The sequence below is a fragment of the Maribacter sp. Asnod1-A12 genome, from assembly GCF_045063735.1.
Lineage (GTDB): Bacteria > Bacteroidota > Bacteroidia > Flavobacteriales > Flavobacteriaceae > Maribacter.
In genome coordinates this window covers 1,093,358-1,208,700 of sequence record NZ_JBEFNZ010000006.1, presented here as the reverse complement: position 1 = coordinate 1,208,700, position 115,343 = coordinate 1,093,358, and the positions used below count along the sequence as shown (strand labels likewise).

The window sequence follows — 115,343 nt, the reverse complement described above, 5'->3', positions numbered from 1 at the left end:
TCCAATTTATATAATGAACTGGGAATAAAAGATTCAACCTTGTTTTATAGAGAGCTATATGAAAACAATATTGATGAATCTACAGCGGATGGGCGAGAACATTTTTTATTATTAAAAAACAAGGCTAATATTGATTTTAAAGATGGCAAGTTTAGAGAGGCTATTGATAATTATAGAATTTATAGTCATTGGGTTGTTGAAAGGTTTAATGAATATGATTCTCCTTTGCTTATCAATAAAAGTAAAGCCCACTTAGCCTTGGGCGAAGTGGATAGCGCATTGAATAACTTAAATCTGATTAAAAGCGGACCAATGTTTTTAAAGGAGCAAAAATATATTTCTCCAGATTTCTATAAATTGTACATAGATATTTACCAAGAAAGAGGTGAGGAAGATTTAAGAAAAGAATATGAACAAAAATATTATAAAACACTAGAAACTTATAATTCGTTTAAATTTAATACGCTAGATAATCTCTATGACATAGACAAGCAGCGTATTCAAATAGAGAACGCCAATGCAGCCAATGATTATAGGAGTACATTAAATTATTTATGGATTGCCTTGGGGTCAATAGTTATGTGCTTCATAGGTTTTGTTCTATGGAAACAAAAAAGAGAAAAGAAAAAGTTTGATGCATTAATGCAAAGAACGGAGAACAAAACACCACTAAGTGCACCACTTGAACCTAGCACCAATACTACTGAAATAAAAGACGAGAAGGTTGAAGCACTAATCAATCAAATAAGAGAATTACAAGTACAAGGCTTTTTTCTAAAACAAAAGACAACCTTATATAACACAGCAAAGAAATTAAAAACAAATACGTCTTACCTGTCTACCATTATTAATACCCATTTAGGTACTACATTTTCTGCTTTTGTGAATGATATTAGAATCGATTATATCATAAACGAACTAAAAACAAATAAGCAATTGCGTTCGTATTCGGTAAAAGCCATTGCAGAAGAAATTGGGTATAAAAGTGCCGATTCATTTTCCAAATACTTTAAGCAAAGCACCGGTTTGTCACCTTCTACTTTTATAAGAAATATCAATAAAGAGGGGTAAATGCCATTTTTCATGCAGCGTAGATAGTAATTCATGTTTTATCACTTCGTTTAAAACAAATATCTGATAATCAGATAATTAAAATTAGTTCGAGCACCCTATTTTTATAAATTTAGGGTGGTATGACTTGTTTTAAAGAGATAAACAGCCCTTTCTTTACGAAAAGATTATCGCTCATCTTTAAAAATTAAACGATCGTTATTAGCTAACATTTTTAATTGAAGTTCGATGTCATTTTTTAAATCAAAAAAATTAATAATTCATCCTTAAAAATTTAAATCATGAAAAAATCAATTATCGCATTCGGTATTTTAGTTAGTACAGTATTTAGCACCGTAAGTGCCAATACGAACTCAGGAAATAGAATCTCTAAAATCAACGAAACAAAAATTTCGCATATATCGCCAATGGTATTAGCGATTGTTAAAGATGATGTAGCGGTTGTGAAAAGTTTTATCGCTTATGGAGCCGATATAGAGCAAGTATCTAATACCGGAGCTGAAATGACAGCTTTAATGTACGCTGCTCGCTACAACCAATTAGATATTGTAAAAATACTAGTTGCAGAGGGTGCAAGTACCTCAAAAGAATCTAAGATTGGAGCAACGGCCTTAGACTATGCCAAAGTCTCTGGAGCAACAGAAGTAGTTGGGTATTTAAACAGCTTGTAAACTCCTAAACAAGTCATCAAATAAAGCTATTCAGATGTATAAATTATCTGAATAGCTTTAACTAATAAGAAGAAATTATTATTAAACCTCACTTTTTAAGCTAGCTCTATGTTTATATTTTTTAATTATCTAATAGCTAAGTTGTTGTATGTATTTTGGCTTCCTGGTTTTTATAATTATGGAATACTTTTACTTACTTGTAAGGTGTTAATTACACTTTCTCTACGGAAGAAACTACAAAAATTGTAACATTTCTAAAATTTTGAATACTTATAAATAAACTAAATGCTAACCATCAAACTCTAAAGAATATGCTTTCGATTACAAATTTGAATAAAACGTACCCAAACGGTACAAAAGCCTTAAACAATGTTAATCTAGAAATTGGTACCGGTATGTTCGGCTTACTTGGTCCTAATGGTGCAGGCAAGTCCTCTTTAATGAGAACTATTGCCACATTACAACAGGCAGATAGTGGTCATATTGAATTTAATGATATTGACGTTTTCGGTGAACCAGATGAACTTAGAAAAGTTTTGGGGTATTTACCTCAAGATTTTGGAGTCTATCCAAAGGTATCTGCAGAAATGATGCTAAATCATATTGCAAAAATAAAAGGTATTCAAAGTAAAACGGATCGTAAAGCATACGTTGCCGATTTATTGAACAAGGTAAATCTCTATAAATTCCGTAAGCGTAATCTAGGCGATTACTCCGGTGGTATGAGACAGCGTTTTGGTATAGCACAAGCATTAATCGGTAATCCTAAATTGATTATTGTAGATGAGCCAACAGCTGGTCTTGATCCTTTAGAACGCAACCGTTTTCATAATTTATTGAGCGAGCTTGGGGAAGATGCCGTGGTTATCTTATCTACCCATATTGTAGATGATGTTATCAATCTTTGTGAAAACATGGCAGTGTTTAATGAGGGTAGAGTAATGGTGCAAGGGCACCCCATGGAGCTTACAAATACCTTGAACGGTAAAGTATATAGAAAAAACATATCTAAAGAGGAAATTGAACTATACCAATCAGAATATAATGTACTGTCCAACTATTTGCGCGGGGGGAATTTATATGTAAATGTCTATGCAGAAGGTATGCCTGGTGAAGGATTTGAGAAAGTTGCCAATAACTTAGAAGACTTTTATTTCTATAGTATTAACCAACCACAAACCGTATAGTCATGAAAGAAATATTCTTATTTGAGCTAAAGTATAGGCTTAGAAGACCGGTCACTTATATATACATATTTATCATGTTTTTAATACCCTTGCTTCTTGCGGTATTTGATAAATCTAACACGGCACAGTTTACCAATAGTCCTAATAACATTGTAGGTGTATTAGGAGTGCTAAGTATATTGGCATTGTTTTTTTATGCTGCTATAATGGGAGTACCTGTATATAGAGATGAAGAGCACAAAACCGCGCAGACCTATTTTTCTTTTCCAATATCAGAAAAAAATTATATTCTAGGTCGTTTTTTTGGCAGTTTTGCTATCGTGACAATTATGAATTTGGCTGCCATGTTCGGCACTATGTTTGGGTATGTTCTTGGAGCACTTTTAGATCGGCCTGATTATGGTACGTATACCGATTTTAATTTTTGGTCTTACTTTTTTCCTTTTGTATATTTTTTAATGTTTAATGCTTTTTTAGTAGGAAGTATCTTCTTTTGCTTGATGACCTTTTTTAAACGCATGTCTATTTTGTATTTAGGGGGTATCATACTTATGATTATTACTACGGTAGCAAGTCAATTAATGGTATCATTAGATACGCAATGGCTAAGTGTCTACGTAGATCCGTTTGGTGAATCTGCTTATGGATATTTAACTAAATACTGGTCGGTATCAGAGTTAAATACAACCCAGTTGGCGCTAACAGGTAAATTTATGCTTAATAGGCTTTTATGGTTGAGTGTCGGTATTATTATCTTCATATTTACCCTATTAAAATTTTCTTACAAAGGCTTTTTAACTTCTAGTAAAAAGAAAAGTAATAAAGAAAACGATGATGTTTATGAAGTCTCTGAAACAGTAAACGTAAAGCAGAGTTTTAGTAAAAAAGCACAAAGAGAGAACTTGTGGTCATTAAGTAAGATAGAATTTTTATCCGTTATCAAAGAGACTGTATTTCTTGTTTTAATTGTAATTGCCGTAATAACTGCTATTTTTTCAACTTATCAAGTTAATCAGATTGAAGGTACACCTTCATTACCGCTAACAAGATTTATGGTTGAAAATATTGGTAGCATTTTATTAATGTTTTCTATAGTTATTCTAATTATTTATGCTGGTGAAGCCGTGCATAGAACACGTAAAAATAAAACATTTGAGTTTTATGATGCCTTACCTGTAACCAACTCAACACTTTATTTGTCAAAAATAGTTTCTCTTATAGGGGTTGCTTTATTACTAGCATTGCTAAATATAGTTGTAGGTATTTTATACCAAATAGGTAACGGTTATTTTAATTTTGAGTTGGGTATGTATTTGACTTATAGTCTTACAGATACATTTCCTTTCTATGTAGCTATCGTTTTATTGGCATTCTTTATTCACGTTTTGGTGAACAATAAATTTTTAGGTCATTTTTTAGTTGTTATTATATACTTTGGTTTGCCAATAATCTTAGGGCTTGCGTTTAGAAGTAATAATCCTTTATTGATATTTGGACGAACAACATCTAGCTTTTTAAGTGATTTAAACGGATTTGGACATTATCTAACAGGGCAATTTTGGTTGAGTTTTTATTGGATACTTTTTACTGCAATTTTAGCAAGCATTGGAGTTGTTTTATGGAATAGAGGTTTCTATTCTTCTATGAAAGAAAGATTTAAAATTGCCAAAGAAAGGTTCAGGGGAAAGACACTGACTTATACATTATTATTTGTTTTTGCATTCTTTACAGTAGGGGCTTATAGTTATTATAACCTTAAAGTTTTGAATAATTTACAAAATGGAGATTATTGGGAAGAGCTTAATGCAGAAGCGGAAAAAAAGTATACTAGGTTTATAGATAAGCCGCATATTGAGATAATAGATTTAAAAGCTAATGTGGATATTTTTCCAGAGACCCGTGGGGTAGATGCAAAGGGAGATTTTACCGTAATTAATCCTTCTATAGTACCTATTGATACTGTAATGATGGAGGTTAGATTTCCTATTTCAGATACAAAGATTACGAATGTTATTTATAATGGAAACGAAATTAAACCTGTAGTAAGCGACAGTGTTAATCGTTTATTTCTGTATAAACTACCAGAACCCTTGCAACCAAAAGATACAGCTAACTTAATTATAGAAACAAAAGCACGTACTCATGGCTTTGCAATGGGCAGAGAAACTGATATTTTAGGAAATGGAACTTTTTTTAATGACGGCATATTTCCTTCATTTCATTATGAAAGAAAACTGATAGAAAACGGAGTGCGAACAAAATATGGTTTAAAAGAACTGGATTTTATCTTACCTCCAAGAACGGATAGTGTGGCAGTAAGGAAAAACGGATTTAATGAGGATAGTCACTTTATGAATTTTGAAGCTACCGTTAGTACTGTAAAAGGGCAAATAGCAGTTGCGCCAGGTATTCTTACCGAAAAATGGGATCATGACGACAGAAGCTATTATAATTATAAGATGGAAGAGAAATCTGATTATTTTTTCAGTTTTGTCTCAGCTGATTATGAGATCGAAAAAGATACTTGGATAGCGCCTAGCGGTAAAAAAGTGAATATAGAGATTTATCATTCTCCAAAACATAAAAATAACTTAGAGCACTTTATCAAAGGGGTAAAGGTGTCTTTAGATTATAATTCCAATAACTTTTATGAATATCCTTATTCGGTAGTAAGAATTATTGAGTTTCCGGCACATACCATTTTTGCTCAGTCATTTGCGACTACCATACCTTTTTCTGAAGATTTTGGGTTCGTGGCAGATTATTCCAATTTAGAAAGTTTAAATCATGCTTTCAGTACAACGTCTCACGAAATTGCCCATCAGTGGTGGGGTCATATTGTAACGCCTAGTAATACTTCTGGTTCAAACATTATTTCAGAAACCTTGGCAGAGTACGTTTCGTTAATGACCATGAAACAAGAATATGGCGAAAATGGAATCAAAGCATTCTTAAAACCCTCCTTGGATATATATCTAACTAGAAGGTCGTTCAGCTTTAAACCTGAACGCCCATTAATAGATGTAGAGACCGCTCAGCATATTTGGTATCAAAAAGGTTCTATGATCATGTATGATTTACAAGATGTTATTGGCGAGGATGTCATAAATGCCGGACTCAAGAAGTTTTTAAATGAGTACAAGTATTTTGAGAAAGGGGTATACCCCACTTCTGAAGATTTTTATAAAGCGATTTATAATGTTACTCCAGATTCCTTAAAATACAAGGTTGATGACGGTTTCAAAGAGATAGTTCTTTATGAAAATCGTGTGATGGATGCTAAAACCAAAAAGTTAGATAATGGGAAATGGGAAACTACATTCACAGTCAATTCTAAGAAAATTTATTATGATGATACAGGTAAAGAGAAATTGATTGATGATAAGAAGAACTTGGTAGATGTTGGGCTTTTTGGCGAAGATATTACCGGTGACGATGGTGTAACTATCAAGAACCCATTTTACTTTGAATTAAAGTGGCTTTCAGCAGGTGATAATACATTTACTATTGTTACTGATGAAAAGCCATTAAAAGCGGGTATTGATCCGTATAACAAGTTGATCGATCGTAACTCTGATGACAATCTAGAAACGGTAGAAGAGTAATTAGGTCTATGTAAATCTTATACAAGCTTATTCAAAAGTTGTCGGCAAGTTAACTATAGACAACCATTTCACTAATATTAACATTTATGTTTTTAGTAGGGGGTAAACCAATGTTTACTCCTTGCTAAAGATTATTATGCAAAATTTTAATTATGAGAGCAAAAAAAATATTCTATCTGCTTATTACATTAATAATATTACTATCTAGCTGTGCAGGTGCTAACATTGACAAAATTTTAAAGCAAGGCACTGTACTTCAAGAAGATTATAAAACTACCATTCCTTTTACTTACGATAGTATTAATGATTGGATTGTACTAGAAGTAGAAATAAGGGGTAAGACTTATAATTTTATTTTAGATACAGGTTCTTCAAATATCATAACAAAAGAACTGGCAGCTGAGCTGGATGTTAAAGTACTTGGCGCTGAAGAAATTAAGGACACCAATGCTACCTCAAACACAACTGAGTTTACACGGGTGAATTCTATTAAAATAGGAGGGATTAATTTTCAAAATACAATTGCTGGTATAGTTGATTTAAATAAAACTACGGCTTTGAGCTGTGCCAAAATCGATGGACTAATTGGATCTAATTTAATGAGAAAAGCTATTTGGGATTTTGATTTTCAAAATCAATTAATAACTATTACTAGTGGAGAGGATAAATTAGACATTCCAACACAAACCATAGATACTAGATTATATATTGGTGCTGCAGGGGTACCAGCTGTTACTTTAGAGATTAATGGAGAGAAAGTACTAAACAATACGGTAGATTTTGGAAATGGTGGTAATAATATTTTGAGAATAGACCGTTTTCAAGAACAATTAGATGCCAATCTAATAAGTAAATATGTAAAGGGAAGTAAAAAATCTTTTGGTGCATTTGGTCATACAGAAAACCAACCATATTACTATACCATCATTGATGAATTTAAAATAGGTAACCATACTGTTAATAATCTAATTACAGTGGTAGATGACGGTTATAGTAATAAGTTAGGTTTAGCATTCTTTAAAAATTATAGGATAATCTTAAACTGGAAAAAGAAAAGAATGAGAATGATAGAAGTTACCAAAGCAGGTAACAATTCTTATGAAACTTATGGTTTTTCTATACTTTATGAAGGCGAAGAGACCTATGTAAATGGAATTGTAGAAGGCTCTAGTGCATCTCAATATTTAATACAAGGAGACAAAATCTTACATATTAATGACACAAGTTATGTGAACAATACAAAAGAGCAGCGTTGTGCTAACTTGGCTAATGATTTTGGTAAAGAGACAGGTTCATTATCCATTACAATTTTGAGAGAGGGAAAAGAGCTTACGTTTGAAATATTGAAAACTAAATTACTTTAAGAATAACTGTTGAATAGTTTAAACTCCATATAACATATTTGAGAAATAGTTAAATCTGTTCGTATTATCATATTACGGACAGATTTTTTTAGAAGTCTCCATTAAGTCATTAATTGGGTAGTGATACAGAACCTAAATTTCTATCTCTCCAATCAAGTAACAAACTCCATTACCCGATATTTTTACGCGGTCTCCAAGATATTCGCATTGTATATCGCCACCACGTTCAGATAGTTGTTTTGCAGATAGTGTTTTCTTATTCAGTTTCTCTGACCAATAGGGTGTAAGTGTTGTATGCGCAGAACCCGTAACAGGATCTTCAGGAATCCCGCATTGCGGTGCAAAAAAACGAGATACAAAATCTACTTCGTTACCTTTTGCCGTAATAATGACTCCTCTACAATCTAATTCATTTAATAAATGAAAATTAGGAACAATAGCTTCTATTTCAGCCTGAGATTCATAAATAAGCATGTAGTCGGTTTTGCCTTTAAAGGTTTCTACAGGTTGCTTGCCAATTGCTTTTGATATGTTAGTTTGTTCTGAAACAGCAGTTAAATCATCCGTAGGGAAATTCATAGTTAATAGTCCCGATTCACTTTTTTGAACTAATAACTCTCCACTTCTTGGAGAAATAAACCGCAGCGTATTTTCTTTGTAACCGTAGTAATTAAAGATGACGAAGGCAGTGGCAAGGGTAGCGTGCCCACATAAGTCCACTTCTATTTCTGGGGTAAACCAGCGTAGCTCATAATGATTAGTATTCTTAACAGCGAATGCGGTTTCTGCTAAGTTATTCTCAGCGGCTATTTGTTGCATTAAATCGGTTTCTAACCAACTTTCAAGAATACAAACCGCTGCCGGATTTCCGCCAAATAGTTTGGATGTAAACGCATCTATTTGATAAATTTTTTGCTTCATGTAACTAAGGTTTATTCAATCCCTAATTTACGACTTATCTCGTCTGCTTTTGCAATCCATTTTTTAGGTGCATCAAATCGATAGCCTACATAAAACTCAAGAAAACTTATAGAATCATCTAAAATGAAATTTTCATCTGAAGTATGACTCAATAGTTGCGTATTGATATTTACACCACTAAAGAAATTTTCGGAATTATAGCCGCCTGTCATTCTAAAAATCAGTTGTGCCAAACCATTAAAAGATTTCTTTCCGTCGGTATTTGAATAATTGAAACCTAAACCGCCGGTTGCACCTGCAGAAACTAGGTAATTTTCTTCAAATACCCAATTGTAATAATAACCCGGACCAATAGCAACTTTTAAAGATTTCTCCAATTGATTATCGATAATAGGATCTTCTAACTTAAACTTTGTGTAGTAGTACGATATGCTAGGAATAAAACTACCGATACTTTGTTTTTGCCATTCATTCTGAAACCCAATAGCGCGAAACGAGAAATCAGGATTAAATATATAACTAGATGTTCCACCAATTTTAAAGGTCCTTAAATCATCGATAGGTAAGGTTAAATCTGCAGTTCTAACAAAGAATCCCTTTTGCTTATAAATATCTAAGGTCTGCATGTACTGCCCAAAGAAAGTGCGGATATTGAAAGTAATCAACTTTGAATCTCCATTATCCTTATTTTCCGATAAAAAATTGGGTGCGTAACCAAAATCGACCTCTAGAAAACGAAAAAGTACTGACAAACCTAAATAGCTTTTGTCGTTGGGTATAAATTCTGTTTTATTGCCTGTTAGCTTATCTCTGACCGTAAAATTATTAGAAGTGCTCAGTAAAGATAAACGTAGGGTTACCTTATCAGGAAAGTCTTCTTTGTATAAAGAGTTTTGAGCAGAACTTAATAATGTTATGCTAAGGAAAATAATTAAAAGAAAGGTTTTTAAACCCATTCTTTAGGTGATTTTAAAATATTCAATAAACGCTCTTCTTCACTACCCGTTTTAGGCTGATGATTATAGCGCCATTGTACATGTGGGGGAAGACTCATTAATATACTTTCTATTCGACCGTTTGTCTTTAAACCGAACAAAGTTCCCTTGTCATGAACTAGATTGAACTCTACGTATCTACCTCTTCTAATCTCTTGCCAGTCCCTTTGTTCCTTGGTGTATTCTAAATCTTTTCTTTTTATAACAATCGGTACATAACAATCTAAAAAGCTATTGCCTACTTCGGTTACGAAGTTGTACCAAGCTTGCATATCCATCTCCGGAGTTGCTTTACAGTAGTCAAAAAATAGACCGCCTAGTCCGCGAGCTTCATCTCTATGGGCGTTCCAAAAATACTCATCGCAGCGTTTTTTATAGGTGTCGTAAAATGTAGGATTATGTTTGTCGCAAGCAGTTTTACAAACTTCATGAAAATGAACGGCATCTTCGTCAAATAGGTAATAGGGAGTCAAGTCTTGACCGCCACCGAACCACTGATCTACGATTTCACCATCCTTACCATACATTTCAAAATAACGCCAGTTGGCATGAACGGTCGGTACCATCGGATTCTTTGGATGTAAAACCAAACTTAATCCGCAGGCAAAAAAATTAGCATCTTCTACTCCAAAATATGCCTTCATACTATCCGGAAGCTCGCCATGTACTCCGGATATGTTTACGCCACCTTTTTCAAAAACTGCTCCGTTTTCAATAACTCTTGTACGGCCACCACCACCTTCTGGGCGTACCCAAATGTCTTCTTTAAAAGTGGCTGTACCGTCTACTTCCTCTAATTTAGAAGTAATGGTATCTTGAAGTTGTTCTATGTAAGCGTAAAATTTATCTTTCATTCTGTAAAACATAAAGTTCCATATCTAACGGGTCTTCGTTAGGCGGAGTGTGTTCTTTTAATAGTGTCTCTTTCCAAAGATAACCACAATTTTCTGCTACCTTAATACTGCCAAGATTCGTTTTATGAGCAATGATTCTGAGTCGCTGTAAATGTTGCTCACTGAAGCCCCATTCTGAAATGGTTTTAACAGCGGTAGAAGTAATACCTCTTTTTTGGTGTGTGTAGTCAATACAATAAGCAATTTCTGCTTCTTTTTCGGCTCGTTTTAGTTCTTTAAGATAAACTAAACCAATAATTTTTCTATGCTTTGGTTCTTTTAGGGTAAACAGATACTCTTTACCCGAAAGAAATTCGGCAACTTTCTCAAGAACAAAAATACTGGATAATGTTGGATTAAGATTTGCAGCTACCGTTTTAGGGAAGTATCGTTTTATATGGTCTGCATTGGCAGATATAAAATCGCACAAACGCCATCCATCTCTTTCTGTTATAGGGTTTATTTCAAAGTGTAATAGTTGAAATGAGCTCATATGTAGAATTTAAAGCGCTAAGTCCTCTTCATTAATAATCTTTACATTCTTTTTAGATTTATACCAAATGGCCAAACCAAAAGTAAGAGCGCCCAATCTTCCTATAAACATAAGAAGTGAAAGAATGATTTTACCGAAACTATCTAAATCTGCGGTAATACCAGTGCTTAGACCAACAGTGCCCAAGGCAGAAGCAACTTCAAATAGAATATCTTCAAATTTAAAATCATTAGTGTAACTAACTAATAATGTACCTAAAATTAATAGTAAAGTATAAAAAATAAAGGTGGATGTGGCTATTTGTAGCCTGTCTTTTGGAATTCTTTTTCTAAGAAATGTAACTGTTTTATTTCCTTGTAAGCCACTTTTCATAATAGCCAAAATCGCAGTTAAAGTTGTTATTTTTATACCACCAGCAGTACCAGAAGGTGAGGCGCCCACATACATTAAAAATATTGTTATTAATAATACTGCTTGAGAAAATAAGCCAAAATCGATGGTGTTAAAACCAACCGTGGTCATGGCACTCATAGATTGAAAAAAGGAAACCATAAATCTTTCTTTACTTTCTAAAGTAGACAATGTAGGTTCGGTAAAATATAATAACAAGGTGCCTAAAGTAAGTAAGCATATAAAACCGTAAATGATAATTTTGGTGGTAAAACTTAAGCTATGGTCTTTGTTTCTGAGGTATAAATATAAATCGGTCACAACAATAAAGCCTAATGATCCAGAGATTGCAAGTATGCTGGTTGTGGCGTTTATGAGTCCGTTATCTAAGTATGCGGTAAAGCCGTTAGGGTCTAAACTAAAACCTGCTGTGCAAAATGCACTTACACTGTGAAAAATAGCCGACCATATAGCATTCCAAAAAGTAAATCCAACTTCTTTAAAAGCAAAAAAATACATGATTATGCCTATGGTTTCCATAATCAAGGTGAAAAGAACAACAGACTTTAAAAAATCTTTGATTTTTAATGTATTCGGAAGTGTGAATTCGGTTTGTAAAATTTTCTGATGCCAATGTGTCATTTTTCTCGTGGTAGATAAAATAACAAAGGTGGTAAAGGTTAGGTAACCAATGCCACCCAGTTGAATCAGTATCAAAATCACTAATTGACCGAAAAAATTATATGAATCAGTTAGTGGTACAGTTAATAAACCAGTAGTGGAAACTGCCGATGCTGCCGTAAATAAGTTATCTATCCAAGCTACAGGTTTGTGTTGTAAAAATGGAATGGATAGTACTAAAAAACCTACCGTGATATATGTTAAGAATCCATAAAATAGGGTTTGTTGTGGTGATAGACCTAACTTAAATTTGATATAGGTATTTCTACTATTTTTAATAAACCCCATGACTAAAATTTTAGTCCAATTTATATTCTTTTACAGCATCAATAAATGCTTTAGCATTTTCAACAGGAACATTTGGTAGAATACCATGGCCTAAATTTACCACGTAACTGTCTTTACCAAATTCATTGATCATTTGGTGTACCATCTTCTTTATATCGGAAGGTGGAGATAATAATCGTGCAGGGTCAAAGTTACCTTGTAGCGTAATTTTTCCACCACTTAAATAGCGGGCATTTCTAGCGGAACAAGTCCAATCAACTCCTAATGCAGAAGCACCTGATTTTGCCATATCGCCTAGTGCGAACCAACATCCTTTTCCGAAAACAATTACCGGAGCTTCATCTTTTAAAGCATCAATAATTTGCTGAATGTATTTCCAAGAGAACTCTTGATAATCGGTTGGTGATAACATACCGCCCCAAGAATCAAATACTTGTACCGCATTTACACCTGCAGCAACTTTTGCTTTTAAGTATGCAATGGTTGTATCTGTAATTTTCTGAAGTAATTCGTGTGCAACAACCGGTTGTGTAAAGCATAACTCTTTAGCCTTATCAAACGTTTTGCTTCCTTGACCTTGTACACAGTAGCATAAAATCGTCCAAGGCGAACCAGCAAAACCTATTAACGGAACTTCATCGTTCAGTTTCTCTTTTGTCGCTTTAATGGCTTCCATTACATAACCTAATGTTTCATGAACATCTGGTACAATAACGCTATCTAAATCTTTTTGATTGCGAATAGGGTTTGGTAAATACGGACCAAAATTCGGCTTCATCTCCACATGAATGTTCATTGCCTGTGGGATTACCAAAATATCACTGAATAATATAGCGGCATCCATACCGTATCTACGAATAGGTTGAACCGTAATTTCTGATGCTAATTCTGGAGTCTGACATCTTGTAAAGAAATCATATTTTTCTTTGATGGCCATGAATTCAGGTAAATATCTACCTGCCTGACGCATCATCCACACTGGTGGTCTTTCTACTGTTTCACCTTTTAAGGCTTTTAGAAATAAGTCGTTTTTTAAGCTCATATTCTTGTAATAGCTTTTAGCTGCTAGCCCTTGGCTTTTAGCTATTTTTTATTTTACTAATTAGACTATTGGTCATTTTAGATTCTATTGAAATCAATTCAAAAATTGACTTCAAGTCTCCACTATCTAAAAATTTCAATTCTTCTGATATTATTAATTGAGTTTCTACTTCAAAAAGAGAACCTAGTGCAATCTCTAAAAATCGTTTAAATTCAACTTCACTATTTCTACTGCATCCTTCTGCAATATTTGAAGGAACTGATACTGCGGCTCTAGAAAGTTGACTTTTAAGTCCGAATTTTTCTTCGCTTGGTAACTTTTGAACTAAACTATAAACATGCTTAACTATGGTGATTCCATTTTTCCATATTTCAAGCTTTTTAAAGTCCCTCATAATTTATTGTACAGCCAAAGGCTAGCAGCCAATAGCCAACAGCCATTAGCTAATCTTCATAATCCGCATTCACCAATTCAATAACACTTTCTACAGTAGGTATTTTGGCAACTTTAACTTCTTTAAAATGCTCCCTAGCTGCTTTTGCAGTAGTTTCACCAATACAGTAGGCAACCCTGTCAGTAGAATTCTCTTTTAAATAGCTTTCTACGTTAGACGGACTAAAGAACATGATGCCTTTTGCGCTTTCTGGTATGGCTTTTCCAGATAGTTTAGTTCGGTAGGCTTCTATGGCGTTTACTTCAATATTGTTTTCTTCTAAGATGCTTGGCAACTCTTCTAAACTTAGATTACCATGAAAATAGGTGACCTCTGTGCCATCAATAAACTCCACTAAGTGGTTGGCTAAATCTTTTGCATTATTTTCATAATGCGTGATCTTACCAAAGGCATTTTTTAATAACCTTCGCGTTTTTCTGCCTACACAGTAAATATTTTCAAATTCTAATTCTGCGGCACTTCTACTGGCTAAAACAGCTTCAACTGCATTTCTACTGGTAAAGACAACATTTTTATGGGTCTTTTTCAATATGATGGGTGAAATACGATTCGGATTAATTTTTATAAAATCGTCTGAATCTGCATTCACGGATATATTCAATAACAACTGTTGTTGCGGAGTTAGTTTCTTAGTAGAGAAAACATTAATTTCTAAACCGGCATTTGCCAGTTCGGTCATCAATCTTTTGCCTCCTCTAGCTAAAATGCTCTTCGCACAGTCAATACCTAAATTTTGGTGTTTACCTAGTGGTGCGGTTAATTCAGCTTCTAGCTTCTTGCTTCCATCAACATTTAGTAAAACCCCTTTTAGGGTAACAATGTTTTCTTTGTTGATATATGATAATGCTCCGATCGGTGCGCTACAACCACCTTCCAACTCTCTAAGAAACTCTCTTTCCAAGCTTACGCAAGTGTCGGTTTCTTCATGATTTAGTTGGGCGCAAGCTTCACGAATTTCTTCATCATCTTCCATGGCAACTACCATGATGGCACCTTGCGCAGGGGCTGGTAACATCCAGGTTAGTCCAATTGTATTTTCTGGTTCCAAACCAATACGTTCTAAACCTGCAGCTGCGAAAATAGCACCGTTCCATTCGTTGTTGTACAACTTTTCTAAACGGCTATTTACATTTCCTCTTAAATCTACAACCGTATGTGTTGGGTATCTATTTAGCCATTGCGCTTGTCTACGCAAACTACCTGTAGCAATTACACCATCACGAGAACCTAAGAATTCTTCATTGTCTTTAAACGCCAAGATGTCCATGTAATTACCACGCTTTAAAACTGCAGCTTTTACAATACCTTCTGGCAAGGCGGTAGGTACATCTTTCATAGAATGTACGGCAATATCAATATCGCCATTGATCATGGCAACGTCTAGTGTTTTGGTAAACACTCCCGTAATTCCTAATTCATATAAAGGCTTATCTAGTATAAGGTCTCCCGTAGATTTTACAGGGACTAATTTTACTTTATGACCTAATGCTTGAAGTTGATCTTTTACGGTATTTGCTTGCCATAGCGCTAATTCGCTATCGCGTGTGCCTAATCGTATTACTTTACTCATTTTTCGTCCAATTCTAATTGAAATACTTTTTGGATAAATTCTAAACTTGAATTGGAATCTACCGTGTCATCCTTAAGATGATTTGCAAATTGTTTGGTTATTTTTTGAATGATGCGATTGGTTACTACATCTGCCTGATGCGAATTAAAATCGACCGTTTTTTTAGATTGGTAGTCTAGCTCTTCATCCTTAATTGTTTTTAGTTTCATTTTTAAAGCTTTGATGACAGGTGCAAATTTTCTGGTTTCTAGCCATTGGCTAAAATCATGCTTGACCTCTTCATTAATTGCTTCTGCTTCAGGTATGAATTGCTTTCTGCGCTCTAAAGTTTCATCTGTCATTTGCGATAAATGATCTAAATGAATAACCGTAACATTTTCTAAATCTGATATAGAATCATCCACGTTTTTAGGAACGGATAAATCTAATATTAATAATGGTTTGTTCGTATAAATCAGTTCTTTAGTAATCGTAGGCTTTTGTGCACCTGTTGCTACTACCAAAATATCTGATGTTCTTATTTCTGACTGTAAATCACCATAATCTTTTACTTTGAGGTTAAATTTACCGGCAATTTGCTCAGCTTTACCTTTTGTTCTATTGATTAGGGTAATATGTGGATTCTTAGTATGTTTAATTAAATTCTCACAGGTATTACGACCAATTTTTCCAGTCCCGAATAAAAGAATATTCTTTTCGGTAACATTTTCAACATTACGCATAATGTATTGTACAGATGCGAAAGCTACGGATGTTGCGCCAGATGAAATTTCGGTTTCATTCTTAATACGCTTGCTTGCCTGTATAATGCTATTACAAAGTCTTTCTAAGAAAGGATTGGCAATACCTAATTCTTTTGAACGCTTAAAACTTTGCTTTAATTGACTGATAATTTCAAAATCTCCTAAAATCTGACTATCCAAACCTGTACCAACTCTAAAAAGATGGTTGATAGCTTCTTTGTTTTTGTAGACATATGCAACTTGTTGAAATGCTTCAACTGTTCCGTTAGAATGGTCACATAATAATTTAATTAATTGAAAAGGATGTTGGGCGAAACCATGTAACTCAGTTCGGTTGCATGTAGATGTTACTAATAAACCATCTATGCCTTGATTTTTAGCTTCTATTAAAAGGGAGTTTACGGCTACTTCGTCCAAACTAAATTTTCCACGTGCCTCAGCATCAGCCTTTTTGTAGTTAAGACCAATGGTATAAAAAGAATTATGTTTAGAAATATTATAGTCCTTCATAAAGCGGATACAAAAGTATGGGCATACATTCTATAAAAACAACGCTAGCGGTACAATTAATGTCGTCTGCCGAATTTTTAGACAAAAAATGACATTTATCAGTTAATTAACTATAATTTTATAGTGCTGTAACAGTAATAACACTTATCTATTTAGATGCTTTCTAAATAGATAAAAACCTATTGTAAGATTATGAGTGATAAAAGTAACGCTAAAGGAACATTTGATGAGGTCTTGATTGAAGATGGATTTTATGTATTAAAATTTCAAAATGAAGAAGATTCTGTAATGAATTATACGCGTGAAATTAACAAACGTTTTATTCAAATTCATTTCTGTTTAAAGGGTAGTGGTTCGTATACTTTCAATCAAGGAAATTATAGTTTAGATGTAAAGGAAGAAAATTCTTTGTTATTGTATAACACACAGTTAGATCTTCCTTTAAACTTAAATTTAAATCCGAAATCTGCTTTGGTATCTGTGGTAATGACTTTACGAAAGTTTCATTCTTTATTTACTGCAGAAGCAGATTACATTCCGTTTTTAAGTTCGGATAATAAGGAGAAAAAGTATTATGCTCAAGACCCATTTTCCCCATCTATTGCTGTAATTTTAAGCCAGATCGTAAATTATAATTTGCATCCTTCTGTAAAGTCTTTATATGTAAAAGGTAAGATTTACGAATTGATTGCCTTATATTTTAATAGAAGTTCTAATGCCGATATTGAACAGTGTCCTTATTTAGCGGATGAAGAAAATGTAAAAAAAATAAAAAAAGCTAAAGAAATTATTTTGGCGAATATGGCAGAACCACCGACTTTGTCTGAATTATCTAGTGAAGTTGGTCTTAGTTTAAAGCGCTTAAAGGAAGGTTTCAAGCAAATTTATGGCGATTCTGTTTACAGTTTTTTATTTGATCATAAGATGGATTATGCGAAGCGACTTTTAGAAACCGGTCAGTATAATGTCAATGAAATAGGGCTTAAAGTGGGATATAGCACCTCTAGTCATTTCATAGCAGCGTTCAAGAAAAAATACAATACAACACCGAAAAAATACTTATTGGCCTTAGCGGGTAGTTAGAAAATTAAAGAGGTCTGGCAACCATAATACCTGTGTTGCTTTTTATACCTTTTAAATATTCTGCGAGCGGTTTTTTAGAAACTTCCACTTGCATTGAACCTGTAGATGCATGTAGTAAATGAATTCTACCATCTTTTTCGCGTGTAGCGATACCAGTATGGGTAACATCTAATCCGTTTATGGAAGTAGTAAGTGCAATAATATCTCCTGATTGTATTAAATGTTCGTTTTCGGCAATCTTATCTTGTGCCAGTACACAAATAGCTTGATTGTTTAGATAGCTCTCAGATGCTTTAATTTTTGAGAAATTGGTATCATCTTCTAAGAACGGGTATAAATCTCGGTGCGTGCTCATAAAATTGATGTCCTTTGTGATTTCAGCGCCACCAATTTCACCGGTGATATCTTTTAGAAGTCCTTTCTCGGCATTATTTGCAATCCATTCAGAAAAGTAATGTAAACGAGAAGCGTAGCCATCTAGTGCGCCATCTTTGTATCTAATAACTTCTAAGTTTTTAACAAATACATCAAAAGAAAGGTCTTCTTCTCTTAAAAGTTTTGAAAGATCTAGCACATTTTCAACAAAGGTGGTACAATCTAATTCATGAAGATTTACGACCAATGTTTCCGTATCGCCAATTTCAAGTGTCTTTGCTACATAAGGAATCTTCATAAACGTTTTACCAACGCTCACCATAGTTTCACCGAAATTGCCATCATACATTCCGTTGATTTCTTCAAGCTTGTTTTCAACTGCAGCTTTGTCTTTTGGAGAGCAGGTGATTTGTTGGGCTGAGATATTAATACACCAAAAAATTAACGAACTTAAGCTTATCCAGTATTTACTTTTATTCATCAAAAAAAGATAAATAAACTTCAGGTATAGGTAATTCACTATATGTTGTGTTTTCATAATAATTCAAATAGTCTTCATGTGAATAACTGAAATCTAAGTACAGATTTGTGTAAGAATATTCCAAATTATCAAGGTCAATTTCTGGATATAAATCTAATAATTCTTGAGGTACTGTACCTATCTTAGGATATTGGTCTTCTCCAGAATAGACTCTCCAATAGGTAATAGGATCAACACCATTAAAATTAGTAGTAAACAAACTTTCATTTCTTACATATGATATATTAGTGGAGAAAGTTAGATTGGAAAGTGATCTATTGGTAACATTAAAATCACTTTCAGGAATACTGATTTCAGGTTTATCACTATAGTTTAAATAATGAAAAGATGGTTGGTCAATACCCCTATACATATGAATTTCTGTTCTGTACCATTTAAATATATCTAAGTATCCTGGGTTTACGGGTCCAGATTGACTATATGTATTACTATCTATATCCAATAAAATATAGCCTGTATAATTAGGATATTTTTGTTTAAGAACGTCATCATTTTCGAAAGCAAGAATGTTAAGGGAGAAATATTGATTTTCTACAAATGGTAAGTCTAAGTAACTGTCATAATCACTAAAATCACTATGTTTTACATTAAATTTATCGTTAGGTTGTACATTTTCAAACCAATAATATTTTAGATTTAAATCGTAATCTAATTTTGAATATAAATAATTGTTCTCATTTTCTTTGATTGAAATTGGATTGTAATTATAAGTTGATAGCCCGTTCTCGTCATGGAAAATGGTATATCCAGTATTATTAGCTCCATATCCCTTAATATTTGTTAAAAGATTTTGTTTATAATAATCGGGTCCTTTTGCTTCAGAAACTTCAAGCTCAAATTCCCCTATTACTGGAGATATTTCTGGATCAGTAATTTCAGTATTAACTTCTGATACAATAATATTCCATTTAGTGCCAATTTCTACTTGAGAAATAGAACTAAACGCATATTGGGATGGTGAAGATTGTGTGGTACTAAATAAAGTTACAGTAATTGATTTTGGAATACTATCACTTCTTTTCTTGAACTCTAAAAAATCTTTAGCGTTATATGATTTATAATCTAGTAAATTTCCTGTTTCATCATAAAGAATAATCCAACTTTCACTATCTAAATTTTTATTGTCAATATTAAAAGTAAAATAAACTTCATTTAATAGTTCTTGATTTACTGAATCTTCAATAAGCCCATTATTTTCCGGTACTTCCTGTTGAATATCAGGCTCATTACTACAGCCCGTGATAAAAAACAAAAAAATACTGAATAGGTAAAGTGATGTTCTCAATGTAATTTGATTTTATTCGCTTGTAATTTATGGTAAAATGAATAGTTTTGGGATATATTTTAGAAATATCTATTGATTTAAAGTGAATTAAGACTATCGGATTTTTCTAATAAAACTCTATTTCTTGCAATACTTTCAGGGTAGTTTTGTTGTAAAAAAGTAATTAATTTTTCACGAACAAGTACACGTAAGTCCCATGCAGTAGGGGAGTCCTTGGCACTCATTAAAGCTCTTATTTCTACTGAGTTTTGCTTGCTTTCTGTTACCTGAAGTACGTTGACCTCTTTGTCCCAAAGATCCGTACTATTAAGAATTTTGGTCAATTCATCACGAAGTGCATCAAAAGACACGTTGTAATCCGTATAAAGAAAAACAGTGCCTAAAATATCAGATGAAGTCTTGGTCCAGTTTTGAAATGGTTTTTCAATAAAATAAGGTGTTGGAACAATGAGTCTTCTTTTATCCCAGATTTTTACAACAACATAGGTCAAAGTTATTTCTTCAATACGACCCCATTCTCCTTCAACAATAACGACGTCATCAATTTTTATAGGTTGCGCAATAGCAATTTGAATACCGGCTAAAACAGTACCGATCATCTTTTGTGCAGAAAAACCAATGATAATACCCGCAACACCAGCAGATGCAAAAATACTGACGCCTAATTCGCGAATGCTTTCAAAACTCATTAATACGGCACCAACTGCCAATATAACAATCGTAAAAATGAAGATACGCTCAAGAATATTGAACTGGGTATATATTTTGCGTGCCTTAAGGTTGTTCTCTACATGTACATCATAATTACCTACTATAACAGTTTTTATAATTTTAAGTAAATTGAGTAGAAGCCATGTAATCGCAAAAATAAAAAGGATTGTACTTGCCTTTTTAAACCAATATTCATGATGCTCTACTTGTAGTAATGTGCGTAATGATTGTGATCGAACCCAAATAGCAAGAAATATAAAAAGAATTGGACGGCTTAATTTTTTAAGGGCTCCGTTCGGTAGTAAATACTTAGGGTCTTTGCCATATTTTTTGATGAAAAAGGAAATTATCCAGTACGCAATCAAAATACCTAAGGTTGAGGCTAAAAAAAAGTATAGTGCACTTTTGGGTACGGTATCGAAAAGAGTATTCATTAAACAGGTATTTTAGATTTGACTAATTACAACTTACTAAAATTAAATAGCACTAAAAATTTATTAGCTAGTTATTAGATTGCTTTATATAAGTATAGAAAAACTATTGCCAAAAATTAAAATATCATCGATTTGCATGTGTTATTTTTGCATTTGAATAACAAAGAAATTGCTATGAAAGGAGTATTATTAGTCAATTTGGGTTCACCAGATAGCCCTACACCAAAAGATGTTAAGCCATATTTAGATGAATTTTTAATGGATGAGCGTGTAATTGACGCCCCTAAATGGTTAAGAACAATTTTAGTACGTGGTATTATTTTACAGACTAGACCAAAAAAATCTGCAGAAGCTTACGCTAAGATTTGGTGGGAAGAAGGTTCACCTTTAATCGTAATCTCTGATCGTTTCTCGAATAAATTGAAGCAACAAACAGATATGCCTGTAGCTCTTGGTATGCGTTATGGTACGATGACCATTAAAAATGCAATGCAAGAGTTAAAGGATAAAGGAGTTGATGATGTGCTTTTGGTTCCATTATACCCGCACTATGCTATGTCTAGTTTTGAAACTGTAGTTGTTAAAGTTCTTGAAGAACAAGAGGCTGGTTTTCCAGAAATGAAAATTACTACGCTACCTGCCTTTTATAAGCACCCTGAGTTTATTAAAGCGCTTTCAGAGAGTATAAAAGACGGCTTGGAAGGCTTTGATTATGATCACATTCTGTTTTCATATCACGGTATACCAGAGCGTCATATTCGTAAAAGTGACCCAACCCGTTTTCATTGTAAAATAGATGGCACTTGCTGCAATGTAAATTCAGTTGCTCATAACACATGTTATAGGCACCAAGTCTATGACACTACAAAGATGGTTAAGGAGTATTTAGGTCTGCAAGAAGAGCAAGTTAGCAGTTCTTTTCAATCGCGTTTAGCTGGTGATCCATGGTTAAAACCTTATACTGATTTTGAATTTGAACGCTTGGCGAAAGAAGGCAAGAAAAAATTGGCAGTTATTACCCCTGCATTCGTTAGTGATTGTCTTGAGACTTTAGAAGAAATTGCAATGGAAGGTAAAGAGCAATTTATGGAAGCCGGTGGTGAAGATTATAAACATATTGCCTGTATGAATGATAATGATGCATGGGTAAAAGTAATGGCAAAATGGCTAAATGACTGGCAAGCTACAAGTAAGTTAGATGTAGCTCCTAGCACTTAAATATTTAATAATTCTTAGAAAATCTCTGCTATGAAAATCGAAGAAATAGAATCTATATTACAACCGTTAAGAGAGGAATTAAGAAATCATGCACTTTATAAGGAGCTGAAATCGGTATCTGATATACAGATATTCATGGAAAACCATGTGTATGCAGTATGGGATTTTATGTCCCTTTTGAAGTCATTGCAAATAAACCTTACGTGTACCACCTTACCGTGGAAACCGGTAAAGAATACAAATACCGCTCGGTTTATTAATGAAATCGTTTTGGAAGAAGAAACTGATGTCAATGAACTAGGCGTTTTAAAAAGTCATTACGAAATGTATTTGGATGCTATGGTTGAAGTAGGTGCGGATACTAGTAAAATAACGGAGTTCTTGAACAGAATTGATGATTTAGATAGTTTGTTACAAACTATTGAGAATTCTGATTTGAATGAAGCTATAAAGTCCTTTCTTACTTTCACTTTTGAAACGATACAAACTCAAGAGCCACATAAAATTGCCGCCGCATTTACTTTTGGTAGAGAAGACTTAATTCCAGATATGTTCTTGAAAATTGTGGATAGCGCTGGTAAAGATGCATATCCTAAATTGGAATATTACTTAAGAAGGCATATCGAATTGGATGGTGATGAGCACGGTCCGCTTTCATTGAAAATGATTCAAGAATTATGTGGTGATAGCGATGCAAAATGGCATGAAGTTCTAGAGTGTTCAGAAAAGGCTTTGAAAGAACGTATTAATTTGTGGAGCCATATAGAAGCGTCCATAAAGGAAACTGCGAATGTTTCCGGTTAACAAACACATTTAAATGAATATCACTTTCAACAAATAAACAACGCGCATGGCAAACGTTTCCGCAGAACAACTAGGAACGGAATCAATATCAAGTTTGCTTATTAAACAGGCATTACCTGCTAGTATAGGAATTCTAGTAATGTCGCTAAACGTACTGGTCGATTCCATTTTTGTGGGTAATTGGATTGGTTCTATTGCCATTGCTGCAATTAATGTAGTGTTGCCTATTTCCTTTTTTATAGGAGCATTGGGTATGGCTATCGGTATTGGTGGCGCCAGTATTATTTCGCGCGCGTTAGGTGCCAATAATAAAGATAAAGCACTTCAAACTTTTGGTAATCAAATCTCATTTACCATTTTAATTACCACTTTTATGGTTGCCGTAGGGCTCACGTTTGTTGATACGCTTATTCCTGCATTCGGTGGCAAAGGCTCTATTTTTGAGTTGGCTAAAATTTATTATGTTATTGTTTTATATGGTGTGCCGTTTCTAGGTCTTAATATGATGGGCAATAACGTCATACGATCGGAAGGCAAGCCGAAATTTGCTATGATCGCTATGATTATTCCTTCCATTGGAAATCTAGTTTTAGATTATTTGCTTATAAATGTGATGGATTATGGCATGGAGGGTGCCGCATGGGCTACGACTATTAGTTATTTTCTGTGCTTTCTATACATCGTTTATTTTTTCCTGTCAGATAATTCGGAATTAAAACTGAATCCAAGGTATTTACGTATCAAATTTTCCATAATCAAAGAAATTAGCTCACTTGGCGTGGTGACACTCTCTCGACAGGCTGTTGTGAGTGTCATTTATTTATTGATGAATAATATTCTTTTTGATTTAGGTGGCGAGGCTATGGTAGCGGTGTATGCCATAATCGGTAGAATGTTGATGTTCGCCCTTTTTCCTGTATTTGGCGTTACGCAAGGCTTTTTGCCTATTGCCGGTTTTAATTATGGTGCTGAAAAATATGATAGGGTGAAGGAATCCATTTATACGGCAATAAAATATGCAGCACTATTAGCGACTTTAGTTTTTGCGGGACTCATGATTTTCCCCGCAGAAATAGCAGGACTATTTTTAAGTCATAAACCAGATATGAGTGCATTGGAGCTTGAAACAAACGCCTTTGTACTAGAAAACACACCGTCTGCCATGCGTTGGGTGTTTGCAGCAACTCCCATTATAGCACTTCAACTTATTGGTGCCGCTTATTTTCAGGCGATTGGCAAGGCTGTACCAGCTTTGCTATTGACGTTATGTAGACAAGGCTTTTTCTTTATCCCTTTAATTCTAATATTACCCGATTACCTTGGGGAATTGGGCGTTTGGATTTCTTTTCCCATAGCAGATGTGCTTGCAACTATTGTTACAGGGTATTACTTGCGAAAAGAAATCAATAAAAATTTGATTTAATTTACACAAAAACCAAACCCAGACAAACATTTTTCGTAGGTAGCTTTAGAAACACTAAAAGATACTATTATGAATTTTATTTTATCACAATTAATTGCTGGTGCTTTATTTGTTTTGGCATGGAAACTTAAAGAATTGATTAATAATCAAAATACTTATGTAAAACTGCTTCAAGAAAATGACTCTAAGTATGTGAAATATGACCGATCAGCTTGAATCTGATTGGGTTTGTCGTATTCTATTATACCTGATTAAGTATCTATAGAAAGTAGTTTTTTGTTTTTGCTTTTGATAATTAATGATTGAAAAGATAGTTAGATCGATAATTTGATAAATGTACTTCCTAAGTACTCCCAATAAAATCTTAAAATCAACATTTTTATAACTATTTGTTTAATTTTAGGAAAGACTAATATCAAACTATCAAAATGAAAAAGCACCTTACCAATGCTGGCATTATTATGCTGGCATGTTTTCTATTACCATTATCCTTACTATCTCAAAGAAGGAGTAAATCTCAAAACAACGCACCAACGTATCCAGAAGAATTATACTCTAGTTTAGAGTATCGTTCCATAGGGCCGTTTCGTGGTGGGCGTTCTGCTGCAGTAACAGGTGTACCTGGTGAGCCTAATTTATTTTACTTCGGCGCTACAGGTGGCGGAGTATGGAAAACCTTAGATGGTGGGCGTACTTGGGACAATATTTCTGATGGATATTTCGGAGGTAGTATTGGTGCTGTTGAGGTTGCTAAAAGCGATCCAAACGTTATATACGTTGGTGGCGGAGAAAAAACATTAAGAGGTAATGTATCTTCTGGTTACGGAGTTTGGAAAACGGAAGATGGTGGTAAAACATGGGCTTCTGCAGGTTTAGAGAAAAGTAGACATGTGCCAAGACTTCGTGTACATCCTACAGATTATAATACCGTTTATGCAGCGGTACTTGGTGATATTTATAAACCAACAAAAGATCGTGGAATTTATAAGAGTACCGATGGTGGCAAGAATTGGAAACAAGTACTTTTTGTAAATGAACAAGCGGGTGCAGTTGATTTAACTTTTGACCCAAATAATCCTCGAATTTTATATGCTTCTACTTGGCATGCGCAACGTACGCCTTATAGCTTAGTTAGTGGTGGTGACGGTTCTGCACTTTGGAAGAGCATGGATAGTGGTGAAACATGGACAGAGATTTCTAAAAACAAAGGTTTTCCAAAAGATACCTTGGGTATTATCGGCGTAGCTGTTTCGCCTAAAAATTCTGAAAAGGTTTGGGCTATAGTCGAGAATAAAGAAAAAGGCGGTCTGTACCGTTCAGAAGATGGTGGTAAAACATGGTCTGTTGTAAACGAAGAACGTAAAATTCGCCAACGTGCTTGGTATTATACAAGAGTGTATGCCGATACGCAAGATGAAGATGTAGTGTATGTGCTGAATGTGAATTATCATAAATCTACAGACGGAGGTAAATCTTTTAATACATTCAATGCACCTCATGGCGATCATCATGATTTGTGGATATCTCCAGAAGATTCTCAGCGTATGATTATTGGTGATGATGGTGGTGCCCAAATTTCTTATGATGGTGGCGAAACATGGAGTACGTATTACAACCAGCCTACAGCTCAGTTTTACCGTGTGACGACCGATAACGCATTTCCTTATAGAATATACGTTGCTCAACAAGACAATTCAACCTTACGTATAGATCATAGAAGTGATGGTCGTACCATTGATGAAAGTAATTGGGAACCAACTGCTGGTGGTGAATCTGCGTGGATAGCCGTTGACCCTAAAAATGATGATATCGTTTATGGAGGTAGTTATGGAGGATTCTTAACCCGTGTTAATCATGATAAGAAAACAGTAAGAGGAATAAATGTATGGCCAGATAACCCAATGGGTGCTGGTGCAGAGGCTATGAAGTATCGTTTTCAATGGAATTTCCCTATCCTGTTCAGTAGACATAACCCTAAGAAGTTGTACACTTTCTCTAATTATGTTCATGTTAGTGAAAATGAAGGTCAAAGTTGGGAAGTATTGAGTGGAGATCTTACCCGTAACGACCCTACTAAACTAGGTACAAGTGGCGGTCCAATTACTCAAGATAATACTAGTGTTGAATATTACTGTACTATTTTCACGGCTAATGAGAGCCCGTTAAAAGAAGGTCTGTTATGGGTTGGTAGTGATGACGGTTTAATTCATGTATCTAAAGATGCCGGTGCTACTTGGGACAATGTTACCCCTTCAAACATGCCAGAGTGGAATATGATAAATAGTATTGAGCCTTCAAATTTTGATGAAGGTACTTGTTACGTGGCAGCTACCAAATATAAGTTGGGCGATTTTCAACCATACCTTTATAAAACAACTGATTATGGTAAAACTTGGATAAAAATAACGAACGGTATCCCATCAGAACATTTTACAAGGGTAGTTCGTGAAGACCCTAAGAAGAAAGGTTTGTTATATGCAGGTACTGAAACAGGTATGTATATTTCATTTAATGACGGTGCCAATTGGTCTCCTTTTCAGATGAATTTACCCATTGTACCAATTACCGATTTAACCATTAAAGACCATAATTTAATTGTGGCTACACAAGGGCGTAGTCTTTATATCATTGATGATTTGACTGTATTACATCAATTAGATGATAGTAAGAAAAATGCTGAATCTATTCTTTTTAAACCTAAAGATTCATACCGCACAAAAGGGAGGTCTGTTAAAACACTATCTAAAACCAGTGGTCAAAATTTAGCAAATGGTGTAATCACTCATTTTATGCTTAAAAACTATACAGAGAAAGATACTATTCAAATTACGTATACAAGCGTAGCAGGAGACACTTTGGCAAAGTATAGTACTTCAACAAAGAAAAAAGAAGAGAAGTTAGAAGTCAAAAAAGGTGGTAACACTTTTGTTTGGGACACTCGCGGTAAAGGTGCAGAGAAGTTAAAAGGGATGATTTTTTGGGGTGCCAACTTAGATGGTGCTAAGGCAGTGCCGGGTGATTATAAAGTACATTTGAATGTTAATGGAGATAATAGCAGCGAAACATTTACCATTTTGCCAGATCCAAGAGCAGAAAGTTCAGTAGCTCAAATGCAAGAGCAGTTCAATTTTATTACAGATGTAAATACAACAATTGACAATGCACATCAATCTATAAAAAAGATAAGGAATGTTACCGAGCAATTGAATGCTTTTATGGAACAGTATAAGGATGATGAGCGTACTAAAGATTTGCGCGATAAAGCAAAAGCTATGAAAAAGAAATTGGGCGAAGTCGAAAAAGCTTTATACCAAACTAAAAATAGAAGTAGCCAAGATCCATTGAACTTCCCTATTAAATTGACAAACAAATTGGGGCACTTGAATAGATTGGTTTCTATGGATAACTTTCAGCCAACAGATCAAGATGTTGCTGTTAAAAATGAGTTGACAACGGCAATCAATAAAGAGCTGGAGATTTTTAACAATGTAATATCATCAGAGCTTCAAGAATTTAATAAAGGTTTTAACGAGCTTAAATTGAATTACTTGTTTATTGATGAAAGTTAGTAGAGTACGAAATTGTCATTTTGAGTGAATTTTGGAAGTATGAAAAAATTAGTATCGAGAAACCATTTGTGTTATAAATAGTTCTCGATACAATTTTTCTTTACGTTTTACTCCAAGAAAAACCACTCGAACTAACATTGTAAAAACCAAAACAACATCCAAACAAACTATCATGAAAAAACAACTAGTCTTGTTTATGGCGGTACTTGCAACCACCATAACTTTTGCGCAGACAGCCAATGATTATTTTAAACCTTTAAAATTTAGAAATATTGGTCCGTTTAGAGGTGGACGTTCGGTAACTGCTACGGGAGTGATTGGTGATCCCATGACGTATTATATGGGTACAACCGGTGGCGGAGTTTGGAAAACAGAATCTGCTGGCCAACGTTGGGAGAATATTTCTGATGGATTTTTTGAATTAGGGTCGGTTGGCGCAGTTTCTGTATCGGCATCCAATCCGAATATCGTTTATGTAGGTATGGGAGAACATGCACCACGTGGTGTAATGACATCCTACGGAGACGGAGTATATAAGTCTACCGATGCCGGTAAAACTTGGAAGAAAATGGGACTTGAAAAAACCCAGCATATTTCACGAATTATCATCCATCCTACAAATCCTGATATCGTTTATGTTGCTGCGCAAGGGGCTCTTTTTGAAGGCAATGCCGAGCGTGGTATTTATAAATCAATTGATGGCGGTAAATCATGGAAAAACACGCTTTTCGTTAATAATTTAACTGGTGCTTCTGAACTTTCTATGGATGCCAACTATCCTGAAATTATGTATGCCGCCATGTGGGAGCATCAACGTAAACCGAATATGGTGGTTAGTGGTGGTGTCGGTAGCGGATTATATAAGTCTACTGATGCAGGTGCGACTTGGAAAAAAATTCACAAAGGTTTACCTGAAGAAAAAGGAAAAATGGCGATAGCTGTGAGTCCGTCAAATTCTGATAAAGTATATGCGCTCATTGAAAGTGATTCAGATGCCGATAAAGGTGGCTTATTTGTTTCTAACGATGCAGGAGAATCTTGGACAATGGTTAGTGGTGATAATAGATTAGTACAACGTGCTTGGTATTATATTGAGGTTTTTGTGGATCCTAATGATGAAGACACAGTATATGTTTTAAGTGCACCAGCGCTACGTTCAGAAGATGGAGGTAAAACATGGGAAAATGTTGAGGTTGCCCATGGTGATACGCACGATTTATGGATAAACCCAAACAATTCTAAAAATATGGTTTTAGCAGATGATGGTGGTGCTTCTGTATCATTTGATTATGCTAAAACATGGTCTACACAAAGCAATATGCCTACTGCACAGTTTTATAGAATTAGTGTAGATAATTTGTTTCCGTATAACATTTATGGCGGTCAGCAAGATAACAGGTCAGTTAAAATTGCTAGCTTATCTGCAGGTAGCCGTAGTATTACAACTAGAGATTGGACAGATTCTGCGGGTGGTGAAAGTGCCTTTTTAGCATTTGATCCTGATAATCCACGTTATGTAATGGGAGGTCAGTATTTGGGTACGGTTGAGGTGATGGATATGGAGTCTAAAGCGGCAACTCAAATCATGCAAGCGCCTATTCAATATTTAGGTCGCGAAGCTAGAGATATGAGGTACTTGTTTAATTGGAACGCACCGATTATAGCTTCTACACATGAACAGGGCACCTTTTATCATGGAGCGCAATATGTATTTAGAACCCGAGATATGGGTCTAACTTGGGATAAAATTTCTGATGACCTTACTCGAGATATCGATGCAAAACAAGGCAATGGTGGTGGACCATATACGAACGAAGCAGTAGGGGCCGAGAATTATGGTACGCTGGCTTACATATTAGAATCTCCGCATGAAAAAGGATACATTTGGACGGGTAGTGATGACGGATTGGTGCACTTGACTAAAAATGGTGGCGAAACATGGGAAAATGTAACCCCTAAAGGATTAAAAGAATGTTTGATCAATGCAATTGAGGTTTCTCCGCATGATCCAGCAACTGCTTACATTGCTACAACAAGATATAAGTTTAATGATTACACACCTGGTTTCTACAAAACAACCGATTATGGTAAAACTTGGACGGCTATAAATTCAGGAATTCCTTATGGTGCTTTTACACGCGTAGTTCGTGAAGATGAGTTTAAGAAAGACTTGCTATATGCGGGTACAGAAAAGGGAATCTATGCATCTTGGAATGGTGGTAAATCTTGGGAACCTTTTCAATTGAATTTACCGAAAACTCCAATTACTGATTTGAAAATGCACAAAGGCGATATGGTAGTTGCTACGTCTGGTCGTTCGTTTTGGATTCTTGATGATGTTGTTGCTCTTGGGCAGTATCAGCCTTCTAAAACGGGACTTCAAATTTTGAAACCAAAAGATGCTTATAATGGTTCTTGGGGGAGTCCGTTGAGTGGTAATTCTGATAAATTTACCGGTAGTGATACGTTTGAAGGTATTAACCCTGCTAACGGAGTAGTGCTATATTATGAGCTACCTAAATTGAAAGACAGTACTGCCATTACTTTAGAAATTTCAGATGCTAAAGGGAAGGTGATTAGAACAATTAGTTCAGAAAAAGATCCAACCTACAAGCCACATAATGGCGGTAGTGCACCACCAGCACCAGTGCTGAGTAAGAAGACAGGATTGAACCGCTTTGTGTGGGATATGAAAAATGCAATAATGCCGGGTATACCAGGCGTATATATTGAAGCTGGTTTTAGCGGACATAAAGTATCTTCTGGTACATATACTTTTAAATTAAAGGTTGATGGACAAACAGTTTCTACTACAGGTACAATTAATGAAGTGCCTACCTATGAAACAAAGCCAGGACAATACGAAGAATATGATGCTTTTATGACCATTGCAGAAGCAGAATTAACCGAAATGCACAATATGATCAATGAGTTATATACAGCTCAAAACGATTTAGCTGAAGTCTTGAAAAAGGTAACCAATCCTACGGCGAAAGCTGCTGGTGAAAAGCTATTGGCAGAAATGAAAGCATGGGATGGTGATATGGTACAGCGTAAATCACAAGCGTATGATGATGTAGAGAATTTTCCTAACAAATTTTCTGCAGAATATATATTTATGATCAACCAGACGAATAGTGGTATTCCAAGATTGAACAAGGCTAGTAAAGACCGTAAGACTGAATTAGACGCACAATGGGTAGGTTTAAAAGCAAAAGGAAAGCAATTCATCAACACGGCTATACCTGCTTACAATAAAACGTTATGGGATGCAGGAGTGGGTGCTATAAGATTATAAGATAAGTTCTATTCGCTTTTACTAACTTTGAACTTGTTTTTATAAGCCTTATGACAGAATATTACAACTATATAAAATCCCTGCATCTCATTTTCGTAATAACGTGGTTTGCAGGGCTTTTTTATATTCCAAGGTTGTTCATTTATCATATAGAAGCCAACCAAAAGTCATCACCTGAAAAAGAAATTCTTTCTAAACAATTGAAGTTGATGACCAAAAGGTTGTGGTATATCATAACCTGGCCTTCATCAATATTGGCAATATTTTTTGCAATTTGGTTACTGATTATTTACCCAGGTTGGTTGTCGCAACCTTGGATGCACATAAAACTTGGTTTTGTATTGTTACTGATTATATATCACCTAAAAAATCATCAAATTTTTAAGAAATTTCAACGTGATGATATTCAGTATACTTCTAAATTCATGCGTATATGGAATGAAGGTGCCACGTTAATTTTATTCGCAGTTGTCTTTTTGGTAATCTTAAAAAGTTCTTTTAATTGGATTTTTGGAGTAGTGGGTATTATAGTTTTAGGAATACTTTTAATGTTGGGAATAAGACTATACAAAAGGATTAGAAATAAGAACCCCGAGGCATAAAAGTGATTAAACTTTTTAAGTTTGCTTAGGCTACATTTTTAAACCTTAAGGAGTTAAGGACTTTTGAGCTTTCTTTGCCGCTATTTTAGCTTTAGGTAGAATTAGCTTAAATGTTGTTCCTTTCCCTAGACCTTCTGATTCAGCGGTTATTGTGCCGCCATGAGAAGCTGCTATTTGTTTTACCATATAGAGCCCTAGTCCGGTACCTTTTACATTTTTATGAAAACGCTCAAAAGGTGTAAATAACTTTTTTAAAGATTGTTTATCCATACCCAAACCATTATCACAAACTAAAAAGCTGTTAGTGTCACCATTATCTTCAAAATCAACGGTAATTTTTGGTTTTGATTGGTCTCCCATATACTTAATCGCATTATCTAAGAAATTTCCAAACACTTGGATAATTCTATTGCGATCGCCAAAAATATCGGGTAAATTTTCAGATATAATAAGCTTAATATTTTCCTTTTCAATTTTACCCTTGATAAGATTTCTTGAAAGGCTTAATATCTCATTGGTATTCAACAATTCATTTCTATTTTCAATTTTACCCAGTCTTGCTATTTCGGTAATATCATATATCAATTCATTCATGCTATTGCATGAAAGATCTATTAATCCTAAATAGTCTTTTATATCTGGATAATCTTCAATCGGCATTTCTAGTGGTATTAGACTAGCTAGACCTTTTATATTGTTTAACGGACTTTTTAGATCATGCGAAACTGCATAGGTAAATCGCTGAATTTCCTCATTTTTTGATTCTAAATCATTTGCCGCTTCAATAAGTTTGTTTTTTTGTAATTGTAGCTCCTTAGTTCGTTCGACAACATTTCGCTCTAAGCTACGCTGATTTTTTTTAATTGTTCTCAATTTAATATGATGGGCAATATAGAACAGAAGTAAAATAAGAGCGATAATTAACGTCTTAAACCACCAGGTCTGCCAGTATGGAGGCGTTATGGTTATATGAAGGTCTATTTCATTATCAATCCAAACACCGTCGGAATTAGTAGATTTCATCTTTAAAGTATACTCCCCTGGGTTCAGGTTGGTATATGTTGCACTTGGATTGTTGCCTACATAGTTCCAATCCTTTTCAAAACCTTCAAGGTAAAATGCATAGTTTACACTTTCTGGATGTCGAAATGTGAGGGCTTTAAAGTCAATATTAATTACAGACTGATTATGGTCAAATGTTAGAGAATCCACTTGACTTATGTCTTTTTTTAATACACCAAAAGCATCGTTAGGTAATACTGGTTGGTTGAAAATCTTTAAATCTGAAATAAACAGCGTTAGTTTATCTTTTTGTTTTTCAACTTCGCGAGAGGTAAATATGTTAAAACCATTTATACCACCAAATATATACTCCCCTTTACTGGTGGTAAGCGATGAACTTGCTATAAATTCTTTAGACTGTAGACCGTCGCCTACATCATAATCAATAGTATTTCCGGTTTCGGTATCATATCTAATAATGCCATTTTCTGTGCTTAGCCATAAATGTTTGTTCTTATCATCTATGATACCTTTAATTGCATCGTTTTTAAGACCATCCGTTTTGGTAATCGCTAAAAAAGAATCGGTTTTAGGTAGATATTTGTGAAGTCCGCTTTGGGTGCCTACCCAAATAGTATTTTCACTATCCTGAATAATGCAATTAACGAATCTATTGCTTAAGGTGTTTTTAGTATGATAATGTACACTAGCCCAAATACCATTGGTTTGTGTTAATTTAAACAAACCTGAGTTTAATGTTCCGACCCATATATTACCTTGGTTATCTTCAAATACCTGATATAGAGAGTTAATGATGCTACCATCTAAATCTGATTTTAGCGGTATGTTTTCGTGTGTATCGGTTTTAGGATCATACATTTGAACTCCTGCGAAGTAGTTTATAATCCAAATTCTTCCTTTTTTATCCTTTAAAAGGTCGATTATTATATTTGATTTTAAAAATGAGTTTTCGGTAGTTAATACTTCGAATTTTTTATTGTTGGTGTTAAGTACGGCAATACCATGAGTCCATGTTCCTGCCCAAATTTCGTGCTCTTTAGTTTGTACAATGGAAAGTACCACATTACTGTTAAATGTATTATTTTTTAATGCATAGTGGTCAAAAGTATCTAAAGTTCGATTCCAATAATCAATACCACCACCATCTGTTCCGATCCATATATTACCTTTTTGATCTTCAGAAAAACAATTAACCAATTTATTACTTAAAGATTTAGGATCGAATGGGTCTGAATTTATATGTTTGAATTTAAAAAAATCTTTATCATAGAAGTTAAGTCCACTTTTGTAAGGAGCTACCCACATGGTACCGCTTCTTGTACATAATAATGACCAAATAGAGTCGCCCGAAAGTGAATTTGGTTTAGTAACACTGTATTGAATATGTTTTATGAATTCTAAATTTTCATCATAAATATGTAAACCGTTATTTTCGGTGCCGATCCATAGTTCATCATCTAAATTTTTTTCTAATGAGCGTATACCAAAACCGGGGCTAATTTCTTTTTCATTATTTATATATACTGAAGTACCATTAACTCTTAATCTAAATAAAGAACCTTGACCAGAACCAAGCAAGAAAGTATTTTTTGTTGATGCTATACCGGTAATTATTTCTTCTGTCTCTTGAATTTCGCTAATAATTCTCAATTCAGAATCGATTAGCAATGTATTATAGGTGAAAACTACTAGTATTCTATCGGTATCTAATATTTCTATTCTTACAACTTTGTTTAATCTAGGGTTGTCAAGTTTTACATGTTCGTTTGGAGGTGGAAAATGTTTTAGTTTACCGGTCGCTAATTCGTATTTGTATAAACCCATTGACTCTGCACCCAACCAAAGTATACCATCTTTTTTAACTATAGTTTCAAAAGCGATGTGGGTTATCGTTTTACCTTCATTTTCGAAAGGATAAGGAGTTATAATGTTTAGGTTTCGATTATAAAGACTTAGTCCTTCGTTAGTGCCTATGATTATATTTTGATCATCTTCATATAACGATACAATGTATTCATGATTTAGACCCGTTTTACCATCTAATGATTTGCTATATATTTCAAAATCTTTGCCGTCGTAACGATTAAGCCCATTTCTTGTTCCTATCCAAATAAAACCAAATTTATCTTCTAAAAGTTCGGTGGCAGTACTTTGAGACATACCTTCTTGAATATGCTGAAAAGTAATATTTTCTGCATATTGAGAATGTATTAAAATCGGAATGCTAACCGAGATTAAGAAAAAAATTAAATTAAAATATTTTTTAAAAAACATGCATAAATTTTGATTATGACATATTAATAACGAAAATAAATGTAAGAAATTACTTTCAATATTGTATTTAAGATATTAACTAATTAATTCAATAGTTAATTCATACATAATACGACAACCTTAAGTATAGTATAGAACAAAATAGATGTTAAGAACCTAGCTTAAATATAAAGGATAAATATGAAAAATTAACTTGGTTTACTGTAGGATTAAATTTTATCGATTTTAGTATAAAGTAGTTTATATAAAACAAAGGAGCTTTTTGTCTGAAATTATAAAGTTAGTATAATAACAGATATTTCATATTTGATTTATTTTGGTGCGATATTTGCTAACTTTGAAGAAACGCATAACTTTTGTTAACAAGGTTTTCTCTTAGGACACGCATATTTGTATCAATGATTTTATTGGTCTTAATTGCATCTGTTTTAATATTTGGAATAACTGTTTATCAGTTTAGAGAAATAAATATAGATTACCATGAAAATAGAATGGAGCGTAAAGAGGAGCAGATACGTCAAAGTATTGATCTTGCCATTCAAAAAACAACTTACCCTGTTACTACAGAGAACCTTGATTTAATATTCAAAAATGAGATTTATGAGATTGCCGTAGTGCAAAACATGAATTTTAATATTTATAGCTTAGAAGGTGAATTAATAAAGAGTTCTCGTCCAAAATTTGCTAACGACTCTATTTCCATGTGTTTAGATGCTGAGGTGCTGAATAAATTAGAGGTGAGTCCTATTAAACGCTATGTGCGGGAGAATGCTTTGGCGGGCGATAAATATCAAGCATCTTTCACATATATCGCTGATCAAAAGTTTAAACCAATAGGTATATTAAACCTACCTTATTTTGAAGATAATTCATTCAACGACCATGAATTAAAAGAATTTTTATGGCGATTACTAGGTGTATACTTGTTGATGTTACTTATGGCGATATCATTCGCATTTTTCATATCTAAATACATTACCCGTTCTTTAGAGACCATATCTACTATGATGGGTAGAACGAACTTAAGCAAGCAAAATAAAAAGATTTACATTGATAACCCTGGTGAGGAGATAGAGAAGTTGATTGCCGCTTATAACGGTATGATAGATGAATTGGGGCAAAGTGCCGTAAAATTGGCGCGTAGTGAGCGCGAGCAGGCTTGGCGGGAAATGGCAAAGCAAGTGGCACATGAGATCAAGAATCCGCTAACACCAATGCGTTTAACCGTTCAGAGTTTTGAACGAAAGTTTGACCCAAAAGACCCACTGATCCATGAAAAGCTAAAAGAATACTCGAATACCTTAATTCAGCAAATAGACACTATGAGCAGTATAGCTTCTGCGTTTTCGAATTTTGCAGAAATGCCAGCCCAGCAAAACGAGACTTTGAATGTAGTTAAAATCGTAAAATTAGCCTTAGATATTTTCAATGAAGATTATATTCATTTTATAACCGAGGAAGAGGAAATTATTGCGAAATTAGACCGTACACAGTTAATACGAGTAGTAACTAATTTGGTCAAAAATGCCATACAGGCCGTGCCAGATGTTGAAACGCCAAGGGTTTTGGTCAGTGTTGCTTCTGAAGGTGATATGGTTAAAATATCGGTAGCAGACAATGGTCATGGTATTGAAAAGGATTACGAAGAAAAAATATTCGAACCTAAATTTACTACCAAGACTAGTGGAATGGGATTAGGTCTAGGAATGGTAAAGAATATTGTAGAAACTTATAAGGGATCTATCAATTTTACGTCTCATTTAGGCAAGGGTACGGTCTTCTGTGTAAAGTTTCCCAAGGAAAATGTATAATTCAACAAATCAACAACAATGTCATACGAAACGTTATTAATTAAAAAAGAGGATACGACTGCAATTGTAACTATCAATCGTCCTACTAAATTAAATGCTTTAAATAAGCAAACCATAGGCGAACTACATGAAGTTTTTAAAGATTTGAAAAAAGATGAGACCGTAAAGGCTATTATCTTAACCGGTAGTGGTGAAAAGGCATTTGTTGCTGGTGCCGATATTTCAGAATTTTCTGATTTCAGTGAAAAAGAAGGAAAAAAATTAGCGGCTAAAGGTCAGAAACAATTGTTCGATTTTGTAGAAGATTTATCTAAACCTGTAATTGCAGCAGTTAACGGTTTTGCCTTAGGTGGCGGATTAGAACTAGCAATGGCCTGTCATTTTAGAGTGGCAAGTGATAATGCTAAGATGGGACTTCCAGAGGTGTCTTTAGGTGTTATACCTGGTTACGGTGGTACACAACGTTTACCGCAATTAGTGGGTAAGGGAAGAGCTATGGAAATGATCATGACCGCAGGTATGATTTCTGCAGAACAAGCAAACGCTTATGGCTTGGTAAACCATGTTACTACGCAAGAAGAATTATTGCCATTGTGCCATAAAATTATCTCTAGAATAACCAATAACTCATCTGTAGCCATTTCACATGCAATAAAAGCAGTAAATGCTGGTTTTAAGAATACTGTAAATGGTTATGAGCAGGAAATTGAAGCTTTTGGTGCCTGTTTTGGAACAGATGATTTTACCGAAGGTACTACTGCGTTTTTAGAGAAAAGAAAAGCAGAGTTTCCAGGTTCATGACATAAACCAAACTGGTTATGTTAAAACGTAGCGCTTTTTTATTTTTATTTCTTATTAATGTTATAAGCTCCTTTGCTCAAGAAGAACTTGTATCCTATACTATTGGTGAAAAATTTCATGATAAATATAGATACTCTAACATGCTTGCTATCGCAGATGATGGTAGCGAAGGCACTGTTGTGGTCCGTGCATATTATACAGGTATCGTATTAAGGCCAAAAGGGTATTTTATTGAACATTATAATAAAGAATTAGAGCTAGTTTCTGAATATAATTATAAACTTAAAAATGCCAATTTTATAGATGCCTATGTTCGTAACGGGCAGGTTTATTTGTTGTTTTTAGAGTACAATTATAATACTAGAAGTTATCAATATGAAGTGCATAGAAGCCCGTTCTCTCAATTTCAGTTTACAAAAGAAACTCTACTATCTATAGCATCTGAGCCAGTAGAACAGCCTTTAGATAGAAATTTCTATAATAGAAACTTCTCATCTGGCTTTACCACTTCTATTTTATTCAATGATGATAAATCGGCATTTGCCATAACTACACATTATAAGAAAAGAAAGATCGATCAACACACAATTCATGTATTCAATGCCAACTTAAACAAGTTAATGGAGCATGATTTTACTGATGAGGTAGCCGAAAAGAATTATGCATTTGAAAATATAGCCTTTTCAAAAGATTTGCAGAATGTGTATTTGGTAGGTAAGGCATATTTTAAAAAGAAACGTTTTAATGCTACGGAGCGTAAGTTTCAGTACGAAATGATTCGAATTTCGAACAGGGGTAGAAGCACTCAGTCATTTTATACTCCGGGTAAATTTCCTGAGTCTTTAAAACCCATTTTAAGAGGTGATGAATTGCTTTGTATCGGTTTTTATGCGGATAGAAAAGATAATCGTTATAATGGAATATCCTATTTCAACTTAGACCCAAAAACCCTAGAAATGAAGACTGAAAAATTTAACCAGTTTTCTGAACAGTTTATGATGGATAAGTTTGGACGTGAAGATGACAAGGCTATAAAGGATTTAGTGTTCAAAGGAATGGATATTACCAATGAAGGGAATATTCTATTTAATGCTGAAGAGTACTTTACAAGTAAAAGTGTACAATCTAACTCTAGTGGTGGGCGCGTTGCGGTAACTAGATATCACCATAATGATATTATCAGTGCAAAATTGAGCGCAACCGGAGATTTAGTTTGGGCAAGAAATATCAACAAGACCGAGGTAACACAGGGTGACGGTGCTTATGCATCCTATAGTGCCTACACCAAGAATAATACTACGTACTTTTTTATTAGTACGTCTTCAGAGAATCCACAACAATTGAGCGAAGATCGTATTATGTTCAAGCAAGGATTAAGTAGAAATAGAAATGTCTTTTTAATTCGTTTGGATGAAAACGGACATATGAAATACAACAAGGTTATTGACGATACAGAAGCTCGTTTGCCTTTGATGGTGTCTGTACCTTATATTGATAGACAGAACGATCAATTAATGTTCTACGCTAAAAGAGGCACTAAAAAACAATTGGTTCAAGTGGGTGTTAAATAAATAACATATATAGGATATATTCCATAATTTTGGAATAAATCCTAATAATGAAATCAGACTCTTCTGTAAAAGGTAGAGGTGCTCAAAAAAACACCAGTAATAAATTTTCTGCCTATAGCTACGAAACGCGAGACGATTTTCTTGAGTTTTGCCGGTTAGAAGGGGAAGTCGCGGATAAGAATAAAACCCAATACCTACCTATATTTCCAAAAACGATAGTAAATAAAGTAACTAGTCCAGACGTTGGTATGAGTTATTCCATGAACATGTATCAAGGTTGTGAGCATGGTTGTATTTACTGCTATGCTAGAAATGCACATGAATTTTGGGGCTATAGTGCAGGATTAGATTTTGAACGAAAAATTCTGGTAAAGCATGATGCGCCTAAGCTGTTAGAATCTAAATTAAAGAGTAAAAGCTGGAAAGCTTGTACCATAGTCATGTCGGGTAATACAGATTGTTATCAACCTGCAGAAAAGCAGTTCGAACTAACTAGAAGATGTTTAGAGTTATTCTTAAAATATAGACATCCGGTAGGTATTATAACTAAAAACGCGTTGATTTTGCGTGATTTGGATATTTTGAAGGAACTCAATGAATACGGATTAATAGGCATCAATATTTCGGTTACTTCCTTATCTGAAGAAACGAGAAGAATATTGGAACCAAGAACTACTACTATTAAAAAACGGCTGGAAGCTATTCGTGTGTTATCTGAAAATGGTATACCGGTAAATGCAATGTTAGCACCAATTATTCCTGGTATAAATAGTCATGAAATTCTGAATTTGGCTAAGGCGGTTTCAGAAAATGGTGCCTTGTCAATGGCATTCACCGTAGTTAGACTAAACGGAGCAATTGGTGAGATTTTTACTGATTGGATTCGTAAGACATTACCCGACAAGGCAGAAAAAGTTCTGAACCAAATTAAAAATTGCCATGGTAGTAATTTAAACGACAGTAGATTTGGTGTAAGAAGCAGGGGAGATGGTAAAATTGCTACTCAAATCCATGATATGGTTCGTTTGGCAAAGCGAACCTATTTTAAAGATAAATCTTTTCCTAAATTAATTACCAGTCTACACGAATCTTATAAAGACGGACAGCTAAAATTATTCTAAGGTTAATCTGTTTTACGTTGGTGTATAGATTGCCCAACTAATTTCCAATCGCCATCTATTTTTTCTAGAATACGTATTTCATAGGTGTAACTGGTAATACCTTCAGCAGTGGTAGATTCTTCGTCATGACTTACCCAAGCATGATTACCGTTTACATTCATTTTATAATTAGAATTTTTAGATGTGCCGCCTTTACCTACCATGTTTTTTGGAGGATTGATCATCATCATTGGTGGTACATCAATACTATTTCCATCAGGAGTAGAAATAAATATCCTACTATAGGACTGAATCTTCCAGCAAGAAGCATGTGCTTTTATATCACCCGAACGCCAGGTAAATGATTCTTTCTCTAAAAGTGAGATAATAGCTTCGTTGTCAGATTGTGCGTAGCCGAATGAATAAGTAAGAAAAATTAATAAAAGTATTTTCTTCATGGATAAAAAATTTGTGTTCTTCAGATTTTTTAAATGGATTCTATGGTTTTTAAAAAGTTAAAAGTATGAAAACGAGATAATTATTGTAAATAAGTTAAAAATTTACTCTTTTAGATTCGTTTATTGAAATTAAATAGCTTGCATTAGTTAATAGTAAGAAAATAGTTTGAAAAGTTTTGTTAAAATAAAATCCAAAAGACATTTCTTAGCGTAGATAGGGGGAAAGAAATAAATAATAGAACTATTTATGAAAACCAAGAACACTACCAAAAAAGATATGAAGACTTTAAAAAATAATACCGAAAAAACCGAGAAGAAAAGCCTCTTTTCAAAAATGAAACACCTAATAGAAAATGCAAATGCGTGGGGTGTATTTGTATTGGGTAGCACATTTGTGCTAATGTTTGGTTCAGCTTATCTAGCATACATATTACAAAACGATTTTACTCAATTACACTTAGAGAGAAGGAGCACAATGATTGGGTTCGTTTTCATGATTGTAGCAGCTGTATTTTTCGTGTTTAAATTGAGTTTCTTTATTTATACGCTAGTTAGATTTTTAAAATATAAGGCAATACCATCTGTGTCAGATGAAGAATTACCGACAGTAACAGTAATTGTACCAGCTTACAATGAAGGTAAACAGGTTTGGGCAACTTTAAAGAGTTTGGCTGAAAGCGATTATCCAGAAGATAAAATTCAATTATTAGCTATCGACGACGGTAGTAAAGATGATACTTGGAACTGGATGCAGGAAGCTAAGAAAGAGTTGGGAGATAGAGTATCTATATGCCAGCAACCAAAGAATATGGGTAAACGTCACGCATTGTACAGAGGTTTTAATGAAGGTACAGGTGAGATATTTGTAACCGTTGATAGTGACTCAATAGTAGATAAAGATACTTTAAGAAATTTAGTAAGTCCGTTCATAGTTGATGAAAACTGTGGTGCAGTTGCAGGTAATATTCGTGTTTTAAATAACAAGAAAGAGATTTTGCCTAAAATGCTAGACGTAAGTTTTGCTCTTAGTTTTGAATTTGTACGTTCATCAGAAAGTACATTGAATTCAGTATTATGTACACCAGGTGCTTTAGCCGCTTATAGAGCGACTGCAGTTTTTGCTTGTTTAGATTCGTGGATCAATCAAACTTTTATGGGGCAAGCTTCAGATATTGGTGAAGATAGAGCAATGACGAACATGATTTTAAAGCAAGGTTTTCATGTATTGTTCCAAAGAAATTCATTTGCGTATACTAATGTTCCTGAAAAGTATAAAGGACTTTATAAAATGTTTATTAGATGGGGCAGAAGTAATGTACGTGAGAACATACAAATGTCTAAATATGTATTTACTAATTTTAGAAAAGGACCAAAAACGGGAACTAGATTATTGTTCTTTAGCCAATTCTCAAGAATTGTTCTATGTTATCCGTTCGTATTGTTTATGCTAGTCTTCGTATTTACGCATCCATTATTATTCTTAAGTTCTACTTTTGTAAGTATATTGGTTCTATCAACTTTTCCAGTTTTGTTCTATGCAAAAAGATACTCGTTTTCTGAGTCTATTTGGGCGTATTCGTACAGTGTATTATTCACGTTCGGTTTATTCTGGATTACCCCTTATGCTATTGCAACTGCAAGTAGAAGTGGTTGGTTGACTAGAGAGTTACCACAGAAATAAAAGTATATTTCATAAAATTAAAAAAGGGACTCAATTTATATTGAGTCCCTTTTTTAGTGGTTATAATTAGTGAAATTTATATCTATAAGTTTAGCTTAAATTTTTTAAAGGATTCCATTCTTGATAAAATTGCTCTAAAAAATCGATCATATATTGATGTCTTTCATCTGCTAAACGTTTTCCGGTATTCGTATTCATTTTGTCTTTAAGCAGTAAAAGTTTTTCGTAAAAGTGATTTATTGTCGGTGCTTTAGATTTTTTATACTCTTCTTTACTCATATTAAGATTAGGTGAAATATTAGGGTCGTAGAGTACACGATTTTTAAATCCGCCATAATTAAATGCACGGGCAATACCAATAGCACCTATAGCATCTAATCGATCAGCGTCTTGAACTACTTTTAGCTCATTAGATGTAAATAGCTTTTTTTTCATTTTACCATCGTTTAAACCAGCTTTAAAAGAGCTGTACTTGATAATGTTGGTTACATGATTGATAGTTCGTTTTGGTACACCTAAACCTAGTAAGAAATCTTCCGCCATTTTCGGTCCTACTGACTCATCGCCATCATTAAATTTAGCGTCGGCAATATCATGAAGAAGCGCGCCAAGGCTCACTACCAAAAGATTGATATTTTCTTCCTCTTTGGCTATTAACATGCTGTTATTAAATACTCTCTGTATATGAAACCAATCATGTCCTCCTTCTGCATTTATCAATGTTTCTTTGACAAAGGTGATTGTTTCTTCTACAATTTCTGAATTGGTCATTTAAAGGAGTTTATTCCGCTAACTACGGAGGCTTCAATTTTTGTTATAATATCATCTAAATTGCCATTATTTTCAATAGGTTGTTGTACATCTAGTTGAACTTTAGCTCCCAACCCCATTGGAAATTGTCCAAATCGAACAAGTTTCCATGAATTATTGATGCTAATAGGCACAATCAATGCAGAAGGAGCTTTTTTAAGAAGCATTTTAAGACCCATTGGTTTAAAGGGTTTTGGATGTCCATCTCTACTTCTGGTACCTTCAGGAAATATTACGGCACTTCTATTATGTTCTTCTATATAAGAGCCTAGTTTACCTATTTCTTTAATCGCCGATTTACCGTCGTTTCTATCAATTAAAACAGAACCACCATGTACTAGGTTAAAAGATACACTTGGTATGCCTTTTCCTAATTCTTTTTTACTTACAAACTTAGGGTGGTAATTTCGCATATACCAAATAAGAGGAGGTATGTCGTACATGCTTTGGTGGTTGGTGACAATAATCAGTGGTCTATTTGTTGGTAAATCGAATTTGTTGGTAAATCGGTAGGTAGTACCTAAAATATTGGTACTACGCATTAGAAAGAAGTTTAATTTACTGACTGAGGGTTTTAGTCCGCTGTATCCAAATATTTTAAAACCGATCCATTGAATAGGATGAAAAATAAGTAGGCATAGCCCAAATGCCATGAAAAAAAAAGGAGTTATTATATAAGAAAGCAATTTCTGCATCTTACAAAAATAAAAAACCGCTCAAATAGAGCGGTTTTTTAATCCTATTATTTTGTAAGAAAATAGATTTAAGCTTTTTAATTTAGCAAAACTCGTCATAAGCCTGTGCTAAATTCTGAGCGATCATTTCTGCTGGTCTTCCTTCAATATGGTGACGCTCGATCATATGAACCAACTCACCATCTTTAAATAAAGCCATAGATGGGGAAGAAGGAGGAAAAGGAACCATTAGGTTTCTTGCCGCATCAACAGCTTCTTTATCTACACCAGCAAATACAGTGACTGCAAAATCTGGTTTTTTAGCATTTTGCAAGCTCATTTTAGCAGCAGGTCTTGCATTGGCAGCTGCACAACCGCAAACAGAGTTTACAACTACTAAAGTTGTTCCTTCTTTATTGATTGCATTTGCTACCGCATCTGCTGTATATAATTCTTCAAATCCGGCAGAAGCCAGATCATCTCTCATTGGTTTTACTAATTCTGCAGGGTACATATTTTTAATTTTTAATTAATCTATTACAAAGATAATCAATTAGTCGCAGCAGTGCTTCACACCTTAACTTTTCATTGGCCTAACTTTCTATTGGTAATATTTTATCTTTGGCAAAATTGAGATTACGAAATGATTAAATGGTTGGGAGCCGTAGTAGGCTTTTTTTTAAGAGGATTATCTGGTGCGGTTTTGGGCTTTTTTGCAGGTAGTATTGTAGATAGTTTTTTCGGTTCAAGTAAAAGTAGTGCGCGTAGTGTGTTTGAAGATTATACGAGACCTAATGTTACCGCTGCAGATTTTGAACTGAATCTGTTATCGTTATGCTCTATAGTAATAAAGGCAGACGGACAAGTAAGTCAATCAGAAATGGATTATGTTCGTCAATATTTTGTCAGTACTTATGGCAAAGACAAAGCAAATGCCATTTTTAGAAGTTTTAATGAAATCAATAAAAAGGGGCAGATTTCTGCTCAAAGTGTGTGTACTTTTTTGGCACAACGTACTAGATATGAGGTTCGATTACAATTACTTCATTTTCTGTTCGGGATAGCCCAGGCAGACGGAAATATTAGTAACCCCGAGATTCAAAAAATTCGCGAAATAGCCGGCTACTTAAGGGTTTCACTTAATGAATTTGATAGTATTAAAGCTATGTTCGTAAAATCTGCGAACAACTCTTATAAAATATTGGACATTCAAAAATCTGCAACAGATGCCGAAGTGAAAAAAGCATATAGGGAAATGGCTAAAAAATATCATCCAGATAGGGTCAATACTCAAGATGAGGCAATAAAAAAAGGTGCTGAAGAGAAATTTAAACAAGTGCAAGCAGCTTATGAGACCATACAGAAAGAACGTGGTCTAAATTAAAAATAGTAACATTAAACAGATTGTTAAATGCAAGAATTTTGGTTTTATATAGAATTAGGTTTACAGCATGTTTTAGATATTAATGCCTACGACCATATATTATTTTTAGCGGCTTTGGCATTACCTTTTACCTTTAAAAGTTGGAAAAACGTATTGCTTTTAGCTACCGTTTTTACTTTTACCCATTGCCTAGCACTTGTATTCTCTGTTTATGAAATTGTAGTTATAGAAGCAAGTTGGATCGAGTTTTTGATTCCTGTTACAATTGTAAGTACCGCGTTATTTAATTTGATAGATAGTAATGCACAAAAAGAAAATAGAACTATATGGTTTCATGTAATGGTAACGGGTATTTTCGGACTCGTACATGGCTTTGGATTCTCAAATTATTTTAAAATGATGCTAATGGGAGAAGAAGACAAGTTGGCGCCATTACTTGGGTTTGCAGGTGGTATCGAATTATCTCAAGTTGTAATTGTTTTACTGGTGTTGATTTTAGCTTATGTAGTACAAACACTTTTAAAGGTAAAGCAAAGCTTATTTATTTTAGTAGGCAGTATACTTATAATACTGATTACCTTGCCACTGTTATATGAAACATTTCCCTTTTAGATTGTTAAAATTAAGCCTAAGATATTGGCCTTGCCATACAAAGCAACTACTTTAGGGTAGTGTGCTTTAATAAAGCCGACACTAATGAAGAAAGAAAAACAATTAAAATATGATAGGGCCTATTTGAGAATGGCCAAAGAATGGGGTAAGCTTTCTTCATGTAAACGAAAGCAAGTAGGGGCTATAATTGTTAAAGATAGAATGATTATTTCTGATGGATATAATGGTACTCCAACCGGATTCGAGAATTATTGCGAGGATGAAGATGGGTATACCAAATGGTATGTTTTACACGCTGAGGCTAATGCCATACTAAAAGTAGCGGCTTCTACGCAATCTTGTCAAGGTGCCACTTTGTACATTACTTTATCACCATGCAGAGAATGCAGTAAGCTTATACATCAATCTGGCATTAAACGTGTAGTCTATCAACTTGGATACAAAGACGACTCTGGATTACAATTTTTAGAGAAAGCCGGAGTCGAAATAGAACATATGCCAGAAATAAATGTTACTATCTAACGTTAACACTAATGATGAATAAAAAATACAGTGCTCTTTTACCTTTAATTATCGCTTTTGCACTTGCATTGGGTTTTTTTTTAGGTGGAAAACTGAATTTTAATGACTCTCCAGAACGTCTTTTTTCAACTAATTCGAAGAAAGATAAGCTCAATAGACTTATAGATTACATTGACTATGAATATGTTGATGATGTTAATACAGATAGCATCGTCGATGTAACGGTAAATAGTATTTTAGAAAAGCTTGATCCCCATTCAGTTTATATCTCAGAAAAAGAAATGTCGGGAGTTACCGATAATATGAAAGGTGACTTTGTGGGTATTGGAATTAACTTTTATGCGTATAATGACACTATTGCGGTTATAAAAACAGTAAAAGATGGTCCTAGTTTTGTAAAAGGAATATTGCCAGGTGATCGAATTCTTATGGCAGATATGGATACTTTATATGGTAAAGATTTTCCTAGCGAAATTATAGTTGATAAACTAAAAGGTAAAGAAGGTACATCTGTTGATCTTACTATATATAGAAAGTCAGAGAATAGAACCTTTAATGTAAAGGTAAAACGTGGGATCGTTCCGTTAAAAAGTGTAGATGCCTTTTATATGCTCACCAATGATATTGGGTACATTAAAGTAAATCGCTTTGCAGAATCAACTTATAAAGAATTTAAAGATGCTTTAAATAGGTTACAAAAGCTTGGTGCTAAAAAACTAGTTTTGGATTTAAGAGATAACCCAGGTGGTTATTTAGGTATGGCTGAAGAAATGGCAGATGAGTTTTTAGTAGATGGTAAGCTTATTTTATTTACTAAAAACAAAAAAGGCAAAATAAACAAGAGTTTTGCTACAGATAAGGGCGATTTTGAAGATAAACCCATTTATGTATTGATTAATGAAAGGTCGGCTTCGGCGAGTGAAATTGTAGCAGGAGCTCTGCAAGATAATGACATAGGTACAATCGTTGGTCGTCGTTCATTTGGTAAAGGTTTAGTGCAAAGAGAAATGGCTTTGGGCGATGGTTCTGCAGTGAGATTAACTGTTTCTAGATATTACACCCCCACAGGTAGAAGTATTCAAAAGACCTATGCTAACGGTACTAAAGATTATTATCAACGTTTTACAGACAGATTTCACAGTGGAGAGATGATTTCTGTAGATAGTATAAAAGTGGCCGATTCTTTAAAATTTATTACACCAAAGGGTAAGATAGTTTATGGTGGTGGTGGTATTATACCAGATGTTTTTGTACCTATAGGCAGCAATGAAGAAGAAGCTGTTGATAGTATGGATGATCTAGGGTTTTTATCCTTTTTTGTTTTTGAACACTTAGATGAAGATCGCGAAAGGTATGCCGATTATACACAAGAGGACTTTGTCAAAGATTTTAAAGTAGATGATATTCTTTTTGAAAAGTTTGTATCGTATTCGGTAGATAGAAACCTTAGAATGAATTTCTATGACTATGAGAAAAGCATTAAACAATTTCTTAAAGCGAATATTGCAGAACAACTATTTAATACTAACATTCATGCTAAAATAAAAGCAGATGAAGATCTTATGCTGAAAAAAGTGTTAGAATTAGATGATGCAGGAATTCAGCAACGTGAATCTGGTGAAATCAAGACCAATAATTAATCTTCATTTACTTTATCTTGAATCTTTCTACTGGTAACAAATACCAAAAGAAGTACAATGGCGCATAACGAAGCCATAATTCCGATTAATGCTATTGTACTATTTTTCTCGAAAGGGTCGGTAAAATTCACTAGAGTTACATTATAGGCTATAAGTCCTATAGCAATTACTATGAATATTATGGATAACGTCTTGCTCATAAACTATTTTTTATAAAAATACGATCTTCTTATGTTCTAAAAAAGTTCATTAATATTTGCTGCAAATAATTTAACAGCAATTGCCATTAAAATTACCCCAAAGACTTTACGTATAACGTTAACTCCGTTTTTACCTAACATCTTTTCGATTTTGACAGAAGATTTAAGCACAATAAAAACGAAGATAATATTTACGACAATGGCTACTATAATATTTTCTACAAAGTATTCTGCTCTTAACGAAAGTAAAGAGGTAAGTGTACCTGCACCGGCTATTAATGGGAATGCTATTGGTACTATAGAAGCACTTTCTGGTTCATCATCTTTGTATAAAGTTATACCTAAAATCATTTCAATGGCCAAGAAGAATATAATGAAAGCACCGGCTACGGCAAATGAATTTACGTCAATACCAATAAGATTTAAGATTTCTTCACCAAGAAATAAAAATGCAACCATAATAACAGCTGCAACAACAGATGCTTTTTCTGACTGAATGTGCCCTACCTTTTTTCTTAAGCCGATTATAATGGGAATACTGCCGAGAATATCAATTACAGCAAATAATACCATACTAGCGGTTGCAATCTCTCTTAAATCAAAATGAAATTCCATGGTTCAAATTTTTTGCAAATTTACGTTTATAAATATCCACTTAGATATTTATTCTTAAAATTTTCTAAGACCAATACCTTTTAAAAAATGTATCTTGCGCCCTTTAAATTAGGTCATGTTTCAATTAGGGAAAACCATAGTATCTGAAGAGATTATAGAAAACGATTTTGTTTGTAACCTTAGCGCATGTAAAGGTGGTTGTTGTGTTGATGGGGAAGCGGGTGCACCGGTAGAAGATGCGGAAACTGAAATTATGGTAGACATCTACGCAAAGGTGAAACCATTTTTACGACCTGAAGGTATTGCCGTAATCGAGGATCAAGGTGCTTTCGTTAAAGGTGAAGATGGTGAGTGGGAAACTCCATTGGTAAATGGAAGTGAATGTGCCTATGTTATTTTCGATGAAAAGAAAATTGCCAAATGTGGTATAGAAGAAGCGTATAACCAAGGGGAAATCAACTGGAAAAAACCAGTGTCTTGTCATTTATATCCCATACGTGTTCGTGAATATACTGAGCTAACTGCTGTAAATTACCATAAATGGCATATTTGTGATCCTGCTTGTGCTTTAGGGGATGAATTAAAAGTGCCTATTTATAAATTTGTAAAAGAAGCACTAATTAGAAAGTTTGGTGAAGCTTGGTACAATGAGTTGGAAGAGGTTGCCAAAGATCACCTTAAATAGTGGGTATATAAATTACTATTTGGGTGCCAATTGGGGTTGTATTATCATCAAATTTATCGATGATGTCTACATGAAAAAAGTTTTCATAATCACGAGAAAAATTGGCTAGTCGTTCTTTAGTGATATCTATACCAACAGATTTTCTTTTTAGAACCTTACCGTCCTTAATTTTCTGAGCTGCGTCTCTACCTACACCGTTGTCGGTAATTATTATTTCTATAAATCCATTTTTACCTTTTTTAACTTCTAAATCTATATTTTTTGCACCATCTTTTGAAGAAAGTCCATGCCATAAAGCATTTTCTAAAAATGGCTGTAGTATAAGTGAAGGTATTTTAATTAGGTGAGTATCGATATTGTCTTTTATATGAACGGTAAAATTGATTTCATTCGAAAATCTAATATTTTCAATATTCATATAAAGCTCTACAGTTTCTAATTCTTCGGCCAAAGAAATTTCTCGTTGCGATGATGCTTCTAATATTTTTCGCACCAATTTAGAGAACTTATTTAGGTAGTGAACTGCATTCTTTTTTTCATTATTAATGATGTATAATTTTATCGAATTCAATGAATTGAATAAAAAATGTGGGTTCATTTGACTACGTAGCATACTTTGCTCTAATGTCAATAATTTTTTATCAGCATTTAATTGGCTTTGTCTGTACAGAATGTATAAAATGCCGATAAGTAATATTAAAAATATACCTATGATGATCAGCATAGTTCTATTTTTCTTTAATTTCAATCGTACAGTTTCATTCTCTTCTGCCAAGCGTTCTAATTGATTGGCTCTAATTTGAGATTCATACCGTAAAATCATATCATTTACGTATCGTATATTCAATGATTTGGTTATACGTTCTTCATATTTTCTAGATTCTTTAAAATAACGCATGCCTTTTTCGTAATCATCTCGTTTAATCCAAAGTTCAGATAAGAACTTGTTAGCTTCTGCTATTTCTGCGTTGAGACTATTCTTATTGGCTAAGGCTAAGCCAGATTCGAGATTAATTTCTGCATTATCAAAATCACCAAATCTAATTAATGCCCATCCTAAATTAATATATATTGTGGTAATGATTTTTTGATCGCCAAGTGATATCGCTTTTTGTAAGTTCGATTGCAAAATAGTAATAGCCTGGTTTATCTTGCCTAAGTGTACGTATACATGGGCTATGTTATAATTGCAAATTATTTTCCCTCTATTCGAATCTATAATTTCATAGTAAACCAAAGATTTCCTAAAATTTTTTAATGCAGATTCTAACTTACCTTGAGACTCATAACATTCTCCTTGACTTTGATGATTTTTTGCTAAACCAAGTTTGTTGTCCAATTCTTTTTCAAATACAATTGATCTTTCATATTTCTCAATAGCTAAATTGTATTGTTCTAGCATTTGATAAATGCCTCCAATGCTGTTAAGAGCAATAGCAATATTTCTTTTTAAACCCTTATTAGGTTTACTTACAGTTTCTGCCAGTTCTAACGCATCTTGGCTATAATCAAGGGCAGACTTTACAGCTTCATTTTGCCTGTAAACTTTGCTTATCATATTGAGACTATATACTCTAAATTCAATATTGTTTACTTCTGTCGCTAGACTTAGAGCCTCTTGATAAAGTGATATGGACTTTGAGAACGATGAAGAATTATAATAGATGTCACCTAATTTAATTAAGGCGTAAGCTTGCCCTAGTATATATTTTTTAGATGATGCTCTTTTCTCGATATTACGAAGTAAGGTACTATCGTTATTAAAGTATTTTAAAGAGCTGTCTATATCTTGAAATGTTTTAGAAGATGCTAGTTGCAAACTATCTACCTTATCATCAAGTATAGAGGGTATGGCTTGCGAGTAACCAAGGTGTGTTAACACTAAAGTAAATAGAATGAAACAGATTAAATTATACTTGGATTTATGCACTATTTATTTTAGGAGATAAAGCTTAGTTCTTATTCGAAAATATTTTTTTAGACTATAGTAAATCTAAAAAATCTGATTTTTTTTGCCTTGATACAGGTATTTTATGATTAGATTTTAAAACAACATAACCATCAGTTTTTAAGAATTCCTTTATTTTGTTGAGATTGATGATGTAAGAGTTATGTATTCTAAAAAAAGAATCTGAAGGTAAAAGGTCATTAACTTCCTTTAGTTTTTTCGTTAGCACTATCTTTTGACCATCAGTCAAGAAAATTGTACTATAATTGCCATCAGATTCGGCATATAATATTTCATCACTTTCTAAAAACAACAATTTACCATCTGTATTTAAGGTAATACGTTTATGTAAAGATTTGGAGTTATAATTTAACAGTGCCATTTCTAATTTTTCTACTGAAAAATTTTTGCTATTAAATTTTTTGATCTTTACTATAGTTTCCTCAAGATCATCAGTATCTATTGGTTTTAGTAGGTAATCTAAAGCCTGGCTCTTTATGGCTTTCAATGCGTATTGGTTGTATGCAGTAGTAATAACTACGGGGAAATTCTTATTAGTTAATTTTCTGATGAACTGAAAACCATCCATAGTAGGCATTTCAATATCTAAAAATAGGCAATCTGGAGTGTTTTTTTCTAAATAGGCTAATGCTTCATTTGGGTTTGTGAACGAGGCAGTAACGTTAATTTCATCACTAAAATTAGTAAGCTCCCAAGTTAAGCTCTGAAGGGCTTTTATTTCATCATCAACGATTACAGCTTGTATCATATAAGATCGGGTATCAAGTTAGTAAGTTATGAAAAATTATACGCTTCTATTGTTTTCAAGGGTTAATTTGTGTCAATGGATATAATTTTAGTATAATCGGTATATTATAGGTTAAACAAGTAAAGGCTTACTAAAAACATTTTGAAAAGAAAGAAAAATACTACATTATTATTTAATTATGATGAATTCTAAAATTCTGTTTTCCGTTTACACATAAAAAAGAACAGGTTATACAAAATGGGCTACTGATTTTTCAGCTTAAAATTATCTTTAGCTAATATGCTCGTTATATTATAAATGAGGTTGAAATGAGAAGATGTAGCCTAATGTTGGTATTATTTATAGTAGTTGTTTTAGCTGCTTCTCATTTTATGAAAGATGAAGAAAATTTAAACGAAAGTATAACGGTGGCTGTAGAAGTTCAAGAACATAAAATAATTAGGCGATAAATTTAGAATAGAAGTAATGTTAAAGATGATACGTTTTATTGGTAAGTCTTTGAAAGTTATGTGCTTCGGTATTGTTCCATTTATTTTACTTTCTAGCGGATCAAAAGGTGATTTAATTAATCAAAATTTAGAAAAAGGTACTTGTAGTTTTAATATAGTTGGGATATCTAATTTTCATATAGACGGAGCCGCAACTTTTCAAAGTAAAACTGAAAAAGATAAATTTGGAAATACGATAGAAACGTTTTCGCTAAGTTTTATTGCACAAGAGGGTACGCAGCATCAAGTTATTGAGTTTATTATCGCCTCTGAAAGTAACGGAAGTGATGATGTGCTAATAGGAGTTCATAAAATAAAAAATGTAGACAGGTTGATTAATAGTTTCAATGGTGTTTATGGCTTTGCAGATTTAGGTGGTGAGAGTGAACTACCTTTTTTTATAAAATCGGGTGATATTATAATCACCGAAAGTTTTTCTAATAATGTCGATGGCAAGTTAGAAGTTCAATTAGTAAATGCAAATGGAGATTCTTTAAAAGTTAAAGGATTTTTTAATGCTTTAGTAAAAGTTTAAAATTTAGTACGGTTCTTTATAAGATAGTGTATGTTATCTTATATCTAATGTTTGAGCGCCAAAATAGTATAACTACGATTCGTCGTAAGATTACGTTCTAAGAAAAGGTTTCGGGGGAACTACCTTTATTAGACTTGGTGGGCATTTTTCATAATAGAAGCATTAGTGGGACCGTACATTTTTTATTTTAAATATCAAATCATCTACGAGTTATAGTTCAACAGTATACTTATAAGTTCGATTTTTTGACAGGTACTTTAATTTTCAATTAATTGAAAAAGTTCAGGTATATAAAATATTCAAAAAATGACGCTTTTAAAATGGATGGAGCTGCATGCAAAAAAATGAAAGAATAAAAAAGACCCCGCATTATGGGGTCTTTTTTATAGACGGCTAAGCCGAGGTTAAGTAAGGGGGTTCTTATTTGTCGTTTTTGATATATGGATTTAATACCGACGTAAATAATAATGCCGCTGCATATATCAACAATATTGTAATATAATTTTCCATAACTAACGTATGGTAGTATAGGTTATGTACGGACGAAAACCTCATCTGGATTACGGAAACTTGATAGTATCGTTAAAAAGACTGTTAAAAGTGAGTCTTATAGCGCTTCTGATGTTGAACCATTTATAATTGAGCCTCATTTGAATTAATTCAAACGAATTAGACTTTATCTTTTTATAGATATAAAAAGATAATTTTGATGCCAAAAGTAAACCGGCATAGACGAGTAATGTGTGTAGGTATTGGGACATATACAAAAGAACGTATAAGTAAGTAAATTCTTACATGTCGATATTGTAGTTCATCGAATAGTTACTTTTTTTTCGATGAAACGTAACTTTTGCTTTGCTCTTAGATGTTCATATGATTAGAGATTATAAAAAACCATCAACTTTTTTGTAGGCTTCTATAACCGCTTGCTCGCCTTCTTTTCCATCTTTAGAATTTCCGTGCTCCATACCTAAAATACCAGTAAAACCTTGTTCATAAATCCACTTAAAAACATTCTTGTAATTAATTTCACCAGTTGTGGGTTCATTTCTTCCAGGATTGTCTCCTATCTGAATATAGGCTATCTCTGGCCATGATGCCTCCATATTCTTAATTAGATTACCTTCTTGAATTTGTTGATGGTAGATATCAAATAAAATTTTGCATGAAGGGGAATTAACTGCTTTGCAAATTTCAAAAGCTTGTGGAGAATCGGTTAAGAATAAGCCAGGGTGATTTTTAAAATTCAATGGTTCCAATACCATGGTTATATTATAAGGCTCTAATAATGCGGATGCTTGTCTAAGGCTTTCCACGACATTTACGGTTTGGTAGCCCATTCTTAGCTTAAGATCTACATGACCGGGCACTACTGTCATCCATTTGGCATTTACGCGTTTGGCAACTTCAATAGAGCTTTTTATATCATTTAAAAATTCATCTCTTTTGGTTTGGTCACCCGATGCTAGATTAGGGGTTTTCCAGTGTATTTCATGTGCTACGAATACTCCCATCTCTAAACCACGTTTTTTCATGGTCTTTGCCATCTTTTCTTGTTGTTCAATAGGTCTTTTACGCATCTCATTATCTTCAAAGGCGATATATCCTAAATCAGCGATAAAATTCAATTGGTCAATAGGATCTTCTCCGGCGTGATGTTTAAACATACCTAAATGAGGTGCGTATTTTAAATGGTATGTATGCGAATTCTTATTATTTGAAAGTATTTTGGCATAAGTTAATGTACTGCCAATTGAAATTGCGCCTGTTGTTAATGCAGATTTTTGGATAAAACTTCTTCTTTTCATAAGTAGTATAATTACATAAAAATAGCCAAGAGCAATGGAAAGTATGCTCTTGGCTATTTAATACTGAAATATTATTTGGTTATAAAGACCAAGCTTTACCTTCTGTAAGCTGCTGTACGTCTTCACAAGGTATATATTCGCCTGGTACAGGTAAATAAGCTAAAACCTCTTCACCAACGTATTCAGATGCTTTGTAGCCCCAAATAGTCATACCTCTTAAATTGTTTGCAAAAGCAAATCTAGATATCTCATCATCTATTTCTGCTGTGGTACCTTCAGATATAGCCTTGGTGTAACTGTTAATGGTCTCGAACATTTCAGCTTGCTGATCTTTGGTGTATTTTAAAGAACTTGCTAAAACTGGTTCTAGGTCTTCAGCAGTTAAATCTTCGGCCTTTTCTTTGCCAGAATCTGTCAAAACTTTATCAATAAATTTACTCATAGACATTTTAAGGAAATCTTGTTGTTCCTTTTCCATGACGTCTTGTGCAAACTTGTCAATAAAAATATCTACCTGTACTTCAGAGGCAGAAGGTGTATCTGTTTTTGGCAAAATGAGATCAACCAATTTAGTTAATACACTCCCCTCAGTTTGAGCTAGAAATTCAGGTGTCCAAGTTACCGCTGGTTCACTTTTACAACTTTGTACGATTGACAATAATGTTGGGGTAGCCACCATATATCCAAGTGACATCCCCATATTTTTTAATACACGTCTTCTATCCATTATATGTTTCCTTTTTTAAGTTCTTTAACTGCGTGGTCTGCAGCTCTAGCCGTAAAGGCCATGTAAGTTAATGATGGGTTTACGCAACTTGCAGAAGTCATAAATGACCCATCGGTTACATATACATTAGGTACATCATGTACTTGGTTGTTTCCATTCAAAACAGAAGTTTTTCTGTCTCTACCCATTCGGGCTGTACCCATCTCGTGAATACCTAAACCTAATGCACTTTCATTATCATACCCTTTTACCTCCCTCAGTCCGGCTTTTTCTAACATATCAACAGCTGACTCTAAAATATCTTTACGCATTTTTAGTTCATTCTCTTGAAGTTCGGCATCAAAAGTAACTGTTGGTAAACCCCAATCATCTAATTTATCGTAGTCTAGTGTAAATCTGTTGTTTTCATATGGTAATACTTCTCCAAAGCCCATCATACCGAACGTCCATCCGCCTGGTTTTAAAACTGCATCTTTCAATTCTTTACCATGTGATAGTTCGGCAATAGATTCTTCCCAGTTTCCTCTAGAGGCACTACCTTGATAGCCAAATCCTCTTTTGTAATCTCTGTCAGAATCTCCACCAAGGTTTCTAAATCTTGGAATATAAATTCCGCTTGGTTTTCTTCCTTTATAATATTTATCCTCGAAGCCATCAAATTTTCCTGAAGCTCCTACTTGAAGTTGATGGTCCATTATGTTGCGACCCAATTGATCAGATTCATTACCCATACCATTAGGGAAGCTTTCAGATTTGGATTGCATCAATATAGAAGTAGATGCGATGGCCGATGCACATAAGAAAATAACCTTAGCCTTGAATTCAAAAGTTTCTTTAGTATTAGCGTCAATAACTTTTACACCGGTAGCTTTCTTTGTTTTTGGGTCATACATTACTTCATGCACAATAGAATCTGGTCTAAGTGTCATGTTACCTGTAGCTTCTGCTGCTGGTAGAGTAGAAGATAAACTACTAAAATAAGCTCCAAAAGGACACCCTCTAATACATCTGTTTCTAAACTGACATTTACTTCTTCCGTCAAATTGCTTGGTTCCTGTAATGTGTGCGGTTCTACCGGCAGTTACCACACGACCATCAAAATTTTCGGCAACTTTTTCTCTAAACTCTTGTTCTACGCAATTCAGTTCCATCATTGGTAAAAATTGACCGTCAGGTAACTGTTCTAAACCTAAGTTTTCACCACTTACACCGATATACGTCTCTACCTTGTCATACCAAGGTTCGATATCTTTATAACGAACAGGCCAATCTACTGCAATACCTTCTTTTTTATTCGCTTCAAAATCAATGTCGCTTAAACGGTAACTTTGACGACCCCACTGTAGTGAGCGTCCACCAAGGTGGTAACCTCTCATCCAATCGAATCTCTTGGTTTCGTTGTAAGGGTGTTTAAGGTCATTAACAAACCACATATTACTTGCTTGGTTTGTGGTATAGCCAGTTCTGTTTTGCTTTGCTTGCTGTGCTATAATCTCTTTAGTTGGAGCACCAGCATTAGGAAAATCCCATGGGTCTTTGTTAGCCGTCTCGTAATCTTCAATATGTTTGACCATTCGACCACGTTCAAGTACTAGTGTTTTAAGGCCTGCCTCGCATAGTTCTTTTGCAGCCCAACCACCACTAATTCCGGTTCCTACAACAATTGCGTCGTAGGACTCTTGTTCTTCGTTGTAATAAAATTTGCTCATATAAGTTGTTTATTCTCTAAATTTATTAAATATTAAATTAATTCTATACATTTAAACCCCATTCTTCTTGCGAAATTCGCTAAAATTAGGGTCTTGTAAGATTAATGTACCAATTCTTAGTTTTAACGTCAATCGTTAATATTATATTTCAAACAACAACAAACTACCAAAAATGAAAAGAAAAAGTTTTATTCGTATTGCCTCGGTCGTAGGTATTGGAATCTCTTTATTAGGAGGTTATGCCTGTAAGGAAACAAAAAAAGAAAAAGTGGAAAATCAGGAAATCGTGGAAGATGACAGTAATGTAACTCCATTTTTTAAATTATCATTGGCGCAATGGTCGATGCATAAAATGATTAGAGAAGACGGTGTTGATCCATATTCTTTCGCCGAAAAAGCAAAAAAATGGGGATTTACAGGGTTAGAGTATGTAAGTCAGCTATACAATCCTGAATTGGAAGATGCGGGTTATTCTGAAGAAGCAATGGCGAATTTTGTAGCAAAGTCTAATGCCGAAGCTGAAAAGTATGGAATGAAGAACGTTTTGATCATGATTGATGGTCAAGGTAACTTAGCTGTTAATGATGAAGCTGAAAGAAATGAAACGGTTGAAAAACATAAAAAATGGGTAGATGCGGCAGCGGCCATGGGATGCCATGCGATTAGAGTAAATCTTAATGGTAGTAATGTACCTGAAGAATGGATAAACAACTCTGTGGACGGACTTACCAAATTAGCAACCTATGCAAAAACCAAGAACATAAATATTTTGGTAGAAAACCATGGAGGTCTATCTTCTAACGGCGAACTTCATGCACAAGTAATGAAGACCGTGAATATGGATAATTGTGGAAGCTTACCTGATTTTGGTAATTTCTGTATAGAACGCAAGCCAGATAGCTGGGATTGCTTAAAAGAATATGATAAATATAAGGGCGTTAAGGAGCTTATGCCTTATGCTAAAGCGGTAAGTGCAAAGTCTAATAATTTTGATACCGATGGGTATGATACGGGCATAGATTACGTGCAAATGCTAAAAACAGTCAAAGAAGCAGGTTATACAGGATTTATAGGTGTAGAATATGAAGGTTCTGAAATAAGTGAGGAAGACGGAATTATTGCAACGAGAGATTTGTTATTAAAGGCAGCAAACGAAATAGAATAATCTTTAGGGTATGATTTATGGAGAGTTTTTTTAATGAAATATTCGATTATAATTTTCACTGTAATAAGAAACTGATAGAGCAGTGCTTGACTTTAAACACCGTGCCATTGGAAACTGTGCGTTTATTTAGTCATATTTTAAACACTCATCATCTTTGGAATGCCAGAATATTAAATAGACCTAGTGAATATGAAATATGGCAAGAAGTTGATGTAAAAGATTGGGCGGAAATGCATTACGAAAATCAGCGAAGTTCATTTGAAATTATATCCAATGCAAATAATTTTGAAAAGCGTATAGATTTTGAAAATACTGAAGGGCGTTTATTTACTAATACCTTACAAGATATTTTATTTCATATCATAAATCATTCTACAAGCCATAGAGGACAAATAGCTATTGATATTAGAAACAATGGTGAAACGCCTATTTCATCAGATTATGTTTATTATAGAAGATAAATGAAAAATATAGTTAGAGCACAGCTGTGCTTAATGATGTTTTTAGAGTTTTTTATTTGGGGTGCATGGTTTGTAACCTTAGGTACTTTTTTAGGAAACAATTTAAAGGCAAGCGACAGCGAAATAGCCTTAGCATTTTCTACACAATCATGGGGAGCGATTATTGCTCCCTTTGTTATTGGTATCATAGCGGATAGATATTTTAACGCAGAAAGAATTTTGGGAATTTTACACCTTTTGGGTGCCGTTCTCATGTATTTCATGTACCAAAGTACCGCATTCGATAGTTTTTACATAATGGTTTTAGCCTACATGATTTTGTATATGCCTACGTTGGCTTTGGTAAATTCAGTTTCTTTTAACCAAATGAAAAACCCTGCAAAAGAGTTTTCTATGGTTAGAGTGTTCGGAACTGCAGGATGGATTATTGCCGGGCTCTTAATTAGCTATATTTTTAGTTGGGACCAAGGAGAGAATATTGGTAGAGGTCTTCTTAAAAATACATTTTTAATGACGGCTATAGCATCTTTAATTTTAGGATTGTTCAGCTTTACCTTGCCTAAAACTCCGCCTAAAGCGGCTAGTTCTGAAAAACTAGGTCTTAAAGAGATTTTAGGATTAGATTCTTTAAGCTTATTTAAGGATAGGAACTTTTTAATCTTTTTTATCTCATCGGTTTTAATATGTATACCATTGGCGTTTTATTATCAAAATGCGAATCCGTTTCTGGTAGAAATTGGTATGGATAACCCAACTGGAAAAATGACTTTAGGTCAAATATCTGAAATTGCTTTTATGCTCTTATTGCCATATTTCTTTACCAAATTTGGATTTAAAAAAACTATTCTGGTGGCTATGGCGGCTTGGGTAGTGCGTTACTTGTTATTTGCATTTGGTGATGTTAACGAACTTGGCTTTATGCTGATTATTGGTATTGCGCTGCATGGTATTTGTTATGATTTTTTCTTCGTATCAGGGCAAATTTATACAGATAGTAAAGCTGGTGAGAAATTCAAAAGTTCTGCACAAGGTCTTATTACATTGGCTACTTACGGTGTAGGTATGTTAATAGGGTTTTGGGTAGCAGGTAAAATATCAACTGCATATCTTTTAGAAGATGGTAAGCATGTTTGGGAAACCATCTGGATGTATCCGGCTGGTTTTGCGCTAGCTGTATTTGTTTTGTTTGCTATTTTCTTTAAAACAGAGAAAATAGAATATCAGTCTTAGATAAATTCTTTATTTTAAACCCCTGAAAATTGTTACTTACGTTGTGGGTGTATACTTTTAATAACCCCAATCTGGTAATTATTTTTCGAATTATAACAACAATGTAATCTGAAAGGATCTTAAACAATACTATTTTCAATTAAACAACAACTTAAACAACAATAAAAATGCCAAAGAAAATACGATTAGGAATATTAGGTGGAGGAGGAGATTCACTTATTGGAGTTTTACATAGAGTAGCCTCATTTATTAATGACAATTATCAAATTACAGGTGCTGTTTTTAATCCTGATCATGATGCCAGTATGGCTTTCGCCAAAGAAATAGATGTGCCTTTAAATAGAATTTACAAAGATTTTGATATTTTAATAGAAGAGGAGTTGAAATTACCAGAAGATGAACGTATTCAAGTGTGCTCTATTCTAACACCCAATTTTTTGCACTATCCAATGGCTAAGAAATTGTTGGATAACGGTTTCCATGTCATTTGTGAAAAACCTATGACCACTACTTTAGATGAAGCAAAAGACTTGCAGAAATCTCATGAAAAGGCAGGTACGGTTTTCGCTTTAACGCATACTTATACAGGTTACCCAATGGTTCGCCAAATGCGCGAAATGATCAAAGCCGGTGGTTTAGGTAAAATACATAAAGTAGATGCTGTTTATTACCAAGGCTGGATCAATACTATTATTCATGATAAAGAAAAAAGATCATCTGTATGGAGATTAGATCCTAAAAAAGCTGGTATTAGTTCTTGTATGGGAGATATTGGTGTTCATGCCTTTAATCTTTTAGAGTATACTACAGGTCTTAAAATCAATGAGCTTCTTAGTGACTTCAATTACCTTTATGAAGATAATCAGATGGATGTAGATGGTACTGTACTTATACGTATGGGAGATTATGTAAAAGGTGTTATTAGAGGTAGTCAAGTAGCTACCGGTGAGGAAAACGGACTTGCCATTTCAATATATGGTGAGAAAGGTGCTTTTAGATGGGAGCAAGAAAAACCTAATTTTTTATATAAGTTAAGTGATACGGAGCCTACTCAAATTTACAAGCCGGGTCATGCATATAACTCTGAATTATCTTTAGACGGAACTAAATTACCGGCAGGTCACCCAGAGGGGATTTTTGATTCTATGGCTAATATCTATAAAGGTGTTGCAAGAGCTATTAGAGGCGAAGAATACAATGATGGTGAATTTCCTACTATGACAGACGGTGTTCGTGGCATGAACTTTATTGAAGCAACCGTAGATTCACATAAAAGCGGAAATACTTGGGTAGCTTTAGAAAACTAAGTAGAACTGTAAACTATAAAAAAGAGCCGCAATTTGCGGCTCTTTTTGTTTTGTAAATCATTATAGAAAGATCATTAATTTACCTTTTTAAAGGTTTGGCAGACCACGATCATACTTTCTCTTGGTTCTCTTTTAAATTCTTGTAATTCTTTAGTGAAAAAATCCCAATGATATTTTTTCCAGCTGTCTAATGATTTATCCCCATTGGCTTCTAATTGGGCATAAGCAGCGTCAATACTAAAATATGGCTTAAGTGTAACCGCAGTGGTTGCAACAATACATTGTGCCTCGCCATTCCAATCTGTTACCACAATATAGTCTCCTATTTTAGGTAGCGGTTCATTACGGTTTTGTAAACCTAACAAAGAATGTGAGATTGCTTTTTTATCGCCACTTTGTATTAACCTAACGCTTTCATTAGCATCGTGTTCATTATTGCCAAAAAACATTGTTTTTGGTGTCTCATGAAAGACATCTTCGAGATGATTTTTCAAATAATTACCCCACATATTTCTGGCCGAAGCATTTTCCATAAGCTGATATTTTCTTTAATCTATAGGATGTAATAAACGTAATACTTTGTAATTAATTTTAATATTAAGAAAATTTACCTGCTTTTAATTGTTCAGCAGCATGGTTTGCTGCTCTTGCGGTAAAAGCCATATAGGTTAAAGATGGATTTACACAGCTTGATGATGACATAAATGCACCATCGGTAACATAAACGTTAGGTACTAAGTGTACTTGATTATTTTTGTTGATCATAGATGTCTTTGAACTGTGTCCCATTCTCGCACCGCCCATTTCATGAATTCCCAATCCCGGTCCGCCTGTATCGTCATAAGAAGAAATATCTTTAAAGCCGGCAGCTTCAAACATCAATACAATTTCCTTTTTAATGTCTTCACGCATTTTGTATTCATTTTCTTTAAACTCTACATCGAATGCCAATTGCGGTAATCCCCATTTGTCTTTTTCTGTTGGGCTCAATGTTACTCGATTATCATCATATGGCAAAAATTCACCAAAACCGGTAACACCAATTGTCCATCGCCCAGGTTTTAGAACGGATTCTTTTAGTTCTTTGCCATATTCTAATTCACCAATTTCCTTAGTCCAGTCTCCTCTACTAGCAGTTCCTTGATAACCAAAACCACGTAAATATCCTTCTCGTTCTGTTTGCTTGTTTAAGTTTACAAAACGTGGTATATAAAATCCGTTTGCACGTCTACCTTTGTAGTACTTATCTAAATAACCCTCAACTTTTGCCGTTGCACCAACTTTGTAATGGTGATCCATAATTCCTCTTCCCAAAGCATCAGAATCATTGCCGAGACCATTTGGGAAACGTTCAGATTTAGATTGAAGTAGAATACCAACAGTTGCCATAGCCGATGCGCAAAGAAAAATCACTTTTGCTTTAAATTCTATTTTTTCATTGGTTTCTGCATCAATAATTTTTACCCCTGTTGCTTTTTTTGTTGTATCGTCATAGATGATTTCATGTACAATAGAATTTGGTCTCAAAGTCATATTACCAGTCCGTTCTGCCGCAGGTAAGGTGGAAGAATTACTACTAAAATAGCCTCCGAATGGGCAACCACGCCAACAACGATCTCTGTTTTGACACGTACCACGACCTTCAAAAGTAGCATTTGGGTCAGTAATGTGAGCTGTTCTTCCAATGGTAACAAGACGACCATCATCAAATTTTTTAGCTGTATTTTTTTTAAAATCTTCTTCAACACAATTCAACTTCATGGCAGGTTGAAATTTTCCGTCGGGTAGTACATTTATACCTAATGCCTCACCACTTACCCCTATATATTCCTCGATTTTATCATACCAAGGTGAAATATCCTTATAACGAACTGGCCAATCGACTCCAATACCTTCTTTCTTGTTTGCTTCAAAATCAATATCGCTCCATCGGTAGCTTTGTCTGCCCCATGTAAGAGACCTACCGCCAACTTGATAGCCTCTTATCCAATCAAAACGTTTGGTTTCTACATAAGGATGGTCTAGGTCGTTGACAAAAAAATGTTTTGAGTCCTCAGTTGGGGCCCATTCTACCCGTTTTTGAATATGATATTTTTTCTTGTCCTCTTTTGATAATGCTCCCTTAAGTGGGTAATCCCATGGGTCATCGTGCATGGTGGGATAATCTATAACATGCTTTACCATGGGACCTCTTTCTAATACGAGTGTTTTTAAGCCTTTCTCTGTTAATTCCTTAGCAGCCCAGCCACCACTAATTCCTGTTCCGACAACGATTGCATCGAATATTTCATCTTTATTCATGCTTGAAATTTTATCTTTTTCTGATGGTATTCCCTATATTTATAGCGAATCTCTAAAGTATCGAGAAGAACCTGATACAATTCTTAAATATAAGATTTTTTTGAGAGATTTTATATCTCAAAGTCAACAACAAATTCAAACAACAACTGATAGTATATTTTTATGAAAACAATCAAAGGACCAGCCGTTTTTTTGGCACAGTTTGTAGACAGTAAAGCACCATTTAATTCTTTAGACGGAATGTGTAAATGGGCGGCTGATCTCGGATATAAAGGAATTCAAATTCCTACTTGGGAAAGTTTTTTAATCGATTTGGATAAGGCTGCAGAAAGCCAGGCTTATTGTGATGAACTAAAAGCCAAAGTAAATTCTTACGGCTTAGAAATAACAGAACTTTCAACTCACTTACAAGGGCAATTGGTTGCTGTTAACCCTACATATGACTTAATGTTCGATTCTTTTGCTCCTAGTAATGTTCATGGCAATCCAAAAGCTAGAACTGAATGGGCAATTGAAACTGTAAAGAAAGCGGCAACTGCAAGTAGAAGACTAGGTTTGAAAGCCCATGCAACATTCTCAGGTTCGCTTTTATGGCATACCATGCACCCTTGGCCACAAAGACCGGCTGGTTTAGTGGAAATGGGATTTGAAGAATTGGCAAAAAGATGGACACCGATCTTAAATCATTTCGATAAGGAAGGTGTTGATGTTTGTTATGAAATACACCCTGGTGAAGATTTACATGATGGGGATACTTTTGAGCGTTTTCTTGAGGCTACAGGTAATCACAACAGAGTAAATATTCTTTATGATCCAAGTCACTTTGTGTTGCAACAGTTAGATTACATTACATATATTGATCACTACCATGAGTTTATAAAGTCTTTTCATGTAAAAGATTCTGAATTTAATCCTACAGGTAAAAAAGGTGCTTTTGGCGGTTATAACGATTGGGGAGATAGAGCGGGTAGATACCGCTCATTAGGTGACGGACAAATAGATTTCAAGACCATTTTCTCTAAATTAACACAATATGGTTGCGATGTTTGGGCTGTAATGGAATGGGAATGTTGTATTAAAAGCCCAGAACAAGGTGCACGTGAAGGAGCTAAATTTATTTCAGACCATATTATCGAGGCTACAGAGAAAACCTTTGATGATTTTGCAGGTGCAGAAATAGATAAAGAAATGTTGAAGAAAATGTTGGGGCTTTAAATAGAAAATGATGAAGAAATATATAGTTAGTGTAGCTTGTTTATTAGCTTTTGTTGCATGTAAACAAGAGAAAAAGGAAACAAAAGAAACAGCCGTTGTCGAAGAAGTTGAAGTTGTTGATAATGATTGGGAGACATTGTTCAACGGTACTTCTTTAGATAAATGGAAAGAATTTAAAACCGATGGTGTAAGTGATGCTTGGAAAATAGAAGGTGATGCGTTGGTATACACACCACCTGCAGAAGGTAAAGAGAATAAAAACCATGACCTTGTAACAAGACAAGACTATACCAATTTTGTATTGAGCTTAGATTGGAAAATATCTGAAGCGGGTAACAGTGGTGTTTTCTGGGGCGTTAGTGAAGATGAAAAATTTGGAACTGGCTACCAAACAGGTCCTGAAATTCAAATATTGGATAACGATAAACATCCAGATGCTAAAGCGGGCACAACACACCAGGCAGGTGCTTTGTATGATATGGTTTCTCCGGCAAAAGATGTTACTAAGCCAGTTGGGGAATGGAATACTATGATGATTACAGTTAATCACGAAGAGCATAAAGGCAGTGTTGTCTTAAACGGTACAGAAATGGTAACATTTCCAGTAGCGAACGAAGAATGGGATGCCATGGTCGCAAAATCTAAATTTGCTGGTTGGGACGGATTCGGAAAATACACAACTGGTAAAATTGGATTACAAGATCACCACAATGTTGTTGCATTCAGAAATATAAAAATCAAACAACTTTAATAGCATTTACGTATGAAAAATAGATATTCATTACTACTGTTAGTTGCTTCTTTGGGAGTAATATCTTGTCAAGAGAAAGTAACGGTAGCTACTGACGGAGGGCTAGAGGCTGTTAAGGATAGTGTAATCGTTTATGAAGAATACATGGGCGAAGAACCAACTACACCCGAAGAAACTGAATTTTACGAGCCTAAGGTTGCCGTTGTCAACCCTGCAACTGCTAATTCTGTGCCAAGTGATGCCATTGTTCTTTTTAATGGTGACAACTTAGATAATTGGATTAGTACAAAAGATAGTACCGCGGCTAAATGGCATTTGAATAAAGATGCTAGTATGACCGTAAATGATAAAACCGGAAACATACAGACCAAGCAGAATTTTGGCGATGTTCAATTGCATATAGAGTGGAAATCCCCTTTGCCTGTGCAAAGAGAAGGTCAAAACAGGGCAAATAGTGGTGTATTTCTAAATGGAATTTACGAAGTACAGATTCTGGATCAAAATGATAATCCGACGTATGTAAACGGACAAGTTGGTTCTATTTACAAACAGCATGTGCCTTTAGCTATGGCTTCTGTGCCAACGGGGGAGTGGAATACTTATGATATCATTTATCATGCGCCAGAATTTAATGTTGATGGCGGTAAAATAAAATCTGGAGATATTACTGTAATCCATAACGGAATTTTGGTTCAGGACCATGTGGAGCTTAAAGGAACTACCCCATATGTGGGTTGGCCCAAAAACCCAGCTCATGGTAAAGGACCGTTAATGTTACAAGATCACGGCGACGATAGTCGTGTTAGTTTTAGGAATATTTGGGTTAGAGAACTTTAATATTTTACCAGTTATAATTTAAGGAGCAAACAAGAATAATTTTTGTTTGCTCCTTAACTGTTTAAGTAGGGTGAGAAGATTGATAATAAATTTTTCATTTATCTTACCTTTGTCTTAATCTTAAAATGTATTTATGATTCAATCGATGACCGGCTTTGGAAAGCATGTAGTTCAACTGCCTAATAAGAAAATTACGGTAGAAATAAAATCGCTAAATAGTAAGAGCATAGATTTAAATGCACGAATGCCTTCAAGCTATCGTGAGAAGGAATTAGAACTAAGAAAATTGGTCGCGAATTCATTGTTGAGAGGTAAAGTAGATTTTAATCTTTATGTAGAACTTACAGGAGACTCAACTTCTACTCAGGTTAACGAAGTAGCCGTTAAACAATATATGAATCAATTGAAAAATATTGCTGATGGTGATAATTTAAGATTATTAGAAATGGCATTGCGTTTTCCTGATGCAATGAAGACCGATAAGGAAGATATAGATGAATCTGAATACACAGCAATAAAAGAAGCATTAAAAGGGGCTTTAATAGAAATCAATGATTTTAGATCGGAAGAAGGTAGTGTTTTAGAAAAAGATTTTCTGGAAAGAATTTCTTCGTTGAAAAAATTGCTGGAAGAGGTTATAAGTATTGATCCAGATAGACAGGCAACGATTCGCGAGCGTTTGGAAAAGGCTGTACAAGATCTTAAAGCAGATGTTGATGCCAACAGATTTGAACAAGAACTTATTTACTATTTAGAGAAGTATGATATTACGGAAGAAAAAGTTCGTTTGGCAAATCATTTAGATTACTTCAGTAAAACATTACAGTCAGACGATAGTAATGGTAAAAAATTAGGATTCATTTCTCAAGAAATCGGTCGTGAAATTAATACGATCGGTTCTAAAGCAAATTTTGCACCTATGCAACAATTAGTGGTGCAAATGAAAGATGAGCTAGAGAAGATTAAAGAACAAATGTTAAACGTACTATAGATGAAAGGTGGAAAACTAATCATTTTTTCTGCGCCATCAGGAAGTGGAAAAACAACCATTGTACGCCATCTATTGGCACAGCCAGAATTGAATTTGGCTTTTTCGGTATCTGCAACTTCACGTCCTAGAAGGGGTAAAGAAAAGAATAAGGAACATTATTATTTTATGTCGGTTTCCGAATTTAAAAATCACATAAAGAATGATGATTTTTTGGAATGGGAAGAAGTATACCGAGATAATTTTTATGGTACGTTAAAAAGTGAGGTAGAACGACTTTGGGCAGAAGGCAAGAACGTAATATTTGATATTGACGTTGTTGGTGGCTTAAGAATAAAAAAGAAGTTTCCTGATCAGACTTTAGCTGTTTTTGTGAAGCCGCCAAGTGTAGACGAGCTTAAAATTAGACTTAAAAAGAGGAGTACTGAAAGCGAAGACAAAATAAATATGCGCATCGCAAAGGCATCGGTAGAATTGGCAACCGCACCACAATTCGATAAGGTTATAAAGAATTATGATCTTGATGTAGCCTTGAAGGAAGCAGTAGATTTAGTGGCATCTTTCGTTTCTGAAGATAAAGAATAAGTGAGTATGAAAAAGGTAGGACTATACTTTGGCACCTTTAACCCTATTCATATCGGTCATTTGGTTATAGCAAACCATATGGTTGAGTTTTCAGACCTAGATGAGGTTTGGTTCGTAGTAACACCTCAAAGTCCGTTTAAGGTCAAGAAAACGCTTTTGGATAACCACCAAAGGTTTGAAATGGTCTATGAAGCAACGAAGGAGTATGATAAGCTAAAACCTAGTAATATAGAATTTAACCTGCCTCAACCGAACTACACAATTAATACGTTGGTGCATTTAGGAGAAAAATATCCAGAGGGATATGATTTTTCATTGATTATGGGCGAAGACAATTTAAAAGGTCTTCATAAATGGAAGAACTATGAGGCTATTTTAGATCTTCACCATTTGTATGTATACCCAAGAATATCAGAAGGGGTTATTGAGCATCAATTTAAAGCGCATGATAAGATTCATAGGGTAAACGCTCCAATCATGGAAATTTCCTCTACGTTTATACGTAAAGAACATAAGAATGATAAAAACATTAAGCCATTATTACCGCCAGAAGTATGGAAATATATAGATGAAATGAATTTTTATCGCTAGTCAAGACTATTGGCTTTACGCAAGTTATCAGTTGCTAAAAATACATCACCCTTATTGTAATACCACTTACGTACTTTAGGTATCTTGATTCCGTTTACGGTAATTAGCTCTGAAAGTAGAATATATTCCCCATCATTTTTGCTTTCATCATGAAAGAATTGATAAACTTCCATAGCGTAGGTCTTTGGGTCAAAGTAGATATACCAAGTATCGCTACCCACCTCTTTTTCATACGTAGCTTTTAAAACTAGGTACGCTTTACCTTTAAAGGTTTTCTTTGTAACCTTGTTATCTATAATGGTGCCTGGATCCTTTAATTTCATTGGCAACCCGTATAGGTAAGTGTAGTAGTTTTTCATCATTTTAGCCCGTTCACAGCTAATGTTTAAACTATCTTTTATCTTAGGAAAAATAGAAGTACTTCCGTTCAATTTTAAAGTACAATCGTTATTATCCAGTTCAGATTCGATTATGTAATTGTCTTTGGTTACAGTAGTTTTAAAATAATTATTAGGTAGCTTCATTTCCACAACAGTACTTCGCGGACTACTTTTTGGGTTTTCCATTTCTATGAGCATTTTGCCTTTGAAGATAGACCAATTGTTACCTGGGTCATGAAATGCTATAGCTTTTTCTAATAATTCATTTCCGGTAATTTCTTGGGCATGGTTATATACACCTGTAAGTACTAAAGTGAATAGCAATAAATATTTCATAAATGTATTTTTGGTTCAATAGAAAAATTGATTTAATCTAAAGTTGCAGGGGCAACATCGGCATCATGTTCTTTATAATAAAGTTCCAATAGATCCATTGTTGCGGTCATTAAATCTTTGGTTTCTAGCAAGATGGTGAAATACAATGTTGTGTTTTTAGGACTAGATTCTTCTGACCTTGTGCGCTCTACTTGAAGGCTTATTTTTTGAGATACCAAATCATATAATTCTTGCTTATTGTTCAAAATAGTACCAATTTTTTCAAATGACCTTTCTTCAAATGCATGGTAAGTATTGTCAAAGATCTCAGCTAGTTTTATATCAATTTGTTTAAGCTCTTTAATTTGGTTGTATTTTAATTTCTTGTGGTTATTATTAACATGCTTGTGGCTTACTTTACCTATATATTCCAACGATTGAGAAATATCGGTTAAATGCCCCATGGCATTAATATAAAAATTACTGGCGCCAATATGAGCCTCTTCTAGATTCTTAATGAAATAAAAGGTGTGATTTCTCAAATCTTCAATTTCGTTCGCCAATTTTGCGCCTTGCTTCTTATTTTTATGTAGTGAGTTGAGGTCTTGTTTTGCTAATCCGTTAATAGAATTAGAGTATATTTTATTAGCTCTTTTTACAACATTGGCAATGTTCTTTGCGCTTTCTTCGATAACCCCTTGAATAGAACTGCTTTCTGCACGTTCTAAAATTTCTTCTTCTTTAGTCTCTTTTAATTTCTTGGTATGAGAAAGGTAATTCTTGCTGATTAATACAAATGCAAAAATTAATAATGCACTAATTGCATAAATACCACCTAAATGAATAATGTAAGCAATAATGGCTGCGGCTACGAATGCTACAATTGCTGTAAAGAACCATCCCCCAATAACATTTAATACACCAGCAACTCTATACACGGCACTTTCAGAACCCCAGGCTCTATCTGCCAAAGATGTACCCATAGCCACCATGAAAGTTACGTATGTAGTAGACAATGGTAGTTTTAATGACGTCGCTAATGAAATTAGTACACTTGCTACCATTAAGTTTACAGAAGCCCTTATGAGGTCAAAGGCAGGTTGGTCTTTTGCCTTTGCCTTTTGAGCGTATGAAGTTGGTTTTACGAACTGAATATCAATTCTCTTTTGTAATGATATCGGTATAATGCTGTTTAAATTTTCAGATGCTTTTATCGAAAATTTTACAATCTGTCTTGATAGATAATTTGGTTCAAAACGTTCATCGCCCTCGTCTTGTCTAGAAAGGTCAACACTTGTTTTCACTACATTTTTAGCTTTTGAAGAAAACCATAATGTAACAACCATGATTACTCCTGATGCTAATAATAAATAGGTAGGAGTTTGGACAGCCACAGCCAAGCCTTTCATGTTATATTCAGAAGCTAACTGACCTGAATCTGACCAACTTAAAAAAGATTCGTAAGCAGCCAAAGGTACTCCGATAAAGTTTACTAAATCATTACCTGCAAAAGCCATAGCCAAAGCAAACGTACCTAAAATAATGATGATAGTATATATATTCCATTTCATGAAGGTCGTAGCCGCCCATGATAGCGCGAACCATACCATGAAGTTCCCTAATAAGAATAATTCAGGATTTTCACCAATGAACATAGATGCTTCTGGGCTTAGTATAGAAGTACCTTTCAGACCTTTAATAAGTATAAAGTATATAATTGCCGTAATAGCCATGCCACCAAAAATGGCACCTACCCATTTTGGCTTGTCATTGAATTTAAAAGATATTAATACCCTAGTAAAAAATTGAACGATGGCGCCAATTGTAAATGCGACGACGACGGATAATAAAATACCCAATATGATTTCGGTCGCTTTATCTGTATTAATGTAGTTTGACAGATGGGTGAAATTACCATCTCCCGAATATATTTTAACTAAAGAAATGGCAACTGCTGCTCCTAAAAGCTCAAATACTATAGACACCGTGGTAGATGTGGGCATTCCTAAAGTGTTGAAGAAATCTAATAACAGAATATCGGTTATCATGACAGCCATAAAGACAATCATTATTTCTGCGAATACAAACTCTGACGGATTAAAGATTCCTTTTCTTGCCACCTCCATCATTCCACTTGAAGATACTGCTCCGAAGGCTATACCTACACTGGCAACAAGCATTATTGTTTTAAAAGAAATAGCTTTTGAACCTATCGCCGAATTTAAAAAGTTAACGGCATCATTACTAACACCAACAATTAAATCTGTTATTGCCAAAACTGCTAGAGCAATAATCATGAATAAATATATGTTCTCTCCCATCAAAAAATTAAATAAGGAACAAAAATGATATTATAAATTATCATTAAGGTTAAAATAAGGTTATGAAGTTAATATCGTATTCTATGATGATTAACATCTGCAAAGAAACTAAGTTTAGTTGTTGAAAATACTAATTTCTTTTTGAAAAAAGATTTTTTCTCTAGATATCCGTATTGCTTTTCAAAATGAAAAACTCAATTGATAGAAAGTCAAAAGATATGGTAGGATTACTTCGTTTTATTTGAAGCTAATTCTAGTGAATTTAAGGCATCTTCTGTCGTTACGCTTACTTTGGTAGTCGTAGGCATTGAAAGCCTTTTTGCATATAGTGTTTCTAAAATTTCAGCCGACTCACCTTCATTAACTGTAATTTCTATGTACATCGGCTCATAGCCTACAAATTGAACAAGAACTTCGTGCTTGCCTGGTAAAATATCATCAAATTCAAAATTACCTCTGAAATTCGTTTGAGTAGAAAACTCGGCGTTGTCAATACTGACTGAAGCCATTAATAAAGGTTCGTTATAAAATTCGCCATCTAATATTTTGCCCCTGATCGAGCTAGTTTCTTGTGCATAGGCCAAGGAACATGTTATTAAAGCGAAAAGGAAATAAATTTTCTTCATGTCTAAAGTTATACTTGACAAAGAAAACAACCCAAGGTTAAGATAAGGTTATCATAAAATTATGAATACATGTTTTAAAGGTTAAGGTTCTAGTGCATAATATTTTAGTGACTCTAGTTCTTAACAGAAGAAAATTAGTAAATGCTGTATCTTGCGGTCTGTTTAAAATGATATAAAATGAATTGGGAACAATTACTTTCTTTACGTAGGCAAGGAGATAAAAATAAACGATTAAGAAATGAACAAGATGAAACTAGACTTGGGTTTGATGTTGATTATGATCGAATTATTTTTTCATCTGCTTTTAGGAGTCTGCAAGATAAAACGCAGGTCATTCCCCTTTCAAAAACTGATTTTGTTCATACAAGATTAACACATAGCCTTGAAGTCTCTGTTGTAGGTAGAAGTTTAGGTAGACTGGCAGGTAAGAAGATAATAGAGAAACATCCTTATTTAAGGGAAGTGCATGGGTATCATTTTAATGATATTGGAGGTATCGTGGCAGCTGCAGCCTTAGCACATGATATTGGTAATCCGCCATTTGGTCACAGTGGAGAAAAAGCTATAGGGGAGTATTTTAAAACTGGAAACGGGGTAAAATATAAAGAATTGCTTTCTGAAGTAGAATACCAAGACATTATTGACTTTGAAGGGAATGCAAACGGTTTCAAATTAATGACCCAAGATAAAGCGGGTGTCTCTGGCGGACTTCGTTTAAGCTATGCTACATTAGGAGCTTTTATGAAATATCCAAAAGAATCACTTCCAAAGAATCCTACTAAGCATATTTGTGATAAAAAATTCGGATTCTTTCAAAGTGAAAAAAATATATTTGAGGAGATTGCGCAAGAATTGGGTTTGTCAAGTAGAAGTAACGATGGTACAATTTCTTATGGTAGACATCCACTTACATTTTTAGTAGAAGCTGCAGATGATATATGTTATACTATTATTGATTTTGAAGATGGTATAAACTTAGGGCTAATTTCAGAAGATTATGCTCTCGAATATTTGATAAAGCTAGTGAAAGACACCATAAATACCAATAAGTATAATTCATTGGAATATATGGAAGATAGGTTAAGTTACCTCCGCGCTCTTGCTATAAACACCTTAATTCAAGACGCTGTTTCTATATTTATTGAAAATGAAGAAAGTATATTAAACGGTACTTTTGAAGTTTCTTTGTTGGATAAAAGCGGGTTTAAAGCTCAGATTGAAGATATTATTAGCCTAAGTGTTCAAAAGCTCTATCAGTCGCAAGAGGTAGTAGAAAAAGAAATAGCCGGTTACACCATTATTTCTGATATTTTAGATGTGTATATTGCCGCACTAATTGGTAAAAAGAACAATAACGCATCTAATTATCATAAGCTTATTTTAAAGACTTTACCTGGTTTCTATCAAGAAACAAGTACATCGCTTTATCAGATTATATTGAATACGTGTTGTTATGTCGCAAGCCTATCTGATAGTGCTGCGGTTCATATCCACAATAAAATTAAGGGAAAGCAACTTTAAAATCCGTATAGTACGCCAACGCCAAGCGTTTGTTTAAATTGAATTCTTGGTGTACCGGCGTCTAGTGTTGTACCATCATCATTTTTAATAACATCAAAAAGGATATCATCATCATAAATAACCTGTGTACCTAAACTGGCGCTTATAAATTTATTTACTTTCATTTTTAATGAAAGTTCCCAGTCTACATCTATGTTTCCAAAACTTTTGATATAGTCGGTGTAAAGACTTAATCTGCTGGTTAGTTCAACATTTTCTACTACAGTATAATTTACATTGTTGGTTATTAGAATACCAAACTCCAGTAAATGATTTTTTCCTGGGGTTATTATATTACCATTCGCATCAAGTACGGCTTCTTCTACACCAAAGGAACCACTATTAGCAAGGTTTTGGTCGAGTACAAATGTCGATTTTTGTGTTAGTGGTGATAAATAAAGATTAAACTTTTCATCTTTAGTAATAAATGATGTACCAGCACCAAACAGTAAATAACCGGGAGCCATGAATCTTGAAATTGGGGTTTCTCTATCTGGGTAAGTGTAACCGTTAGAAAATTGGGTGTTGAAGTTCAACTGAACAGAGTATGCCCAATTACTAATCGTATCTTTCTTAAAGGCTAAGTTTGAACTTAGGCGAATAACATCTTCTGTTTTTCGTAGTTTTTGGCCTTCTTGTGCATTTAAACCGTACTTAAGTTCTAAGTCGTTTTCCCATGAAAAATTACTGAATTTATATTTTCTGGCAAAAGTTAAATATCCAAGTCCGCTAATGGCATTGTCACCACCCGCATTCCAATTTACAAATGCAACTTCACTAATATCTAAACCAAAACTGTTTTCACTTTCCCAGAAAGAAGGAACTCTAAAACGTTGAAAACCTTTTTGTAAGATTTTGGTTTTTTTAAAGTCAATATTGGGTATTTGAAGGTTTACGTCTTTTCTAGGGGTGAAAATCTTATCTACCGTTCTACGAATTACGATGGTGTCTACAGCTATGCTGTCTACCACAATGCTATCAACAATTATAGGTGCCGGTATTGTATCTTGACCAAAGGATATAGTTGCAACTAATAGTAGTAGCGGAAGTAAAAAACTAAGCGATTTTGAAGCCATTATTTTCATAGAAATTGTTGTACATATTGTTTTACGGACATCTTATCTAGTCCTGCTCTTTTATGCAATTCTTCGGTTGAACCGTGAGTAATAAAAGCATCAGGAATGCCAAATATCTTAATTATTTTATGGATTCCAATGTTATTTGCAAATTCTAATACAGCACTACCAAATCCACCAACAGCTGAGCCATCTTCAAGCGTAATAATATGCTCATATTTCTGTAAGATTTCTTTTAATAAAATGGTATCCAGCGGTTTAATGAATGAAAAATCATAATGAGCAATTGCTGTGTGTTGGTCCAATTCTGACAGCAAATTTGATGCCATATTTCCTATTGGGCCTGTACTTAAAATGGCAATTTTGGTTCCTTCTTTTAAAACTTTCGCTTTTCCAATTATAAGTTTTTCCATTGGTGCTTGCCAATCTATTAAATTACCTCTACCACGAGGATACCTAATGGCAATTGGGTGGTCTAAACCTAGTTGTGCGGTAAACATTATGTTACGTAGCTCAATTTCATTTAGGGGTGAAAATATAATTAGATTTGGTATGCATCTTAAATAAGAAATATCAAAAATACCGTGATGTGTTGGTCCGTCTTCACCCACCAATCCTGCACGATCCAAGCAGAAAATCACTGGTAAATTTTGTATAGCTACATCATGTATAACCTGATCATAGGCACGTTGTAAAAATGTAGAGTAGATATTACAGAATATGACTAAACCGTCAGTAGCCATACCTGCAGCCAACGTTACCGCGTGCTGTTCTGCGATACCAACGTCAAAAGCCCTATCGGGTATAGCTTCCATCATAAATTTTAGAGAGCTACCTGTGGGCATAGCGGGAGTTATACCTACTATTTTTTCATTCTTTTGGGCAAGTTCAACTAATGTCTTACCAAATACATCTTGAAACTTGGGTGGTTGGGCAACGTTTGTTTTCTTTTGTAGTTCACCCGTTTGCTTATTAAACTTACCGGGCGCATGATAGGTAACTTGATTTTCCTCTGCCTTTTGCAACCCTTTTCCTTTCGTGGTGATTACGTGTAGCAATTTAGGACCTTCAATATGCTTTAAACGTTCTAGTTCTTTTGCCAAACCGTGCAAGTCATGACCGTCTATAGGACCCGTATAATTAAAATTAAGGCACTCAAAAATATTCTCTTCTTTTGCTGTACCTGTTTTTACGTTGGTCAAGTATTTTTTTAATGCACCAACACTTGGGTCGATCCCCATGGCATTGTCATTGAGAACCACTAGAATATTCGCGTTGGTAACCCCGGCATGGTTTAATCCTTCAAAAGCCATACCGCTGGCTATAGAAGCATCTCCAATAACGGCAATATGTTGTCTCTGTAATTTACCTTGTAATTGGGCTGCTAAAGCCATACCTAACAGAGCGGAAATAGAAGTGGAGCTATGCCCCGTACCAAAAGCATCATATTCGCTTTCTTCCATTTTTGGAAAGCCACTTATGCCGCCTAACTGTCTATTGGTATTAAATATATTTTTTCTACCGGTCAGTATTTTATGACCGTAGGCTTGGTGTCCAACATCCCAAATTAGCTTGTCTGTAGGCGTATTAAAAACATAGTGTAATGCAATGGTCAATTCTACAACACCTAAACTGGCGCCTAAATGACCCTCTTTAACCGAAACAATGTCAATAATAAACTCACGTAACTCAACAGCCAATTTTTCTAAATCTTTTTCTTTTAAAGATTTAAGGTCGTTGGGTGAATTGATATGTTTTAGTATCGATTTCAAACTGTGGGTATAATGAAGACAAAAATACTTTTTTAAAAATGAAACTGTCGTATTTTTGAACTTATGGTTTTACCTTACGATGATACTTATTTTATGAAAAAGGCACTACAAGAGGCAGAGTACGCCCTTGAAGCTGGCGAAGTACCTGTAGGTGCGGTAATTGTTGTGCAAGATAGAATCATTGCCAGGGCACATAATCTTACGGAAAAATTAAACGATGTTACGGCGCATGCAGAAATGCAGGCAATTACTTCGGCCGCAAATTTTTTAGGTGGAAAATATTTAAAGGACTGTACGCTTTACGTAACCTTAGAGCCATGCCAAATGTGTGCTGGTGCTTTGTACTGGAGCCAGATTGGTAAAATCGTTTATGGCGCTAGAGATGAACAGCGTGGGTGCGGAGTTATGGGAACTACATTGCATCCTAAAACTAAAATATTTGGTGGTGTTTTAGAAGATGAAGCTGCAAGTTTATTGCTTCAGTTTTTTGCTAAGAAAAGAAAATAGGATTTAGTATAAATGAAAAACCACGCAATAGCGCGGTTATCTAGTTTTTCATGAAAGGAATTTATAGTACTTGTACTTGTCCGGCAACTGTGCCTTTTCTTCCTTCTTCCTCTTCGTAGCTCACTTTATCACCTTCTCTAATTTCTGTGCCGTGTAAAGCGGTGGCATGAACAAAAATATCTTTTCCAGTTTCTTCATTGGTTATAAATCCATAACCTTTAGATTCATTGTAAAATTTGACGGTACCAATCATTGTATTGAAATTTTAATATTAACATTCTAATTTAATATTTTTTCCTGTTGATTGGTAGGAAATTGAGGGTTTATTTTATCGGAGTATCTTGATTATCAGTGTTTCTAGGCTTTTTTCCTTGCATTTTTCTCACATTTTCATCTGTAAGCATATAATCGTTGAATTTTTTACCCTTGCTTTCTTTTATCAAAAAAAGTGGCATTGCCAATAAAAACAGTCCTAAAGTACCTGAACCAATAAATCTATGTGATAATGCTTCTTGGTCAGTATCTAGGCTAAATCCATAAATGATTAGTCCTGTGGAGATTAAAACTATAATGGTGATAATGTATTTCATGTTGTTTCTTTTTCTGAAAGATTTGAGGAATTTACTTTTTATTTGGTAAAACGTATCAATTCTCTTCTGTAAGCGGTCAATAATTTTGATTTAGATACAAAGCCCATGTATTTTCCATTTTTAACAACGGGTAAATTCCACGCGCCACTATCTTGAAATTTCTGCATTACTATCTGCATACTATCCAACCCGTAATAAATATGATCTGGGGCTTTATGAGTAAAGGTTTCCACCTTTGTGGTGTTGTACAATTTGGTGTCGAACATAAATTCTCTAATATCATCTAAAAGAATAATGCCCAAAAAACGCTGATTTTCATCAACTACAGGAAAAATGTTCCTGGTAGATTTTGCAACGGAATCATGTAACATTTCACCTAAAGTCATCTCTGGATGCACAATTTTAAAATTAGTTTCAATTACAGATTCTAGGTCCATTAGCGTAAGAACAGCTTGGTCTTTATCATGGGTCAATAAATCGCCACTTTCAGCTAACTCTCTAGTGTAAATAGTATAATCTACCGTGTTTTTAGTGATAAGGTATGATATGGATGCCGTAATCATCAGAGGAACAAATAGAGCATAACCACCAGTGATTTCCGCAATTAAGAAAATAGCGGTTAATGGGGCATGTTGTACTCCGGCAATAAGACCGGCCATACCAATTAACGTAAAATTACTCTCGGATACTGAAAACCCTAGTCCAGAATTATTGATAATCTTGGCAACTACATTACCTAAGGCACTACCCATTACCATGGTTGGGATAAAAATACCACCAGCACCACCTGCAGCCAGTGTAGTGGTCATTGCAACAGCCTTAAAAATGGTAATACCTATTAATAGAGCAATTACAATCCAGATATTGTTTGTGTAGGTATCAAAAGGAGTTTTGCCTAAAGCAGTAATGTGGTCACCTATAAGCAAGTAGTTTATAAAGGAAAACCCTTCACCATATAACGGCGGGATCATATATAACATAATGCCTATCGCTAAGCCACCAACTAAAAGACGGTATTTCGGACTCTTTAATGGTTTAAAGAGGTTTACGATTCTAAAGTACATTTTTGTAAAATAGATAGATGCTACCGCAGTACCAACCCCTAAAAGAATATAGAATAAGGTGTCTTTAATTTCAAAAGGTTCTGTGTTGGAAAAGTTTAATAAAACCTCATTTCCCATAAAAAAGTAGGAAGTAAGCACACCGCTTATGGAAGCTAGTAATAAGGGTAACATGGATATCATGGTAAGATCCATGCTAAATACTTCTACGGCGAAAATTATGGCCGCAATAGGCGATTGAAATATGGAGGATATAGCACCTGCCGATGCGCAAGCAATTAACAGGGAACGAGTTTTTGAATTGATATGAAACAGGCGTCCTAGGTTTGAACTTATAGCTGCGCCTGTTGCAACAGCAGGTCCTAATAACCCTACAGATCCACCAAAACCTACGGTTAACGGAGCAATAATTAGTTGGGTGTATACTTGCTTTACATCTATACGACCTTTGTTTTTAGATAAAGAGAACAGAATAGAAGATACGGCATGATTAAGTTTCTCTTTATGAATGTATTTTACATAAAGATATACCAAAGTAAGACCGATAATAGGGAGGATGAAATACAGTTGATTGCTAGAGAAAATAATTCCTTTTTCAAGGGATGCCTCAATGAAGTAGGTTATGTTTTTTAGGGTAACCGATGCCAAGCCTGCTAAAAGCCCCACAACAACGCTTAATATATATATAAAGGTCTTTTGTGAGATGTTCTTATATCTCCACTTATAAATACGCTTTAAAAGGTTGTTCGCTTGAATGGGCATGTTTTGGCCATAACATTAGTAAGGGTCAAAGGTATTTAATTACTGGTTATGATTTTTGATTTAAAATCTTCTAAATCTTCAAGATAAATTTGGCGTAGGGTTTCTACATAAGCTCTATTGTTATAATAGCCGTTGTTGAAATCTACAATGGCATCTTCAATCATATTAATAGCCATTTTTTTATTACCCTCATTTAATAATAACTGCGCCTTATAATATTTGGCATCTGCAGAGTTGGTAAAGTACTGAATAACTTTGTCAAAATTCTCATTTGCTTTCTTTGTATTGCCAGATTCAAAATAGGCTATCCCTCTGTAAAGAAAAGCTTCTAGCTCTACCCAATCTTCACCAGAGTCTTCTGTTTCTTTAGTAATGTGTTTGTCCCAATAAGCAATAGAGTTGTCGTAGTCTTTTGCACCTAAATAAGCGATACCTCGCCAAAAATCTACACTATGCCCTTGTGGATAATCTAAATGTGATGTCAATGAATCTGATGCGTTAAAATCTGCAATTGCTTTTTCAAAGTCTCTGTAGAAATTAAGATATAGATAGCCTCTCATTGGCTGCCAATTTTTTGGATCTATTTCGACAGATTTGTCAATGAGTGGTTTCCATTCTAAAGGCATCCCTCTCTTTAAATATGGTATTGAAATTTCACGCCAAGCTGCGGCATGTGTCGGGTCTAATTTTAAAATAGAGTCCAACATGGTCATTGATTTAGGTGTACCTTGAATAGGCTTCATGTGGTCATGTGTACCGAATTCTTGATCAAAAAGAATTTTAGCAAGGTCTTTATCCTGCTGAGTATTATTTTTTGAGGCTTTTTTACAAGAAATCAACAAAAATAAGCCCAGTATTATGCTAAGGAAGTATTTCTGAAATTTCACCATCTTCAATTTTGTAAATTAAGTACATATAGCTGTCTAACTGTTCACCTTTAATGCTTGATATATTCCAATTTTCTTTTCTAGAACTTAATTTTATAATTTGTTTAACTAGGTTTGGTGAAAATTTAGATGGTTTATAATCAATATCTAATTCATTGATTTCCATTCTTCCAACCTCTCCTTTACAATTGATTATAAATCTCAAGTTCAAAAAACCATTATCAGTGTTGTCTGTACTAATATAATGTTCTAAAATATATTTTTCAAATGAGGATTTACTACCGTTAAATATAGGGGTATACATAGCTGCATTTGCAAACCAGCCAATTATACGATCTTCATTACAAAGATTAAAGTCCTTATTAACTATTGATAGGTGTCCAATATTATTAGGGTATTTTTTTTCATTCACTTCATATTTCCAATCATATTGATAATAAAAATATCCAATAACACCACCAATGATTAAAACTATGCCCAATAAACTATACAATACAACTTTTACCCATTTTTTCACAAAGTGAATTTAACAAAAAATACCTTACTTAGTGTGGTAGTTGATTTGTAAGGTATCTAATTGAAGAGAAGAGCAAACAAAAAAATCCCGCACTAGGCGGGATTTTTAATTATCACTTTGTCAAGATGGTTTATTCTTGAATATCCAACTTCAAGTTCAATTCTTTCAATTGCTCATTATCAATTGGGGCAGGGGCATCAATCATGACATCTCTACCGCTATTATTTTTAGGGAAGGCAATGAAATCCCTAATTGTTTCTTGTCCTCCTAAAATAGATACAAGTCTATCCAAACCAAATGCTAGTCCGCCATGTGGTGGTGCACCGTATTGGAATGCATCCATTAAGAAACCGAATTGTGCTTTTGCTTCTTCAGGAGTAAAGCCTAAGTGCTTGAACATGGTTGCTTGCATGTCCTTATCATGTATACGAATAGATCCACCGCCTATTTCGTTTCCGTTCAATACCAAATCGTATGCATTTGCACGAACAGCACCTGGATCAGTATCCAGTAATTCTAACTGACCTGGTTTTGGTGATGTAAATGGGTGGTGCATGGCATGGTAATGACCAGTTTCTTCATCAAGCTCCAACAATGGGAAATCTACTACCCATAATGGCGCAAATTCGTTTGGTTTTCTTAATCCTAGTCTAGTAGCCATTTCCATACGTAAGGCACTTAATTGTGTTCTTGTTTTATTGGCATCACTAGAAAGTACACAAATAAGATCACCTGGTTTGGCGCCTGTTGCTTCTGCCCATTTTGCTAAATCATCTTGGTCGTAGAATTTATCAACGGTAGATTTAAAGCTTCCGTCTTCATTGCATTTTACGTAAACCATTCCATTAGCACCAATTTGTGGACGCTTAACCCAGTTTACTAAGGCATCTAACTCTTTTCTAGTATAAGAAGCAGCACCTGGTACGGCAATACCAACGACTAGTTCAGATGAATTGAAAACTCCAAATTCTTTATGCTGTGCAATAGCGTTTAATTCAGCGAACTCCATTCCAAAACGAATATCTGGCTTATCGTTACCGTATTTAGCCATAGCATCATCATACGTCATTCTCGGGAACGAATCTATCTCAACACCATTCACTTCTTTTAAAAGGTACTTGGTTAAGTTCTCGAAAACGTTAAGTATATCTTCTTGCTCAACAAAGGCCATTTCACAATCTATCTGCGTAAACTCTGGCTGTCTATCGGCACGTAAATCTTCATCTCTAAAGCACTTTACAATCTGAAAGTACTTATCCATACCACCCACCATTAGCAACTGCTTAAATGTTTGTGGCGATTGTGGTAAGGCATAAAACTGCCCTTCGTTCATACGGCTTGGTACCACGAAATCTCTAGCACCTTCTGGTGTAGATTTTATTAAATACGGAGTCTCTACTTCTATAAAGCCTTCGCCCGATAAAAATTTACGAACTTCCATGGTTACCTTACTTCTAAAAATAAGGTTGTTTTTTACAGGATTTCTACGGATGTCTAAATACCTGTATTTCATACGGAGGTCTTCGCCACCATCAGTTTCGTTCTCTATAGTGAACGGCGGAGTCTTAGATTCGTTTAAAATGATCAGTTCAGAAACCAAAACTTCAATATTACCCGTTGGGATGTTTGCGTTTTTGGAAGCTCTTTCAATAACCTCACCTTTAATTTGAATAACAAACTCTCTACCTAGATTTCTAGCTTGCTCTAAAAGTTCTGCATTGGTACGGTCTTCATCAAGAACTAGTTGTGTAATACCATAACGATCACGTATATCTACCCAAACAACAAAACCTTTGTCTCTTGTTTTGGAAACCCACCCAGAAAGGGTAACTGTTTCGCCAATATGTGATTCTCTTAATTCCCCGCAGGAATGGCTTCTATACATAACATGTGCTTTAATGAAAGGGCAAATTTAAGAAGTCTATTTCATTATAGGTCTATATGAAAGGCACGTTTTATAGGATGACCGGTTTACGACATAATCGACACGATTTTTATTTAAGTATCTAAAAAACAGTTTAATATAGCTTTAATGTAAAGTTAATGTTATGTAAAAGTTACCAAAACATTGATTAATTGCAAAATAATTGTATCTTTATCTCGTTAGAGTATTGTAAAATAATAATCCCAAAAAATATATATCATGAAAAAATTCTTAATTATAGCCGTTATGGCATTGTCTTTAGGAGCATATGCTCAAGTTGATCCTACTTTTGAAAAAGATGGAGAAAAAGTGAAAGCAACATATTTTCACGCAAATGGTGAAAAATCTCAAGAAGGATACTTTTTAAACGAAAAGTTAGAAGGAGAGTGGAAAATGTTCAATGAAAAAGGAGATAAAATTGCAATGGGTAACTATGAGAACGGTGTTAGAACCGGTAAGTGGTTATTCTGGGAAGGTGATGTACAAAGCGAAGTAAGTTTTGATAACAACAGAATTGCAAGTGTATCTAAAGCAAACACAAAAGATCCTGTTGTTAGTAATAAATAAACTAACTAAGTCAAATAAAAAGCCCGTATCATAATTGATACGGGCTTTTTTATGCAATTAACTTAAAGTGGATTATGCTACACTTTCAAGTTGTTCGTTTTGGTCATTGCTCTTGTTTCCAAAACTGCTGATCTTGACTTTTATACGATATACTATATTGAATAGTACAGGCACAATGATTAGAGTTAAGAAGGTAGCAACCAATAAACCGAAGATTACTGTCCATGCCAATGGTCCCCAGAAAATTACATTGTCACCACCAATATAGATATGTGGATTAAACTCTGAGAACAAGGCAAAGAAATCAATGTTAAGACCAATTGCCAACGGAATTAATCCTAATACTGTTGTTATAGCTGTCAATATTACGGGTCGTAATCTTGCCTTACCACCTACGATCATGGAATCTGTTGCATCATCCATGGTTAACAAATCACTGTCTTCTATACCCAGACGTACCTTTTTACGATCTATTAGAATTTGGGTATAATCTAGAAGTACCACACCGTTATTTACTACAATACCGGCTAATGATATAATACCCATCATGGTCATCATAATTACGAAAGACCATCCGGTAATCATCAATCCTCCAAATACACCTATAAAGCTTAGGAAAATGGCAATCATAATAATCAATGGTTTAGATATACCACCAAATTGGAAGATTAGAATAAGCATAATCAATCCTAATCCTGAGAAAAATGCACCTACTAAGAAGGCTTGTTGTTTCGCTTGCTCTTCTAATTGACCTGTATAATCAATTTTAACGGTAGCGGGAGTTCCATCAAAACTTCCCATCTCATTTTGGATTTCGGCAACAATTGCACCGGCATCAGTAAAGCCAGGTTTTAATCCTGAATATATAGTTACAACACGTTTACCGTCGCGGTGCTTAATAGCACTATAGCCAGATGTATTCTTTTCGGTTGCTACAGCAGAAATCGGAATCTCCTTAATCTGTCCGTTAGAAGGATCTCTAAAAATGATATTCTGGTTGAATAACGCGCTCTTGTTGTACCTTAAGTCTTCATTAAATCTGATGTTGATATCATAATCTTCACCATCCTCTTTGTAAACACCTGCTTTTTCACCAAAAATAGAACGTCTTAACTGGTTACCAACTTGACCAACGGCAACACCTAATTCTCCTGCTTTTTGGCGATCTACAATCACTTGCATGGCTGGTTTGCCCTTGTTTACATCTATTTTCAATTCTTCAATACCAGCAATGTTTTTAGTATTGATGAAGTTTTTAATGTCTTCGGCAGTATTGATCAGTTCGTCATAATCATTACCTTCAAGTTCAATGTTAATTGGGAAACCTGCTGGCGGTCCATTAGCATCTTTCTCTACTGATATGGCAACACCAGGATAAATGCCCTGTAATGCGGCTTGTACACGACCACGAATATCTTCGGTATTTAAACCATTACGAAATTTATACTCGCTAAAGTTTACGGTTACCTTACCCTTATGTGGCATTTCGGCAGATGAACCACCATCGGTAAGCGGATTACCGGCACCTTCACCTACTACAGATACAGCAGATGCCATCATAAAGTTTTCACCCTTTTCATTCTTGTATATATCATCATCCATGATTGCGTATACCTGATTCTCAACCTCTTTGGTAATCTCATTGGTTTTCTCAATAGATGTTCCCTCAGGGTATTCTACATACACATAGATTTCATTTGGTTTGTTATCTGGGAAGAATTCAATTTTAGTTCTACCGCTACCAACAGACATACCAAATAACATGAATACACCGATTAGCATTAAGAATGTAATACCAAAATACCAGTATACGTTGCTGCCTCTTAAGGCGTGTTTCAAGCGTCTTTCGTACCAGTTTTCAAAACGTGCCATTGTATTCTTCTGGAATTTAATAGCAGATCCCTTAATGATATATTTGTATGCCCAAAACATGATTGCAGTAAGGATCAATACAGAACCTAAGCCGCGCATTGCACCACCAAAAATTAAAATTAATGCTCCTAGACCAACTAGAATAGCACTCATTCTAATCAATTGCTTTAAGGTCAGTTCTTTTTCATCGGTACTCATGAATTTGGAAACCAACATAGAGTTCATGAATATGGCCACAAATAATGATGATCCCAATACAACGGATAGTGTAATAGGGAAGTAGATCATAAACTGCCCAAATATACCGGGCCAAAGACCTAATGGAACAAACGCTGCCACAGTTGTAGCTGTCGATATAATAATTGGGTAGGCAATTTCACCTATACCTTTTTTAGCTGCCTCTATTCTAGACATGCCTTCGTCCATTAATCGGTATACATTTTCAACAACTACAATACCATTGTCGACCAACATACCAAGTCCCATAATCATTCCGAAGAGAATCATAGTGTTCAGCGTATAACCTAGCCATGAAAGAATTACAAATGACATGAACATGGACATCGGTATTGCAAAACCAACGAATAATGCATTTCTAAAACCTAAGAAAAACATTAAAACGGTTACTACGAGTATAATACCAAAGATGATATTGTTTACCAAATCATCAACTTGGTTCAATGTACGCGTAGAAGAATCATTGGCAATAGAGATATTTAAATCTGGCGGAAAGTAATCGGCTTTTTCTTTCTTTACCAATGCTTTTATTTTATCAGCAGCAGAAATGGAGTTTCTACCCGCTCTCTTCTTAACATCGAGCATTACTACGTTATTCCCAAATTCACGAGCATAAGTAGTTTTGTCTTTTGCCTGAAAGTTAATCGTCGCAATATCTTTTAAGTATACGGCACCGTTCTCAGATTTAACCACAAAGTTGTTTAGTTCTTTAGGATCCTCTACTTCACCTAAAATACGAATGGTACGTCTTTGTCCAACAGTTTTCAAATTACCGGCAGACATGGTCATGTTACCATTGCTTATAGCGCTGATAACATCTTGAAAGCTAATTTTAGCAGCCATCATTTTGTAGATGTCAACACCAACTTCGACCTCTAAATCTTGTGCACCACGAATGTCTGCTTGTTTAATTTCTTGTAGATCTTCTACTTCATCTTGTAGGTATTCTGCAAATTCCTTTAATTTCTCTACAGGATAATCACCTGTAAAGTTGATATTCATAATGGGCACTTCTTCAGAGAAGTTAAGGTCGAATACATTTGGTTCTACTTTGGCACCGTTAAAAGTAGGCCAGTCTTCACTCGCTTTTTCACTGTCTACCTCATCTTTTACCTTTTGCTTAGCTTGCTCAACGGTAATGTCCTCATCAAATTCTATGGTTAAAATGGCATAATCTTCTTGAGAAGTTGAGGTAATCTCAACCACATTACTAATGTTCTTTAACCTGTCTTCTAAAGGATCAGTAATCAGTTTTTCAATATCTTCAGCGGTGTTACCAGGGTATGGTGTACTAATGTAGATCTTGGTTTCTATAATTTCTGGAAAATCTTCTCTAGGCATGGCCATATAGGCACTAAATCCCAACCAAAGAAAAATGGCTATCATGACATAAATAACCGAAGGGTTATCAATGGCCCAAGACGATATACCGAATTCCTTATCGGCGTTCTTTTGTACTTTGCTCATCGATATCTATTTTTTGATTTTTACTTTTTGACCATCCTTAACGCTTCTTGCACCTTCTTTTATAATTTGGTTACCATCGGCTAAACCAGATAATACTTCAATATTGGCACCTTGGGTTTTACCAGTTGTGATAACGCTTCTTTTTACTAGCGCTTCTCCATCAGTATTAGTCTCTTCCGCTACGAATACATACTGCTCGCCGTCTGCATTTTCTGAAATTATACTGGTTGGTATTAAAATAGCTTCTTCACTGGTGTAGTCGTTTATAGCAACCTTTGCAGTTAAATTAGGTTTTATTCTACCGTCTTTGTTAGGTACGGGAATTTCAGCTTCAAAAGAACGGTTAGAAGGATTGATGAAATTACCTGTCTCTCTGATTTTGGTAACGATGCTATCACCTAAAACAGAAAAATATACTAAGGCTTCTTTACCTTTTGCAACGCTACCTAAATATGATTCTGGTACTTCTACTTCAATGTACATATCAGATAGATTCACAATACGAAAAACCTCTGAACCTGGACCTGGAGCAACTACTGTTCCTTGATCTTTAATAACATTGTCTATAATTCCCGAAAAGGGCGCTCTGACAGTAGATTTTCCTAGTTGACTTTGAGTTTGGGAAACCATGTTTTCGGCTGCTTCATAATTTGTTTTAGCCTGTAAATATTGAATTTCTGATCCAATATTCTGATTCCATAAACGCTCTTGGCGTTCGAATGTCGTTTTAGCCAATGCTGCTTGCGTTTTTAGTTGACTTAATTGACTTGACATACCGCCATCATCTATAGTTGCAAGTATTTGCCCTCTGGATACACGGTCGCCTGCTTTTACATATACTTTTTGTAGAGTACCCGACATTTCAGGATAAATTAAAACGTTTTGTTTGGTACTTACAGCTCCTTGTAATTCTAAATAGTGATTAAATATCTCTTTTTTAGCTGTTAATGTATTCACCAAAGGAAGTTTCTCTTCGTTACCTAAAATTGCAATTGCAGAGTCTAAAGATTTTAGCTGTACATCTATTAATTTTTGTTGTGAGGTTATTTCGCTTTTTTTAGCTCTTATCGCCTCAAGGTTTTGCTTCTCGATGATTTCAGCTACTGATGGCTCCCCACCACCACAAGAGAAAAGGGCAATAGTCGCGGTTAGTAAAAATAATATTTTCTTCATGATTGTTTTTTTAATGATTGATTATTTAAGCTTTTGTATTTAGTATAATTTCTAATTCGGTTTTTTTATTGATGACCTCTACCATAGATTGCAAGTACTCTTGTTGCGTGGTATAAAGTTGTGTTTGAGCTTGTCTAAGTTCAAAACTAGTTGCAAGACCTTCTTTATACTTGATCTGATTTTTATTTTCTATACGTTCAGATAACATTAGATTTTGTTTGGCAGTTTCGTAATTAGCAATGGCAAGAGTATAATTATTTTTGGCATTTTCTAATTGTAGTCTAATTTGCTGCTCGGCTTCAGTTAACTGTGTTTTTGCTTTTTCTAAAGCAATTTTAGCACGTTGCGTACTGGCACTTCTTTTTAAAGAGCTAAAGATTGGAATATTAAGATCGAAACCTAAAATTGAAGAGTCGTACCATTCTTGTTCACCACTAAAAAAATCAAAGCTATCAGAGTATGCCGAACTACCATAATTTACAAAAGCATTTAAAGTCGGTAATGCACGGCTTCTTGCCAATTTCCATTCGAAGAAACGTTGTTCGTTCAAATTTTCTGCTAGTTTATAATCAACATTATCATTGATATTGAAATCGGTACCTATAATACTTATATCCATTTTAGAAACTGTTAGGTCTTCCAGTTTTTCTTGTAATGTCGTAGGCGTATTTAAATCCAACCCTAAACTCACATTTAACATTTGTAAGGTAATTTCCTTTAATCTAATGGCATTCTGTAATTGATTTTCTATAGATGAAAGTGTAATTTGAAGTTGGTCGACACTTTCTTCATCTCCTAATCCGTTTTCATAAAGTTTGGTTGTTTCGTAAAGGTTTTTTTCTAACGTCGATTTATTCTTCTTTAAAATATTTACACTTTCTTCAGCTAAAAGTACATTGCCATAAGCTTCTACTACTTGTTTTCTTACATCTAGCTCTGTCTTTTCTTTATTGTTTTTGCTGTAACTTAAAAATGCTTTTGTCGCCTGTACCCCAACGATATAAGAACCGTCAAAAATCTGTTGCGTTAAAGTTGCGGTAGCAGTAGCTGATTGTGGCTGTGAAAAAATTATAGGTATAAAATCTCCTGCTTCACCGCCTAAGAATTCTGCCGGTAACAACGAAACAGGTTGTTTCAATTGGTTTTGATAACCTATAGAACCATTTATCTGTGGCAAACCACCTGCTATTGTTTCCCATTTTTGTTTTTGAGCGTCTATAATATCTCTATCTGCATTAATTGCTGAATAATTGTTTTCTAAAGCATATTGAATTGCTTCGTCAAGGGTAAAACTATACGTCTGCTCTTGTGAATACCCTAAGGTTATACTTAGAATAGTGATTAAAACTAATAATTGATTTCGCATTTATTCTTGATTTGAATTGATGATGTTATTTAGTATTGTTTTTCCTTTAGGTGTTACAATACCACGTAAATGATATTCTAAAAATGAATCCATTAAATTTTTTACAGGAAATTGTTCTAATGGAAAAATGGTTAGGTCTTTAATGCTATTCATACCTGTAAAATATATTCTAGCTATAAATTCAGGTTCTACATTGTCTCTAAACAGACCTTGTTGCAAACCACGTTCTACATTTAATAAAACACATTTATGCATTTTATTGAATTGCATCATTTTTAAGGACTTATGAATTTTAGGATAGTACTTCATTAATTGAAATTGAGGTGAGCTTTTCTCATCCTTTAAATGAGACATTACATATTTCTTAATTTCGTATAATTCTTCAATAGCGTTTTTTTCCATTGCTATAATTAAGTCAATACCGTCGCTTAAAATGCAGAATTTGTTCATGACACAGTCTTCTACTAGGGAAGTTTTATTGCTATATTCACTATAAATGGTTTTTTTAGACATGCCGATTTCATTGGCAATATCATCCATAGTAATACTTTTAAAACCACGTTCTAAGAAAAGCTGTGTAGCTGTATCCCTAATTTTTTCTTTCATAACGGCTGCAAATATACATCAGGAAACTTTAGAAACTAATAAAGTTTCCAAAGTTTTACATTTTTTTAATGCCAACTATAAGTCGTGTGCAGTTATGACTAGTTCAAAGATTATTTTGTTTGCAAAATTTTTTAAAAAGAAACGTTTATAAAATACAACGTATTTTTGAAGAAAATTGCCACTAATGCATACTATTGAAGAATATAGAGATGAGTTTATTGCTTATTTGAACTCAAAAAAAATTACCAAAGAACCTAGAAATCTATATGAGCCTATAACCTATATTCTTGGATTGGGCGGAAAGCGCTTAAGACCAGTTTTGGTATTAATGACTACCGAGATTTTTAAGGTCGATTTTACTAAGGCTTTAGATGCGGCTCTGGCGATAGAGGTTTTCCATAACTTTTCTTTGGTTCATGATGATATTATGGATGATGCTCCCGTACGTAGAGGGAAAACCACTGTACATGAAAAATGGGATGTGAATACAGGTATTCTTTCTGGTGATGCTATGTTGATAATGGCATATCAATTATTCGAAAATTATGAACCAAATGTATTTAGAGATTTAGCCAAGTTATTTAGTAAAACGGCATTAGAGGTTTGTGAAGGGCAGCAATATGATGTTGATTTTGAGATAAGAGACGATGTAATGTTGCCTGAGTATCTGAAAATGATCGAGTATAAAACAGCGGTACTTGTAGCCGCAGCTCTTAAAATGGGTGCAATAGTTGCCGGTGCACCTGATATTGCTCAAGAACAGATGTATAAATTTGGCTTGAATCTTGGTATTGCTTTTCAACTACAGGATGATTATTTAGATGTTTTTGGTAATCCAGAAACGTTTGGAAAACAAGTTGGTGGTGATATTATTGAAAATAAAAAAACATACTTGTATCTAAAAGCTTTGAATTCTGGGTCTGACGTAATGTCAAAAGAACTAGAGCATCTATATTCTATACAGCCAAAAGAGTCAGACGCTAAGATTAAGGCGGTTCGTACCATTTTTGAAAAAACCGGTGCCGATAGTGCTACCAAAGTTGCTATTGCAGACTATACATCAAAAGCGTTTGAAGTGCTTGACGAAATGGATATAGAACAAAAAAACAAAGACCTTCTAAGAGAGTTTGGTGAGAATTTGATGAATAGAACTGTTTAAAACAATCTACGGAACAATGCTTTTATAAATGGCATTTTTGGACAAGAATTTATATAAACAATATCTTCTTTTAAACTTGTTTCTTCATCTAAAAATTTAAACACTTTTTGGGGTCTTAATGTGTTGAATATTGATTCAAATATACTATGTCCGTTAGCATTGTCATGTTGTAATACATCTAGAAATAGCATGTCGTAAAACCAGAATTTATCTTTTAGTTTCATTTTTAGAAGTGGATCTCCTTTTTTAATATGCTCAATTAGTTTAGGTATTTTCTTTGTGGTACTCATTAACGTATAGCCTGTGCTAGGTTTTGCCCATCCGCCTGCGGTACCTATATATCTAATTCTATCTGTATGGCGTTCTCTAAAGTCATAAGCTGTCATTGGTATGCTACCCGCTTCCTTTTCAGTAATCTCATAAGTTTTGCATTGAAAACGGTCTGCTATATATTCTTTTATAGCAGCTTCATATTCAGCTTTAGGTAATAATTGCTCTGAAAACAACGTGTATTCTATTAACGCGGTGTCATTTGAATAGGGCAATACATACATAAAACGGGTATTTCCTTTTTGAGGGATGGAAAAATCCATGTAGGTAACTTCATTGGCATTGAAAATGGGCTTTTCAGTTTTAATCACCCAGCCTACAAAATGTTGCTGCAATACTGGATATTTTTTTTGCTCGGTTGCCATTTTATAGTTAAAAAGACTATTGAATATGTACTTGCCAGAATAGGAGTTATTTGTAGTTTTTACGGTAACCTCAGTGGCTAACTCATTTATGTCTAACATAGCTTCTTGAACAAAAGTAATGTTCGATGATTCTTTTATTCTACCTAAATAGTGATTGTAAAAATCAATACTCCTGATCATTTTATAGGAGTACGGATTAATTTCTGTTCTTTTAAGAACATCTTCTCCTTGAAAGTGGATAGAATTCCATCTTTTATGGATAATAGTTTCAAATTGACCATCGCCTTTTTCCCAAAAACACCATGTACGATCATTGGTATCTTTAAGGTCTTTATCTAAAAGGAGTATTTTTTTATGTTCAAAAAATGAATCATTGAGCATTGCATCGGCTAATAACAAACCAGATGCACCTGCGCCAATAATAATATAGTCGTATTCGTTCATTAACTTTTAAAACTTCCTAAGACATTAATTGCCTGGTAATCTCAAAAATACGAATAGCAATTATCTTTTTATTTAATTTATGGTGTATCTCATACCAAAAAATGATCTTATACCTTGGTTGGGACCGTAGACGTATGATGGGTCAAAAGTCAATGCATTTGGGTTGTTTGGTGTAGCAACGGCATTACCGTTGGCATCAAAGGTTACCTCTTTGTCAAAAGGATCATCTGCTCTAGCAATTATAAATGGATTACCTCTGTTAGGTGTCCAGTCCAATAGGTTTTTTATACCTCCGTAAAATTCGAAATTCTTTAAACCGTCATAAGTAAATTGTATATTTTGAATGCTCCAAGCGGGTGAAAAATCACTTCTTGGGTCGTTTTCTCCTAAGGTCGGTAGTCGCATAGGGCCATAAAGGTTTCCAGTGTAATCAATCGTAAAGTCCCAAGCTCGAACATCATAGCTAACACTCCAATTGGCAGAATAGCTCTCGGTTAAAATTTGTCGCTGTTTTACGCCATTCTCGGTATTGCTTACGTTCTGTAGTGTACCGCCTACCATGAACTTTAGACCATTATAAAAAGAAACATCTACATTGGCACTGATCCCTTTTGAAATGGAAGTACCATCTAGATTGTCATATATGATTTGATTCGGATTAGTATCATAATCAGGTATAATAACATTCTGAAAATTAGTGTAAAAAGCAGATGCATCTAAACTAACAAAAGTGCCACTATCACCATAAATTTTCTTGAGATAATTAAGGTTGATATTAAACGAACGCTCGGGTTCTAATTCTTCGGCAATGATAACATCTCGAGAACCGGTAAGTGCAGCGTGGTCTTCTGTGAATAGATTAACGACTCTAAAGCCGGTGCCCGCATTCAATCGAATGATATCATTATCTGTGAACTTAAATCGATACGCGGCCCTTGGGGTAAAAATGTTGCCATGTCGGTCATCATAATCATATCTGCCGCCCAACAATAGCGAATGTTTTTTGTTAAAGGCTATTTCATCTTGTATAAATATACTTGGTATTAAAATTTCATCAGGTTCGTTTTCGTTGTCATTCGCAGTGGCAGTTGTGTTATCATCATAGTAGTTGTAACGTAACGCCGTACCTGCCAAAAGACTATGTTTTCCACTAGTTTTATCCCATGTTAATTGTGTAAAACCAATACGTTGATCGGCCAAATATGCTACATCGCCATAAACAGAGTTTTGTTTGTGGTCATTATAAGAAAAAGATAGTATCATCTGTTCTTTTACCGGTAATTGATATTTCCCTAATAATTCCCATCTGCGGGTATATATACTTTCGCCATAAATTTCATCTCCTCCTCTAAATTCTGGTGTCCATTGCATTTCACCTCCCCATCGATCTTCGTAAAAGAATCGACCTGCGAGAGACAGAACACGAGCGTCTTTTCTTGAGAAATTCCATTTTTGAAAAATTGAAATTCTGTCTTGAAGGGTAAGGTCTGTAAAATTATCGTCATTATTATCGATAGGATTATCATATTTAAAATAATTGACACCCAATAGAACGTTGGTTTTATTTCCTATATTAAATTTAGTGCCAACATCAAGGTTGAATTCACCCCAATCGGTTATAAAGGTATCTGCAAAGAATTTAGGTGCGGAAAGATTGTTTTTGGTGATAATATTTATAAGTCCGCCAACGGCCTCACTACCATATAAGGATGAAGCGGGACCTTTTACAACTTCAATTTGTTCAATTAACGAATTTGGAATGCCAGACAATCCATAAACAGTACCTAATCCACTTACAATAGGCATTCCGTCAATAAGTACCAAGGTGTAGGGTCCTTCCAGGCCATTAATATGTATATCGCCGGTGTTACATACATTACAATTAATTTGTGGACGAACACCATTGACATTCTGTAATGCTTCAAAAATACTGGCTGTAGGGTTTTTTTTAAAAAAAGTTGGCTTGTAAACTTCCACAGGTACCGGGCTCTCTAATCTACTAACTGGTTTTAAAGTACCGGTGACTACCATTTCGTCTAAAGATTCTGTTGATGCTTTTAAGTTAATGTCGATTATTTTGTCTTGATCTTTACTTATCGTAATTGTTTTATAAAACTTTTCAAAACCAATATTCGATGCTATCAAAGTGTATTTTCCTGGTGAAATATTTTTTAAAGTGTATTGTCCTTTTTCATCGGAAGCAGTACCAATCTCTGTTCCTTTTAGGTAAATATTCACGTAGGGTTCTGAATTACCATTAAAAGATACGGTACCAGATATGTCTGAATTTTGCGCGCTGATTACATTTAAAGATAAAATAGAGCAAGCAAAAAATATAATTTTAATCATCTAAATATTATTTTAGACAAACCTAAAAAATTGTTTTTACATATAAAAATGTATTTTTGCATTTATATTGTTTTAATATGACATTATCTGAAGAAGATTACATTAAGGCTATTTATCATTTAAGCGAGTTTAATTCTAAGTCTGTCGCAACTAATGCTATAGCAGAACAAATGAAGACGAAGCCGTCTTCGGTAACCGATATGGTAAAAAAGTTATCGGAGAAGTCTTTGGTTAACTATAAGAAATATCAGGGCGTATCTCTTTCTGAAAAAGGGAGATTAGTAGCACTATCTATTATTAGAAAACATCGTTTGTGGGAGGTGTTTTTGGTAGATAAGTTGAATTTTTCTTGGGATGAGGTTCATGTAGTCGCAGAACAATTAGAGCATATAAAAAGTGAAGCTTTAATCGATAGATTAGATGCTCATTTAGGCTACCCAAAGGTAGATCCTCATGGTGACCCTATTCCTAATAAAGATGGAGTTTTTGTAAAATCGGTTAAGAAATTGATTAGTGATTTGCCTGTGGGGGTTGAAGGGGTTTGCGTCGGCGTAAATGATTCTTCCGCTGCTTTTTTAAAGTTTTTAGACAAGAATAAAATCTCTTTAGGGGATACGTTTAAAATATTGGAAATAGAAGAATTTGATGGTTCGGTAACGATATCAACAAGGTCGGGTTCCATTAGAATATCTAAACAAATAGCAACAAATTTATTTTTAGAGATTGTAGATGAAGAGTAATGTTTTAAACAACTAAAATTATTTAAATTATGGATCAAATTATAGCTTATTTTGAATCAATAGACCCCGTGTTGGCTGCATTTTATGCTACATTATTTACATGGGGACTTACAGCTGCTGGTGCAGCTTTGGTTTTTCTTTTTAAAACAATGAACAGGGCCGTTTTAGATGGTATGCTTGGTTTTACTGGTGGTGTAATGGTAGCCGCTAGTTTCTGGAGTTTATTGGCGCCAGGTATAGAAATGAGTCCTGGTGAGGGCTTCGTAAAGGTAATACCGGCAGCGGTTGGCTTTTTTCTAGGGGCTATGTTCATTTTTGGTTTAGATAAGGTATTACCACATTTGCATATCAATTTTAAGGAAAGTGAAGCAGAAGGGGTAAAAACACCCTGGCGTAGAACTACACTTTTAACTTTGGCGATTACACTTCACAATATTCCCGAAGGTCTAGCTGTGGGTGTGCTTTTTGGTGGTGTAGCTGCCGGTTTTGATGGTGCTTCAATTGGTGGGGCGGTAGCTTTAGCTCTTGGTATTGGCTTGCAAAATTTTCCAGAAGGTTTTGCCGTGGCCATGCCGTTACGTAGACATGGTTTAAGTAGAACAAAAAGTTTTATGTATGGTCAAGCTTCTGCGTTGGTTGAACCTGTAGCTGCTGTACTTGGTGCATGGGCAGTTTTAACTTTTCAACCAATTTTACCCTATGCGCTTTCGTTTGCGGCAGGTGCTATGATTTTTGTAGTGGTTGAGGAAGTAATACCAGAAACACAGCAAGATAAATACACCGATATCGCTACGATGGGCTTTATTGGGGGATTTATAATTATGATGACATTAGATGTTGGTTTAGGTTAAGATTAAAGTGTTATTGTGATGCAATAATTTAATTCCAATTTTAGCGTTTAAGGCAATAGTATTGTTAACTTGATACTTTAATTTTTTATGCATTCTTCTAAGAAAAATTGGGTTTGGACAATTACGTTGATTGTAACGATTATATGTTGTGCGGCAGTTTTAATATTACATGTAAAGAACTGGGTGACTAATGATGACAGTAGTCTAGGTCTGCGTTCGGGGTTTTATAATGTTGAAATTCCTTTAAATGAATTAGATAGTGTTTTATTTGTAGAAAGGATACCGCCAATGCAGCGTTTACATGGTTTCTCCGCTTTAGAAAAAGAGAAAGGCGTCTTTAGGGAATTTAAAGATTCTTTGACAGATAAAAGGGTGCATGTATTTGTGGATAATATTAATCAGCAAAAAGTAAAGTTAGTTTATAAAGATTCGAGTTACGTATATTTTAACCTGAAAGATTCTGTGGAAACTATTCAACTTTATGAGAAGCTTAGTATTAATAACAGTACGTTAAGCAAACCTAATTAACTATAATCACGAGATAATTTTAGTAATTATCGAATTGTTTTAGACTAACTAGTTCGAATTATAATATATTAGAGAATGACAAAAATGAAATTGTTATTGCTATTGGTTTTAGGACTTATTACTACACAGATTTTTGCTCAGCATGATCTTAGTTTGAGCATAGATGGGGTAGTTTCAGAAGAAGGTGATATTTGTTTCGCCATTTATAATACTGAGGGTTCTTTTTTAAAATTTGATAAGGTATTTAAATCGGGCTCAGAGAAAGCGGTAAAAGGTAAAACAGCGGTTCAGATAACAGATTTGCCCGATGGTGAATATGCAATCGCTATTTTTCATGATGTTAATAGTAATAAGAATTTAGATACTAATATACTTGGTATACCTAAAGAACAAATTGCTTTTTCTAAAGGTAAAATGAAAATGTTCGGTCCTCCAAAATACAACGAATGTGTGTTTACAATCAATTCAAATATGGAGATGAATATTCAGTTACAGTAAATATTAAAATTCGATAGTTGACTGTATCTTTGCAATAAAATTTTCATGGTTTTAGTTGCAGAATTAATAGGGGCTTTACTGGGTTTGTCAGCAGTAATATTTGGTGCTTTTGGCGCACATTTATTAAAGAAAACCTTAACTACCGATCAATTAAATAGCTTTGAGACGGGAGTTAAATATCAAATGTACCATGCACTTTTGATTTTAATGCTAAGTTTCAACCTTAATCTTGAAACTAGCATAGAAAAAGCTATTATTTACTGTTTAATTATTGGCACAATACTATTTTCGTTTAGTATATACGGTTTATGTATTACCGCATCAAAAGGAAAGAAATTAAAAATATTGGGTCCTGTAACTCCTCTTGGCGGGCTTTTTTTAGTTATAGGATGGGGACTGTTATTCTATAATTATATTAAAAACCTCATATAAACTACTCTATAGGTGTAGCTTTAAATTCTTTAATTGCAGTATTTGGCTCCATAATAGCATAACCTTCCCAAAATGACGGATCATATTTTGGCATATATGTAGGTAGTATGGTATTGTTTTCTGTAAAATCATCAAAAGTAGCCTGAGTAATATCTTCTGATTCAAAAACGATCATTTCATTTTTAACAACATTAATAAAAACAAAATCCATATCACCGGTCAATTCGTTCTGTTTGTTTTTTCCTTTTACAATTTTGTTTTTTTCAAAGATTTTTAAAGGTCTTTTGATGCCAAAACGTTCGCCTATTTCAGATTCATAATAGTGTAAACCGTAATAACCATCTGCACCTTTTTTATATATTATTTTTCCTTTAGATAAGTATTTATTTGACGAAATTCCTAATAGGCTAAGCTTACTAACAGGTTTTACATTAATATAATCTAATTGAATTACTGCGAAATCGTCTGCATTTATGTATAAGGTACCCTCAAAATCTGCTGAGCCATCTGGTATAAAAGAAATTACATATACGGCTGCATCACCTAAATAGGTAAATTCATTAAGGGTATAATCATACTTTCTAGATTTGAGTATAAAATTGAAATCACTGCCAGCTTGAGTAGGTAATTCATTTAATATGTTACCCAAACTATTCCTTTTCCAATGTGCAAAGTTTTTTTGCCGTAATTCCTTTTCTTTTTTCTTTTTTTCAAGTTCTGCATTAAATGCAGCTACATCTGTAGAATCTACATCTTCTTTAAAAAGTTCGCTTACCTCATCAGCATTAATTTTATGAGAAAATAATCCAGATTTAATTTTAAAATATGAACCAGGTTTTACATTTTCTTTCAGTATCGTATTGAATTGTTCTTCTATTTTTTCTTGATCAAGAGCAGTGTTTTTATCGTATAATTTAGACGCTTTTAATAAATCAAGTTTTTGTACATCTTCATCATAACTTCCATATAAATCACCCACAAGTTCTTGATAATAAGCATCATTTTTAGGAACGGTAGAAATTATACTATCAATAAAATTTTGATTTAATATATCGATAGAAGATTTTTTAACCTTAAAATTACTTTTTGTCCATCTGTCAAAATACGATGCTCTATGGAATAGTCTTTTTTTAGTGAGATTATTAGAATAGTTTTTTTCTAGATTATCTTCAACTAGGTCCATTATCTCTTCAGCAGAATAGTTTTTATTAGATACAATAACTTCACGTAATTCAATCGACTTAGGTGCGAGTAGTATTTTTGAAGTAGTAAATTCAGAAATGGGTTTAGATAGTGTTTCATAACCCATGGAAGAAATAGTTAGGGAATCTGACTCTGTAATGGTTTCATTTAAAAGAAAATTAAAGTTGCCTTCCTCATTGGTGATGACACCTTTGCCTTTCAGTTGTACCGTTGCAAAAGGTATTGGTTGCTGGCTAATACTATCTATCACAGAAGCACTTAAACTTTGTGCACTCGCATTAATAGAATTGAAAATTAGAAAGGTAATAAAAGCAAAGAAGGTCGTATTTATCTTCATGGTGTTAGATTATTCCTACGCAATCTAAACGAACCAAAGTAAGAAACGTTACAATTTTAGAAATTGTTAAGAGTCTTTTAAACCTTATTTAACTAAAATAGTTATTTAGTGACAACCACAATCATCTTGACCACAAGCTTTTGAATTACGCTTTTTATTTGGTAAAAGAGATTTAGGAATAAAAAATTTAACGGCAACATAGCCAACGGAAATAGCTAAAGTAATGTAAACCAATATGTGTTGTAATATGTCCATACTTATTTTAGTATTTGATAAGCTATTAAAGCAACAATATAAGCAAAAAGGCTCATAAAGACTAGTTGACCCGCAGGCCATTTCCATGAATTGGTCTCTCTTTTTACTACAGCTAATGTGCTCATGCATTGCATTGCAAAGGCGTAAAAAAGAAGTAGAGAAATACCAGAGGCCAAATTAAACAATGGTTTATTTGTTCTAGGATTTACCTCGGCGGCCATTCTGTTTTTAATAGTTTCCTCTTCATCATTACCTACACTGTAAATGGTTGCAAGTGTACCAACAAAAACTTCTCTTGCTGCGAAAGATGTAAGTACGGCAATACCAATTTTCCAATCATAACCTAATGGTCTTACAATAGGTTCTATTGCCTTGCCCATATAGCCCATATACGAATGTTGTAATTTGTAACCGGCTATTTCTTGAGCCAAAGCACGCTCTTCTAGTTCTTTTTGAAAATTAGAGATACTTGGGTCATTTGCATTCAATTCATCGCTATGAGTCTCAAAATAAATTTCACTACTACCGCTAAAACCTTCTTCATTTACCCTTTTGGTAACTATAGTCTCTGCGTTTTTAAACTCATCAGAAAATCCGTTTGATCCTAAAAACCAAAGAATAATCGAGATGGCTAAGATGATTTTACCGGCTCCAAAAACAAAACTCTTTGTCTTTTCAAGAACCGTATAGCCTACATTTTTCAATAATGGTAACTTGTAATTCGGCATTTCTACTACAAAGAAAGATTTGCTCTTAATTTGTAATATTTTGTTTAAAATAACAGCAGATAGTATTGCTGCACCAAAACCCATTAAGTACAAAGACATTAAGGTCAGTGCTTTATAGCTTAAGCCAAGAAAACTACCTTCAGGTATTACCAATGTAATAATAATCAAGTAAACGGGTAAACGGGCGGAGCATGTGGTAAACGGAGTTACCAATATTGTAATTAGCCTTTCTTTCCAATTTTCAATAGTTCTAGTGGCCATTACTGCAGGAATGGCACATGCGGTACCGGAAATTAACGGAACCACACTTTTACCGCTTAAACCAAACGGACGCATAATCCTGTCCATCAAGAAGACTACTCTACTCATGTAGCCTGTTTCTTCTAACAGCGCTATAAACAAGAATAAGAATGCTATTTGAGGTATGAATATTACAATACCACCAATACCGGCTAAAATACCTTCCGCAATTAAATTAGTGAAAACGCCAGGAGGTAAAGTGTCTTTCACCCATTCCGTCGCAGAGGCAAAAAAACCATCAATGAGGTCCATAGGATATTCGCTCCATCCATAAATGGCTTGGAAAATGACCAATAGAATCAAAAAGAAAATGACGTAACCAAAGACCTTGTGGGTCAATATTTTATCCAGTGTAGCTCTAAAACCTTTCGCTGCCGCAATATCTACTTTGTATGTTTCTTTTAAAATGCCATTTATAAACTGATAGCGTAGAATGGTCTCTTTTTGTTGTAATCGCTTTAGTTCAGATTTTGACTTGGTGGCAAAAGAGGCGGTCTCTTTTTTTAATGTCTTTTCTAAAGGCATGAAATTGACATCCTGTGTAATTACCAACCATAATTTGTAAAGATCTTCCTTTGGAAAAGCCTCTTTAAGTCGGTCAAAATATTCTGGAGAAATTACCGAAATATCTACATTTTGAGTGGTTCTGAGATTTTTGTAATCTGCAATTAGTTCCCTCAATCTATCAATGCCCGTACCTTTTCTGGTACTAACCAGTGCTATTTTCGTATTTAGTTTCTGTTCTAACAGTTCAATATCAATGGTAATGCCTTTTCTTGACATGCGATCGGCCATGTTAATGACCAAAATGGCAGGAATCTTTAAATCTTTAATCTGAGTGAAAAGAAGAAGATTTCTTTTCAGGTTCTCTACATCTGAAACTACAATGGCAACATCTGGGTGATCCTTGTCATTTTTGTTCAGCAATAGCTCAACCGCTACACTTTCATCTAATGAGGTGGTATTTAAGCTATAGGTGCCCGGTAAATCTAAAATATGGGCTTTTACCCCTCTAGGTAATTTGCAAATACCTTCTTTTTTTTCAACGGTGATGCCTGGGTAGTTTCCTACTTTTTGATTTAATCCGGTAAGTTGATTAAAAACCGATGTTTTACCGGTATTAGGATTGCCTATAAGGGCGACATTGATTTGTTTGCTCATATAACCGCATTGTCTTCTATAATTTCAAGTGCTATATGAAACGCCATTTCTCTTCTAATGGCAATATGAGAACCATTTACGTTAATATAAATAGGGTCTTTTAAAGGAGCTACCTGAACCAATTCAACTTCATTACCTGGTAAACAACCCATTTCAAGAAGCTTAATCGGCAATAAGTCTTCGGTGAATTCTTTGATAATTCCCCTTTGGCCTTTCTTTAAATGTGCAACGGTAGTTTCCAATCTTTATTTAGATTCATTATAAGTAAGGCAAAAGTAATGGAAATTATCCAATTAGTAAATTAATACATCTAAAACTAATATCACTTTTTGGGCAAGCCTCATTTGTGTTAATCATTTGTTTCGTCGTAAGAATTTTTTAAAATTTCTATATCCGCCAAAATTTTATCCACATCCTCTTTTTTAGTGCCGTCGTAAAACCCTCGTATGCGTTTGTCCTTATCCACTAATATGAAGTTCTCTGTATGGATCATATCGAACGGTCCACCATCACCATCGGTCTTTACTGCTAAATATGATTTTCGTGCCAGTTCATAAATCTGTTTCTTGTCACCGGTAACTAAATTCCAGTTGCTATCATTAACGCCTTTTTCAAGGGCATATTTCTTTAGCTGAGCAACAGAATCAATTTCTGGCGTTACTGAATGTGAAAGTAACATTACGTCATTATGTTCTCCAAGGGCTTTTTGTAGGTCAACCATATTCTTGGTCATAATAGGGCAAATAGTGGGGCAGGTGGTGAAAAAGAAATCGGCAACATAGATTTTGTCCTTGTAATTATCTTGAGTTATGGTTTCACCATTTTGGTTAGTCAAAGAAAAATCTGCAATGGTATGGTACTTTCTAACATGTTGAATTTCTTCGGCTACCAATTCGGCATTTACCATGGCAGGCGAATAGACCGGTAATAATTTCACGGGTTGTAAGGCATTATAAAAAAGATAAATAATAACTATGGATAGGCATAAAAGCACTATTCCAAAGAGTTTGTAACGAGCAAAGAAAGTACGCATACTTTTTTATACAAAGATAGTCTAGGGGTGGCGAGTTTTCAAGGAAATTTACTGCTTCGCTTGATAAATTATTCATAAAATGGCACTACCTCAATGGGTTTCTTTTTTTTAGCGGTTGTAAAAATGTACTTTTGTGCGATTTTAATTTTCAGGAAAAAAGAATGAGCCCTATAATAATAAAGACAATACAATTTTTTTTAAGCCTCTCTATACTTATCGTTCTACACGAGTTAGGGCATTTTATACCAGCAAAATATTTTAAAACTAGAGTAGAGAAATTCTACTTGTTCTTTGATGTGAAGTTTTCGCTTTTTAAAAAGAAAATAGGTGAAACCGAATACGGTATCGGTTGGTTGCCTTTGGGCGGATATGTAAAAATATCTGGAATGATAGATGAGAGCATGGACAAAGAAGCCATGGCAGAAGAACCAAAGGAGTGGGAGTTTAGAAGCAAACCGGCTTGGCAACGTTTAATTATAATGTTAGGTGGTGTTACAGTAAATTTCATTTTGGCTGTTGTTATTTTCATTGGTCTGGCATATGCTTATGGTGAAACCTATATTGCAAATGATAGTTTAAAAGATGGTGTTTGGATTACCGATACTACATTGGGTGATGCATTGGGTATACAAACAGGTGATAAGGTTCTTGCCGTTGATGGTAAGGAAATTGAATCTTTATATAGTATAATGCCAGAAGTGGTTTATGGTGAGAAAATCACTTTAGAACGTGATGGTAATAAAATTGAAAAGGATATTCCCGTAGATTTTATAGAAACTATTTCTGATAACAGGGAGAATGCGAGGTTTATTTCATACCGAAATCCGTTTGTAGTTAGAAGCATTCCAGAAGATTCTCCAAATAACGATAGCGGATTTCAAGAAGGTGATGCTGTAGTAAAAATTGCCGGTACACCTGTAGAGTTTCAAGATCAGGTGATTCCTGTGTTGGTGGCTAACAAAGGTAAAACCGTTCCTGTAGAAGTTATGAGGGAAGGTGATAAAGTTTCTCTGAATGCAAAGGTTTCTGACGAAGGTAAATTTGGGATTTATGCGGGATTTAATTCAAGAGAGGAATATGAAGAAAAGGGCTATTTCAAAATTGAAACACTTAATTATACTTTTCTAGAATCTATCCCGGCCGGATGGAACAAAGGTGTAAAGACCCTTACGGATTACATTAAGGGGATGAAGAAAATCTTTAATCCTGATACTGGAGCTTATAAAGAGGTTGGTGGTTTTGCCGCTATTGGTGGTATGTTTCCAGATACTTGGAACTGGCCAGCATTTTGGGCTACAACCGCGTTTATATCTATTATTTTGGCATTTATGAACATACTTCCAATACCTGCTTTAGATGGCGGACATGTTATGTTTTTGCTTTATGAAATAATTACAGGAAGAAAGCCAAGTGATAAGTTTTTGGAGTACGCACAAATTACCGGATTCTTTATTTTAATAGCACTTTTACTGTTCGCAAACGGTAATGATGTCTATAAATTGATATTTAAATAAAAAAACTTAATTCTTTGTTTGGCGAGTTTCAAAAAACTACTATATTTGCACCCGCTTTAGGAAACTAAAACGGGTTATTTTCCTCCTTAGCTCAGTTGGTTAGAGCATCTGACTGTTAATCAGAGGGTCCTTGGTTCGAGCCCAAGAGGGGGAGCAAAAAGCGAAATCCAATCTATTTATTTAGGTTGGATTTTTTGTTTTTGGTCAATATTGGCTATGGTTCGCAAGGTTTTTAGTCTGTAACGATTTAATTAGGGTAAGGTTGAGTATGCCAAGATATTATCCAATATAAGGTACACTATTCGGATGACCATCTAATTTTTATAGTATACATCTTCATTTTCTACTTTTCCGAAACTGACTTGCAGTAATACCCACATTACGTTTAAAGAACTGATTAAAATTGGCTACTTCATTGAAATCTAACTCATAGGCGATTTCTGCCACAGATTTATCCATTTGATGTAGCAAGGTTTTGGCATACAGTATTTTGTAATCAATGATAATTTTCTGGGCGCTTTTACCAGCTGCTTTCTTAGTGCATTCTGTTAAATATATAGGACTTATGTTCATCTGTGAGGCATACTCGGCAACAGATAAAAAATGATGGTTACTCGATAAAATGGCTTGCTCAAATTTTGACATAATGGTTTCAAACCTATTAAGGGTGACCATACCGTTATTATCACGGGTAAAGCGTTTTACCTTAAAAAGTAAGAGAAGAAGTAATGAGCGTACAATTTCTTTACTATGATGTTTTTTAGCCCTAGACTCTCTGTATAATTCTTCTGAAAGACTTAGTATTTCTTTAAAATCGTTATCCTTTAATTGGTATAAAGGCATAGTATGAATTTTAAAGAAAGGAAACTCATTCTGAAGTCCGTATGATTGATTTAGGGTATTGAAGATATGTGGGTTAAAATAGAGAATATACCCCTTATCATCATTGGGTGGAATCTCATCATAGTCTATGACCTGAAACGGAGAGATAATTGCTAAACTATTTTTCATCTCCTTCAGCGTTTGACCGCCAATTTTAATGCTTTTCGTACTCCGCTCTAAAACGCCTATTTCAAAAAAATCTCGTTTATGTGGTCCTGAGAATACCTTATCAGGATCAGCAAACTGTTTATGTTTTTCCATTCTTCTGATATAGAAGCTGTTATCGTAGTCGTTTGCAGGTTCTAAACTGTTTAAGAAATAGGCGTTAATATCGTTAAATACGTTCATGTTATTCCTTTACTTCCTCATTTTCAGTAAGTAAAAGTACAAAAACTTAAATTGTAATCTATTTTACATTAATTATAATATATAATTAAATAAATCAAACCAATACTTTTGGCTCATCAAAGTATAGATAGCAAATGAACAGTTTGGTTACAAAATTGCAAAACCTATTTTCTTCTCAAAAAAAGAGAAGTGGCGAAGCTGTAGATAAAACCAAAAAGGGCAATAAAAAATACGCTCTTAAAGATGATAGTATCTTAAAGTTGCTTTATCTTTTTGTGGGTCCTGCAGTGTTAGGTCTTTTGATTAATGCGCTATATAATTTTATTGACAGAATTTTTGTGGGTCAGTTTGTTGGTGTAGATGGCTTGTCTGCTGTAACGATGGTTTTTCCGGTAACACTTTTTCAATTCGGATTTGTATTACTTTTTGGTAGCGGTGCAGGTATATTAATTGCAAAATACTTAGGGGAATCTAAACTAGAAATAGCAGAAGATGTTTTAGGTAATGCTATTGCGGGCCTTTTAGTAGTTATGGTCGTTTTTACTGGTGCGGGACTTTTATTTTACAAGCCTTTATTAGTGTTATTTGGCGCTAGTGGTGAACTATTAAGTTTATCAGCGGAATATTTACTTGTTATCATTTTAGGTTTTCCATTAAGTTTCTTTCTTGCTTTTGAGTTTACCTGTAGGGCAGAAGGCAACCCAAGATTACCGGCTATACTTGTTATCATTTCTTGCGTTGTCAATGTAACCTTAGATTATGTGTTTATGAAAATACTGAATCTAGGCATACAGGGTGCAGCATTGGCAACCATTAGCGCTCAAGCTTTTAATGCTCTGTACCTTATTAGCTATTATGTAAGTGGTAAAAGTGTAGTTAAAATTGTATGGCATAAAATAAAAATCAAGAAACAATTCATTTTACCACTATTATTAGTGGGTACCGCTCCATTTTTAATGGATTTGGCAATTAGTTTTCAAAACATATTCGCAAACCATTTACTTCTTCAAACAGGTGGTTCTAATGGTGTGGCTGCCATGGGTATTTTGTTTGGTATTAATGTGTTTTTTATGATGACGGCTCTTGGTACAGGTGATGGTATGCAACCAATTATAAGTTTTAATTTTGGGGCAAAACAATATAACCGTGCGTTTAAAACTTTAGAATACGCTTTAAAATTTGTTACCCTGTTTGCTTTAATCGGTTGGTTTATTTTAGAAGTATTCCCGGCTCAATTAACCAGCATTTTTATAGACGGAAATGAAGAGGTAATTGGTATTACAAAAACAGCTTTAAAAATATTCGCTATATCCATTCCCTTTTATACCATACAAATCGTAATTACAAGATATTTTCAGGCACTGCAACTTAACAAAGTAGCCACATTTTTAGCGTTACTTAGACCAATATTGCTCTTTGTACCTATTGCATATTGCTTAAATAATTGGTATGGTTTAAATGGTATTTGGGCCGCCTTTCCCATAAGTGATAGTTTGTCGGCTATTCTGTCATTGATATTGGTAAAAAAGTATTCATTAAAGAAAATTAACGCTCAGTAATAACATAAATTAAAAATTATGAACGATTTACATATTAAAAAGCAAAATGATATTGGCTTATTAATATTAAGAGTAACCATAGCAGGTTTAATGCTTTTTCATGGTGTTGCTAAACTAAGTGGAATTGACCCAATAAAGGGTATGGTTTCAAATATAGGTTTGCCAGAATTTTTAGCATATGGCGTGTATCTAACAGAACTAATTGCTCCGATAACTATTCTTATTGGCTGGCGAACACGAATTGCTTCTGTTTTATTTTTCTTCGGAATGATAGCTGCAATGCTTTTAGCACATGCCGATACTATTTTTGCGATTAGTATAATGGGCGGACTAGAAAACGAATTAATACTGCTTTATGCTTTTGGTGCACTAACAATATTTTTTACCGGAGGAGGTAAGTATGCGGTAGCGAATAAAAACCAATGGGATTAATAATTAATTGATGTACAGTAATTTGTGTAATTTCAATAGCGTATTATAAAAGAATCTTAAAAATATAAAAATGAAAATTTTCAAAATCAATCTACTTAGTTTTTTCGCAATAGTTACAATAGTTTCTTGTAAATATGCCGAGAAAAAAAAGGAAAGTCTACCTGAAAATAAAATTCATTTTGTGTTGACAGATACGGGTCAAGACAAATTTTATGATAATGAAGGCAATCAAATTGATAAACCTAGTTTAGCAGATGAATTTTATGGTCAAGATGCGCAATTTACTGGTGTTCAATCTTCATATACAGATAATGGAGATGGCACTATAACCGACAATAACACAGGTTTAATGTGGCAAAAAACACCAGATTTTAAACACCATAATTTTTATAATGCTTTCGATTATGTGGATAGCCTTGAAATTGGTGGTTATACTGATTGGAGAATGCCAACCATTAAAGAATTGTATTCACTTCTTAATTCTAATGGTGAATTGTACCCTCAAGATTTAGAAAAATCGCAGTCTTATTTAAATACAGATTATTTCGATTTTGAATACGATAAAAGAATGCCGTATGCAGGACAATATTGGTCGAGTACAAAATATGTAAAAGGACCATTACAGAACATACAAATGGAAGGCGCTTTTGGATTCAATTTTGCCGATGGACATATAAAAGCCTATGAAACTGGTTTGTATTTTGATGGTACCGAAGGCGTTCACGACCCAGGGAACAACGTAAGAGCAGTTAGAGGAACAGAAAATGTGTATGGTGTCAATGATTTTGTGGATAATAACAATGGAACAGTTACCGATAAAGCAACCGGATTAATGTGGCAAAAAGCAGACGATGGTAATACTTACGATTGGACTGAAGCATTACAAGTTGCAAAAAATAGCAAAATAGCGGGTTATGAAGATTGGAGATTACCTAATACTAAAGAGCTTCAAAGTATTGTTGATTATGACAAAGAAACATTTCCTGCAATAGATGAAAACTTTTTTGAATGTACCGAAGATAGTTGGTTCTGGTCAAGTACTACTCAAGGCGATTTTAAATACACAGCTTGTTATATAGCATTCGGGAAAGCGTATAGTAAAGATAATAGTTCTGCAATCGAATATTATGATTGGCATGGAGCAGGTGCACAACGCTCAGACCCAAAAGAAGGTAATATTGAAAATTATTTAATGGAGTCTGTTAACGCTGCAGATTCTCTAAGAATAAAAAACTATGTGCGATTAGTAAGGAATAAGTAATAGAAATCCCATCGATAAAAGCTAATGAAACTTAGGTGTAAACTTCAGGTTGGTCTATAATACTTGTGGCCATTTCATTAAATATAGAAATTTACATATTCGCTTTATAAACCATTCAAAATCAGCATTAAATAACAAATAAAACAGATGAAAACTACAACAATTAAATTCCATACTTTGTGTTTCAGCTTGCTTATAAGTCTCTTTTCGATGTCTTGCAATAGTAATAAAAATAAAGAAACGTCAAATCAAGTTTCAGAATATAATGTGCTAACGGTTTTACCAAAAACAGTAAACCTTTATAGAGAATTCCCGGCAAGTATAGAAGGGATTGAGAATATAGAAATAACTCCTAAAATAGAAGGTTTTATAGAAAAAGTATTGGTGAATGAAGGTGAATATGTAGAAAAAGGACAATTACTTTTTATCTTAAACGCACCACAATATTCGCAAGATTTATTGAGTGCTAAAGCAGCAGTTAATAGTGCAGAAGCAGAAGTAAGCTCTGCTCAATTAGAAGTTGAAAAAGCAGAACCATTAGTAAAAAGAGAAATTATAAGTAGTTTTGAATTGGCGTCTGCAAAAAATACAGTGACTGCAAAAAAAGCTGCTTTAGAGCAAGCTAAAACCGATTTATCAAATGCTAGAACCAATAATAACTACACCAGAATTACTGCGCCAGTTTCTGGTTATATTGGTACGTTGCCTTACAAATTAGGAAGCTTAGTTAGTAGTTCAACAGGGGCTTTAACAACAGTTTCAAATATTAAACAAGTCTACGCTTATTTTTCCATTAACGAAAAATTTCACTTGGAAGTAATGCGTTCTCGTAAAGGAAATACACCCGAAGAACGTGCAAAAAACACACCAGAAGTTTATCTTTTATTACCAGACTACACCTTGTTTGACCAAGTAGGGCAAATACAATCTATTAGCGGACAAGTAGATGAAAATACAGGTTCTTTTAATGTTCAAGCTCTTTTTGAGAATCCAGAAGGGTTGCTTAGAACAGGAAATAGTGCTACCGTTAAAATCCCTAGAGAAGTTGAAGATGCTTTAGTAATACCGCAATCTGCAACATACGAGATTCAAGGTAATGTTTTTGCATACGTGTTAGATAGCGAATCGAAAGCCAAGGCTACTAAATTAACCGTAGAATCTTCAACTTCTGGTAAAGCTTATATTGTAACCAATGGCTTAAAAGCGAATGACCAAGTGATTATTGAAGGTATTAATACGTTGTCTGACGGAAAAGAAATTAAACCAGTACAAGTAAACGCTTCCGAAATTGAAGCTTTGCAGCTGGAAGATATTACAATCGATAGTAATTCATAAAGAAGAAAATTATGTTTAAGAGATTTATAAAGAAACCCGTACTTTCTTCGGTTATTTCTATCCTAATATTGATTTTGGGTATTATAGGAATCACCACTTTACCGATGTCTCAATATCCGGATATTGCACCACCCACCGTTCAAGTTTCCGCATCTTATGATGGAGCAAACGCTGAAGCTGTTTTAAATAGTGTTATTGTTCCATTAGAAGAAGAAATTAACGGTGTAGAAGGCATGACATATATGACGTCTACCGCAACTAGTGGTTCTGCCAGTATTACTGTGTATTTTGAATTAGGTACAGATCCAGATATTGCTGCAGTAAATGTCCAAAACAGTGTGTCTAGTGCTAACAGTTTATTGCCAGATGAAGTTATAAATTCTGGTGTAACTACAGAAAAACAACAAAGTAGTAACGTTTTAATTGTTGGTTTATATAGTGATAATGATGATTATGACGAAGAGTTTATTCAGAATTACGCCGAAATAAATATAGTACCTATTCTAAAAAGAATTAACGGAGTTGGTAGTGCGTCTTCTTTTGGTTCTAGAGATTATAGTATGCGTATTTGGTTAAAAGCCAATATTATGGCGAACTACGGATTAATTCCTTCGGATATTAGTACCGCATTAGCAGACCAAAACTTGGAAGCTGCACCAGGAGAGTTAGGTTTACAAGGTGACCAAGCATATCAATACACCTTAAAGTATAAAGGAAAATTACAAAATGCATCCGAGTTCGAAGATATCATCATTAAAACGACTGATGATGGACGTATCTTAAGATTAAAAGATGTAGCCCGTGTAGAATTGGGTTCACAATCATACAGCACATCAACGTTAATAAACGGAAGTCCAGGAGTTGGTATTGCTATTGCACAAAGTTCTGGTTCTAACGCACAAGAAGTTGTAGAAAATGCCCTTGCAACTTTAGAAAAAGCATCTGTTAATTTCCCCGAAGGAATCAAGTATGTCGAGTTAATGAATGCTAATAATTTCTTGGAAGCATCCATTGAAAAAGTAATTCATACACTAATTGAAGCCTTTTTATTAGTGTTCTTAGTAGTTTTTATCTTCTTACAAGATTGGCGTTCTACATTAATTCCAGCAATTTCGGTTCCTGTGGCTATTGTAGGTACGTTTTTTTTCTTAAGTGTTTTTGGTTTTACTATTAACTTATTAACGCTATTTGCACTCATGCTCGCCATTGGTATTGTGGTAGATGATGCTATTGTTGTTGTAGAAGCAGTACACGCAAAATTAGATTCAGGTTACAAATCGGCAAGAAAAGCCAGTTTAGATGCGATGAGCGAAATTTCTGGAGCCATCATTTCTATTACTTTGGTGATGTCTGCGGTATTTATTCCGGTAACTTTTATTAGTGGTTCTTCAGGGGTTTTTTATCAGCAATTCGGTTTAACATTAGCCATTGCTATTATTTTATCGGCTATTAACGCATTAACCTTAAGTCCTGCATTGTGTGCTTTATTATTAAAACCACATGAAGAAGGACATGAGAAAAAAGGTTTTATGCAACGTTTTTATGTCGCCTTTAATACCGCTTTTGAAAAAACCACAGGTAAATATAAAAAGTCGGTGTCTTTCTTAATGCATAAGAAGGGTATCGCCATTACTATACTTTGCGTGTTTATCGGTTTGTTTGTCTATTTAATGAATACCACAGCAACAGGTTTTGTGCCAGATGAAGACCAAGGAACCATTATGGCAGATATTAGCTTACCAGCAGCATCTTCTCTAGAAAGAACCGAAGAAGTGGTTACCAAAATACAAGAAATTGTAGAAGATATGCCCGAAGTTAGAGCGGTTTTAAGATCGTATGGTAGAGGGATGATTAGTGGAGAAGGTTCTAACTACGGCATGGTAATTTTAAAATTAAAAGATTGGAGCGAAAGAACTGGAGACGACCAAGATGTACAATCGATTATTAAACGGTTATTCGCAAAAACAGCACATATAAAAGATGCTAGAATTATCTTTTTTGCACCACCAACCATTACAGGTTTTGGTATGAGTAACGGTTTTGAAGTCCAATTACAAGACCAAAAAGGCGGAACTATTGATGAGCTATACACGGTAAGTCAAGATTTTATAAAAGGCTTAAGTGAACGACCTGAAATACAGTACGCAAATACCACGTTCGATCCAACTATTCCGCAATACGAAGTGGTCGTAGATGTTGCAAAAACCAAATTAGCAGGTTTAGATGTAGAAGGCGTTTTAAGTGTGATGCAAGGGTATTTTAGTGGAGTATATGCATCGAGTTTTAATAAATTCGGAAAGCAATATCGTGTTATTTATCAAGCAGAATCTAGTTTTAGAGAAAATACAGAAAGTCTAAATGCTATTAAAGTCAAAAACAGCGATGGTATTATGGCACCAATAACCGAGTTTGTAACGCTTAAACGTGTGTACGGACCGCAAAGTGTAACACGATTTAACCTCTTTACAGCAGCTAAAATTACTGGAGCACCAAACGATGGTTATAGTTCTGGAGATGCCATTGCAGCAATAGAAGAAGTTGCTGCAGAAACATTACCAACAGGTTATGGATACGAATATTCTGGTATGACAAGAGAAGAAATATCTGCAGGTAGCCAAACGGTTTATATTTTTATGCTGTGTTTCATTTTTGTGTATTTCCTATTATGTGCGCAATATGAGAGTTTTATACTTCCTATTGCCGTATTGTTAGCGGTTCCTGCTGGTTTATCTGGTGTATTGATATTTGCTAATGTATTCGGAATTAGTAACAATATTTATATTCAAATTACCTTGGTGATGCTTATCGGATTATTAGCTAAAAATGCCATTTTAATTGTGGAATTTGCCATACAGCGACGACGAGAAGGTGAATCTATTTTACAATCTGGTATAGACGGAGCAATTGCCAGATTCCGTCCAATTTTAATGACATCTTTCGCATTTATTTTTGGAATGTTGCCCTTAATGATTGCAACCGGAGCAGGAGCAACTGGAAACAGAGCGATTGGTACAGGAGCTATTGGAGGTATGTTAATAGGTACTGTTTTGGGTGTTATATTAATCCCAGTGTTGTTTATCATATTTCAATCACTTCAAGAAAGAATAGTAGGTGTTTCAGATCATGATTGGGGAGAAGATGATGAAGACGATAATCATGAATTAAACTAACCGTATAAAGTAGAAAGTTATGAAATTTAAAGCTTTAAAATATATCATTCCCATTGCCGTATTTGTTCTTACATTGAATTCTTGTGGTGTTGTGAATAAGAAATATGTAGCACCAGATATGGAATATGTAGAAAGCTACAGAGATACTTTAGTGCAAGACACGATGTCTATTGCAGATTTACCTTTAAAGGAAATCATATCAGATACTATTTTACAAAACTTAATTGAGGAAGGCTTGCAGAATAACTTAGACTTAAAAGTTGCTATAGAAAACATTAATCAGGCAAAAGCAAGCTTAGTAGAAGCCAAGTTGCAGTTTTTACCAAGTTTAGAAGGTAGCGCTAATGTAACACGTTCTAAAACATCTGAAGCTTCTTTAAATTTAGGAAGTGTAAGTGGAATTAATTTAAACACAACTTCTTATGTCGGGCAACTAAGTAGTAGTTGGGAACTTGATGTTTGGGGAAAATTACGAAGTAATAAACGTTCTGTTTTAGCGTCGTTCTTAGAAACCGAAGCAGCCACAAAAGCGATACAAACCCAATTAATATCAGATATAGCAGTCAGTTATTATAATTTATTGGCTTATGATGCACAATTAAAAATTACCAAAGCAACTTTAGAGAATAGAGTAGAAGACCAAGAAATTATGAAACTGCTAAAAGAATCTGCTATTGTAGATGGAGCCGCTGTAGTGCAAAGTGAAGCGAGTCGATATGAAATTGAAGCGTCGATACCAGATATTGAAATTTCTATTTTAAATCAAGAAAATGCACTATCTATTTTATTAGGAAGAGTTCCTGGGCGTATTGAAAGAGATTCTTTAAACAACCAAATTCCGCTTTCCGATTTAAAAATTGGTGTTCCTGCGTCTCTTATTAGAAACAGACCAGACATTCAAGAATCAGAAATGGCTTTTAGATCTGCTTTTGAAGATGTAAATATGGCAAAAACCTATTTTTATCCATCGTTTTCAATTACTGCGAGTGGTGGACTTTCGTCTTTAAGTCTATCAGATTTTTTCGATAATTCAGTTTTCTATAGTC

General features: G+C 34.4%; 100 protein-coding genes and 1 tRNA gene (2 of these 101 running past the window's edge). 52 read left to right on the top strand and 49 right to left on the bottom strand.

All coding sequences use genetic code 11. From position 1 onward, the window contains the following. The 5 genes from ACJJVP_RS04985 to ACJJVP_RS04965 form a co-directional block, all read left to right on the top strand. A protein-coding gene (locus tag ACJJVP_RS04985; RefSeq protein ID WP_405411311.1) for a helix-turn-helix domain-containing protein crosses the window boundary here: on the top strand, nucleotides 1-1,071 show its 3' portion. The gene continues 606 nt to the left of window position 1, outside the view; the window shows 1,071 of its 1,677 coding nt (coding positions 607-1,677); the start codon falls outside the window, past its left edge; its stop codon occupies nucleotides 1,069-1,071. Nucleotides 1,072-1,352: 281 nt separating this feature from the next. Beyond that, nucleotides 1,353-1,742, top strand: a complete 390-nt coding sequence (locus ACJJVP_RS04980; protein WP_036151175.1) for an ankyrin repeat domain-containing protein — start codon at nucleotides 1,353-1,355, stop codon at nucleotides 1,740-1,742. A 311-nt stretch (nucleotides 1,743-2,053) separates the two neighbouring features. Further along, nucleotides 2,054-2,929 carry an ABC transporter ATP-binding protein gene (locus tag ACJJVP_RS04975; RefSeq protein ID WP_036151176.1) on the top strand — a complete coding sequence of 292 codons (876 nt, stop codon included), beginning with the start codon at nucleotides 2,054-2,056 and terminating at the stop codon, nucleotides 2,927-2,929. 2 nt (nucleotides 2,930-2,931) lie between these two features. After that, nucleotides 2,932-6,534, top strand: coding sequence for an ABC transporter permease/M1 family aminopeptidase (locus tag ACJJVP_RS04970; RefSeq protein ID WP_405411307.1), 3,603 nt, complete (start codon nucleotides 2,932-2,934; stop codon nucleotides 6,532-6,534). 152 nt (nucleotides 6,535-6,686) lie between these two features. Next, nucleotides 6,687-7,898 carry an aspartyl protease family protein gene (locus ACJJVP_RS04965; protein ID WP_405411306.1) on the top strand — a complete coding sequence of 404 codons (1,212 nt, stop codon included), beginning with the start codon at nucleotides 6,687-6,689 and terminating at the stop codon, nucleotides 7,896-7,898. A 132-nt stretch (nucleotides 7,899-8,030) separates the two neighbouring features. On the opposite strand, the gene ACJJVP_RS04960 is transcribed toward ACJJVP_RS04965, so the two are convergent. From ACJJVP_RS04960 to hemA, 9 genes are read right to left on the bottom strand one after another with little or no spacing between them, the layout of a single operon-like run. Beyond that, nucleotides 8,031-8,819, bottom strand: a complete 789-nt coding sequence (locus ACJJVP_RS04960) for a PhzF family phenazine biosynthesis protein (RefSeq protein ID WP_405411303.1) — start codon at nucleotides 8,817-8,819, stop codon at nucleotides 8,031-8,033. A gap of 11 nt (nucleotides 8,820-8,830) precedes the next feature. Further along, nucleotides 8,831-9,775, bottom strand: coding sequence for a DUF4421 family protein (locus ACJJVP_RS04955; protein ID WP_405411302.1), 945 nt, complete (start codon nucleotides 9,773-9,775; stop codon nucleotides 8,831-8,833). Next, entirely contained in the window at nucleotides 9,766-10,668 is a 903-nt protein-coding gene (hemF, locus tag ACJJVP_RS04950) for an oxygen-dependent coproporphyrinogen oxidase (RefSeq protein ID WP_405411300.1), read from the bottom strand. Before hemF ends, ACJJVP_RS04955 begins: the two co-directional genes overlap by 10 nt. Continuing rightward, nucleotides 10,658-11,200, bottom strand: a complete 543-nt coding sequence (locus ACJJVP_RS04945) for a GNAT family N-acetyltransferase (RefSeq protein WP_405411298.1) — start codon at nucleotides 11,198-11,200, stop codon at nucleotides 10,658-10,660. Before ACJJVP_RS04945 ends, hemF begins: the two co-directional genes overlap by 11 nt. Nucleotides 11,201-11,209: 9 nt before the next feature. Beyond that, on the bottom strand, nucleotides 11,210-12,559 hold the full coding sequence (locus ACJJVP_RS04940) for a TrkH family potassium uptake protein (RefSeq protein ID WP_405411296.1): 1,350 nt from the start codon (nucleotides 12,557-12,559) through the stop codon (nucleotides 11,210-11,212). Between the two features lie 10 nt (nucleotides 12,560-12,569). Then, nucleotides 12,570-13,601: a uroporphyrinogen decarboxylase gene (hemE, locus tag ACJJVP_RS04935; protein WP_405411295.1), complete on the bottom strand. Its 1,032-nt coding sequence runs from the start codon at nucleotides 13,599-13,601 to the stop codon at nucleotides 12,570-12,572. A gap of 37 nt (nucleotides 13,602-13,638) precedes the next feature. Next, entirely contained in the window at nucleotides 13,639-13,995 is a 357-nt protein-coding gene (locus ACJJVP_RS04930) for a four helix bundle protein (protein WP_405411293.1), read from the bottom strand. Nucleotides 13,996-14,044: 49 nt separating this feature from the next. Continuing rightward, nucleotides 14,045-15,625, bottom strand: coding sequence for a hydroxymethylbilane synthase (gene hemC, locus ACJJVP_RS04925; protein WP_405411291.1), 1,581 nt, complete (start codon nucleotides 15,623-15,625; stop codon nucleotides 14,045-14,047). Next, nucleotides 15,622-16,878 carry a glutamyl-tRNA reductase gene (hemA, locus tag ACJJVP_RS04920; RefSeq protein ID WP_405411289.1) on the bottom strand — a complete coding sequence of 419 codons (1,257 nt, stop codon included), beginning with the start codon at nucleotides 16,876-16,878 and terminating at the stop codon, nucleotides 15,622-15,624. The genes hemC and hemA overlap by 4 nt, the downstream gene beginning before the upstream one ends. 192 nt (nucleotides 16,879-17,070) lie before the next feature. Between hemA and ACJJVP_RS04915 the strand changes: the two genes are divergently transcribed. Beyond that, entirely contained in the window at nucleotides 17,071-17,961 is an 891-nt protein-coding gene (locus ACJJVP_RS04915) for a helix-turn-helix transcriptional regulator (protein WP_405411288.1), read from the top strand. 4 nt (nucleotides 17,962-17,965) lie between these two features. Here ACJJVP_RS04915 and ACJJVP_RS04910 read toward each other — a convergent pair whose 3' ends face one another. The 3 genes from ACJJVP_RS04910 to ACJJVP_RS04900 all read right to left on the bottom strand — a co-directional run bounded on the left by ACJJVP_RS04910 (nucleotide 17,966) and on the right by ACJJVP_RS04900 (nucleotide 21,307). Further along, nucleotides 17,966-18,817 carry an N-acetylmuramoyl-L-alanine amidase-like domain-containing protein gene (locus ACJJVP_RS04910; protein WP_405411285.1) on the bottom strand — a complete coding sequence of 284 codons (852 nt, stop codon included), beginning with the start codon at nucleotides 18,815-18,817 and terminating at the stop codon, nucleotides 17,966-17,968. Further along, nucleotides 18,810-20,162: a hypothetical protein gene (locus ACJJVP_RS04905; protein WP_405411283.1), complete on the bottom strand. Its 1,353-nt coding sequence runs from the start codon at nucleotides 20,160-20,162 to the stop codon at nucleotides 18,810-18,812. The genes ACJJVP_RS04910 and ACJJVP_RS04905 overlap by 8 nt, the downstream gene beginning before the upstream one ends. A 77-nt stretch (nucleotides 20,163-20,239) precedes the next feature. Beyond that, a complete protein-coding gene (locus ACJJVP_RS04900) occupies nucleotides 20,240-21,307 on the bottom strand; it encodes a mechanosensitive ion channel family protein (RefSeq protein ID WP_405411280.1) in 1,068 nt (355 codons plus the stop codon). A 174-nt stretch (nucleotides 21,308-21,481) separates the two neighbouring features. Here ACJJVP_RS04900 and hemH point away from each other — a divergent pair, with 174 nt between their 5' ends. The 7 genes from hemH to ACJJVP_RS04865 all read left to right on the top strand — a co-directional run bounded on the left by hemH (nucleotide 21,482) and on the right by ACJJVP_RS04865 (nucleotide 32,221). After that, nucleotides 21,482-22,525, top strand: a complete 1,044-nt coding sequence (gene hemH, locus ACJJVP_RS04895) for a ferrochelatase (protein ID WP_405411278.1) — start codon at nucleotides 21,482-21,484, stop codon at nucleotides 22,523-22,525. A gap of 30 nt (nucleotides 22,526-22,555) precedes the next feature. After that, a complete protein-coding gene (locus ACJJVP_RS04890; protein ID WP_405411275.1) occupies nucleotides 22,556-23,329 on the top strand; it encodes a DUF3050 domain-containing protein in 774 nt (257 codons plus the stop codon). Nucleotides 23,330-23,375: 46 nt separating this feature from the next. Then, the gene (locus tag ACJJVP_RS04885) at nucleotides 23,376-24,752 is read left to right on the top strand and encodes an MATE family efflux transporter (protein ID WP_405411273.1); all 1,377 of its coding nucleotides are present in this window, start codon (nucleotides 23,376-23,378) and stop codon (nucleotides 24,750-24,752) included. Nucleotides 24,753-24,821: 69 nt separating this feature from the next. Next, entirely contained in the window at nucleotides 24,822-24,968 is a 147-nt protein-coding gene (locus ACJJVP_RS04880; protein WP_405411271.1) for a hypothetical protein, read from the top strand. 212 nt (nucleotides 24,969-25,180) lie between these two features. Then, entirely contained in the window at nucleotides 25,181-28,321 is a 3,141-nt protein-coding gene (locus tag ACJJVP_RS04875) for a glycosyl hydrolase (protein WP_405411269.1), read from the top strand. A 172-nt stretch (nucleotides 28,322-28,493) separates the two neighbouring features. After that, nucleotides 28,494-31,619, top strand: a complete 3,126-nt coding sequence (locus ACJJVP_RS04870) for a glycosyl hydrolase (protein ID WP_405411267.1) — start codon at nucleotides 28,494-28,496, stop codon at nucleotides 31,617-31,619. Nucleotides 31,620-31,669: 50 nt separating this feature from the next. After that, nucleotides 31,670-32,221 (top strand): CopD family protein, encoded by a 552-nt coding sequence (locus ACJJVP_RS04865; protein ID WP_405411266.1) that lies wholly within the window; start codon nucleotides 31,670-31,672, stop codon nucleotides 32,219-32,221. Nucleotides 32,222-32,266: 45 nt separating this feature from the next. On the opposite strand, the gene ACJJVP_RS04860 is transcribed toward ACJJVP_RS04865, so the two are convergent. Continuing rightward, nucleotides 32,267-35,518 (bottom strand): two-component regulator propeller domain-containing protein, encoded by a 3,252-nt coding sequence (locus ACJJVP_RS04860; protein WP_405411265.1) that lies wholly within the window; start codon nucleotides 35,516-35,518, stop codon nucleotides 32,267-32,269. A gap of 398 nt (nucleotides 35,519-35,916) precedes the next feature. On the opposite strand from ACJJVP_RS04860, the gene ACJJVP_RS04855 reads away from it, so the two are divergent. From ACJJVP_RS04855 to ACJJVP_RS04840, 4 genes are read left to right on the top strand one after another with little or no spacing between them, the layout of a single operon-like run. Next, the gene (locus ACJJVP_RS04855; RefSeq protein ID WP_405411263.1) at nucleotides 35,917-37,329 is read left to right on the top strand and encodes a sensor histidine kinase; all 1,413 of its coding nucleotides are present in this window, start codon (nucleotides 35,917-35,919) and stop codon (nucleotides 37,327-37,329) included. Nucleotides 37,330-37,347: 18 nt separating this feature from the next. Next, nucleotides 37,348-38,130 carry an enoyl-CoA hydratase/isomerase family protein gene (locus tag ACJJVP_RS04850; protein ID WP_405411262.1) on the top strand — a complete coding sequence of 261 codons (783 nt, stop codon included), beginning with the start codon at nucleotides 37,348-37,350 and terminating at the stop codon, nucleotides 38,128-38,130. Nucleotides 38,131-38,147: 17 nt separating this feature from the next. Beyond that, a complete protein-coding gene (locus ACJJVP_RS04845) occupies nucleotides 38,148-39,701 on the top strand; it encodes a hypothetical protein (protein ID WP_405411260.1) in 1,554 nt (517 codons plus the stop codon). A gap of 47 nt (nucleotides 39,702-39,748) precedes the next feature. Further along, complete coding sequence (locus tag ACJJVP_RS04840) at nucleotides 39,749-40,822, top strand: PA0069 family radical SAM protein (RefSeq protein ID WP_405411258.1); 1,074 nt, start codon at nucleotides 39,749-39,751, stop codon at nucleotides 40,820-40,822. A 2-nt stretch (nucleotides 40,823-40,824) separates the two neighbouring features. Here the strand turns inward: ACJJVP_RS04840 and ACJJVP_RS04835 are convergent, their stop codons facing one another. Beyond that, a complete protein-coding gene (locus tag ACJJVP_RS04835) occupies nucleotides 40,825-41,259 on the bottom strand; it encodes an endo-arabinase (RefSeq protein WP_405411256.1) in 435 nt (144 codons plus the stop codon). A 247-nt stretch (nucleotides 41,260-41,506) separates the two neighbouring features. Between ACJJVP_RS04835 and ACJJVP_RS04830 the strand changes: the two genes are divergently transcribed. Next, on the top strand, nucleotides 41,507-42,940 hold the full coding sequence (locus ACJJVP_RS04830) for a glycosyltransferase (protein WP_405411254.1): 1,434 nt from the start codon (nucleotides 41,507-41,509) through the stop codon (nucleotides 42,938-42,940). A 90-nt stretch (nucleotides 42,941-43,030) separates the two neighbouring features. Here the strand turns inward: ACJJVP_RS04830 and ACJJVP_RS04825 are convergent, their stop codons facing one another. The 3 genes from ACJJVP_RS04825 to ACJJVP_RS04815 all read right to left on the bottom strand — a co-directional run bounded on the left by ACJJVP_RS04825 (nucleotide 43,031) and on the right by ACJJVP_RS04815 (nucleotide 44,938). Next, nucleotides 43,031-43,711: an HD domain-containing protein gene (locus ACJJVP_RS04825; RefSeq protein WP_405411252.1), complete on the bottom strand. Its 681-nt coding sequence runs from the start codon at nucleotides 43,709-43,711 to the stop codon at nucleotides 43,031-43,033. Further along, nucleotides 43,708-44,445: a lysophospholipid acyltransferase family protein gene (locus tag ACJJVP_RS04820; protein ID WP_405411249.1), complete on the bottom strand. Its 738-nt coding sequence runs from the start codon at nucleotides 44,443-44,445 to the stop codon at nucleotides 43,708-43,710. Before ACJJVP_RS04820 ends, ACJJVP_RS04825 begins: the two co-directional genes overlap by 4 nt. Nucleotides 44,446-44,527: 82 nt before the next feature. After that, nucleotides 44,528-44,938, bottom strand: coding sequence for a BrxA/BrxB family bacilliredoxin (locus ACJJVP_RS04815; RefSeq protein WP_405411247.1), 411 nt, complete (start codon nucleotides 44,936-44,938; stop codon nucleotides 44,528-44,530). Nucleotides 44,939-45,067: 129 nt separating this feature from the next. Here ACJJVP_RS04815 and ACJJVP_RS04810 point away from each other — a divergent pair, with 129 nt between their 5' ends. The 4 genes from ACJJVP_RS04810 (at nucleotide 45,068) to ACJJVP_RS04795 (ending at nucleotide 48,582) form a co-directional block, all read left to right on the top strand. Further along, nucleotides 45,068-45,808 (top strand): TerB family tellurite resistance protein, encoded by a 741-nt coding sequence (locus tag ACJJVP_RS04810; RefSeq protein WP_405411245.1) that lies wholly within the window; start codon nucleotides 45,068-45,070, stop codon nucleotides 45,806-45,808. Between the two features lie 27 nt (nucleotides 45,809-45,835). Further along, entirely contained in the window at nucleotides 45,836-46,420 is a 585-nt protein-coding gene (locus ACJJVP_RS04805; protein ID WP_405411242.1) for a HupE/UreJ family protein, read from the top strand. Nucleotides 46,421-46,504: 84 nt separating this feature from the next. After that, nucleotides 46,505-46,942 carry a deoxycytidylate deaminase gene (locus ACJJVP_RS04800; protein WP_405411240.1) on the top strand — a complete coding sequence of 146 codons (438 nt, stop codon included), beginning with the start codon at nucleotides 46,505-46,507 and terminating at the stop codon, nucleotides 46,940-46,942. A gap of 14 nt (nucleotides 46,943-46,956) precedes the next feature. Continuing rightward, nucleotides 46,957-48,582: a S41 family peptidase gene (locus ACJJVP_RS04795; protein ID WP_405416134.1), complete on the top strand. Its 1,626-nt coding sequence runs from the start codon at nucleotides 46,957-46,959 to the stop codon at nucleotides 48,580-48,582. On the opposite strand, the gene ACJJVP_RS04790 is transcribed toward ACJJVP_RS04795, so the two are convergent. Together ACJJVP_RS04790 and ACJJVP_RS04785 are read right to left on the bottom strand one after the other, a co-directional pair. After that, nucleotides 48,579-48,782, bottom strand: coding sequence for a hypothetical protein (locus tag ACJJVP_RS04790; protein ID WP_405411237.1), 204 nt, complete (start codon nucleotides 48,780-48,782; stop codon nucleotides 48,579-48,581). The genes ACJJVP_RS04795 and ACJJVP_RS04790 overlap by 4 nt on opposite strands. 36 nt (nucleotides 48,783-48,818) lie before the next feature. Continuing rightward, nucleotides 48,819-49,397, bottom strand: coding sequence for a MarC family protein (locus tag ACJJVP_RS04785; RefSeq protein ID WP_405411235.1), 579 nt, complete (start codon nucleotides 49,395-49,397; stop codon nucleotides 48,819-48,821). Nucleotides 49,398-49,512: 115 nt separating this feature from the next. Between ACJJVP_RS04785 and ACJJVP_RS04780 the strand changes: the two genes are divergently transcribed. Next, entirely contained in the window at nucleotides 49,513-50,082 is a 570-nt protein-coding gene (locus ACJJVP_RS04780) for a DUF3109 family protein (protein WP_405411233.1), read from the top strand. On the opposite strand, the gene ACJJVP_RS04775 is transcribed toward ACJJVP_RS04780, so the two are convergent. After that, nucleotides 50,075-51,964, bottom strand: coding sequence for a tetratricopeptide repeat protein (locus tag ACJJVP_RS04775; protein ID WP_405411231.1), 1,890 nt, complete (start codon nucleotides 51,962-51,964; stop codon nucleotides 50,075-50,077). The two genes, ACJJVP_RS04780 and ACJJVP_RS04775, sit on opposite strands and share 8 nt — an antisense overlap. A gap of 100 nt (nucleotides 51,965-52,064) precedes the next feature. Further along, nucleotides 52,065-52,799, bottom strand: a complete 735-nt coding sequence (locus ACJJVP_RS04770) for a LytR/AlgR family response regulator transcription factor (RefSeq protein ID WP_405411230.1) — start codon at nucleotides 52,797-52,799, stop codon at nucleotides 52,065-52,067. Nucleotides 52,800-53,107: 308 nt separating this feature from the next. Here ACJJVP_RS04770 and ACJJVP_RS04765 point away from each other — a divergent pair, with 308 nt between their 5' ends. Next, entirely contained in the window at nucleotides 53,108-53,248 is a 141-nt protein-coding gene (locus ACJJVP_RS04765; protein WP_405411228.1) for a hypothetical protein, read from the top strand. 25 nt (nucleotides 53,249-53,273) lie between these two features. Continuing rightward, nucleotides 53,274-53,822: a hypothetical protein gene (locus ACJJVP_RS04760; protein WP_405411226.1), complete on the top strand. Its 549-nt coding sequence runs from the start codon at nucleotides 53,274-53,276 to the stop codon at nucleotides 53,820-53,822. An 884-nt stretch (nucleotides 53,823-54,706) separates the two neighbouring features. Here the strand turns inward: ACJJVP_RS04760 and ACJJVP_RS04755 are convergent. From ACJJVP_RS04755 to ACJJVP_RS04745, 3 genes are all read right to left on the bottom strand, one after another. Next, a complete protein-coding gene (locus ACJJVP_RS04755; protein ID WP_405411223.1) occupies nucleotides 54,707-55,630 on the bottom strand; it encodes a hydroxypyruvate isomerase family protein in 924 nt (307 codons plus the stop codon). A gap of 79 nt (nucleotides 55,631-55,709) precedes the next feature. Beyond that, nucleotides 55,710-56,357 (bottom strand): gluconate 2-dehydrogenase subunit 3 family protein, encoded by a 648-nt coding sequence (locus ACJJVP_RS04750; protein ID WP_405411220.1) that lies wholly within the window; start codon nucleotides 56,355-56,357, stop codon nucleotides 55,710-55,712. Further along, nucleotides 56,357-58,066: a GMC oxidoreductase gene (locus ACJJVP_RS04745; RefSeq protein WP_405411218.1), complete on the bottom strand. Its 1,710-nt coding sequence runs from the start codon at nucleotides 58,064-58,066 to the stop codon at nucleotides 56,357-56,359. The genes ACJJVP_RS04750 and ACJJVP_RS04745 overlap by 1 nt, the downstream gene beginning before the upstream one ends. Before the next feature lie 172 nt (nucleotides 58,067-58,238). On the opposite strand from ACJJVP_RS04745, the gene ACJJVP_RS04740 reads away from it, so the two are divergent. The 4 genes from ACJJVP_RS04740 (at nucleotide 58,239) to ACJJVP_RS04725 (ending at nucleotide 62,229) form a co-directional block, all read left to right on the top strand. Beyond that, complete coding sequence (locus ACJJVP_RS04740) at nucleotides 58,239-59,231, top strand: sugar phosphate isomerase/epimerase family protein (protein WP_405411217.1); 993 nt, start codon at nucleotides 58,239-58,241, stop codon at nucleotides 59,229-59,231. A gap of 17 nt (nucleotides 59,232-59,248) precedes the next feature. Next, on the top strand, nucleotides 59,249-59,692 hold the full coding sequence (locus ACJJVP_RS04735) for a DinB family protein (protein WP_405411215.1): 444 nt from the start codon (nucleotides 59,249-59,251) through the stop codon (nucleotides 59,690-59,692). Further along, nucleotides 59,693-60,922, top strand: coding sequence for a nucleoside permease (locus ACJJVP_RS04730; RefSeq protein WP_405411213.1), 1,230 nt, complete (start codon nucleotides 59,693-59,695; stop codon nucleotides 60,920-60,922). 167 nt (nucleotides 60,923-61,089) lie between these two features. Continuing rightward, nucleotides 61,090-62,229: a Gfo/Idh/MocA family protein gene (locus ACJJVP_RS04725; protein ID WP_405411211.1), complete on the top strand. Its 1,140-nt coding sequence runs from the start codon at nucleotides 61,090-61,092 to the stop codon at nucleotides 62,227-62,229. Nucleotides 62,230-62,303: 74 nt separating this feature from the next. On the opposite strand, the gene ACJJVP_RS04720 is transcribed toward ACJJVP_RS04725, so the two are convergent. Next, a complete protein-coding gene (locus tag ACJJVP_RS04720; RefSeq protein WP_405411209.1) occupies nucleotides 62,304-62,762 on the bottom strand; it encodes an ASCH domain-containing protein in 459 nt (152 codons plus the stop codon). A 64-nt stretch (nucleotides 62,763-62,826) separates the two neighbouring features. Continuing rightward, the gene (locus ACJJVP_RS04715) at nucleotides 62,827-64,530 is read right to left on the bottom strand and encodes a GMC oxidoreductase (protein WP_405411207.1); all 1,704 of its coding nucleotides are present in this window, start codon (nucleotides 64,528-64,530) and stop codon (nucleotides 62,827-62,829) included. A gap of 162 nt (nucleotides 64,531-64,692) precedes the next feature. On the opposite strand from ACJJVP_RS04715, the gene ACJJVP_RS04710 reads away from it, so the two are divergent. From ACJJVP_RS04710 to nadD, 6 genes are all read left to right on the top strand, one after another. Beyond that, on the top strand, nucleotides 64,693-65,745 hold the full coding sequence (locus tag ACJJVP_RS04710; protein WP_405411204.1) for a sugar phosphate isomerase/epimerase family protein: 1,053 nt from the start codon (nucleotides 64,693-64,695) through the stop codon (nucleotides 65,743-65,745). Nucleotides 65,746-65,755: 10 nt separating this feature from the next. Then, on the top strand, nucleotides 65,756-66,496 hold the full coding sequence (locus ACJJVP_RS04705) for a DUF1080 domain-containing protein (RefSeq protein WP_405411203.1): 741 nt from the start codon (nucleotides 65,756-65,758) through the stop codon (nucleotides 66,494-66,496). 12 nt (nucleotides 66,497-66,508) lie between these two features. Further along, the gene (locus ACJJVP_RS04700; RefSeq protein WP_405411202.1) at nucleotides 66,509-67,333 is read left to right on the top strand and encodes a DUF1080 domain-containing protein; all 825 of its coding nucleotides are present in this window, start codon (nucleotides 66,509-66,511) and stop codon (nucleotides 67,331-67,333) included. A gap of 133 nt (nucleotides 67,334-67,466) precedes the next feature. Beyond that, a complete protein-coding gene (locus ACJJVP_RS04695) occupies nucleotides 67,467-68,324 on the top strand; it encodes a YicC/YloC family endoribonuclease (RefSeq protein WP_405411200.1) in 858 nt (285 codons plus the stop codon). Then, complete coding sequence (gene gmk / locus ACJJVP_RS04690) at nucleotides 68,325-68,906, top strand: guanylate kinase (protein ID WP_405411199.1); 582 nt, start codon at nucleotides 68,325-68,327, stop codon at nucleotides 68,904-68,906. Nucleotides 68,907-68,912: 6 nt separating this feature from the next. After that, entirely contained in the window at nucleotides 68,913-69,497 is a 585-nt protein-coding gene (gene nadD / locus ACJJVP_RS04685) for a nicotinate (nicotinamide) nucleotide adenylyltransferase (protein WP_405411196.1), read from the top strand. Here nadD and ACJJVP_RS04680 read toward each other — a convergent pair. The 3 genes from ACJJVP_RS04680 to ACJJVP_RS04670 all read right to left on the bottom strand — a co-directional run bounded on the left by ACJJVP_RS04680 (nucleotide 69,494) and on the right by ACJJVP_RS04670 (nucleotide 73,139). Beyond that, nucleotides 69,494-70,213 carry a DUF6503 family protein gene (locus tag ACJJVP_RS04680; RefSeq protein WP_405411193.1) on the bottom strand — a complete coding sequence of 240 codons (720 nt, stop codon included), beginning with the start codon at nucleotides 70,211-70,213 and terminating at the stop codon, nucleotides 69,494-69,496. The genes nadD and ACJJVP_RS04680 overlap by 4 nt on opposite strands. Nucleotides 70,214-70,245: 32 nt before the next feature. Beyond that, nucleotides 70,246-72,513, bottom strand: coding sequence for an anion permease (locus tag ACJJVP_RS04675; protein WP_405411191.1), 2,268 nt, complete (start codon nucleotides 72,511-72,513; stop codon nucleotides 70,246-70,248). A gap of 227 nt (nucleotides 72,514-72,740) precedes the next feature. Continuing rightward, nucleotides 72,741-73,139: a carboxypeptidase-like regulatory domain-containing protein gene (locus ACJJVP_RS04670; RefSeq protein WP_405411188.1), complete on the bottom strand. Its 399-nt coding sequence runs from the start codon at nucleotides 73,137-73,139 to the stop codon at nucleotides 72,741-72,743. A gap of 177 nt (nucleotides 73,140-73,316) precedes the next feature. Between ACJJVP_RS04670 and ACJJVP_RS04665 the strand changes: the two genes are divergently transcribed. Beyond that, nucleotides 73,317-74,660, top strand: coding sequence for a deoxyguanosinetriphosphate triphosphohydrolase (locus tag ACJJVP_RS04665; protein ID WP_405411187.1), 1,344 nt, complete (start codon nucleotides 73,317-73,319; stop codon nucleotides 74,658-74,660). Here the strand turns inward: ACJJVP_RS04665 and ACJJVP_RS04660 are convergent. Both ACJJVP_RS04660 and dxs read right to left on the bottom strand, forming a co-directional pair. After that, on the bottom strand, nucleotides 74,657-75,784 hold the full coding sequence (locus tag ACJJVP_RS04660) for a DUF3078 domain-containing protein (RefSeq protein ID WP_405411184.1): 1,128 nt from the start codon (nucleotides 75,782-75,784) through the stop codon (nucleotides 74,657-74,659). The two genes, ACJJVP_RS04665 and ACJJVP_RS04660, sit on opposite strands and share 4 nt — an antisense overlap. Next, nucleotides 75,781-77,547 (bottom strand): 1-deoxy-D-xylulose-5-phosphate synthase, encoded by a 1,767-nt coding sequence (gene dxs / locus ACJJVP_RS04655; protein WP_405411183.1) that lies wholly within the window; start codon nucleotides 77,545-77,547, stop codon nucleotides 75,781-75,783. The genes ACJJVP_RS04660 and dxs overlap by 4 nt, the downstream gene beginning before the upstream one ends. A 63-nt stretch (nucleotides 77,548-77,610) precedes the next feature. On the opposite strand from dxs, the gene ACJJVP_RS04650 reads away from it, so the two are divergent. Continuing rightward, nucleotides 77,611-78,054, top strand: coding sequence for a nucleoside deaminase (locus ACJJVP_RS04650; RefSeq protein WP_405411180.1), 444 nt, complete (start codon nucleotides 77,611-77,613; stop codon nucleotides 78,052-78,054). A gap of 61 nt (nucleotides 78,055-78,115) precedes the next feature. On the opposite strand, the gene ACJJVP_RS04645 is transcribed toward ACJJVP_RS04650, so the two are convergent. The 6 genes from ACJJVP_RS04645 to aspS all read right to left on the bottom strand — a co-directional run bounded on the left by ACJJVP_RS04645 (nucleotide 78,116) and on the right by aspS (nucleotide 83,756). Further along, the gene (locus tag ACJJVP_RS04645) at nucleotides 78,116-78,307 is read right to left on the bottom strand and encodes a cold-shock protein (protein WP_027065298.1); all 192 of its coding nucleotides are present in this window, start codon (nucleotides 78,305-78,307) and stop codon (nucleotides 78,116-78,118) included. A 70-nt stretch (nucleotides 78,308-78,377) separates the two neighbouring features. After that, nucleotides 78,378-78,644 carry a hypothetical protein gene (locus tag ACJJVP_RS04640; protein WP_405411177.1) on the bottom strand — a complete coding sequence of 89 codons (267 nt, stop codon included), beginning with the start codon at nucleotides 78,642-78,644 and terminating at the stop codon, nucleotides 78,378-78,380. A 38-nt stretch (nucleotides 78,645-78,682) separates the two neighbouring features. Then, the gene (locus ACJJVP_RS04635) at nucleotides 78,683-80,467 is read right to left on the bottom strand and encodes a chloride channel protein (RefSeq protein ID WP_405411174.1); all 1,785 of its coding nucleotides are present in this window, start codon (nucleotides 80,465-80,467) and stop codon (nucleotides 78,683-78,685) included. 35 nt (nucleotides 80,468-80,502) lie between these two features. Then, entirely contained in the window at nucleotides 80,503-81,357 is an 855-nt protein-coding gene (locus ACJJVP_RS04630; protein ID WP_405411171.1) for a tetratricopeptide repeat protein, read from the bottom strand. Beyond that, nucleotides 81,329-81,871: a hypothetical protein gene (locus tag ACJJVP_RS04625; protein ID WP_405411169.1), complete on the bottom strand. Its 543-nt coding sequence runs from the start codon at nucleotides 81,869-81,871 to the stop codon at nucleotides 81,329-81,331. The genes ACJJVP_RS04630 and ACJJVP_RS04625 overlap by 29 nt, the downstream gene beginning before the upstream one ends. 130 nt (nucleotides 81,872-82,001) lie before the next feature. After that, the gene (aspS, locus tag ACJJVP_RS04620) at nucleotides 82,002-83,756 is read right to left on the bottom strand and encodes an aspartate--tRNA ligase (protein WP_405411167.1); all 1,755 of its coding nucleotides are present in this window, start codon (nucleotides 83,754-83,756) and stop codon (nucleotides 82,002-82,004) included. Between the two features lie 258 nt (nucleotides 83,757-84,014). On the opposite strand from aspS, the gene ACJJVP_RS04615 reads away from it, so the two are divergent. After that, nucleotides 84,015-84,362, top strand: coding sequence for a toxin-antitoxin system YwqK family antitoxin (locus tag ACJJVP_RS04615; protein ID WP_405411165.1), 348 nt, complete (start codon nucleotides 84,015-84,017; stop codon nucleotides 84,360-84,362). Nucleotides 84,363-84,434: 72 nt separating this feature from the next. On the opposite strand, the gene ACJJVP_RS04610 is transcribed toward ACJJVP_RS04615, so the two are convergent. Genes ACJJVP_RS04610 through ACJJVP_RS04595 form a run of 4 tightly spaced genes read right to left on the bottom strand, consistent with a single transcriptional unit; the run spans nucleotide 84,435 to nucleotide 91,083 of the window. Then, entirely contained in the window at nucleotides 84,435-87,938 is a 3,504-nt protein-coding gene (locus tag ACJJVP_RS04610; RefSeq protein WP_405411164.1) for an efflux RND transporter permease subunit, read from the bottom strand. Nucleotides 87,939-87,944: 6 nt separating this feature from the next. After that, nucleotides 87,945-89,111, bottom strand: coding sequence for an efflux RND transporter periplasmic adaptor subunit (locus ACJJVP_RS04605; RefSeq protein WP_405411162.1), 1,167 nt, complete (start codon nucleotides 89,109-89,111; stop codon nucleotides 87,945-87,947). 25 nt (nucleotides 89,112-89,136) lie between these two features. Next, the gene (locus ACJJVP_RS04600; protein ID WP_405411159.1) at nucleotides 89,137-90,477 is read right to left on the bottom strand and encodes a TolC family protein; all 1,341 of its coding nucleotides are present in this window, start codon (nucleotides 90,475-90,477) and stop codon (nucleotides 89,137-89,139) included. Further along, nucleotides 90,478-91,083 (bottom strand): TetR/AcrR family transcriptional regulator, encoded by a 606-nt coding sequence (locus tag ACJJVP_RS04595; protein ID WP_405411156.1) that lies wholly within the window; start codon nucleotides 91,081-91,083, stop codon nucleotides 90,478-90,480. Between the two features lie 184 nt (nucleotides 91,084-91,267). Between ACJJVP_RS04595 and ACJJVP_RS04590 the strand changes: the two genes are divergently transcribed. Then, entirely contained in the window at nucleotides 91,268-92,242 is a 975-nt protein-coding gene (locus ACJJVP_RS04590; protein ID WP_405411154.1) for a polyprenyl synthetase family protein, read from the top strand. Here the strand turns inward: ACJJVP_RS04590 and ACJJVP_RS04585 are convergent. After that, entirely contained in the window at nucleotides 92,239-93,381 is a 1,143-nt protein-coding gene (locus tag ACJJVP_RS04585) for a lycopene cyclase family protein (RefSeq protein WP_405411151.1), read from the bottom strand. The genes ACJJVP_RS04590 and ACJJVP_RS04585 overlap by 4 nt on opposite strands. A 72-nt stretch (nucleotides 93,382-93,453) precedes the next feature. Further along, nucleotides 93,454-95,730, bottom strand: coding sequence for a TonB-dependent receptor (locus ACJJVP_RS04580; RefSeq protein ID WP_405411150.1), 2,277 nt, complete (start codon nucleotides 95,728-95,730; stop codon nucleotides 93,454-93,456). A gap of 77 nt (nucleotides 95,731-95,807) precedes the next feature. On the opposite strand from ACJJVP_RS04580, the gene ACJJVP_RS04575 reads away from it, so the two are divergent. From ACJJVP_RS04575 to ACJJVP_RS04555, 5 genes are all read left to right on the top strand, one after another. Then, nucleotides 95,808-96,470 (top strand): metal-dependent transcriptional regulator, encoded by a 663-nt coding sequence (locus ACJJVP_RS04575; protein ID WP_405411148.1) that lies wholly within the window; start codon nucleotides 95,808-95,810, stop codon nucleotides 96,468-96,470. A gap of 29 nt (nucleotides 96,471-96,499) precedes the next feature. Then, nucleotides 96,500-97,321 (top strand): ZIP family metal transporter, encoded by an 822-nt coding sequence (locus ACJJVP_RS04570; protein ID WP_405411147.1) that lies wholly within the window; start codon nucleotides 96,500-96,502, stop codon nucleotides 97,319-97,321. Between the two features lie 87 nt (nucleotides 97,322-97,408). Next, on the top strand, nucleotides 97,409-97,849 hold the full coding sequence (locus tag ACJJVP_RS04565; protein WP_405411146.1) for a hypothetical protein: 441 nt from the start codon (nucleotides 97,409-97,411) through the stop codon (nucleotides 97,847-97,849). A gap of 84 nt (nucleotides 97,850-97,933) precedes the next feature. Beyond that, a complete protein-coding gene (locus ACJJVP_RS04560) occupies nucleotides 97,934-98,347 on the top strand; it encodes a DUF2141 domain-containing protein (RefSeq protein WP_405411143.1) in 414 nt (137 codons plus the stop codon). 45 nt (nucleotides 98,348-98,392) lie between these two features. Then, on the top strand, nucleotides 98,393-98,779 hold the full coding sequence (locus ACJJVP_RS04555) for a DUF423 domain-containing protein (RefSeq protein WP_405411141.1): 387 nt from the start codon (nucleotides 98,393-98,395) through the stop codon (nucleotides 98,777-98,779). Between the two features lies 1 nt (nucleotide 98,780). Here the strand turns inward: ACJJVP_RS04555 and ACJJVP_RS04550 are convergent, their stop codons facing one another. The 5 genes from ACJJVP_RS04550 to ACJJVP_RS04530 all read right to left on the bottom strand — a co-directional run bounded on the left by ACJJVP_RS04550 (nucleotide 98,781) and on the right by ACJJVP_RS04530 (nucleotide 103,796). Further along, nucleotides 98,781-100,319: a carboxypeptidase-like regulatory domain-containing protein gene (locus ACJJVP_RS04550; RefSeq protein WP_405411139.1), complete on the bottom strand. Its 1,539-nt coding sequence runs from the start codon at nucleotides 100,317-100,319 to the stop codon at nucleotides 98,781-98,783. Nucleotides 100,320-100,424: 105 nt separating this feature from the next. Beyond that, complete coding sequence (locus ACJJVP_RS04545) at nucleotides 100,425-100,574, bottom strand: hypothetical protein (protein ID WP_405411137.1); 150 nt, start codon at nucleotides 100,572-100,574, stop codon at nucleotides 100,425-100,427. Nucleotides 100,575-100,576: 2 nt separating this feature from the next. Then, the gene (gene feoB / locus ACJJVP_RS04540; RefSeq protein ID WP_405411135.1) at nucleotides 100,577-102,763 is read right to left on the bottom strand and encodes a ferrous iron transport protein B; all 2,187 of its coding nucleotides are present in this window, start codon (nucleotides 102,761-102,763) and stop codon (nucleotides 100,577-100,579) included. Further along, a complete protein-coding gene (locus ACJJVP_RS04535) occupies nucleotides 102,760-103,005 on the bottom strand; it encodes a FeoA family protein (protein ID WP_036151340.1) in 246 nt (81 codons plus the stop codon). The genes feoB and ACJJVP_RS04535 overlap by 4 nt, the downstream gene beginning before the upstream one ends. 107 nt (nucleotides 103,006-103,112) lie before the next feature. Continuing rightward, nucleotides 103,113-103,796, bottom strand: coding sequence for an SCO family protein (locus tag ACJJVP_RS04530; protein WP_405411133.1), 684 nt, complete (start codon nucleotides 103,794-103,796; stop codon nucleotides 103,113-103,115). Between the two features lie 161 nt (nucleotides 103,797-103,957). On the opposite strand from ACJJVP_RS04530, the gene rseP reads away from it, so the two are divergent. Beyond that, on the top strand, nucleotides 103,958-105,310 hold the full coding sequence (rseP, locus tag ACJJVP_RS04525; protein ID WP_405411131.1) for an RIP metalloprotease RseP: 1,353 nt from the start codon (nucleotides 103,958-103,960) through the stop codon (nucleotides 105,308-105,310). An 80-nt stretch (nucleotides 105,311-105,390) separates the two neighbouring features. Beyond that, a tRNA-Asn gene (locus ACJJVP_RS04520) sits at nucleotides 105,391-105,464 on the top strand. A 182-nt stretch (nucleotides 105,465-105,646) separates the two neighbouring features. Here ACJJVP_RS04520 and ACJJVP_RS04515 read toward each other — a convergent pair. Beyond that, the gene (locus ACJJVP_RS04515) at nucleotides 105,647-106,540 is read right to left on the bottom strand and encodes an AraC family transcriptional regulator (RefSeq protein WP_405411129.1); all 894 of its coding nucleotides are present in this window, start codon (nucleotides 106,538-106,540) and stop codon (nucleotides 105,647-105,649) included. Nucleotides 106,541-106,674: 134 nt separating this feature from the next. On the opposite strand from ACJJVP_RS04515, the gene ACJJVP_RS04510 reads away from it, so the two are divergent. From ACJJVP_RS04510 to ACJJVP_RS04485, 6 genes are all read left to right on the top strand, one after another. Then, entirely contained in the window at nucleotides 106,675-108,099 is a 1,425-nt protein-coding gene (locus ACJJVP_RS04510; RefSeq protein WP_405411126.1) for an MATE family efflux transporter, read from the top strand. Between the two features lie 18 nt (nucleotides 108,100-108,117). After that, nucleotides 108,118-108,531, top strand: a complete 414-nt coding sequence (locus ACJJVP_RS04505; protein WP_405411124.1) for a DoxX family protein — start codon at nucleotides 108,118-108,120, stop codon at nucleotides 108,529-108,531. Between the two features lie 70 nt (nucleotides 108,532-108,601). Next, the gene (locus tag ACJJVP_RS04500; protein WP_405411123.1) at nucleotides 108,602-109,792 is read left to right on the top strand and encodes a DUF1566 domain-containing protein; all 1,191 of its coding nucleotides are present in this window, start codon (nucleotides 108,602-108,604) and stop codon (nucleotides 109,790-109,792) included. Between the two features lie 210 nt (nucleotides 109,793-110,002). Further along, nucleotides 110,003-111,127 (top strand): efflux RND transporter periplasmic adaptor subunit, encoded by a 1,125-nt coding sequence (locus ACJJVP_RS04495; RefSeq protein WP_405411121.1) that lies wholly within the window; start codon nucleotides 110,003-110,005, stop codon nucleotides 111,125-111,127. Nucleotides 111,128-111,138: 11 nt separating this feature from the next. Continuing rightward, the gene (locus tag ACJJVP_RS04490; protein WP_405411118.1) at nucleotides 111,139-114,297 is read left to right on the top strand and encodes an efflux RND transporter permease subunit; all 3,159 of its coding nucleotides are present in this window, start codon (nucleotides 111,139-111,141) and stop codon (nucleotides 114,295-114,297) included. Nucleotides 114,298-114,316: 19 nt separating this feature from the next. After that, a protein-coding gene (locus ACJJVP_RS04485) for an efflux transporter outer membrane subunit (protein ID WP_405411117.1) crosses the window boundary here: on the top strand, nucleotides 114,317-115,343 show its 5' portion. The gene runs 380 nt beyond the window's last position; the window shows 1,027 of its 1,407 coding nt (coding positions 1-1,027); the start codon lies at nucleotides 114,317-114,319; its stop codon lies off the right edge, out of view.

Bases quoted from the DNA above. Each gene is read 5' to 3' on its own strand.
- ACJJVP_RS04980 (WP_036151175.1), top strand. From the start codon at position 1,353: ATGAAAAAATCAATTATCGCATTCGGTATTTTAGTTAGTACAGTATTT.
- ACJJVP_RS04975 (WP_036151176.1), top strand. From the start codon at position 2,054: ATGCTTTCGATTACAAATTTGAATAAAACGTACCCAAACGGTACAAAA.
- ACJJVP_RS04970 (WP_405411307.1), top strand. From the start codon at position 2,932: ATGAAAGAAATATTCTTATTTGAGCTAAAGTATAGGCTTAGAAGACCG.
- ACJJVP_RS04965 (WP_405411306.1), top strand. From the start codon at position 6,687: ATGAGAGCAAAAAAAATATTCTATCTGCTTATTACATTAATAATATTA.
- ACJJVP_RS04960 (WP_405411303.1), bottom strand. From the start codon at position 8,819: ATGAAGCAAAAAATTTATCAAATAGATGCGTTTACATCCAAACTATTT.
- ACJJVP_RS04955 (WP_405411302.1), bottom strand. From the start codon at position 9,775: ATGGGTTTAAAAACCTTTCTTTTAATTATTTTCCTTAGCATAACATTA.
- hemF (WP_405411300.1), bottom strand. From the start codon at position 10,668: ATGAAAGATAAATTTTACGCTTACATAGAACAACTTCAAGATACCATT.
- ACJJVP_RS04945 (WP_405411298.1), bottom strand. From the start codon at position 11,200: ATGAGCTCATTTCAACTATTACACTTTGAAATAAACCCTATAACAGAA.
- ACJJVP_RS04940 (WP_405411296.1), bottom strand. From the start codon at position 12,559: ATGGGGTTTATTAAAAATAGTAGAAATACCTATATCAAATTTAAGTTA.
- hemE (WP_405411295.1), bottom strand. From the start codon at position 13,601: ATGAGCTTAAAAAACGACTTATTTCTAAAAGCCTTAAAAGGTGAAACA.
- ACJJVP_RS04930 (WP_405411293.1), bottom strand. From the start codon at position 13,995: ATGAGGGACTTTAAAAAGCTTGAAATATGGAAAAATGGAATCACCATA.
- hemC (WP_405411291.1), bottom strand. From the start codon at position 15,625: ATGAGTAAAGTAATACGATTAGGCACACGCGATAGCGAATTAGCGCTA.
- hemA (WP_405411289.1), bottom strand. From the start codon at position 16,878: ATGAAGGACTATAATATTTCTAAACATAATTCTTTTTATACCATTGGT.
- ACJJVP_RS04915 (WP_405411288.1), top strand. From the start codon at position 17,071: ATGAGTGATAAAAGTAACGCTAAAGGAACATTTGATGAGGTCTTGATT.
- ACJJVP_RS04910 (WP_405411285.1), bottom strand. From the start codon at position 18,817: ATGAATAAAAGTAAATACTGGATAAGCTTAAGTTCGTTAATTTTTTGG.
- ACJJVP_RS04900 (WP_405411280.1), bottom strand. From the start codon at position 21,307: ATGAATACTCTTTTCGATACCGTACCCAAAAGTGCACTATACTTTTTT.
- hemH (WP_405411278.1), top strand. From the start codon at position 21,482: ATGAAAGGAGTATTATTAGTCAATTTGGGTTCACCAGATAGCCCTACA.
- ACJJVP_RS04890 (WP_405411275.1), top strand. From the start codon at position 22,556: ATGAAAATCGAAGAAATAGAATCTATATTACAACCGTTAAGAGAGGAA.
- ACJJVP_RS04885 (WP_405411273.1), top strand. From the start codon at position 23,376: ATGGCAAACGTTTCCGCAGAACAACTAGGAACGGAATCAATATCAAGT.
- ACJJVP_RS04880 (WP_405411271.1), top strand. From the start codon at position 24,822: ATGAATTTTATTTTATCACAATTAATTGCTGGTGCTTTATTTGTTTTG.
- ACJJVP_RS04875 (WP_405411269.1), top strand. From the start codon at position 25,181: ATGAAAAAGCACCTTACCAATGCTGGCATTATTATGCTGGCATGTTTT.
- ACJJVP_RS04870 (WP_405411267.1), top strand. From the start codon at position 28,494: ATGAAAAAACAACTAGTCTTGTTTATGGCGGTACTTGCAACCACCATA.
- ACJJVP_RS04865 (WP_405411266.1), top strand. From the start codon at position 31,670: ATGACAGAATATTACAACTATATAAAATCCCTGCATCTCATTTTCGTA.
- ACJJVP_RS04860 (WP_405411265.1), bottom strand. From the start codon at position 35,518: ATGTTTTTTAAAAAATATTTTAATTTAATTTTTTTCTTAATCTCGGTT.
- ACJJVP_RS04855 (WP_405411263.1), top strand. From the start codon at position 35,917: ATGATTTTATTGGTCTTAATTGCATCTGTTTTAATATTTGGAATAACT.
- ACJJVP_RS04850 (WP_405411262.1), top strand. From the start codon at position 37,348: ATGTCATACGAAACGTTATTAATTAAAAAAGAGGATACGACTGCAATT.
- ACJJVP_RS04845 (WP_405411260.1), top strand. From the start codon at position 38,148: ATGTTAAAACGTAGCGCTTTTTTATTTTTATTTCTTATTAATGTTATA.
- ACJJVP_RS04840 (WP_405411258.1), top strand. From the start codon at position 39,749: ATGAAATCAGACTCTTCTGTAAAAGGTAGAGGTGCTCAAAAAAACACC.
- ACJJVP_RS04835 (WP_405411256.1), bottom strand. From the start codon at position 41,259: ATGAAGAAAATACTTTTATTAATTTTTCTTACTTATTCATTCGGCTAC.
- ACJJVP_RS04830 (WP_405411254.1), top strand. From the start codon at position 41,507: ATGAAAACCAAGAACACTACCAAAAAAGATATGAAGACTTTAAAAAAT.
- ACJJVP_RS04825 (WP_405411252.1), bottom strand. From the start codon at position 43,711: ATGACCAATTCAGAAATTGTAGAAGAAACAATCACCTTTGTCAAAGAA.
- ACJJVP_RS04820 (WP_405411249.1), bottom strand. From the start codon at position 44,445: ATGCAGAAATTGCTTTCTTATATAATAACTCCTTTTTTTTTCATGGCA.
- ACJJVP_RS04815 (WP_405411247.1), bottom strand. From the start codon at position 44,938: ATGTACCCTGCAGAATTAGTAAAACCAATGAGAGATGATCTGGCTTCT.
- ACJJVP_RS04810 (WP_405411245.1), top strand. From the start codon at position 45,068: ATGATTAAATGGTTGGGAGCCGTAGTAGGCTTTTTTTTAAGAGGATTA.
- ACJJVP_RS04805 (WP_405411242.1), top strand. From the start codon at position 45,836: ATGCAAGAATTTTGGTTTTATATAGAATTAGGTTTACAGCATGTTTTA.
- ACJJVP_RS04800 (WP_405411240.1), top strand. From the start codon at position 46,505: ATGAAGAAAGAAAAACAATTAAAATATGATAGGGCCTATTTGAGAATG.
- ACJJVP_RS04795 (WP_405416134.1), top strand. From the start codon at position 46,957: ATGAATAAAAAATACAGTGCTCTTTTACCTTTAATTATCGCTTTTGCA.
- ACJJVP_RS04790 (WP_405411237.1), bottom strand. From the start codon at position 48,782: ATGAGCAAGACGTTATCCATAATATTCATAGTAATTGCTATAGGACTT.
- ACJJVP_RS04785 (WP_405411235.1), bottom strand. From the start codon at position 49,397: ATGGAATTTCATTTTGATTTAAGAGAGATTGCAACCGCTAGTATGGTA.
- ACJJVP_RS04780 (WP_405411233.1), top strand. From the start codon at position 49,513: ATGTTTCAATTAGGGAAAACCATAGTATCTGAAGAGATTATAGAAAAC.
- ACJJVP_RS04770 (WP_405411230.1), bottom strand. From the start codon at position 52,799: ATGATACAAGCTGTAATCGTTGATGATGAAATAAAAGCCCTTCAGAGC.
- ACJJVP_RS04765 (WP_405411228.1), top strand. From the start codon at position 53,108: ATGAGAAGATGTAGCCTAATGTTGGTATTATTTATAGTAGTTGTTTTA.
- ACJJVP_RS04760 (WP_405411226.1), top strand. From the start codon at position 53,274: ATGATACGTTTTATTGGTAAGTCTTTGAAAGTTATGTGCTTCGGTATT.
- ACJJVP_RS04755 (WP_405411223.1), bottom strand. From the start codon at position 55,630: ATGAAAAGAAGAAGTTTTATCCAAAAATCTGCATTAACAACAGGCGCA.
- ACJJVP_RS04750 (WP_405411220.1), bottom strand. From the start codon at position 56,357: ATGGATAGAAGACGTGTATTAAAAAATATGGGGATGTCACTTGGATAT.
- ACJJVP_RS04745 (WP_405411218.1), bottom strand. From the start codon at position 58,066: ATGAGCAAATTTTATTACAACGAAGAACAAGAGTCCTACGACGCAATT.
- ACJJVP_RS04740 (WP_405411217.1), top strand. From the start codon at position 58,239: ATGAAAAGAAAAAGTTTTATTCGTATTGCCTCGGTCGTAGGTATTGGA.
- ACJJVP_RS04735 (WP_405411215.1), top strand. From the start codon at position 59,249: ATGGAGAGTTTTTTTAATGAAATATTCGATTATAATTTTCACTGTAAT.
- ACJJVP_RS04730 (WP_405411213.1), top strand. From the start codon at position 59,693: ATGAAAAATATAGTTAGAGCACAGCTGTGCTTAATGATGTTTTTAGAG.
- ACJJVP_RS04725 (WP_405411211.1), top strand. From the start codon at position 61,090: ATGCCAAAGAAAATACGATTAGGAATATTAGGTGGAGGAGGAGATTCA.
- ACJJVP_RS04720 (WP_405411209.1), bottom strand. From the start codon at position 62,762: ATGGAAAATGCTTCGGCCAGAAATATGTGGGGTAATTATTTGAAAAAT.
- ACJJVP_RS04715 (WP_405411207.1), bottom strand. From the start codon at position 64,530: ATGAATAAAGATGAAATATTCGATGCAATCGTTGTCGGAACAGGAATT.
- ACJJVP_RS04710 (WP_405411204.1), top strand. From the start codon at position 64,693: ATGAAAACAATCAAAGGACCAGCCGTTTTTTTGGCACAGTTTGTAGAC.
- ACJJVP_RS04705 (WP_405411203.1), top strand. From the start codon at position 65,756: ATGAAGAAATATATAGTTAGTGTAGCTTGTTTATTAGCTTTTGTTGCA.
- ACJJVP_RS04700 (WP_405411202.1), top strand. From the start codon at position 66,509: ATGAAAAATAGATATTCATTACTACTGTTAGTTGCTTCTTTGGGAGTA.
- ACJJVP_RS04695 (WP_405411200.1), top strand. From the start codon at position 67,467: ATGATTCAATCGATGACCGGCTTTGGAAAGCATGTAGTTCAACTGCCT.
- gmk (WP_405411199.1), top strand. From the start codon at position 68,325: ATGAAAGGTGGAAAACTAATCATTTTTTCTGCGCCATCAGGAAGTGGA.
- nadD (WP_405411196.1), top strand. From the start codon at position 68,913: ATGAAAAAGGTAGGACTATACTTTGGCACCTTTAACCCTATTCATATC.
- ACJJVP_RS04680 (WP_405411193.1), bottom strand. From the start codon at position 70,213: ATGAAATATTTATTGCTATTCACTTTAGTACTTACAGGTGTATATAAC.
- ACJJVP_RS04675 (WP_405411191.1), bottom strand. From the start codon at position 72,513: ATGGGAGAGAACATATATTTATTCATGATTATTGCTCTAGCAGTTTTG.
- ACJJVP_RS04670 (WP_405411188.1), bottom strand. From the start codon at position 73,139: ATGAAGAAAATTTATTTCCTTTTCGCTTTAATAACATGTTCCTTGGCC.
- ACJJVP_RS04665 (WP_405411187.1), top strand. From the start codon at position 73,317: ATGAATTGGGAACAATTACTTTCTTTACGTAGGCAAGGAGATAAAAAT.
- ACJJVP_RS04660 (WP_405411184.1), bottom strand. From the start codon at position 75,784: ATGAAAATAATGGCTTCAAAATCGCTTAGTTTTTTACTTCCGCTACTA.
- ACJJVP_RS04650 (WP_405411180.1), top strand. From the start codon at position 77,611: ATGGTTTTACCTTACGATGATACTTATTTTATGAAAAAGGCACTACAA.
- ACJJVP_RS04645 (WP_027065298.1), bottom strand. From the start codon at position 78,307: ATGATTGGTACCGTCAAATTTTACAATGAATCTAAAGGTTATGGATTT.
- ACJJVP_RS04640 (WP_405411177.1), bottom strand. From the start codon at position 78,644: ATGAAATACATTATCACCATTATAGTTTTAATCTCCACAGGACTAATC.
- ACJJVP_RS04635 (WP_405411174.1), bottom strand. From the start codon at position 80,467: ATGCCCATTCAAGCGAACAACCTTTTAAAGCGTATTTATAAGTGGAGA.
- ACJJVP_RS04630 (WP_405411171.1), bottom strand. From the start codon at position 81,357: ATGGTGAAATTTCAGAAATACTTCCTTAGCATAATACTGGGCTTATTT.
- aspS (WP_405411167.1), bottom strand. From the start codon at position 83,756: ATGTATAGAAGCCATTCCTGCGGGGAATTAAGAGAATCACATATTGGC.
- ACJJVP_RS04615 (WP_405411165.1), top strand. From the start codon at position 84,015: ATGAAAAAATTCTTAATTATAGCCGTTATGGCATTGTCTTTAGGAGCA.
- ACJJVP_RS04610 (WP_405411164.1), bottom strand. From the start codon at position 87,938: ATGAGCAAAGTACAAAAGAACGCCGATAAGGAATTCGGTATATCGTCT.
- ACJJVP_RS04605 (WP_405411162.1), bottom strand. From the start codon at position 89,111: ATGAAGAAAATATTATTTTTACTAACCGCGACTATTGCCCTTTTCTCT.
- ACJJVP_RS04600 (WP_405411159.1), bottom strand. From the start codon at position 90,477: ATGCGAAATCAATTATTAGTTTTAATCACTATTCTAAGTATAACCTTA.
- ACJJVP_RS04595 (WP_405411156.1), bottom strand. From the start codon at position 91,083: ATGAAAGAAAAAATTAGGGATACAGCTACACAGCTTTTCTTAGAACGT.
- ACJJVP_RS04590 (WP_405411154.1), top strand. From the start codon at position 91,268: ATGCATACTATTGAAGAATATAGAGATGAGTTTATTGCTTATTTGAAC.
- ACJJVP_RS04585 (WP_405411151.1), bottom strand. From the start codon at position 93,381: ATGAACGAATACGACTATATTATTATTGGCGCAGGTGCATCTGGTTTG.
- ACJJVP_RS04580 (WP_405411150.1), bottom strand. From the start codon at position 95,730: ATGATTAAAATTATATTTTTTGCTTGCTCTATTTTATCTTTAAATGTA.
- ACJJVP_RS04575 (WP_405411148.1), top strand. From the start codon at position 95,808: ATGACATTATCTGAAGAAGATTACATTAAGGCTATTTATCATTTAAGC.
- ACJJVP_RS04570 (WP_405411147.1), top strand. From the start codon at position 96,500: ATGGATCAAATTATAGCTTATTTTGAATCAATAGACCCCGTGTTGGCT.
- ACJJVP_RS04565 (WP_405411146.1), top strand. From the start codon at position 97,409: ATGCATTCTTCTAAGAAAAATTGGGTTTGGACAATTACGTTGATTGTA.
- ACJJVP_RS04560 (WP_405411143.1), top strand. From the start codon at position 97,934: ATGAAATTGTTATTGCTATTGGTTTTAGGACTTATTACTACACAGATT.
- ACJJVP_RS04555 (WP_405411141.1), top strand. From the start codon at position 98,393: ATGGTTTTAGTTGCAGAATTAATAGGGGCTTTACTGGGTTTGTCAGCA.
- ACJJVP_RS04550 (WP_405411139.1), bottom strand. From the start codon at position 100,319: ATGAAGATAAATACGACCTTCTTTGCTTTTATTACCTTTCTAATTTTC.
- ACJJVP_RS04545 (WP_405411137.1), bottom strand. From the start codon at position 100,574: ATGGACATATTACAACACATATTGGTTTACATTACTTTAGCTATTTCC.
- feoB (WP_405411135.1), bottom strand. From the start codon at position 102,763: ATGAGCAAACAAATCAATGTCGCCCTTATAGGCAATCCTAATACCGGT.
- ACJJVP_RS04530 (WP_405411133.1), bottom strand. From the start codon at position 103,796: ATGCGTACTTTCTTTGCTCGTTACAAACTCTTTGGAATAGTGCTTTTA.
- rseP (WP_405411131.1), top strand. From the start codon at position 103,958: ATGAGCCCTATAATAATAAAGACAATACAATTTTTTTTAAGCCTCTCT.
- ACJJVP_RS04515 (WP_405411129.1), bottom strand. From the start codon at position 106,540: ATGAACGTATTTAACGATATTAACGCCTATTTCTTAAACAGTTTAGAA.
- ACJJVP_RS04510 (WP_405411126.1), top strand. From the start codon at position 106,675: ATGAACAGTTTGGTTACAAAATTGCAAAACCTATTTTCTTCTCAAAAA.
- ACJJVP_RS04505 (WP_405411124.1), top strand. From the start codon at position 108,118: ATGAACGATTTACATATTAAAAAGCAAAATGATATTGGCTTATTAATA.
- ACJJVP_RS04500 (WP_405411123.1), top strand. From the start codon at position 108,602: ATGAAAATTTTCAAAATCAATCTACTTAGTTTTTTCGCAATAGTTACA.
- ACJJVP_RS04495 (WP_405411121.1), top strand. From the start codon at position 110,003: ATGTCTTGCAATAGTAATAAAAATAAAGAAACGTCAAATCAAGTTTCA.
- ACJJVP_RS04490 (WP_405411118.1), top strand. From the start codon at position 111,139: ATGTTTAAGAGATTTATAAAGAAACCCGTACTTTCTTCGGTTATTTCT.